Source organism: Duganella sp. SG902, from assembly GCF_013376005.1.
Lineage (GTDB): Bacteria > Pseudomonadota > Gammaproteobacteria > Burkholderiales > Burkholderiaceae_D > Rugamonas.
On the sequence record NZ_JABMJK010000007.1, the window covers coordinates 1 to 115,343 of the forward strand.

At 62.9% G+C, this 115,343-nt stretch carries 89 protein-coding genes and 1 pseudogene (1 of these 90 running past the window's edge); 46 read left to right on the forward strand and 44 right to left on the reverse strand.

Annotated elements, in window-relative coordinates; translation table 11 throughout:
* Positions 1-228: 228 nt before the first annotated feature.
* From FHW83_RS16330 to FHW83_RS16350, 5 genes are all read right to left on the reverse strand, one after another.
* Positions 229-939: a hypothetical protein gene (locus FHW83_RS16330; protein ID WP_176647411.1), complete on the reverse strand. Its 711-nt coding sequence runs from the start codon at positions 937-939 to the stop codon at positions 229-231.
* Positions 936-1,358, reverse strand: coding sequence for a hypothetical protein (locus FHW83_RS16335; RefSeq protein ID WP_176647412.1), 423 nt, complete (start codon positions 1,356-1,358; stop codon positions 936-938). Before FHW83_RS16335 ends, FHW83_RS16330 begins: the two co-directional genes overlap by 4 nt.
* On the reverse strand, positions 1,355-2,428 hold the full coding sequence (locus FHW83_RS16340) for a hypothetical protein (RefSeq protein WP_176647413.1): 1,074 nt from the start codon (positions 2,426-2,428) through the stop codon (positions 1,355-1,357). Before FHW83_RS16340 ends, FHW83_RS16335 begins: the two co-directional genes overlap by 4 nt.
* An 817-nt stretch (positions 2,429-3,245) precedes the next feature.
* Entirely contained in the window at positions 3,246-3,863 is a 618-nt protein-coding gene (locus tag FHW83_RS16345) for an RES family NAD+ phosphorylase (RefSeq protein WP_176647414.1), read from the reverse strand.
* Positions 3,864-4,571: an HTH domain-containing protein gene (locus FHW83_RS16350; RefSeq protein WP_176647415.1), complete on the reverse strand. Its 708-nt coding sequence runs from the start codon at positions 4,569-4,571 to the stop codon at positions 3,864-3,866. It abuts the gene before it with no gap.
* Positions 4,572-5,122: 551 nt separating this feature from the next.
* Here FHW83_RS16350 and FHW83_RS16355 point away from each other — a divergent pair.
* Positions 5,123-6,487: a hypothetical protein gene (locus FHW83_RS16355; RefSeq protein ID WP_218106310.1), complete on the forward strand. Its 1,365-nt coding sequence runs from the start codon at positions 5,123-5,125 to the stop codon at positions 6,485-6,487.
* 145 nt (positions 6,488-6,632) lie between these two features.
* A complete protein-coding gene (locus tag FHW83_RS16360) occupies positions 6,633-7,814 on the forward strand; it encodes a di-heme oxidoredictase family protein (protein ID WP_176647417.1) in 1,182 nt (393 codons plus the stop codon).
* Between the two features lie 176 nt (positions 7,815-7,990).
* Here the strand turns inward: FHW83_RS16360 and FHW83_RS16365 are convergent, their stop codons facing one another.
* The gene (locus tag FHW83_RS16365) at positions 7,991-8,419 is read right to left on the reverse strand and encodes a hypothetical protein (RefSeq protein ID WP_176647418.1); all 429 of its coding nucleotides are present in this window, start codon (positions 8,417-8,419) and stop codon (positions 7,991-7,993) included.
* Positions 8,420-9,267: 848 nt separating this feature from the next.
* On the opposite strand from FHW83_RS16365, the gene FHW83_RS16370 reads away from it, so the two are divergent.
* Both FHW83_RS16370 and FHW83_RS16375 read left to right on the forward strand, forming a co-directional pair.
* Positions 9,268-10,824: a recombinase family protein gene (locus FHW83_RS16370; protein WP_176647419.1), complete on the forward strand. Its 1,557-nt coding sequence runs from the start codon at positions 9,268-9,270 to the stop codon at positions 10,822-10,824.
* Positions 10,805-12,343 carry a recombinase family protein gene (locus FHW83_RS16375; protein ID WP_176647420.1) on the forward strand — a complete coding sequence of 513 codons (1,539 nt, stop codon included), beginning with the start codon at positions 10,805-10,807 and terminating at the stop codon, positions 12,341-12,343. The genes FHW83_RS16370 and FHW83_RS16375 overlap by 20 nt, the downstream gene beginning before the upstream one ends.
* Positions 12,344-12,436: 93 nt before the next feature.
* Here the strand turns inward: FHW83_RS16375 and FHW83_RS16380 are convergent, their stop codons facing one another.
* The 15 genes from FHW83_RS16380 to FHW83_RS16450 all read right to left on the reverse strand — a co-directional run bounded on the left by FHW83_RS16380 (position 12,437) and on the right by FHW83_RS16450 (position 26,490).
* Entirely contained in the window at positions 12,437-12,940 is a 504-nt protein-coding gene (locus FHW83_RS16380) for an antitoxin Xre/MbcA/ParS toxin-binding domain-containing protein (RefSeq protein WP_176647421.1), read from the reverse strand.
* A 227-nt stretch (positions 12,941-13,167) separates the two neighbouring features.
* On the reverse strand, positions 13,168-14,448 hold the full coding sequence (locus FHW83_RS16385; protein WP_176647422.1) for an LPD7 domain-containing protein: 1,281 nt from the start codon (positions 14,446-14,448) through the stop codon (positions 13,168-13,170).
* A complete protein-coding gene (locus tag FHW83_RS16390; RefSeq protein WP_176647423.1) occupies positions 14,445-15,143 on the reverse strand; it encodes an OmpA family protein in 699 nt (232 codons plus the stop codon). The genes FHW83_RS16385 and FHW83_RS16390 overlap by 4 nt, the downstream gene beginning before the upstream one ends.
* Positions 15,144-15,155: 12 nt before the next feature.
* Positions 15,156-16,961, reverse strand: coding sequence for a type IV secretory system conjugative DNA transfer family protein (locus FHW83_RS16395; protein ID WP_176647424.1), 1,806 nt, complete (start codon positions 16,959-16,961; stop codon positions 15,156-15,158).
* The gene (locus FHW83_RS16400; protein WP_176647425.1) at positions 16,958-17,278 is read right to left on the reverse strand and encodes a hypothetical protein; all 321 of its coding nucleotides are present in this window, start codon (positions 17,276-17,278) and stop codon (positions 16,958-16,960) included. Before FHW83_RS16400 ends, FHW83_RS16395 begins: the two co-directional genes overlap by 4 nt.
* 11 nt (positions 17,279-17,289) lie before the next feature.
* A complete protein-coding gene (virB11, locus tag FHW83_RS16405; protein ID WP_176647426.1) occupies positions 17,290-18,411 on the reverse strand; it encodes a P-type DNA transfer ATPase VirB11 in 1,122 nt (373 codons plus the stop codon).
* Positions 18,392-19,732: a TrbI/VirB10 family protein gene (locus tag FHW83_RS16410; protein WP_176647427.1), complete on the reverse strand. Its 1,341-nt coding sequence runs from the start codon at positions 19,730-19,732 to the stop codon at positions 18,392-18,394. The genes virB11 and FHW83_RS16410 overlap by 20 nt, the downstream gene beginning before the upstream one ends.
* Positions 19,729-20,616 carry a TrbG/VirB9 family P-type conjugative transfer protein gene (locus FHW83_RS16415; protein ID WP_176647428.1) on the reverse strand — a complete coding sequence of 296 codons (888 nt, stop codon included), beginning with the start codon at positions 20,614-20,616 and terminating at the stop codon, positions 19,729-19,731. Before FHW83_RS16415 ends, FHW83_RS16410 begins: the two co-directional genes overlap by 4 nt.
* A gap of 7 nt (positions 20,617-20,623) precedes the next feature.
* Entirely contained in the window at positions 20,624-21,391 is a 768-nt protein-coding gene (locus tag FHW83_RS16420) for a virB8 family protein (RefSeq protein WP_176647429.1), read from the reverse strand.
* A gap of 13 nt (positions 21,392-21,404) precedes the next feature.
* Positions 21,405-22,115 (reverse strand): P-type DNA transfer protein VirB5, encoded by a 711-nt coding sequence (virB5, locus tag FHW83_RS16425; RefSeq protein ID WP_176647430.1) that lies wholly within the window; start codon positions 22,113-22,115, stop codon positions 21,405-21,407.
* Positions 22,112-23,119 (reverse strand): type IV secretion system protein, encoded by a 1,008-nt coding sequence (locus tag FHW83_RS16430; protein WP_176647431.1) that lies wholly within the window; start codon positions 23,117-23,119, stop codon positions 22,112-22,114. The genes virB5 and FHW83_RS16430 overlap by 4 nt, the downstream gene beginning before the upstream one ends.
* A gap of 59 nt (positions 23,120-23,178) precedes the next feature.
* A complete protein-coding gene (locus FHW83_RS16435; RefSeq protein WP_176647432.1) occupies positions 23,179-23,367 on the reverse strand; it encodes a hypothetical protein in 189 nt (62 codons plus the stop codon).
* Positions 23,364-25,841, reverse strand: a complete 2,478-nt coding sequence (locus tag FHW83_RS16440; RefSeq protein WP_176647433.1) for a VirB4 family type IV secretion/conjugal transfer ATPase — start codon at positions 25,839-25,841, stop codon at positions 23,364-23,366. The genes FHW83_RS16435 and FHW83_RS16440 overlap by 4 nt, the downstream gene beginning before the upstream one ends.
* Position 25,842: 1 nt before the next feature.
* On the reverse strand, positions 25,843-26,178 hold the full coding sequence (locus FHW83_RS16445) for a VirB3 family type IV secretion system protein (RefSeq protein ID WP_373997225.1): 336 nt from the start codon (positions 26,176-26,178) through the stop codon (positions 25,843-25,845).
* 9 nt (positions 26,179-26,187) lie between these two features.
* Positions 26,188-26,490: a TrbC/VirB2 family protein gene (locus FHW83_RS16450; RefSeq protein ID WP_176647434.1), complete on the reverse strand. Its 303-nt coding sequence runs from the start codon at positions 26,488-26,490 to the stop codon at positions 26,188-26,190.
* A 290-nt stretch (positions 26,491-26,780) separates the two neighbouring features.
* On the opposite strand from FHW83_RS16450, the gene FHW83_RS16455 reads away from it, so the two are divergent.
* Positions 26,781-27,641 (forward strand): ParA family protein, encoded by an 861-nt coding sequence (locus FHW83_RS16455; RefSeq protein ID WP_176647435.1) that lies wholly within the window; start codon positions 26,781-26,783, stop codon positions 27,639-27,641.
* Complete coding sequence (locus tag FHW83_RS16460; protein ID WP_176647436.1) at positions 27,638-28,615, forward strand: ParB/RepB/Spo0J family partition protein; 978 nt, start codon at positions 27,638-27,640, stop codon at positions 28,613-28,615. Before FHW83_RS16455 ends, FHW83_RS16460 begins: the two co-directional genes overlap by 4 nt.
* A gap of 45 nt (positions 28,616-28,660) precedes the next feature.
* Here the strand turns inward: FHW83_RS16460 and FHW83_RS16465 are convergent, their stop codons facing one another.
* On the reverse strand, positions 28,661-28,879 hold the full coding sequence (locus tag FHW83_RS16465) for a hypothetical protein (RefSeq protein ID WP_176647437.1): 219 nt from the start codon (positions 28,877-28,879) through the stop codon (positions 28,661-28,663).
* A 1,045-nt stretch (positions 28,880-29,924) separates the two neighbouring features.
* Between FHW83_RS16465 and FHW83_RS16470 the strand changes: the two genes are divergently transcribed.
* The 5 genes from FHW83_RS16470 to FHW83_RS16490 all read left to right on the forward strand — a co-directional run bounded on the left by FHW83_RS16470 (position 29,925) and on the right by FHW83_RS16490 (position 34,423).
* Positions 29,925-30,365, forward strand: coding sequence for an antirestriction protein (locus tag FHW83_RS16470; protein ID WP_176647438.1), 441 nt, complete (start codon positions 29,925-29,927; stop codon positions 30,363-30,365).
* A gap of 63 nt (positions 30,366-30,428) precedes the next feature.
* Positions 30,429-32,357, forward strand: a complete 1,929-nt coding sequence (locus tag FHW83_RS16475) for a hypothetical protein (RefSeq protein WP_176647439.1) — start codon at positions 30,429-30,431, stop codon at positions 32,355-32,357.
* Positions 32,358-32,686: 329 nt separating this feature from the next.
* Positions 32,687-33,211 (forward strand): hypothetical protein, encoded by a 525-nt coding sequence (locus tag FHW83_RS16480; protein WP_176647440.1) that lies wholly within the window; start codon positions 32,687-32,689, stop codon positions 33,209-33,211.
* On the forward strand, positions 33,208-34,128 hold the full coding sequence (locus FHW83_RS16485; RefSeq protein ID WP_176647441.1) for a relaxase/mobilization nuclease domain-containing protein: 921 nt from the start codon (positions 33,208-33,210) through the stop codon (positions 34,126-34,128). The genes FHW83_RS16480 and FHW83_RS16485 overlap by 4 nt, the downstream gene beginning before the upstream one ends.
* Positions 34,129-34,147: 19 nt before the next feature.
* On the forward strand, positions 34,148-34,423 hold the full coding sequence (locus FHW83_RS16490) for a hypothetical protein (protein WP_176647442.1): 276 nt from the start codon (positions 34,148-34,150) through the stop codon (positions 34,421-34,423).
* A 119-nt stretch (positions 34,424-34,542) separates the two neighbouring features.
* Here FHW83_RS16490 and FHW83_RS16495 read toward each other — a convergent pair whose 3' ends face one another.
* From FHW83_RS16495 to FHW83_RS16505, 3 genes are all read right to left on the reverse strand, one after another.
* Complete coding sequence (locus FHW83_RS16495; protein ID WP_176647443.1) at positions 34,543-36,264, reverse strand: patatin-like phospholipase family protein; 1,722 nt, start codon at positions 36,262-36,264, stop codon at positions 34,543-34,545.
* A 104-nt stretch (positions 36,265-36,368) separates the two neighbouring features.
* Positions 36,369-37,400: a ComEC/Rec2 family competence protein gene (locus FHW83_RS16500; RefSeq protein WP_176647444.1), complete on the reverse strand. Its 1,032-nt coding sequence runs from the start codon at positions 37,398-37,400 to the stop codon at positions 36,369-36,371.
* Between the two features lie 7 nt (positions 37,401-37,407).
* Positions 37,408-39,927, reverse strand: coding sequence for a hypothetical protein (locus FHW83_RS16505; RefSeq protein ID WP_176647445.1), 2,520 nt, complete (start codon positions 39,925-39,927; stop codon positions 37,408-37,410).
* A gap of 542 nt (positions 39,928-40,469) precedes the next feature.
* Between FHW83_RS16505 and FHW83_RS16510 the strand changes: the two genes are divergently transcribed.
* Together FHW83_RS16510 and FHW83_RS31345 are read left to right on the forward strand one after the other, a co-directional pair.
* The gene (locus tag FHW83_RS16510) at positions 40,470-40,994 is read left to right on the forward strand and encodes a hypothetical protein (protein WP_176647446.1); all 525 of its coding nucleotides are present in this window, start codon (positions 40,470-40,472) and stop codon (positions 40,992-40,994) included.
* Between the two features lie 31 nt (positions 40,995-41,025).
* Complete coding sequence (locus FHW83_RS31345) at positions 41,026-46,671, forward strand: calcium-binding protein (RefSeq protein WP_176647447.1); 5,646 nt, start codon at positions 41,026-41,028, stop codon at positions 46,669-46,671.
* Between the two features lie 180 nt (positions 46,672-46,851).
* Here FHW83_RS31345 and FHW83_RS30780 read toward each other — a convergent pair.
* A pseudogene (locus FHW83_RS30780) lies at positions 46,852-47,160 on the reverse strand (integrase core domain-containing protein); the annotation flags it as partial.
* Between the two features lie 3 nt (positions 47,161-47,163).
* Here FHW83_RS30780 and FHW83_RS16525 point away from each other — a divergent pair.
* Together FHW83_RS16525 and FHW83_RS16530 are read left to right on the forward strand one after the other, a co-directional pair.
* Complete coding sequence (locus tag FHW83_RS16525; RefSeq protein ID WP_176647410.1) at positions 47,164-47,307, forward strand: hypothetical protein; 144 nt, start codon at positions 47,164-47,166, stop codon at positions 47,305-47,307.
* Positions 47,308-47,328: 21 nt separating this feature from the next.
* The gene (locus FHW83_RS16530) at positions 47,329-47,571 is read left to right on the forward strand and encodes a hypothetical protein (protein WP_176647448.1); all 243 of its coding nucleotides are present in this window, start codon (positions 47,329-47,331) and stop codon (positions 47,569-47,571) included.
* Positions 47,572-47,762: 191 nt separating this feature from the next.
* Here the strand turns inward: FHW83_RS16530 and FHW83_RS16535 are convergent, their stop codons facing one another.
* Entirely contained in the window at positions 47,763-48,044 is a 282-nt protein-coding gene (locus FHW83_RS16535; protein WP_176647449.1) for a hypothetical protein, read from the reverse strand.
* Positions 48,045-48,184: 140 nt separating this feature from the next.
* A complete protein-coding gene (locus tag FHW83_RS16540; protein ID WP_176647450.1) occupies positions 48,185-48,886 on the reverse strand; it encodes a DUF1349 domain-containing protein in 702 nt (233 codons plus the stop codon).
* A 580-nt stretch (positions 48,887-49,466) separates the two neighbouring features.
* Between FHW83_RS16540 and imuA the strand changes: the two genes are divergently transcribed.
* The 5 genes from imuA to FHW83_RS16565 all read left to right on the forward strand — a co-directional run bounded on the left by imuA (position 49,467) and on the right by FHW83_RS16565 (position 56,930).
* Positions 49,467-50,210, forward strand: a complete 744-nt coding sequence (gene imuA / locus FHW83_RS16545) for a translesion DNA synthesis-associated protein ImuA (RefSeq protein WP_176647451.1) — start codon at positions 49,467-49,469, stop codon at positions 50,208-50,210.
* Complete coding sequence (locus FHW83_RS16550; RefSeq protein WP_176647452.1) at positions 50,143-51,615, forward strand: DNA polymerase Y family protein; 1,473 nt, start codon at positions 50,143-50,145, stop codon at positions 51,613-51,615. Before imuA ends, FHW83_RS16550 begins: the two co-directional genes overlap by 68 nt.
* Before the next feature lie 3 nt (positions 51,616-51,618).
* Positions 51,619-54,783 carry an error-prone DNA polymerase gene (locus FHW83_RS16555; RefSeq protein WP_176647453.1) on the forward strand — a complete coding sequence of 1,055 codons (3,165 nt, stop codon included), beginning with the start codon at positions 51,619-51,621 and terminating at the stop codon, positions 54,781-54,783.
* 157 nt (positions 54,784-54,940) lie between these two features.
* Complete coding sequence (locus FHW83_RS16560; protein ID WP_176647454.1) at positions 54,941-55,765, forward strand: SOS response-associated peptidase family protein; 825 nt, start codon at positions 54,941-54,943, stop codon at positions 55,763-55,765.
* 382 nt (positions 55,766-56,147) lie between these two features.
* Positions 56,148-56,930 (forward strand): hypothetical protein, encoded by a 783-nt coding sequence (locus FHW83_RS16565; protein WP_176647455.1) that lies wholly within the window; start codon positions 56,148-56,150, stop codon positions 56,928-56,930.
* Between the two features lie 124 nt (positions 56,931-57,054).
* Here FHW83_RS16565 and FHW83_RS16570 read toward each other — a convergent pair whose 3' ends face one another.
* Positions 57,055-58,476, reverse strand: a complete 1,422-nt coding sequence (locus tag FHW83_RS16570; RefSeq protein ID WP_176647456.1) for a hypothetical protein — start codon at positions 58,474-58,476, stop codon at positions 57,055-57,057.
* Positions 58,477-58,519: 43 nt separating this feature from the next.
* Between FHW83_RS16570 and FHW83_RS16575 the strand changes: the two genes are divergently transcribed.
* From FHW83_RS16575 to FHW83_RS16610, 8 genes are all read left to right on the forward strand, one after another.
* Entirely contained in the window at positions 58,520-59,716 is a 1,197-nt protein-coding gene (locus FHW83_RS16575; RefSeq protein ID WP_229224225.1) for a sensor histidine kinase, read from the forward strand.
* Positions 59,713-60,471 (forward strand): LytTR family DNA-binding domain-containing protein, encoded by a 759-nt coding sequence (locus tag FHW83_RS16580; protein ID WP_176647457.1) that lies wholly within the window; start codon positions 59,713-59,715, stop codon positions 60,469-60,471. The genes FHW83_RS16575 and FHW83_RS16580 overlap by 4 nt, the downstream gene beginning before the upstream one ends.
* 171 nt (positions 60,472-60,642) lie before the next feature.
* Positions 60,643-60,981, forward strand: a complete 339-nt coding sequence (locus FHW83_RS16585) for a hypothetical protein (RefSeq protein WP_176647458.1) — start codon at positions 60,643-60,645, stop codon at positions 60,979-60,981.
* Positions 60,982-61,094: 113 nt separating this feature from the next.
* The gene (locus FHW83_RS16590) at positions 61,095-61,787 is read left to right on the forward strand and encodes a TetR/AcrR family transcriptional regulator (RefSeq protein ID WP_176647459.1); all 693 of its coding nucleotides are present in this window, start codon (positions 61,095-61,097) and stop codon (positions 61,785-61,787) included.
* 182 nt (positions 61,788-61,969) lie between these two features.
* Entirely contained in the window at positions 61,970-64,321 is a 2,352-nt protein-coding gene (locus FHW83_RS16595; protein ID WP_218106311.1) for a glycoside hydrolase family 3 N-terminal domain-containing protein, read from the forward strand.
* Positions 64,322-64,400: 79 nt separating this feature from the next.
* Positions 64,401-65,504 (forward strand): helix-turn-helix transcriptional regulator, encoded by a 1,104-nt coding sequence (locus FHW83_RS16600; RefSeq protein WP_176647460.1) that lies wholly within the window; start codon positions 64,401-64,403, stop codon positions 65,502-65,504.
* 47 nt (positions 65,505-65,551) lie between these two features.
* A complete protein-coding gene (locus FHW83_RS16605) occupies positions 65,552-67,231 on the forward strand; it encodes a DUF5597 domain-containing protein (protein WP_176647461.1) in 1,680 nt (559 codons plus the stop codon).
* Positions 67,232-67,324: 93 nt separating this feature from the next.
* A complete protein-coding gene (locus FHW83_RS16610) occupies positions 67,325-68,320 on the forward strand; it encodes a flavin reductase (RefSeq protein ID WP_176647462.1) in 996 nt (331 codons plus the stop codon).
* A gap of 442 nt (positions 68,321-68,762) precedes the next feature.
* On the opposite strand, the gene FHW83_RS16615 is transcribed toward FHW83_RS16610, so the two are convergent.
* Genes FHW83_RS16615 through bglX (FHW83_RS16630) form a run of 4 tightly spaced genes read right to left on the reverse strand, consistent with a single transcriptional unit; the run spans position 68,763 to position 75,178 of the window.
* Positions 68,763-70,172 (reverse strand): efflux transporter outer membrane subunit, encoded by a 1,410-nt coding sequence (locus FHW83_RS16615; protein WP_176647463.1) that lies wholly within the window; start codon positions 70,170-70,172, stop codon positions 68,763-68,765.
* Between the two features lie 10 nt (positions 70,173-70,182).
* A complete protein-coding gene (locus FHW83_RS16620; RefSeq protein WP_373997226.1) occupies positions 70,183-71,718 on the reverse strand; it encodes an MDR family MFS transporter in 1,536 nt (511 codons plus the stop codon).
* Positions 71,715-72,812 (reverse strand): HlyD family secretion protein, encoded by a 1,098-nt coding sequence (locus FHW83_RS16625; RefSeq protein ID WP_176647464.1) that lies wholly within the window; start codon positions 72,810-72,812, stop codon positions 71,715-71,717. Before FHW83_RS16625 ends, FHW83_RS16620 begins: the two co-directional genes overlap by 4 nt.
* Positions 72,813-72,835: 23 nt before the next feature.
* Entirely contained in the window at positions 72,836-75,178 is a 2,343-nt protein-coding gene (gene bglX / locus FHW83_RS16630) for a beta-glucosidase BglX (RefSeq protein WP_218106312.1), read from the reverse strand.
* Between the two features lie 368 nt (positions 75,179-75,546).
* On the opposite strand from bglX (FHW83_RS16630), the gene FHW83_RS16635 reads away from it, so the two are divergent.
* Positions 75,547-77,253, forward strand: coding sequence for a family 43 glycosylhydrolase (locus FHW83_RS16635; protein ID WP_176647465.1), 1,707 nt, complete (start codon positions 75,547-75,549; stop codon positions 77,251-77,253).
* Between the two features lie 34 nt (positions 77,254-77,287).
* On the opposite strand, the gene FHW83_RS16640 is transcribed toward FHW83_RS16635, so the two are convergent.
* Positions 77,288-80,161 (reverse strand): glycosyl hydrolase, encoded by a 2,874-nt coding sequence (locus FHW83_RS16640; protein WP_176647466.1) that lies wholly within the window; start codon positions 80,159-80,161, stop codon positions 77,288-77,290.
* Between the two features lie 205 nt (positions 80,162-80,366).
* Between FHW83_RS16640 and FHW83_RS31350 the strand changes: the two genes are divergently transcribed.
* The 5 genes from FHW83_RS31350 to FHW83_RS16665 all read left to right on the forward strand — a co-directional run bounded on the left by FHW83_RS31350 (position 80,367) and on the right by FHW83_RS16665 (position 88,381).
* Positions 80,367-80,765, forward strand: coding sequence for a nucleoside hydrolase-like domain-containing protein (locus FHW83_RS31350; RefSeq protein WP_176647624.1), 399 nt, complete (start codon positions 80,367-80,369; stop codon positions 80,763-80,765).
* A 122-nt stretch (positions 80,766-80,887) separates the two neighbouring features.
* Positions 80,888-81,133, forward strand: coding sequence for a hypothetical protein (locus FHW83_RS31355; RefSeq protein WP_176647467.1), 246 nt, complete (start codon positions 80,888-80,890; stop codon positions 81,131-81,133).
* Between the two features lie 239 nt (positions 81,134-81,372).
* Entirely contained in the window at positions 81,373-83,586 is a 2,214-nt protein-coding gene (locus FHW83_RS16655) for a glycoside hydrolase family 3 C-terminal domain-containing protein (protein WP_176647468.1), read from the forward strand.
* A 17-nt stretch (positions 83,587-83,603) separates the two neighbouring features.
* The gene (gene bglX / locus FHW83_RS16660; RefSeq protein ID WP_218106314.1) at positions 83,604-85,883 is read left to right on the forward strand and encodes a beta-glucosidase BglX; all 2,280 of its coding nucleotides are present in this window, start codon (positions 83,604-83,606) and stop codon (positions 85,881-85,883) included.
* A 173-nt stretch (positions 85,884-86,056) separates the two neighbouring features.
* On the forward strand, positions 86,057-88,381 hold the full coding sequence (locus tag FHW83_RS16665; RefSeq protein ID WP_176647470.1) for a TonB-dependent receptor: 2,325 nt from the start codon (positions 86,057-86,059) through the stop codon (positions 88,379-88,381).
* A 130-nt stretch (positions 88,382-88,511) separates the two neighbouring features.
* Here FHW83_RS16665 and FHW83_RS16670 read toward each other — a convergent pair whose 3' ends face one another.
* Complete coding sequence (locus FHW83_RS16670; RefSeq protein ID WP_176647471.1) at positions 88,512-90,194, reverse strand: DUF5597 domain-containing protein; 1,683 nt, start codon at positions 90,192-90,194, stop codon at positions 88,512-88,514.
* Between the two features lie 267 nt (positions 90,195-90,461).
* Here FHW83_RS16670 and FHW83_RS16675 point away from each other — a divergent pair, with 267 nt between their 5' ends.
* The 10 genes from FHW83_RS16675 (at position 90,462) to FHW83_RS16720 (ending at position 101,689) form a co-directional block, all read left to right on the forward strand.
* Positions 90,462-91,052 carry an NADPH-dependent FMN reductase gene (locus FHW83_RS16675; protein WP_229224227.1) on the forward strand — a complete coding sequence of 197 codons (591 nt, stop codon included), beginning with the start codon at positions 90,462-90,464 and terminating at the stop codon, positions 91,050-91,052.
* The gene (locus FHW83_RS16680) at positions 91,049-92,176 is read left to right on the forward strand and encodes a patatin-like phospholipase family protein (protein ID WP_176647473.1); all 1,128 of its coding nucleotides are present in this window, start codon (positions 91,049-91,051) and stop codon (positions 92,174-92,176) included. Before FHW83_RS16675 ends, FHW83_RS16680 begins: the two co-directional genes overlap by 4 nt.
* A 13-nt stretch (positions 92,177-92,189) precedes the next feature.
* Positions 92,190-92,930, forward strand: a complete 741-nt coding sequence (locus tag FHW83_RS16685) for an acetoacetate decarboxylase (protein ID WP_176647474.1) — start codon at positions 92,190-92,192, stop codon at positions 92,928-92,930.
* A gap of 28 nt (positions 92,931-92,958) precedes the next feature.
* Complete coding sequence (locus FHW83_RS16690; protein ID WP_176647475.1) at positions 92,959-93,738, forward strand: 3-hydroxybutyrate dehydrogenase; 780 nt, start codon at positions 92,959-92,961, stop codon at positions 93,736-93,738.
* 185 nt (positions 93,739-93,923) lie between these two features.
* On the forward strand, positions 93,924-94,415 hold the full coding sequence (locus FHW83_RS16695) for a DoxX family protein (protein ID WP_373997227.1): 492 nt from the start codon (positions 93,924-93,926) through the stop codon (positions 94,413-94,415).
* A gap of 232 nt (positions 94,416-94,647) precedes the next feature.
* Positions 94,648-95,391 carry a hypothetical protein gene (locus FHW83_RS16700; RefSeq protein ID WP_176647476.1) on the forward strand — a complete coding sequence of 248 codons (744 nt, stop codon included), beginning with the start codon at positions 94,648-94,650 and terminating at the stop codon, positions 95,389-95,391.
* 93 nt (positions 95,392-95,484) lie between these two features.
* A complete protein-coding gene (locus FHW83_RS16705) occupies positions 95,485-96,369 on the forward strand; it encodes a LysR family transcriptional regulator (RefSeq protein WP_176647477.1) in 885 nt (294 codons plus the stop codon).
* A gap of 198 nt (positions 96,370-96,567) precedes the next feature.
* On the forward strand, positions 96,568-97,425 hold the full coding sequence (locus FHW83_RS16710) for a class III extradiol ring-cleavage dioxygenase (protein WP_176647478.1): 858 nt from the start codon (positions 96,568-96,570) through the stop codon (positions 97,423-97,425).
* 1,026 nt (positions 97,426-98,451) lie between these two features.
* Positions 98,452-99,723, forward strand: a complete 1,272-nt coding sequence (locus tag FHW83_RS16715; RefSeq protein WP_218106315.1) for a mechanosensitive ion channel family protein — start codon at positions 98,452-98,454, stop codon at positions 99,721-99,723.
* 568 nt (positions 99,724-100,291) lie between these two features.
* A complete protein-coding gene (locus FHW83_RS16720; RefSeq protein ID WP_218106316.1) occupies positions 100,292-101,689 on the forward strand; it encodes a diguanylate cyclase in 1,398 nt (465 codons plus the stop codon).
* 804 nt (positions 101,690-102,493) lie between these two features.
* On the opposite strand, the gene FHW83_RS16725 is transcribed toward FHW83_RS16720, so the two are convergent.
* The 4 genes from FHW83_RS16725 to FHW83_RS16740 are packed head-to-tail and all read right to left on the reverse strand — an operon-like array spanning position 102,494 to position 108,962.
* The gene (locus FHW83_RS16725) at positions 102,494-105,550 is read right to left on the reverse strand and encodes an efflux RND transporter permease subunit (RefSeq protein ID WP_176647480.1); all 3,057 of its coding nucleotides are present in this window, start codon (positions 105,548-105,550) and stop codon (positions 102,494-102,496) included.
* Positions 105,547-106,650 (reverse strand): efflux RND transporter periplasmic adaptor subunit, encoded by a 1,104-nt coding sequence (locus FHW83_RS16730; protein WP_176647481.1) that lies wholly within the window; start codon positions 106,648-106,650, stop codon positions 105,547-105,549. The genes FHW83_RS16725 and FHW83_RS16730 overlap by 4 nt, the downstream gene beginning before the upstream one ends.
* 10 nt (positions 106,651-106,660) lie before the next feature.
* A complete protein-coding gene (locus tag FHW83_RS16735; protein ID WP_176647482.1) occupies positions 106,661-107,494 on the reverse strand; it encodes a MipA/OmpV family protein in 834 nt (277 codons plus the stop codon).
* 16 nt (positions 107,495-107,510) lie between these two features.
* Positions 107,511-108,962, reverse strand: coding sequence for an efflux transporter outer membrane subunit (locus FHW83_RS16740; RefSeq protein WP_176647483.1), 1,452 nt, complete (start codon positions 108,960-108,962; stop codon positions 107,511-107,513).
* A gap of 101 nt (positions 108,963-109,063) precedes the next feature.
* Here FHW83_RS16740 and FHW83_RS16745 point away from each other — a divergent pair, with 101 nt between their 5' ends.
* Both FHW83_RS16745 and FHW83_RS16750 read left to right on the forward strand, forming a co-directional pair.
* Positions 109,064-109,753, forward strand: coding sequence for a response regulator transcription factor (locus FHW83_RS16745; RefSeq protein ID WP_176647484.1), 690 nt, complete (start codon positions 109,064-109,066; stop codon positions 109,751-109,753).
* A gap of 65 nt (positions 109,754-109,818) precedes the next feature.
* A complete protein-coding gene (locus FHW83_RS16750; RefSeq protein ID WP_218106317.1) occupies positions 109,819-110,958 on the forward strand; it encodes a cell wall metabolism sensor histidine kinase WalK in 1,140 nt (379 codons plus the stop codon).
* Positions 110,959-111,083: 125 nt separating this feature from the next.
* On the opposite strand, the gene FHW83_RS16755 is transcribed toward FHW83_RS16750, so the two are convergent.
* The 5 genes in view from FHW83_RS16755 to FHW83_RS16775 are tightly spaced (at most 26 nt apart) and all read right to left on the reverse strand, a layout consistent with a single transcriptional unit that may run on beyond the window.
* Positions 111,084-112,256 carry an MFS transporter gene (locus FHW83_RS16755; protein WP_218106318.1) on the reverse strand — a complete coding sequence of 391 codons (1,173 nt, stop codon included), beginning with the start codon at positions 112,254-112,256 and terminating at the stop codon, positions 111,084-111,086.
* A gap of 26 nt (positions 112,257-112,282) precedes the next feature.
* The gene (locus FHW83_RS16760; protein ID WP_176647486.1) at positions 112,283-112,921 is read right to left on the reverse strand and encodes a hypothetical protein; all 639 of its coding nucleotides are present in this window, start codon (positions 112,919-112,921) and stop codon (positions 112,283-112,285) included.
* A 4-nt stretch (positions 112,922-112,925) separates the two neighbouring features.
* Positions 112,926-114,389, reverse strand: coding sequence for an aspartate aminotransferase family protein (locus FHW83_RS16765; protein WP_176647487.1), 1,464 nt, complete (start codon positions 114,387-114,389; stop codon positions 112,926-112,928).
* Positions 114,386-115,030, reverse strand: coding sequence for a class II aldolase/adducin family protein (locus FHW83_RS16770; RefSeq protein WP_176647488.1), 645 nt, complete (start codon positions 115,028-115,030; stop codon positions 114,386-114,388). Before FHW83_RS16770 ends, FHW83_RS16765 begins: the two co-directional genes overlap by 4 nt.
* Positions 115,017-115,343: the 3' end of an FGGY-family carbohydrate kinase gene (locus FHW83_RS16775; RefSeq protein WP_176647489.1), read on the reverse strand. The gene runs 1,308 nt beyond the window's last position; 327 of the gene's 1,635 nt are visible here — the last part of the coding sequence; its start codon lies off the right edge, out of view; its stop codon occupies positions 115,017-115,019. Before FHW83_RS16775 ends, FHW83_RS16770 begins: the two co-directional genes overlap by 14 nt.

Consider the following 115,343-nt stretch of genomic DNA (forward strand, 5'->3'; position numbering starts at 1 on the left):
ACCGGCGCCCGCATCAGGCGCTGGGCATGAAAACACCCGCTAAGGCATTTGCATTAGCGGCTTGAGTTGAGCAGGAATCGCTGGGTCATTACAGAATAGCTGCTTCGTTATAAACGCGTTCAGTGCCGAGATATCTGCGCCTTTCTATCTTGGCATGCCCGTCTAGAAAAGTCTAAGTTACCCAGTCGTTGATATGATTCCGCGAATATGGCGTTTAGGTCCAGCCTGTTATGCCGCTGCAGACCCGGCAGCGGTACCTGCGACAACGCCTGCTGCTGCTGCTGCTGCTGCTGCGGCAGCAGCAGGGTTCCAGTACAGCTGAAAAGCGACGCTTCGAATATTTAGCATCCCTCCGCCAACGTGGATATGCTCGCATTCAATAGCAAATCCTTTACTGGTGAGCGGAGAGCTGACTGAGTTTGCGTAGCCAATTTTGCTTTTATTAGCTTGGTCAAGATGTTGTGCCCACTTATTCACCACTTTAGGCGTGTCTGGACCGAAGCTGTAAATCAGCAGCGCGGCCTCGTTCACATTCTGTTTACCCATACCGTAGCGATAAATTAGCTGTTCGTATCCCTTAGTGAGGTAGCTGTTATCGACCGAGTAAACGACTTTGCCCTCGCAAATCCACTCATAGTTTGCAAGCTGAACGGTGATATCGGCATGGCCGCCGTTATTCTTATCAAAATCAGCCGTATATCCCAACGCTCGGAAATGCCGCGCGACTGATGAGTTGAGAAGATCCTCACTGACTCCTTGGTAGCGATTGCGATCCCGCTCCAAATCACGGACGAAGGTGTCTAGCTCGACGTAGACTGTTTCAATGAACTCAGAATACGTCATAGCCATAATTCGATGAGCGAATTGAGGCATTTGAGGGTTTAGTGCTTCTAGTTGTTTGAGATCAGCAAGAGTCATGGTGGGTGGCAAGCGCATCATTTCTGGAGCACCGCCCTGCTGGCTTTGAAGTAGATGTGTATGTGCTGAGCACTATCAGGCACATTCACTCCAGTGCGAGGATCTGAGAACAAACCAGTGCTCTTGTAATCAGCCTCTTCTTCTTCGTCCAAGATATATGCGAAATCATCCATCACATATTCGAACACCAACTCCAAGAGCTGGGTACGTTCACCAGTGATGTACGAAATTGTTCTGTAGAGTGTGCGGTGATCTTCTTCGCTATCTCTTAGTCCCGCGACTTTTTGGATCATCCCAAAGGACAAGTGGCAAACGTTCTCTGGTGTAGCGCCAATTAGGTAATCGAGGATCTTTGACACCGCAGGACGAACGGGATCACCTTCTTTAAAATCTTCGGAAGGAAACCTGCGAAACCGTTCAATTGTGACACTCTGACTCATCTGAGCTTTCGCATCATCTCGATAAATTGTGATTCATTAATACAATCTTCAACAATCGCGGTATTGATCGTTGGAGGGACAGAGCTCGTGTCCGCCGCTTTTCCAGGAATTGAAAGTAGTACCGTCGAAATACCGTTGTAGTACGGATAAGCCTTGGTGATCGAAAATTTCTCGGTCAACGACGCGGTAAGGCTAGCTTGATGGCTTGGATCAGCCTTAAGGTCGCCGCCCAAACCGCGACGCATTTTGCCATTGTTGGTGGCGCCAGCGGCAGTGTTGTGTCCCAAAGACGACAAGCGCCCGTCACCGCCATTATACAACTGCTCGATCTTTGGGAAAAAATTTGCGAGCTTGAAGGTCTTGCGTTGCCAGACCGAATTTACTTGGGATTGAGCCAGCGAGCGGAATACGTCTTTCAAGATAACTAATGTCCGGGTAGCGTCTGCGATCCGAGTCAACCGAGTAGCGTCGACACGGAATTCAATGCGCAGATTTGCGGGATCAATGAATATCGTGTCGATGCGTTGAAAAGCGGTCCGGCGATATGCCACAACATGGTCGTATCCAGAGAACCGTTGCTGAGAAATCGAGTCAGTCATTCCAGATACAGCAAATTCCTCCTTGGACGTCTCATATCCTCGGCCGTAAAAATAGAGGGTAGCGGTCGTACGCGTTGCATTGGTTACGCACCTGACAAGTTGGGGATTGATCGACAGTCCGTCCATCTCTGTATCGTCGACCTGACGTGGAAACTTACTACCGCGCGCTTCAACATACTGCGGCACGTAAGAGTGTGCGACGAGAGCGTCGAGAAGCGGCTTGTCTGCCGGCTCGAATATAGCAAACTGTACGGCTTTATCACCCCAGTCCACATTGTCTTTATAGATACGCTCCAAAGTCTGTACTTGCGAGTGGATCTGCGCTGCGGGAAGAGTTTGATTGGAGAACTTGCTCTCCAGATTGATCATGTTGTTACTTTTAGGGAGCCCCCGATGCACCAGCGCCGACTTCAAAGTGGAAAATTTGGGCGAACGGCTCTTGAGCTGTTCCAAAGCAGTTTGAATTGTCATTTTTTATGCTTATGAGTCGCGAAGGTCCTCCCCACGGCTCCTAAAATCACCATTTACGATAGAGAAAGTTTTAGCCCGGCCAAGCAACGCAATTTCAGCTGCTTTACAGGACTAGCTACACCGGATTGCTGCTCTCGCCACACCAGTCAGTAGGCGGCTCGGAATATCTGGTCTACGACGCAAGATCCAATGCACCATATGCCACAAGGACTCGGGACTTGTGAAGAAAGCCGATATGAGAGACTACTGATTCGCGATGATGCTGTAAGGATAGCATTTTGCATGGCGGGAAAATACACTCATTATCACAATAGCTTATTACTACCGCGAATTTATGACGGGAGACGACCGCCTAATCGAAAAGCCAGTTTACTGCAAGAGCCGCAGCACAAATAGCTCATCGCAGATCTTGTGGATAGATCTTCCCATCGGAAGGAGGCCCAGATAGGACTCCCCCAGCACGCACTAAATGTCTGCAATGGGCCGTTAACGGCCTCCTGGCTCAGCCCATTCGTTGCGCAAGTGTTTGGAACCGGCTTCCGTCCCGCATCTGCAAGCTTCCTTCAACTTTGCGCATAGCCAAAGATGACGCTAAGCTCCGGTGACTACACCGTACGCATAGCCGTTTATCAGCCAGCGCAACGCAGTCTCCAGTTGACCTCGAAGCTGATGGACCGTGTGCTGCGTTTCCAGACTATCAGACCTAACAGAAAAAATGGGCACAGACTAGGCTGACGTTGAGCTTGTGGGTGTCGATCGGATTTTTTACTGAGGGTCCACGCACGGGGGCGGCACGTTGTCTCAGACCTGAAGGGCCTTACGCCGCGACGATCCGGAAGGTCGTTGCGGCAGCTGCGAATCCCGGCGCGTCCGGCAGTGCCAAGGACAAAGGCTTGGCGCGTATGCGCGTGGCGGCGCGGTCGAACAGGACCACGGCGCGTTCGGTGTTCAGGTGGCGCGACATGTAAACGAAACCGTCGAACCGGAGCGGGTTCTGGTACACCGCGAGTGACCATTGCTGAGTGATGGGATACGATGCCGTCCCCGCCAGATCGGCATGTCCGGCCATGCGTTTCAAGGTGGCGCCGGTCAGGTCGAGCACGCGCAGCGCGCGACCGGTGAAGCGGTGCACATACCGCCGCGCCAATGCCGCCTGGCTGATGTGAAATACGCCATCGACGGGCAACTCGTCGTGCAGTACCGATTCCGCGATCGCTACGGCTAGCGAGAGGCCAAAGTAGCAGGTGCGGAATTCGGGCGCGCCGTTGCGGCAACCGGGGGCGTCAAAGCGGTTCGCGCCGGAGCTGCCGAAATAGGGTTCGTTGGCGGCATGGGGAGAGATCCGGTACAGGTGGCGCGCGGCCAGCGTTGTGACCGACAAGGTGTCGTCGGTCGCCAGCGCCGTTGGCGGTGGCCCCAGCGTCAGCGCAGTCATTCATCGCTCCACGAATCCGGCCGCTGTCACCAGTACCGCGTCGCGGGCCCCTTGCTGCAGGGCCTGCAGCGGCGTGAGGCCATTCAGCGATGCCTTGGGCGTGGTGAAGAACTGCCACTTGCTCGAAGGGGGAATGGCGCCCAAGGCTTTGGTTACCGCGTACAGATCGCGGCGTGACAACGCGCTGTCGGCATAGAACGACGGGTAGCACAGACGGTTGCCGCCGCCCTCCAGCGCGAACAGCCGGCCATCCTTGAGCGACTTGCTGATCGCCTGTGTGCTCATGTCCAGGCGTTCCGACAGTTCCTGCGCGGAGATCAGCTGGCCGGCCGCGAGCAATTGCACACGGCGTGCCTTTTCCTGCGCCGCCATCTCATGCATGAATGCCGCATTCTCGGATGGCTGTTTATTCAGCTGCTCGACGCCAGCCAGCTTGCCACCTCGGCGCAGGGCCGAGACCAGGCGGGACCGCGGCATGACAGGGATGTCGCCAACCGGCGGCAGCGGTGCACGTTTTTGCTTCGCCGTGCTCGCCTGCTGGGCGGTGGCGTAGTCGCGCAGCTTCACGATGATAAAACCGGCGCCGAGGTCGGCGGCCTGTTCGATATTGGCCGGCGCCAGTGCCGTGGCCCTGGCCGGCCGGGCATGTCGAGCGCCGGCCCCGGGAGATTCCGGACTGCGCTTCACGGCGGAATTTTTGCTGGTCATGACTCCTCCAATGGCGAGATTTCATTGTACGCCGATCGGATGTTTTATCAAACAATTCAACTAAATCAACTAAAACAACCTCGGGAAAAAAGAGGGCTTGCGCGGCGATGCACGGTGCCATGTTCTTTAGAAGCCGGGCATCGCCAGCGTCGTCGCGAGCCGTCCTGAGAGTGTCGTTATCGTGTCGGCGCATAAGATGCGCCTGCCAGTCAAGCCGCTCGGCGCTGGAAAATGCAGTTTGTTTGGCGCAGATCAAGCCAACGCTGGAAAAAGATGTCGCGTGACAATTCGCGTAGTTTGGCATTTTGGTGCACTGCTATCTTGCTGGAGGTGGCGCGCTTCACGCCGTCTACGGCCCGGAGGCTTCCCGTCTCATGGCGCTCCCCAACCCCGCTGTCTTTCTTGTGTGCCAACCATTAGGAGGTATCACCATGCTGCGTGTTTCCTTTGCCGGAGTGTTGTTGTCGACGCTCTTTGCTTCACCTGTGTACGCCCAACCCGATCAGATGCGTTCAACCGAGGAAAGCCTGGTTGGCGGCGGCCGGACGGTCATGCGGATGGCGGATGGCGCGCTGGTCGCGACCTTCGCCCGCGCCGCGGACAAGGGCCGCGAACTGGCGTTTGCGAGCTCGCGCGACAACGGCCAGTCCTGGCAGACCAGCACCGTCTTTTCCGCCGACCGTAGCGGCGTATTGCATACGGCGATCGACTCGAACTTCCAGGGTTCCTATATCGCTTTCGTCAGCGCCAGCGGCAAGCAGAGCGTGGCCCGCGTCGCCTACACCACCGACCCGCTGGCGGCGCGCCCCGCGTTTGCCGTGTCCGGTGCATTGATGCCGGCTGACACGGCGCCAGTGGATGGCTTCATTCAGGCATCGCGCGTCGGCTGGGGGGAGAAGGCCGACAAGAACGCCGAAACGGTGGCTTATGGCTGGCAGGACGCGAAAAGCAAAAGCCTGTACGTCGGTATCTCCCCCGACGGCAAAAACTTTCCGGTGGCGCGCAAGGTGCTGGCCGATCCGCATGCGACCTCCGGCCCCTCGGTGGGCATCCGCGGCAAGTATGTGATCGTGAGCTACCTCACCACTGATCCTGCGATCGCCCCCTCCGATCTGAAGGCCTCCGGCCGCAGCTACCAGGCGTGGATCGAGTCGCGTGATGGCGGGGCGAGCTGGAGCAAGCCGCAGCCTTTGTTCGGTCCGACCTCGGCAAGCTATCCGAGCATCGACGTGACGACCGTCCGCCCCGGCCAGCCCGCAGATAGCGAGCAGGCGCGTTTGAGCGGCGGCACCAGCGGCCGGGTGGGCGGCATCCTGGTGTGGGAGACCACCAAGGCCGGCGCCGATTCGGGCATCGTGTTCATCCTGAGTGAACTGAGTACCTCGCCGGCTTCGCAGCAGTACACCGGCGTGGTCAGTTTCCGCCCGCTGGCGCCCGGCGCCACCTGGACCCATAGTATCGCCGGACATAAGCTGGCGCGCGGCGATGTCAAGGCGATCGAGGCATACACGGCGGCGGCTGGTCGCCAGTTTGCGCTGCCCGACGCCACCACCCGGCAGTTTCAATACAGCGCGCTGGTGGACACGCCTGTGCGCAGCGCCAGTTACGTGGAAGTATCGAAATCCGGGAGCGCGCGCTTGACGGTCGCCACGTCCAAGGACACGGGTAAAAACTTTGACCAGTTGCGCAGTTTTTCCGCTGCCGAACTGCGGACGCTGGGATTGCGGGACTTCGGCCCGGCGACCGTGTTCAAAGTGAGCCAATGCCTGTTCCAGGACCGCGATGGTCAAGTCTACGTGGACCTGCTGGCGTATGGTCCCCAGGGCGAGCTGCAGTATGCCCGCTTGCCGGTCGGGGCCAATGCGCAAGCGATCAAGGCGGCGGAAGCGAAGGCGCAACTTGTTGTCGCCAATTGACGCCGGCCGGGGACGGCGTACGACAGCCCGGCGGAACGCGGGTCCGGCGATCGCGCTCTGCCTGCTGGGCTTGTCGGCCGGACTGGCGTGGGAAGTGCTAGCGGCATCTGGCACTTCGGAGCGCGGATGGCAGGAGGCGGTCGCCTTGGGCGGCAGCGCCACGGTCCATTCCTACGGTAGTCAGGCCTATACGCGCGCAGCGCCGTTTCTGACGCTGGCGCAGCGCACGGAATTTTCGCGCGGAGCGGCGCTGTTCACCTTGCCGCGCGAGGACTACCAAGACATTCCCGTGCCCGGCCACCGGAACATCGTCCTTCACGGCCAATTCAATGCGCGCTCCTGCGCCGAATGCCATGTGCGGGATGGGCGCTCGCTGGCGCAGCCCGGTGCTGAGCCGGTGAGTCCCTTGGTGCTGCGGCTGAGCTCGGGAGATGGCGAAGAAAGCCGGCTGCGCCTGCAGGCCGACAGCCTGGCGCAAGCGCCGCGCGTCGCGCTGGTGTGGAGCGAGCAGAGCGGCCGCTATGCCGATGGGACGCTGTACATGCTGCGCGCACCGGTGCTCGCCATCGCGGATGCGCACGCCCCGGCGGCGAGCTTGCGCGCGGCGCCGTCGGTGTATGGACTGGGCTTGCTGGAGGCGGTCGACGATGCCACGTTACAGGCGCTGGCCGGCCGGCGTGTCTTTGCCGATCTGGGCATACACGGGCAGTTGCGCTGGCTCGAAGACGATCGCGGACAGCGCCGCATCGGGCGCTTCGGCTGGAAAGCCGACATGCCGGACTTGCGGTCCCAGGTCCGGGGCGCGCTGGACGAGGAGCTCGGCTTGGCGCTCCCTTCGGAGGCGCCATCCCAGACCGCGACGGTACAGGTGGTGGATGACTTGGTGGCGTATATGCGGCTGCTGGGTGTCGGCGCCCGCGCGCAGACGCGGGGGGCGGAGCTACAACGCGGGGCGGCCATGTTCGAGCGCATGCATTGCGTAGCCTGCCATGTGCCGGTATTGCGTACGGGGACCAAGCATCCGGTGGCGGGTTTGCGACGTCAGCTGATTCATCCATACAGCGATCTGTTGCTGCACGATATGGGCATAGGATTGATGAACGATGCCAGCCCGATCGGCCGCCGCTGGCGCACGCCACCGCTGTGGGGGATCGGCTTGCAGTCGCAGGTTGCCGCGCAGGCTGGTTATTTGCACGATGGTCGGGCGCGGAATCTGAGTGAGGCTATTTTATGGCATGGCGGTGAGGGGCAGGGCAGCCGCGATGCATTCGTGGCCGCCGAGGACGCGGAGCGGCGTGCGCTGCTAGCCTTTCTCGCCAGTCTCTAGCGGGTGTCGATTGCCCGCCCCAAGTCGAGTGGCATGCGGAGATTGGAATATCGCTTGCCGCTCTGCGCGACAAATCGACGGTTACCTCGACGCGGGGCGCAACTTGCGCAGCGCAACGAAAGCCCTCCGCCCCGATGCATCGGCGCTGGCGCAGGGTGGTGGCGCAGAGAGTTGCATCACAAGATTGGAGCAACCTCCCTTGAAGTCTGGTCGGGCTCGCAGAAGATGCCAGCGGGCAGCACCGTGCACGTGGCGATGCATTGGAAGTAGGCTAGAAGACCTGAGCTGGCGAGCGCCGCAGTTGCTTGACGGCCGTTGTCCGCTTCGGTAAGCATGATGTAGAGCGGTAGCGGCATGAGGAAAATGAAAAACGCACCGCAAGCGGTTGCCAGGCCATTCTGCGGACGCCTGCGAAACGCAAGCCAGACCGCGATGGCCATCGCGACGAGCTGACAACGCGCTCCCCAATCCATGTACCACGCGGGATACAGTAGGTCAAACGCTTCAATGGTGGCGCCAATCGTAATGCCGAGTGGGGCCGCAAACACGAGGAGGGCCGTGGCGACGATATTGGCAACCTTTAAGCGTGCGCAGCTGTCGTTCATATATTTCCAATCTTCGTTGTTGTCCGAAATGCCTCCGCAGCTCACGACCAGCTGGTCGACCGGGTCCTGGGGGCGCGAGGGGCGGGCCATCGGCCGGCAGGCAGGGTATTACGCGATGGTCAGCGGCCGTGGGGCAAACCTGACCATCGTCGGCGGCAGCTCGGAGTGTGTCTCCGTATGACCGTTCAGCCGGTGTTCGACGGCTCGTTCATGACGCCCAGTCCGGAGTGGAATTGTTTCAAATTGCGCTCCTGGATATCCCTTTGCTTGGAGGGCACTGTTCGCCATTGTGCTGATTCCGCGTTCTTATCTCACGGCCTTCTCCGGTGCCCCCTGCGACGGCTGTATTGCTGTCGGGGTTGGTGGGTGCGATGCATTTTGAATTTGCTCTTCCGAGTTTGACCACAGCGCGGCGGCGCGGAAGGGGCTGGCGATATCCGCGCGGCACCTGATCGTTATACATGGCTGCGCAACAGGCTTTTTGATATGAATCAGAGGTGTGCTCGTGTTGACTTTCGTACTCAAAATCCGGGCCACCGCGATGGCGGCGTGGATACTTTCGATTTTCCGGAGTGCTGCGTCGTGTCGCTATTTCCAAACGGACCTCCGCAGGGTGCTTGGAGCGGAATATTGGCCATATGTGGTAGAGCAGCTGTTGTGTCGGCACGGCTGAGTTGTCTCCAGCTCGGTGATCGATCGCGGTGCGCTCATCTATTTCCTTGGCACGGCCAGAGATACTGTGATGGACACCTGTGTCGCGCGATGGCTGCCCTTGCCGAATCGAGTGTTGCAACCTAATCTGATCTTTGGTGCGCGCATTGGCGCCAACAGGCAAAGGAACGGACATCATGAGCGCGAACGAACAGCAATCCACGGAAACGGCGGCCGTGCCAGCCGCGCTCTACTTGCGCGCTTCGACCCATGGCCAATCGCTGTCGCCCGTCCTGCAACAGGAATTCCTGGCCAATTACGCCGCCGAACACCGTATGCGAGTGGTGCGGGTGTACCTGGATCAAGGGCGCAGTGGCTTGGTGCTGGCCGGACGTCGCGGCATGCGGCAATTGCTGGACGACGTTTGCAATGGTCATGCCGAGTTCGAGGTCTTGCTTGTGTACGATGTCAGTCGCTGGGGGAGGTTTCAAAATATCGACGAGGCTGGCTGCTATGAATTTTTCTGCACGATGGCGGGTATTCGGGTGCTGTATTGCGCCGAACCGTTTGTCAACGATGGCACGCCCTTGGCGCAGCTGCTGAAGAGCTACAAACGCAGCATGGCGGCCGAGTTCAGCCGGGAGTTGTCGAACAAGGTTTACGCCGGGCTGCGGTTGCTGGCACTCGGTGGTTATAAACTCGGCGGCCGTTCCCCGTACGGTTTGCGGCGGGTGGCGGTGGATGCGCAGGGACGGGTGGTGAGGGAGCTTGCCGATGGTGAACGCAAGCCTCGCCCGACCGACCGCGTGCGCCAGATGCCCGGCAGTAGCGAGGAGCTCGACATCATTAAACGCATATACCATCTGTATGCCAGCTGCGGTGTGCGCGTGGCCGCGATCGCCCGACTTTTAAACGCGGAGGGCGTGTCCTGCAGGGACGGTGACTGGACCAGTTATAAGGTTGACGCCATCCTTCGCAAGGAAGAGTACCGGGGTGTGCAGCTGTATAACCGCACCAGTCTGAGACTGAAGTCCGCGAAGCGGCACAATCCAACGGCGCAGTGGATCCGTTGCGAGCATGCGTTCCCGGCCATCGTCGGCCCGCTTGCCTGGCGGCAGGCGGCGCGCGTGCGCCGCTTGCGCAACGAGCAGGACCGGGCAACCATCCTGGCGACGTTGCGCGCGCTCTATGCATGCCACGGCAAGGTCACGCTGACTTTGCTGGCCGATGTGCCGGGCATGCCTGGATGGCATGTGCTGAAGCGCTTGTTCGGATCGTTGAAACAAGCTTGCGCGCTGGCGGGAATCGACCAACCGCGCATGTATCCCGCCTGCTCGCGACACCCCGGCTGCGTGCAAGCGCAGCACGCATTGTGCTTGCGGGTCCGCGCGTTGGTTGCGCAGGCGGGAGGGCAGGCGCAGGCGATAGCGGGCACTACCAATGAATTTCTCATCAACGGCGCGCTGCGGCTGCGCGTCGTGGTCAAGGCGTGCCAGCCGGTTGGCGCGACACCGCGTTGGCTGGTGGCCGCTCACTTGGCGCGGCCGGTCGACTTCGTGCTGGCCGGTCTGCTGGATCCCGACAGCGGGCACCCTGGTCGCTACGCGTTGATCGATACGGCACGCGAATCCAGGCCGCTGGTGCGCTTCGGGCGACGCTTTCATCCGGCGTCTGCCAGCGTGGTCGAGGCGCTGCCATTGCTGTTCGGCGCCGCAGGCGAAGGTGAGGCGGAACATGAGCCACGGCAGCGTTGAGGTCAACGGTCAAATGGGGCGCAAGGCGGCGGCGTATGTGCGCATGTCCACCGAGACGCAGGATCTGTCGATCAATCAGCAGCTCGATTACATCGCGCGTTATGCGGCCGGCATGCAATATACCCTGGTGAAGGTGTACCGCGACGAGGGCAAGAGCGGCCTCACGCTGCGCCGCCGCGGCGGCTTGCAGCAGCTGCTTGTCGATATCCTTGGTGGGGCGTGCGACTTCGATGTTTTGCTGATTTACGATGTCAGCCGCTGGGGACGTTTTTTGAACATCGACGAGGCCGCGTGTTATGAATTCCTCTGCGGTCGGGCCGGCGTGGAAGTGCTGTACTGCGCCGAGGCATTCGGCCGCGAGGCGTTGCCGTTGCAGCACCTGATGAAGGATATCAAGCGTTTGATGGCCGCCGAACGCATACGGGAGTTGTCGGTCCGGGTGTTCGAGGCGCACGCCTATCTGCTGCGGCGCGGGTACAAGCCGGGCGGCGCGGCAGGCTTTGGCTTGCGGCGCGTGAGCGTGAACGCCGATGGCCGGATACGGCGTGTGTTGGAGGACGGGGAGCGTAAATGTCATCAAACCGACCGGGTGATGCTGACGCCTGGACCGGCCGAGGAAGTCAGGGTGGTGCGTGAGATCTTCCGGTGGTATATCGAGGAGCGGATGAGCTACACGGCGGTGGCGCGGCGCCTCAACCAGCGCGGGGTGCCAAACGGATCCGGTATGCCATGGCACTATTTACAGGTTAAGGCCATCCTGACCAACGAGAAGTATTGTGGCACATTGCTGTATAACCGCACCTCGGGCAAGTTGCGCACATCGCGGCGACGCAACGACGAGGCCGAGTGGTTGCGCTGCCCGGCGGCACACGCGCCGATCGTGACGCCAGCGGAGCTCGCGCAAGCCAACGCTCATTATCGCTTGCGGCGCGGCCTTGATCGGGACGCCGTACTGGAGGCGCTGCGTCAGTTGTACCGTCGCCATGGTCGCCTGAGCTACCGGCTGATCGAGGCGGAGGCGGGGCTGCCGCATTCGACATTGATGATAAAGATGTTTGGCAGCCTCGAGGCGGCGTACCGTCTCGCCTTGCGCACCGAGCGCTGGCCGCCGGACGGGATGGCCCAGAGTTGTGCGCGGCGCCTTACGTGCCAGCTGCTGGAGCGGGTTGGTGCATGCATAGCCCGGACTGGGCACCGCATTTCGTCCGGCGCGACTCCGTACCTGCTGCAGGTAGACGGGACTTGGACGCTGCGCGTTGCCGTTGCCGCTTGCGTGTGCAAAGGCGGCTATTGGGGCTGGCGCGTGCCGGCGCGCGCCGCCGGAAGCGACTTTGTCGTGTGCGGACTGCGTGGCGCGGGGTGTGACCAGCTGGTGAAATTTGCCTTGGTGCAGGTTGCCGGCCTAAGCCAGCGGACCAAATGGCTGGGTGTGGGAAAGCACCCAAGGGACATGTTGGTGGTCTCCGATATCGCGCAGTTGTTTGGCTTGCCCGCGGTGGGCTCGCTCCCCGACAATTGATCAGGTACCAAGCGGCGTGGTCGCGCCTTTGCCACAGCGGCATCTGCCCATTGACCCCGGCTGGCGTGCGCGCGTGGGCATGGTGGCACCTCGTTACGAGCCGCCGATCACGACTGCCGCGAGCGCATGACGCACTACAATCGCTCCAGGTTCGGTATCGAGATAGTCCATCGGGGCGGCGTTGTTGAAGCCTGCGCTGGGGGTGCGCAGCCAGGACTTGGCCGCCTCATCGTTTTCAAACACGGCACGTGCCATGCGCATCAAATCGGCCAGGCGCCAAAGGCGCTCCGACGCGGCCGCGTCGAGCAGGGCGCCGTGCTTCAGCGCCTGGACCGTCGCCTCCGGCAGGCGCGCCACGGCGCAGATGCGCTGGTTTGAAATTTCGAAATAACGGCTGGCATCGTCGAGCAGTGTTGCGGGAAACCCGATACGTATCGCCGCCACCGCGGCGCTGCGGTTCGCACCGAATTGGCGCATCAGGTCGTCGAAGGATGCCGGGCCGGGAGGATCACCGATGTCCGCGCCGACAAAAGGCTGTTCATTTGCATCCGGCGGGACATACGCTGGGAAGGTGGTATCGCCGGAGCCGATGATCATGGGTGTCCTTTGCCTAGCGAGGTTGAGACGAGTTTCATTCGGAGACCTGCTGCGCGCAGGGAGGCGACAGTTCGTCGCGCTGGTGTTCATTATTCACCTACCCCCTGCAACTACTTTGTGGTTAAACAAGGTGGATGCACTGTGGCTCACCCGCCCTGGATACTTGTCGCAGCCAAGGCGGATGCGTATTAATAAAATCACACAACGCGTGTCGCTGCGCGGCGCGATCAGCGTTGACGCGCTACGTTACGCTCCGCATCCCGGGAGGGGGCCGCTAACTGCGCCTGCCGCGTGGCGAAATCGCGCGCATTGTCCAATGAGATGACCTCCCATTGATTGCGCTTGGTGTCGAGCATGACCCGCTTGCCGGTCGCGCGTCCGTTGGCGTCGCGCTCCTTGGCTTTGACGGTGACGTCAATCTTACCCTGCTGCACCAGCACGATGCCATCTCCCTCCTTGGCACCGCTATCGGCAATGGCGTCCTTCAGTTCGACGCCCCAGATGGTCTCGCGCCCCTGCGGCGTCGCCAGGGTGACGAAATAGCTGCGGTCGTTGTCCTTGTCATGCTGATATCGCGCGCTGCCATGCTCCAGCAGGGTGCCGAAATGGGCGCGCCGCTGTGCCAGTTCGCTGGCCGCCAGCTCGACCGTCATGGCGATCGCCGCTTCGCTGTCGCCTCGCTGGCGCAGGAAGCGTGTGAGTCCATCGACAGCGTCGCGCTGCGCCTTGCTCACCGGCGGTGCGGCAGGGGTATCTTGTGGCTGTTGCGGTGTGCGTTTCTCGGACTTGGCGCGCTTCGGTTTCCTTTTTTTCTCGGGACTCGGATCGGTCGCCACGGCATTGACTTGCTCGCGCTGCGGCGCCTGCAGTTCGTGTTGTGGCATTTCCTGTTTACGTTGTGTAAGCCTGTCCGCCAGTCGCGCCCGGTCGGCGGAGCTAGGTCGATGTCCGCGCGTCAGCAGGCCGCGCTCCATGGCTGCCAGCCAGGCTTCTCGCTTGAACGCGGTGCTGCCGCTGATCTTGATCCGGTCCCAGCCCTTGGCCTGCGCCAGTTCCACCATGGACACGGCCACCTCCGGCGCATCGTGCGGCGTGCACAGGCGGTTGCCGAGGTCTTCGAATGCTAGCTCCTGCTCGCGGTCGCGGAAAAAGTACTTGTTGTTATCGGCAATCAGATACCGCTTGCGCAGGGTCAGCGGAATGGCGTCATCAAACTGGGGCTCGGCGGCGGCGGCGGCGGCGGCGGCGGCGGCTGGCAAGGGCAGTGGCAACTGGCCGGGCTCGATGGGCTGCGTTCGCGGTGTTCCGCCCCAGCCAAGGCGGCGCGTGAAGGTGCGCCATGCGGAATCCGGCGCGGAACGCTCGGGCGAGCCGTCCGGCGGTGGCAGCGCGGCCGGCAGCGGGGGCGGCGAAGCCTGGGATTTTGCGGCGCGGGTCGGGCCGTCGAGCTTGGGTTTACCTTGTGTTGGCGCCCCGGGGTGGTCGGTGTCGGGCTGCAGGATATTCATGGCGCACTCCCGGCGGCAAGAGCGGTCAACGACGCCAGCGCAATCGCATCGAGGCCTTGCAACTCGATGTCGATGCGGCGGTTGTGGGCCTTGCCATCCGCGGTGCGGTTATCCGCAATGAAGCGTCCGGCGGCGTGATAGCTGCTCTGAATGCGCTGCGCCGGGACGCCGGCGTCCAGCAGTAATTGGCGTGCGCACAGCGCGCGCTGCCTGGCCAGGCGACGGTTGAGCGCATCGCTGTGCTCGGCGTCAGTGTGGCCGCGTATCACGATGCCGTTGCTGCGCAAGGCTGCCGCGGCCAATATGGCCTGTATCGATGCACCGGGCCGGCAGGCGGCCTTGCCCAGCGGCTGCGGCAGACGGAACAGCACACTGGTGGTGCCGACGATCATGCTGGCATCGTTGATTTCGCTGCTGGCGGGGGTTTTGTTCGACGCGGTGGTCGTGGCCTGCGCCAGTTGCTGGCGCAGGCCGTGCAGCTCACGTTCCAGGGCGTCGATACGCTGGCTCTGCACATCGGTGCCCGGCGCCGCTGTGGGGGGGCGAGCTTGCGTCTGCGTCGCGCGGTAGCGTTCGATGGCTTCCGGGCTATTGGCCGGCGCCCGCTGGCGGCCGTCCGGAATGAGCAGGCGCGGGGGCGTGCCGCAGGCGCACAGCAGGGTCAGACAGGCGATGGTGTTCCAGATGAAGCGCATAGGTCCTCCGAATCAGGGCTCAAGGGCGTTGAGGTCGATTAGTGGCTTGGTGCCGGCCGGTGGTGGCGGGGTCGCGGTGGGGGATGTGCCGGCGGCGCCGTCCGCTCCGCTATCGGCTTGCGCGTCGGGCGCCGCGTCGTCCGGTGTTACGGCACCGGAAAACAGCGGCAGCTGGGCGAAGAAGGCGTCGACGATGGCGTTGGCTTCGTCCAGCGTCGGCTGCCGTGCATCCTTGAAGGCGGGCAGGACTGGCTTGGCCGGCTTGCGCGGCTTGCGCATATTGTGTGGCGGCGCGGACGGCGCCAACGGCTGTGGCGCCTGCGCTGGCTCCGGACGGCTGCGCGGCACGGTCGGCAGCGCCGGCACCGGCGCGCTCAGTTCCTGCAGCAGGAAGGCGGCGTGGCGCAGCTGCTCCTTGCTGGGGCGGACCTTGGCCCAATCGGGGACGGTCCGGCGCGCCAGCGTGCCGCGCCAGCCGCGCCGGTCGAGCGCGGCCAGCGTCGGGCTGAGCGCCTTCAGGCGATCGATGAAACGGTGGTCTTCGTAGTAGCGCGCCTTGTCGCACAGGATGGGGCGGCTGTGGCGGGCGATGATGATTTGCTGGTGCCGGGCCAGGGTGCGCAATTCCTGGGGCAGCAACAGCGCCCGGCTGTGGGCGCTACGGCTTTCCGAGCGCGACAACCCGCTGCCGGCGCCGCCGTTGCTGCCGGTGGTGGTGCTGGTGCTGGACTCGGTCAGGAAGCCGAGGATCTTGCTGGTTTCCTCGGCTTCGTGCTGGTCCGAGGGGGCGTAGACGATTTGCAGCGTATGGTCGCCCACCAGGGTGCGCGCCTCGGCCTCGCCGTAGCGGCTGATGAGCTGCGCCAGGTTCTGCAGGCTGGAGGCCAGCCGCAATTTGTAGTCGCGGATGTAGAAGTTGGAGCGCGGCAGGGCGGCGATCTTGCCTAGCGCCGCCAGCTCGTCCAGCATCAGCGTGCATTCGTGTCGGATGGTCGGGTCGTTTTCCGGCAGATGCTTGGTGTTCAGGTCGATCAGCTGGGAGAAGAAGATGTTGGCCAGGATGCCGGCGTCGGCCAGGCGGTGGGGCGGCACGCCGAGGTAGATCGACATGCGGCGGCGCCGCACGTCGCGCAGGTCGAAGTCGGAGCGACTGGTGGCGGCATCCACGATCGGATTGGCGAACACCAGCAGCGGAGCGTTGAAGGTCGAGATGATATTGCCCATGGATTCGGTGGGCGCCGACAGGAAGCGGTTGAAGGCGTCGCCGCACTCGGGGCTGAGCGGCCTGTTGCCGGCGCGACGGCTGGCTTGGATCTCCTGCAGGTGCTGGGGAATCGGCTTGCCGGCGCCGGAGGACTGGCGGTAGACCTCGCCCAGGGTGCACGGCAGCTCGGGCGTCTCCATCAGGTACAGCACCAGCGCCAGGAACAGGTTGCGCGCATTGTCGTTCCAGTATTTTTCCTTGGGATGGCAGTCGCTCGGGTAGAAGGACTGGGCGATGGCCAGGATGTCGCCGATCCGGAACAGCGAATCGCGGTCAATGGCGTCCAGCATGTTCCAGCAATGACTGCGGCCATCCTCGGCGAACGGCGCCCACAGGTAGACCTCGTGGCCGTGGCGCTGGCGGAACAGCGAGGTGTAGCGGAATAATTCCAGCTTGAGGTCGAACGCCACCACAGAGTCGGGATAGTTGAGCATGTTCGGCACCACAAAGCCGGTGCCCTTGTCGCTGCCGGTGGGGGCGGCCAGCAGCACGAATTGCTGGTCGCGCGCGGTCAGGTAGCGCCCGCGGTGGCGGCCGACGATCAGCGCGCTCATAGCAGCCCCGCGTCGCGGATTTCGCGCTCGCTGGCCCAGCGCGCGTCGCCATACAGGGCGCGCGGACGCGGCAGCAGGGCCAGCACGGCCATCAGCAGGACCCCGAGCAGCAGCGCGCAGGGCAGGGCGGCGGCCAGCAGCAGGCGGGTGCGCTGCGCCGGCAGGTGGCCGTAGGCTTGCCAGTACAGCCACCAGGTGTCGGGCCGGATTTGCCGCGGCGACGCCTGGTTGAGCAGGAAAAAGGTGTAACCGGCCAGGCAGGCGCCACCCAGCAGCAAGGCCGCCAGCAGCGCCAGCGCCACCAAGGTCAAGACCATCGCGCGCGCCTTCATGGCGACCCCGCCGTGTCCGGCATGCCGGCGCCGCCACGGCGCTGCTGCAGCTTGGTCAGCGGATCGTAGCTGACCTCGGCGATGAAGCGCTCCTTGCGCAGCGGCGCGCCATCGCGCGCGTAGACGCGCTCCACCTTGATGTGGACGATGACGTCGATGGTCAGGCTGACCAGCCGGCGCAACGCCTTGGCATCGAAGATGCCGGCCTGCGGATGTTCCTTGCACATCAGGACGAAGCGGTCGACGGCCAGCGCGCAGGACTCGGCGTGGAAACTCGACAGCGAGCCGCTGTGACCGGTGGTCAGCAGCTTGAGGAAGTCGAACGCTTCGCCGCCGCGCAGTTCGGCCAGCAGCACGCGGTCCGGCTTCATGCGCAGGCAACTGATGATCAGTTCGGACGGCGTCACCATGCCCGCGCCGCTCGCCTGGCGGCCGTACAGCAGATGCGTGCGGTTGGGATGGTCGGGCAGGAACAGCTCGCGCACGTCCTCGATGGTGACCAGGCGCTCGTCGGCGGGAATGTAGCGGCAGGCCGCCTTCATCAGCGAGGTCTTGCCGGACCCGGTGTCGCCGACAAACACGATGTTGAGCTTGTGGCGCACCGCCATGATCAGGAATTCGTGCAGCGCACCCCGCTCCAGGCAGGCGATCAGCGCCTGCTGGGTGGCGTCGAGCTGGCGTCGCCGTTCGGCCAGGGCGGGCGGGCTCTGCCACTGGTAGCGGCTGAAGAAGCCCTGGCTCTGGTAGCTGTCGAAGGTGCGGATGCTGGCGTCGGGGATGCGGATGGTCATGGCGACCAGGCCTGGTTCCACGGCCGGCGGTACGGCGATCTGGACGCGCCGCAGTCCGGGAAGGTGCGCCCCCAGCAGCGGAAACTCGGCGTCGATGCGCTGGTTGGCATAGGTGGCGATGGCGGTGGCCAGGCTGACGCAGCGCTCCAGCGTCAGCTCGGGCGCCGGGTGGCGATGCCAACGCGCGCCGGCTTCGACAAACACCTCGCCGGGCTGGTTGACGACCAGATCGGTCACGCCCGGCAGGTCGAGGAAGGCGACAAGCGGCCGCAGCAGCTCGCGCACCGAGGCATCCAGCGGCAATGGCTCATTTGACGTGGAGAGCATACACGGCTCCGAAGTCGAGGTCGCGCGCGACGGTGATGCTGGCGCGGTCGCCCTGCTGCTTGTACAGCGTGGGCTTGATGTTGATGGTGCTATCGAGGATGCGCTCGGCCAGCTGTTTGCCGGCCTGGGTGGTCTGCTGGAACACGGCCACGCCGGCCGCGCCATTGCCGCTGCCGCTGCTGGCGCGCGCGGTTTCATAGCCGATGGCGTCGTCCACCATCGCCAGCAGGACGGAGGCGCCGATGCGCTCGCCCCAGCGATTGTCCAGGTATCCGTCCAGACCCGAGGTGCCCAGCGCGTCAGAGGCGGGCGAGGCGATGTCGATCACCACGCCCTGCGGGGTTTTCAGGCGGGCCCAGGCGATGAACAGGCGGCGCTGGCCGCTGGCGGAGAGGGCCAGATAGTCGCCGGTGACGACCGAACCGGATTCGGCTAGCACCACCGCGCCGGTGTCGCCGTAGACGGGGGCGGACAGCACGCACACGGCCTTGCCGGAGATGTCGCTGATGATGCGCAGCGAAAGGTTGCAGTCGATGGTGCGGCCCTCCGGCAGGATCAGGTCGCGGTTGGCCAGCAGGCTGGCCTGGGCGGCCTTGTTCGGCACGGTGCGCAACATGGCGCGCAGCGGGCCGTGCGGATGGGCCGGCAGCGGGTCGCCGCCGCCCTCGGCCGCTGATCCTGGCGGCTGGGCCAGGGAGGCGGCGGCCAGGTCGGTGCCGGCCGGCTGGGCGGCGATTGCGCCTTGGCCGGGGGCGGGAAGGACCAGGTCGCCGTCGTAGCGTGAGGCGGCGGAACGCGGCGGTGTGGACGCCGGCGCGGCGCCAGGCGGCGCGCTGGCGGCGGCCCGCGCCTCCGGCGGCGCCAGCGGCGGGATCAATACCTGGCCGTTGGCGCACACCCGCACCGGCTGGCCGTTGGGGGCCAGCATGGGCGTGCCGTCGCGCTCGTGCATGATTTGCGGCGGCGACTTGTCGTCGCACGCCGTTCCCATGATGGTGTTGGTGGATGCCGACGCCGGCGAGGTGGTGCCGACGGCTTCCGCGGCGGTGCCGAGTTGCCGACGCGGCAAGGGCGGGCTCTCGGTGCGCGCCCGGGCGTCCTCCTGCGCCATCTTGGCGTCGCGCGCGCGGCTCTGGGCGAAGTACTGCCTGGCGCTGTACACCGTGCCCACCACGGCGATGGCCACCACCACGATTCCAATTACCAGCTTGCGCCAACCGCCACCGGCGCCGGCACCGTAGTCGTTGACGGACACGATGCGGTCGGGCATGGTGGGCGCCGTAGGGGCGGCGTTCTCGATCCGGTTGTCGGCGGCGCTCATGGCTCGCCCCGCTTGATGGTGCGCACCACGCCGTCAATGCTGCTGCCGTCCACCGGACCGATGCCATCGCTGTCATAGGCCTCGTTCCACAGGCCGATCACGGCCGCTCCCAGCCGGAGGATCAGGCGGCGGGCGATGCGCTCGACCACCAGCAGGCCGGGATCGCCGGGGTCCATATGAAAATTGACGCGCGCCTCTTCGCCGCTGGCGTTCACGGTGTAGAGGGTGGGCAGCTCGCGGTTGGCCGGGAACTGCAGATAAGTGAAGCGGCCGTCGTCGAACACCAGCGCCGGCGCGATGTCGGCGCCGCCCGGCATGATCTGCATCGAGTAGCGCCAGTTGCGCGGGATCGGACGCGCCGCGCGGATCATCACTTCCGCGCTTGGTCTGGGTGGGGACGCCGCCGCCGTGGCCGCCACCGGGTAACGGAACATCAGGCGGTAGGCTGGCTGCGGCGCGGAGTCGGCGCGCTGGCGGTCCCCGTCGGTGGCGCTGTCGGGCAATACATGGAAGCGGAAGCTGTAATCGCGCTTGTCGGTGCGCAACTCGAGGTTGTTGGCCAGCGCCCCCGCCTTGGGGCGGACCAGCACCTGGTTGCTGCCGGGATCGGCGCGCATGCACCATTCCAATTCCGCTTTGCCGCAGTCGGCGGCGTAGCCGGTGGCGGCGCCGTCGCGCAGGATGTGCTCGTCCGCCGCCAGCACGATGCGGGTGGCCGTGCCGCGCTGCACGGCGACCTCCGTGACGCGGTCGGGCAGGTAATCGATGTGGCGGATGCGGCTGTCGCCGGCAACGGGGGCGGGCGTTCTGTCGGGCTTGGCGTCGGCCAGCAGCGGTACGCACAGCAGCCAGGGCAACTGGGGCAACAGGGACAGTAATCTCATATCGGCCTCACTGCGATTGGGGGAGGGCGTCTTTGCCGCGTTGCGGCGGCAGCTCGTCGGTGCTGCGGTAGCTCAGCGTCTTGAACCCGAGCGGATTGCGGATCAGGTCCAGCTCCTTGCCGAACATTTTGGGCTGGTAGGTGTAGCGCAGGGTCACGATGTGGTATTCAGGCGGCGCCTGCGTATCGCTATCCAGCCGGCGCGTGACGGTACTGAAACGCACCGTCGCGAACTGGCCGATCTCATTGCTGGTCAACTGGGTGCTGATAATGGTGGGCTTGATTTCCACTTGCTTGCCGAAGCGTTCCTGCCTTGCGAAGGCGCCGTTGCGATCGTTGTCATATTCCTTGCCCACAGCCTCCGCGCTCATGTCCATCACGGAGTCATAGTCCAGCTGCAACAGGGGGAAAAAGTAGGATTCGCGCGCCATCACGTAGCGATTGACCCAGTGCATGTCGAGTAGATGCTGATAGCCCTTGACGACCCGGTCGTCGATAGCGTCAATGTATTCGACATTGCCGGTGGCGCGGTCCAGCGTCAGCAGATAAGGCACCACGCGACGGAAGTTAACGGCCACGGCAAGACCGATGACGGCGCTGAACGCCAGCGCGGCGGCGATGGATGCCACCCACCACGCCCGCCGTTCGGAGCGTTGGCGCGCCGCGTCCAGCAGTGCGTCCCACGGTGGGAAACAGTCTTCTTGCTGGACCGGTGCGGTCTCCGCAACGCTGCGCGGCGCGTTCGCGCTTGTGGGGTGTTCAAGGAGGGCGGACATGGCGCATCCTCTTTCACCGGGGCTTGATCACAAAGTGGAAGCTGTCGCTGCCGTCGTTGTGTCGCGACAGGCTGAGCAGAAGCTTCTCGCGCGCGGCCTGCTCGGCGGCCCGATCGGCTGCCTCCGCGATGCTGCGCATCAGTTGCAGGCGGTTGGCATCGTTGTTGACCTGGATGTTTTCCGCTTGCAGCCTGGCCTGCAGCTCGGCGATCGACTTGGGGTCGTCGGTGGCGTTGATGCGCGCCTGAAGCGTCTGGATCTGGGCGCTGCGGCTGCTGGTCATGTTCAGGGCGCTGGCAAGCAATGCCTGGTGTTGCGCCAGCATGTTGAGCAGGCGCTGGCAACTGATCTGTTCGCTTCCCTTGAGGTTTTCGCAGTCGTAGATCTTCGATTTGCCGCGGATGGCGCTGGCGCTTGCGCTGAGTCCGGCCGAGCCGCTGGACTGCAGCGCGTCGTACAGTTGCTGCAGTTCAGACGGGACGATCGCCCGCAGACGAGGGTCATCCGCGAAGTCGCCAAGGCCGCGATTGCCTGTCGCCGCTCTATATTGCTGCTGTAGCTGGTTCTTTTGCTCGTTCATCTGCTGGAACTGCTTCTGCCATGCGGACACCTGCTGCAATGCCTGCGTCAGATTGGCGACGTCTATCACGGCAAATTGTGCATGCGCCGGCATCACGCTGGCGCACAGCCAGGCCAGTCCAAATGCGATTAATGTGGGTTTCATGCGGTTCTCCGGATGGAATTGGCGTTGAGATTGTTCAGCGCGTAGCGCTGATACAGCGGCGAGGGCGAGATGTTGTTACCGGCAGGAGGGCGTGCGCCAAGTCCGGCGCTGATGGCATTGCGGTCTTTGCTGGTAGTGGACGGACGAGACCCAAGCCAGCTGTGTAACAGGAGTTGCGCGATTGCTCTCCCGACACCGGCGACGGAGGCGCCGCCAAACAGCGCACTGGCGAGCTGGGGTTGGAACAACATCACAATGACCAGCGTGACGGCGGTCATCTGTAAGCCGCACACCGCCTGCACGATATTGATGGTGTCCAGGTTATTCGTGATGTGCTCGGCATACTGGCTTGCAATAGCTGTGAGCATGGCCACGGAAATGGAAACGAAGACCTTCAAAAAAATGTAGTTGAGCGCTTGGCCAAGCCAGCTTTCTGTGTATTTGCGCGTGGCTGGCGAGATCGCGCAAAATATAAATGCGGGGCCGACCGCCATTAGAAAGGCCAGTGAAACCTTCGCGAGGAGGTAGAATCCCAGACCGATGGCGAACAGCATTGCCTGTGTGATCGTGCAAATCACTGCGGCAAAAATCAAGGCAGCACGTGGGAAGATCCCGACTGTGGCCTCGCTCCACAGTTTGGCAGCAAGTATCGATAGTGGATCTGCGAACCTGTCCATCAATGCTGCTAGACTGGTCTCGCCTGAAATCGCCTTGATGACGGCGGTGCCAATCGCATCCAGCCCGTCCACGATGAATACCTGGTAGTTGCCGGCGCTTAGCGACAGGACTGTTACCAAGCTGATTAGTGAGACTTTACCAAGCAGCTCCTTTACGGGTTCCGCATGCCGTCCTTGCGCGACGGCATGGCCCGTGACAATCCAGTAAATCGTCAGAGCGGCAACTGCGACTGGCATCAACATCGCGCACATGGCGGCGCTCTTTGATGAAACGAAGTTCGTAAGCAGCAGATCAATGGCGGCATCGATATTTTGAGCTGGTTTCATATGCTAGTCCGAGGTGTGCTGTTTCTTGAAACGTGGTGATCATTTATGTAACCTACGGTTTAAGGCGTGGCCTCATCCAAAACCGGGGTGCTAGAAGCAGGTGACGAGCTTGCTTTCGGTGGCTTGAAAACAAAGTCGTCCGAGCCATCTCCTTTGCGGTTTTTTTCTTTTTCCGGACCGTCGCCGCACCCTGCGAGGCTTATCAGCAGGGTGCACGTCAGGATGGAAGCGAGCAGGGGGATCCTCATGATGGTTCCTCGTTGGTTTGTCGATGGAGGTCGCGGCGCTCCAGAATGCGTCGCTGCAAAATCGGTTCCCAGTCTTCCGGATCGTCGCCCACCTCGGCGCGGGCGGCGTCCAGCAGTTGCACGTTTTCCAGGGTGCCGGACAGGATGTTCAGCACCTCGGGCATGTGGCCGAGGTCGTAGCGCAGGACCACCGACACGTGGTTTTGCTTGAGCAGGAACAGCCGGCTGTTCTCGCCCATGTTGCGCACCAGGTCGAACTCCTGCTCGGTCAGCTTGAACCCGTGCACGTAGTCATCGTGGTCGGCGGCCGGATTGGGCAGGAAGATCTTGGTCACGCTCTGCTCGACGATGGTTTTGCTGATCTTATGCCCCTGCACGTCCGAGGGCGAGGTGGTGATGAACACGCCCAAGCCGTTGAGCTTGCGGATGGTTTTTTGTTCGTTGAGGGCGAAGTCCTCCAGGTGTTCGCTGTTGAGCCAGCTCCAGAATTCCTCCATGTAGTAGGTGAAGGGGCGCCCGTCGATCAACTGCCTGGTCATGTGCAGCAGCAGGGTGACGGTGGGCGCGCGCAGTTCGTCGTCGTCGATGAATTCGGTGCAGTCGTAGCCGTACAGCACCATCCTGGGATCGTCGAAGTCATGGGTATGGCGCGGGTTGTCGAACGCCCAGCCCAGCGCATGGCCGGCGGTCCATTTGCGCAGACGGTCGCGCAGGCTGTTGCCGCCGCCGCGCGCCTTGAGGTTTTGCCAGACCGCCGACAGGCGGCGCAGCGCGTAGGGGAAGCTCTCGTGCATGACGGTGCGCACGGCATGGGCGATTTCGGCGTCTTCCTCGGCCTGGTCGGCCGGCAGGGAAGGCCCGGCCAGGATGCGCAGCCAGCGCTCGCAGAAGGCGACGTGGGTTTCGGTCAGGGGCAGCTGGAACGGGGCGAGGCCGGTCGGCTCGCCGCGACGCAAGGCGTTGTAGCAGCCGCCGGCGCGGCGGATCACCAGTTCCCAGCTGCGGTCCTTGTCGAACACCATGCCGCGCCAGCCGGGATACTTCAGCGCGTGCAGCATCAGGCCCGCCGTCAGCGCCGTCTTGCCGACGCCGGTCTGGCCGACCACCACCGTGTTGGCCGGCCGCATCTCATCGAGCGCGTCGTGGTGCTCGGGCGAGACGTGGTGGTTGAAGAAGAACAGTTCGCCGCTGAGGGTCTGCATCAGGGCCAGCGCCGGTCCCCACGGGTTGCCCGCGGCCTTGCCGTGGCCGAAGTTGTGCAGCGGCGCCAGGGCGGTGAAGTTCTGGCTGCTGATGATGGCCTGGCGCGGCCGCAGATGCCAGTTGCCCGGCAGCTGGGCGAACCAGGCGCATTCCGGTACGGTGTCGACCAGCGCCATCTTGAAGCCGGGGCCGTCCTGCAGGGCGCCGCGCGCATGGTTCAGGTGGCGCGCCACCTGCTCAGGGGCATCGCCAAACACGGCCAGCGAATAATGGTATTCGCCCATCTGGATGTCGCCGCTGTTGACGGCGGCGATCGCGCTGTCCATCTGCCGGATCTCGTCCGGCGAGCGGTCCTCGGCGGCATGCAGGTGGCCCTGCTGGCGCTCCAGCGCCTCCAGCGCGTCGCGCTTGCCGAGCATGGAAAAGCTCTGGGCCTCGATGTATTCGTAGTCGCTGTACAGCAGGGCGTTGTTCATGCCCGGCTCGGAACTGCGCGGGTAGTCCTGGAAGTCGAGCAGGCCGGCGAAGCCCGTGCGCTGCGGGTGCCAGATTTCCACCATGCCGTTGTTGTCACCGAAATGCAGGCGCGACAGCGCCAGGGTTTCGTTCAGCCGGGTGTCGCGGTAGGGGATGTCCTCCCAGACGCCGTTCAGCAGGTAGCCGTAGAACGCCGCCTGCTGCGAATACGGCCGGCCTTCGCGGCGGAACACGCCGAGCCGCTGCGGCCGGTAGGCCTGCAGGCTGTGTGTCAGGCGCTGGCCCAGCTCTTCCAGCGCCTGCAGGGCTTCGCGCTGCCGGACCAGCAGGGTGTCGAGCGCCGGCGCCTGCAGGCGCCGCAGCCAGCCGCGGCGGGCGGCGCCGGGCGCGCGGTACACCAGGGTCAGATACAGTTCGGTGGCCAGGTGTTGCTGGCGGCCGGCGGCATCCGCGCCCAGGCCCCGCTGGTAACGGGCGACGAAGTCGCGCGCGTAGGGCTGGGATGGCAGGCCGCGCATGTTGACCGGCAGCGTGCGCCGCAGCTTGTGGGCCCAGATGGCGCAATGCCCGCCGCCGAGGGCGTTCCAGAAATTGTGCAAGGCTTGCTTGCGCTGCAGGATGACGTCCGGGGCGGCGGTCTCGAAGGGGATGCCGTCCAGGCGCCAGGTGGCCAGCAGGTCGCCATTGTGGCGCAGGCGGATCACGTCCGTGGTGAGATAGCCGCCGAAGGGGACGTGGCGGGACATGCCGACTTCCGCGCGGGCGCGGTGGCGCAGGGTGTGGAGCGCGCGCATGTCAGCCTCCCGGGCCCTGGGCCAGCGGGCCATAGGAATAGGCGCCCCAGCGCAGGCGGTTGGCGCCGTGCAGGGCGCGCATGCGTGCGCGCAGCCATAGCTGGCGCAGGCGCTGGTCGTCCTTGCGGGTGATGGCGCGCAGCGCCACGATCAGCCGCAGATACAGCAGCGCCAGCAACAGCAGCACATAACCGCTGATCAGGAAGGCCGACCACACGCCCAGCAGCATGAAGGCACAGGTGATCGGTACCATCGCCACCAGCGGCACGCCGACCAGCATGGCCGGCCGCGTGCAGCCGCGGAAGAACGGGTCCTGCAGTTCGGGGCGCGGATCCACGTTGTGCTCCTAACCCACCAGCAGGGCGCCCCAGCCCGGGGCGCTGGCGATGATGGCGGCGCCGACCACCACGTGCCAGATGTCGATCAGTTTGCGGTGGTTATAGAGGACTTGGTAGCCGGCGTAGAGGACCACGCAGGTGACCGACACGCCCGAGACGGCCAGCATGATTTTTTGCACCAGGGTCAGGTTGGCAATCAGCTTTTCAGCCTGGGCGTGGGCGCCGGCGCAGGCGAACAGCAGCGATGCGGTGATGGCGTGGCGCAGGCACAGGGAGCGGCGGGGATAACGGAGCAGGGTAGGGAGGCGCATGGCAGACTCTTCTTTTGGGGAAATTGTTGTTAATAAAAAAGTAACTATCGTTTACAGTTAAGCCCGGATTTCGCCCGGCGCTAGGCGGGCGTGCACAGGCGTTGAGGTGGCGCAGTCGGATCGCAGGTTGTGGCCTGCATCTGGATGGGCCTTGCGGCGGCGCAAGGCGGTGGCGCCTCGTTGGTGGCAGGCGCGGCGTCGACGTGTCCCGGCTTTGCGCGCGATCAGTGCGGCGCGCTGCCTGCGGTGTACAACCGTGTCAGAAGCGCCTTGGGCGCGGAGGAGCGGCGATGGTGGTGCTGGCGGTGGCGAACCAGAAGGGCGGCGTGGGCAAGACCTTCGTGGTCTGCCAGCTGGGGTTTTACCTGGCCGCGCGGCCGCTGCCGACCCTGGTGCTGGAGCTGGATCACCAGATGAACGCCACGCGCAGCCTGCGCCGCGGCGGTCGCGCGGTGCTGGCCGGCTTCACTACCCTGGATGTGCTGGAGGGGCGCGCCGGCGCGCTGCCGGAGGGCGAGCTGGTGCTGGTGCCGGCCAATCCCGGCCTGGCGGCGCTGGAGCGCCAGCCGCGGCGGCACAACGACTACGTCAACGCCCTGCAGGCTTTCCTGACAGGGGTGGGGCCGCGCTTCGCAGCCTGCCTGATCGACACCCATCCGAGTCCCGACGTGCGCTACGCGGCGGCGCTTGCGGTGGCCGATTACCTGCTGTCGCCGGTGCAGCTGAACCAGGAGGCCATCGACGGCATCGCCGCCCTGCTGCAGCACGAGCGCTATGGCTACCACAAGCTGCGCCAGCTGCTGAACCCGAAGCTGGAGCTGATCGGCATCCTGCCCAACCTGGTGGAGCCGACGCCGTTCCAGCGCGCCAACCTGCGGCAGCTGGTGCTGCACCATCCGGGCCTGCTGATCCCGGCGCGGCGCGCCGGTGTGTCCGGCTACGCCTACATCCCGACCCGCACGGCGGTGGCGGAGGCGCAGGCGGCCGGCGTGCCGCTGTGGCAGTTGCGCCAGGCGGTGCCGCCCGCGCTGGCGGGGCAGGTGGCGCCGGAGGCGATGCCGCTGCGTAGCGCGGCGCGCGACGCCTGGCGCGAGATCCAGCCCTCGTTCGCGGCCATCGCCGCGCGCATGGGACTGGGAGCGGCGCCGTGAACCTCGACCTGTCGCTGCTCGACCACAGCGCGGCCGCGCCGCCGTCGGCGGTTGGGCGGACGCCGGTGGCGCCGCTGGCGGCGTTCGAGGAGGATCCCGACAACCCGCGCTTCGAGGCCGAGGGGCCGGAGTTCGAACAGCTGGTCGACTCGGTGCGGCGCCACGGCATCCTGCAGCCGGTGGTGGTGCGTGCGCAGCCGGACGGCCGGCTGCGCCTGCGCTTCGGCCTGCGGCGCTACCGCGCGGCGTGCCGCCTGCAACTTGCGGGCCTGCCCTATCTGGTGACCGAGGATCCGCGCCAGTTCGACGATTATGCCCAGGTGGACGAGAACCAGCGGCGCAAGCCGCTGCAGCCGCTGGAGCTGGCGGCCTTCATCGCGCGCAAGTTGCGCCAGGGCGAGCAGAAGAAGCAGGTGGCGGCGCGGCTGGGCATCGATCCCAGCGCGGTCACGCATTTGCTGGCCCTGGTGGAGGCGCCGCCGCCCTGGCTGCTCGAGCTGTACCACGGGCAGCGCTGCCGCTCGCCGCAATACCTGTACGAATTGCGCAAGCTGCATGCGCGGGCGCCGGTGCTGGTCGAGCGCGGGCTGGCCGACAGTGTGGCGATCGACCGTCCCTGGCTGCTGCAGCTGGCGGCGACGGTGCGGGCGGCCGGTCCTGCGGCAGGACAGGCGGCGGAACAGGCGGCGGGGGCGCCGGCCGCCGATGCCATCCCATCGTCGGCCGGGGCCGAGTCGTCGTCGGCGGCGGCGGCACGCGCGGTGACGGGAATCCGGCGGCCCGCGTTGTACGGCTGCCATGCGGGGCGCGCCCTGATGCTGCTGTTGGATCGCCAGCCCAGCGGGCCGGGCCTGATCTGGGTGCGGTATGAGGGCGAGGCGGAGGCGGTGGAGGTGCCGATCGGCGCCGTGCGGTTGACGGCGCTGGAGGAGATGCGCGGCGCCGGCGGTCGCGCGCTGCGCGCGGTCGCCTAGCGTCCCGCGACGCGGGTGTGTGCAAGGGCGCGCCTGCTCGCGCCTTCAGTCCGGCAGCGTCTGCGCGGCCCATGCGCGGGCCGCGTCCACCGCCTGTTCCGGTGTGGCGTGGCGTGCCTGCTCGTCGCGCCAGTCGGGCCAGCGCCGCGCGCCGCTGCGGATCTCGAGGATGGCCAGCTGCCAGCCCGCGCCTGGCGCGGCGCGCTCGGTGTGCACGGTCATGGTCCAGTCGCCGGCGTCTATGATCTTGGTTTGTCGTTCCATCGGCTTGCTCGCATGGCGTGGAGACCGCGCCCGGCTGGCCGTCCCGTGTTGGATCTGGCTGAGCTCAGGCGGCTGGCGATCTGGGATTGTAGCAGGCGGCCGCGCGGCCCTATTTGGCCGGCCCACCGCTGTGTCCAGCGTAGCCCGGTCGGGCTGGGCCTGGTTTGCGCCAGGTCGTGTTGTGGCTGGATGTTCCGCATGCCGGCGACGCGGTGTTGGTGCGGCTGGCGGGTGGCCGCGCTTGCGCGGCGGCTGGGCGCGACGATGGCTGAGTGGCGGTGGCTGAGCGGCGCCGATGGGGACGGCCGCGTGCCGTGCCTGTTGGCCGCCGCCCGGGATGGCGTGCATGCCGCAGGCCGGCTCTGCCTGTCTGAAGTCGATCGAGTGAAGTCGATCCGGTGAAGTCCATCCGCTGAAATCCATCCGGGCGAGGCCCTGCGGGCAACCGCCTCCTTCCGGGTCGCTGCGCTCCGTCCCTGCGGGACCGGGCCTGCGGCCCGCCTCCAGTCCTCGGCTCGCGGGCCCGGCCGCGCCGGGCCCAACGGCCTGTCCGGTCAGGACCAGCTGCGCTCGTCCTGGAAGGGTTAACCCCAAGGGCGGCGTGTCGCGCTGCGCGCACACCCCGCAACCCCGAACGGCCTGAAATGAGGACACCACGCTTTCAAAGGCCATGCCAGCGATAAAGCCGCTGGCATGGCCTTTGAGCCGCCGCTTGCGCTATGAAGCCGGCCGCATGGCGCCCTGGGGGGCGCCTGCGGCGCCCAACCCCACAAGGTCAGCGCGGGCCGCGGGCCGCCCATTGCGCCAATCCCCCCACAAGTCCCCCCGGCCGGGGTGAGGGGGACTTGTGGGGGGATAAACGCACGCAACGGGCCGGAAACGCGGCCCTTGCCTCGCTGACTGCACACCACCCTTCCTAATCCTTCCCGTGAGGGAAGGACTATCTCCCCCCTCCGCCCCCCTCCGGGGGGAACGAGAGAGTCCATGCAAGAGGATGAGGTGTTGACTTCACTTCTTTTGATCAACCTTTTTCAAGGAGAACAGCATGGAACAGCAATCATATGTGCCGTTGGCCGGCGCCGACGGCGGGCCGGTGACGGCGGTGTTGGTGCCGCTGGCGGAGCGGCTCGGCTTCCTGCCGCGTCATTTCGGCACGGAATGGGTGACGGTGGAAAACGCCGTCTACCGCACCATGGACTACCTGTGCCCGCACTACCGCGGCGGCTACTGGGATTTCTACGACTTGTCCAACGGCGGGGCGCTGCTGGTGCCCAGCGGCAGCAGCAGCTACTACCTCAAATGCGAGGACAACGGCGTCAGCGGCCACCTGTCGCCGCTGGGGACCGGCATCGCGGTGTGCGCCATGGCCTACAACCAGCTGGGCTTCCGCCGCGACGGCCGGCGCTTCGCCGAGATGTTCTACCGCGTGCGCGATTTTCTGGCCCAGCAGCCGGAGGCATGCCAGTTGTTGGCGCTGCTCAATTGAGTGGCGGGTGGCCGCCGCCCGCGCGGCGGCCTTGATTCGATGTGCTATCCGTTTGGAGGATGTATGACTACTTTTGAACAACAGGTCGCCGGCGGCGACCACGGGATCGCCGGCGCGGCCAGCGCCGTGCAACAACGGGCGCGGGTGATCCTCGCGCACGCCACCATCGGCACGGCGGCGCATGCGCAGTTTGTCCGCAGCCCGAGGAATGTGCGCCGCAAACCGGCGGACCGCAGCGAACTGAAGGCGCTGGTGCGCTCGCAGGGCCAGCTGCAAAATCTGATCTGCCATGAGGAGATCATCGACGGCGTCGCCACCGGCAAGCTGGTGGTGGACGCCGGGGACGGGCGCTGGCAGGTGATTGGCGAGCTGATCGCCGAGGGCGCGCTGCCGGTGGACTTCCAGATCCTGTACCTGCTGGTCAGCGAGGCGGAGGCGGTGGTGGTGGGACTGGCGGAAAATCTGGGCCGCGCGCAACTCCATCCCGCCGACCTGTGCGAGGGCATGCTGGAGCTGGCACATGCTGGGCGCGGCGTGGCCGACATCGCGCTGATCTTCGGCGTGCCGGAACTGACGGTGCGCCAGCGCCTAAAGCTGGCCCATGTCGCGCCCGCGCTGTTCGCCCTGTACCGCGACGACCGGATCACCTACGAGCAGCTGGCGGCGCTGGCGGTGAGCGACGACCATGCCGCCCAGCAGGCGGCGTGGGATGGCTTGTCGCCATGGGAGCGGCAACCGGCGCGGCTGCGCCGCCTGCTGACCGCCCACGCCTTGCCGCTCAGGGACGACCCCGTGATGCGCTATGTGGGCCTGAAAGCCTATCGGGCGGCGGGCGGGCTGCTCACGCATGACCTGCTGAGCGAGGACGGCGACGGCTACATCGACAACCCGGCCCTGCTCGACTCGCTGGCGCAGGCCAAGCTGGAGAAGCTGGCCAAGCGGCTCGGGCGCGAGGGCTGGCACTGGAGCGCAGCGCAGCCGCGCGCCGACGCCGCCATGCTGGCGGCCTATGGCCGGGTGCGCAAACAGCGGCTGGCGCCGACGCCGGAGCAGCTGGCGCAGCTGCAACAACTGGCGCAGCGGGCGGCCGCGCTGGAGCGGCGCGCCGACGGCGAGGGCGACGAGGACGGCGCGATCGCGCGCCAGCTGGCCGACATCGACATCGCGCAGGGCCGCATCCGCATGGCGCTGGAACGGCCCGATCCCGACGACATGGCGCTGGCCGGGGTGCTGCTGACCGTGGGCGAGGACGGCAAGGCCTGCCTGCTGCGCGGCCTGATCCGGCCGCAGGACAAGGCGCGGCTGCGCAAGGAGGAGAAGGCGGCCGCCAAGCCGCGCGGCCCGCACAGCGAGCGCCTGACCCACGTGCTGCGGGCGCAGCGCACGCTGGCGCTGCGCGCCGAGCTGCTGGCCAAGCCCGAGGTGGCGCTGCTGGTGCTGGCGCACCGCTTGATCAGCGCGGTGTTCCTCGACACGCACGCGGCGGGCGGCGCGGTGCAGCTGGAGGTGCGCGCGCCGTCCCTGCCGGAGGCGGCGCAGAGCGGTCCCGCGTGGGATCGCTGGCAGGCCCAGCGCGAAGCGCTGCTGGCGGCCCTGCCGCAGGGCGGCGCGGTGGCGCTGATGGCGTGGTTGCAGCGCCAGCCGCGCGCGGTGATCGACGACTATCTGGCGTTTTGCCTGAGCTGCGGCGTGAACGGGCTGCGGGACGGCGGGCACGGCGCGGATGGCGGGGATGGGGAAGCGGGCGACGAGGTGGCGGCGCTGGCGCGGGTGGTCGGCCTGGACATGCACGCGTGGTGGCAGCCGACCGCGCGGAATTATTTCAGCCACGTCAGCAAGGGCCGCATGATGGAGGTGGTGGCGCAGGCCACCTCGGCGGCGCAGGCGGCGCCGCTGGAGGCCATGCGCAAGGAGGCGGCGGCGGAGGCGGCGGAGCGGGCGGTGGCGGGCACGGGCTGGCTGCCGGAGGTGCTGGCGGGGGCCGCGGGCTGAGGTGGGGATGAGGGCGGGGCCGCGCGGGCGGCCCCGTTTTTTTTGGACATGGCGCGGTGTCGGGGCGGGCCGGGTGGTTCTCGGGGCGGGCCGGGCGGTGGTGGTGGTGGGGGCGAGGCTGACACGGCGCGAGGGCTGGAATTGTCGAGGTTGGTGGGAGGTGGAGGGCGCGCGGCGGCGTGGCTTGATAATCTCAAGCGCCGGCGCGCTTGAGATTATCAAGCACGTGAAAGGAGTAGCGATTGCAGGATAGGCTGACGCCGATCAAAGTGCTCCACTTTGGCATGGCTACGATAAAACCATCGCATGACAGATCGATGGAGGCCGCCATGGCAATCCGACCGAACCGCATCAACGTCAACCTGGGGCCCTATAAAGCGCCATGGCTGGCGTATTGCCGCGCGACGGGCGAGAACCCGAGCAGCCTGTTCCGCCAGCTGGTGGCGCAATTGCTGGCGGACGCCATCGACGTCACGACACCGGAGCCGGTGGCCGCCGGCAAGACACGCAAGGAAGTGCGGCTGACCCCGGATGAACAGCAACATGTGGCGGCGGCGGCGCTGCACGCCGGCGTGAGCGAGGTGCGCTGGATCAGCGCGCTGATCCGCGCCCACATGAGTGCGCAGGTCCAGTTGGGACCGCTGGAAACCGAGGCGCTGGGACGTTCCAACCTGGCCCTGCTGGCCATAGGCCGCAACCTGAACCAGCTGGTGCGCGCGGTGCACATGGGGGAGGTCATGTTGCCCACCGAGCTGACCGCGGTGCTGGCGGCACTGCGGGTGCAGTTGAGCAGCCATGTGGAGGAGGTCGCGGCCATCCTGTCCGCCAACCTGAACCGATGGAGGACCTCATGAACCGCGACCAGTTGGACATCTACCTGGCCGAGTGGGACCGGGGATTCAATAGCCGGCATACACGGCGCGTGCAGACCCGATCGGTGGCCGAACTCAGGGCGCGTGGCGCCGCCGTGCGTGAACGCTTGTCGCACATCGTGCGGCGGACGCCACAGGTGCTGGTGCGTATCTCCGGTGGTGGACGTGGCATGGGCGGGATCCGTGCGCACCTGAACTACATTGCGCGGCACGGCCAGCTCCCCCTGGAGGATCAGGATGGTGACCGCCATCTGGGCCGTGACGACCTGACCTGGCTGGGTTACAGCTGGCAGCACGGTGGCGTGCCCATTCCCGAAGTGGCGGAATGGCGCGAAGCGGTGAATATTGTGTTGTCGATGCCTGAGGGCACGGATACCGTCGCGTTGCAACGTGCGGCGCGGGCGTTTGCCGCAGCTGAATTCGCGGGATACCAGTACGCCATGGCCTTGCACACGCCGGACAGCGACCCCAGTCGTTCAGCGTCGCCGCATCCGCACGTGCATCTATGCGTGAAGAAGGCCGGCGCCGACGGACGGCGGCTGAATCCGCGCAAGCAGGACTTGCGGCGTTGGCGCGAGGACTTTGCCGAGCGGCTGCGCGAACATGGCATCGACGCTGCCGCGTCGCGCCGACTGGAGCGCTTTCAACCGATCAAGGGCGAGCAACAATACGTGAGGCATATGCGGGCTCGCGGTGTCACCCTGGCCGGCCTTGGTTTACCGACCATGCCGGCGTTGGGGTGGGGGCGGCAGGCGCAGGGTATGCGCGACCGTTATCTGGACGCCGCCGCGATGTTGGCTGCATCGTCGCACGATGAGGACAGGACATTGGCTGTGGGTGTGTCGGCGCTGGCGAACCTTGGGCATGAGCGCGGCAGAATCCCGGGGCGGCAGAGGTGAAACAAGTAGGCGGGAGAACATGATGGATCGATTGCACAGGCAGGAAGCGTTTAACGGCAAGTGGTCGGCCGTCCTTCGTGCGTGGTGCTTGCTCGCCGCGGTGCTGCTGGCGGTGCTGGGCGTTCTTGGCTGGATGCTGGTCTTGCCGCTGAAGGCAGGACGGGTTTGCGTGGAGGCCGGAGAGTGGGCATTGCGCGCCTTTGCGGCATGCGTGCTGGGGCTGATCGGTTTGTTGATACTGGTGCCCCTGGTGTTTGGCCTGGCCTACACGCTGCTTTATCCTTGGTTGCACTGATGGTCGCCCTTATCGGTATGTTGTTGCGCTTTGTTGGCGAACGCTGCAATGCAACTCAATGTGGCCTTGTCGAACTCGAATTGACAGACCAGATTCGAGTTGCGACTGGTCATTTCCGGCTAGTCATCGCAGACCAAGGAATCAGAGATGGCAGAAGCGCTGGTGGCGGCTTCGATATGGTAGGTCGGCGTCTCCACCGAGAGTACGTCGCCCTGCTCGCTATACCATGCTAGAGCTTGGTCGATATTGTTTGCAAGCTGTGGACGGTGGTGTTGCCGGAGCCACTGCTTCAGGGAATTCAAAGAATCCCCGTCAGCGACTGTCAGTTGATACGCTGCGCTAAACAACGCGTCTTGAATGGTTTTGGGTGAACACTTGCCGTTTATTTTTAGCTTATAGTTGGTCTGAATCGTATTGACGAATCGCTCAAGATCAACCAGTTTCTTGTCTCTCGTATCAGCATCTGTGTAGCGCGACGGCTCTTGCTGGTGCCGGAACGTGCCGCGCTGGCGTCGCGTACCATCCTTGGTTAACTCAAGTAGCCTATCGAGCGCAACATGCCAGACGGCGCAGCGCCCGACGGTGACCTCGGTGCCTCCCACGAGACGCATCTCGCGACCTTCGGCCATGCTGCGGCCGCGCGAGGCTGATCGGCCGTCGCCCCAGAACGCTTGATTTCTAAGTGGAATCTGTACCTCCCCTGCGAACCGCTTGGGATGATCACTTGCAAGCTCAATGCCGATGCCCCGCAACTGATCTTCGCGTCGGCGGTCGAGCAGCAAATCGAATGCCTTCGCAAACGATGGGCTGACGATGTAGTCGACAGGGGAGGTGCGTATGTCGGCAACTGCCGAGCTGCGATCCATGGGGTCGGTGACATGGGCATCGACGACAACGAGCAGGCACGACACGTCCTGGATAGCAAACAATGTCTCGCCGTATGCGTGGAGCAGTGCATCGACGCCCAGGTTGTCCGATGTTCCGCCATCTGATAAATGCAAGTACTTACTGCGTGGAATTCCATAGTCCTCGCTATAGAAGTGTTGCAATGTCATGCCGTGGAATAAGCCAGGGTAAGCGCCGGACGTCGCGACCGCGTCGGCGATCCGCATTTTTCCCAAGTCGGACCCTAACTCGTTAAATGCTTCCTGAGTGAAGGTAAATCCTTGCAGTTGGTCAGACGGACTATTGAGTCCCCTCGTTGTGAGCGGTCGAGAGGACGGCACCGGATGTAACAGGGAGGCATTGATCAGCAGGACTGGTGCGCCTGTCTCGGGTGCGCCGAGTTGTCCGAATCGGGTACCGTTAAATATCTTCTGATCAAATACGTCGGCAAGCGAGTGGGTGGCGTTTCGCCCGCTCGCCATGCTGGCGATCAGGTTGTTCGGCTTAGCCGAGTCTAGTAGCCAGGTTTGCAGAAAGTCAGTTCGAAATACCGCAGAGCGCTGGTCAAATTGCATTTCGTTAGCTGGCGGTGCGATGGCAAAACTTGCTGCTGCCAGCGACCCTCCCGAAACAGACGAAATAGCTGTCACGTCTCCATAGATTCCCAGGTTCTGCAATTGCATTAATACACCCAAGCCAAAATTGGCTGCGCGGGATCCCCCGCCAGACACCGCGACGCCGATAAACATTGGGTGTAGGCAGGGTGAATCCTTGAGCGCGATCACGCAACTCTCGGGATGCGGGAACATAGCGCGTTTTACAGGTTGCGTTGAGTCGCTTGCAGGAACATTGACAACGGCGGAATCGGAACTCCTTGGTAAGATCCCGCAGCTCGCTACGAAGGAGAGCAACAACGCAGCCGGAATGAAGGTGGCGTACCGAAATGTTTTGGTCATTGAATTTTTACTTTATGCGCGATAACGTGGCGTCACCTTCTGTTTGCTCGCTGCCGCTTTTGTTCAGGCGTAGGCTTAACTACCACAGGCGTATAGAAGGAGCATTACGGAAGCTTTACCTTTACGTACGGTTTGCCGACTACCGGGAAGGTGAGCTTGTGTGGCGGCCAGTCCGCGGGTGCGTTCTGCCATCCCGTGGTCTGTGGTTGGGCATAGTTGAAAATGAACTCTGCGCCGGGACATGACCTCATGATCTTGGCAATCAACGCTTGGTCGGGGTGCTTGTGTTGCGCACCGCTGGTGCTGATCAGGAAGCGGGAGCAATCGATGCTTTGTAGCAGGCGGGGATTGGTGTTTCCCTTGCTGCCGTGGTGTGAGACCTTTAGGACGTTGACGTTCACTGGGAGTTCCCAATGTTTCTCAAGACCGTCGGCGACCACGTTTGCAAACGCATCGCCTGTCAGCAAAGCTTTTTGATTATCGTATTCAAACATGATCGCGATGCTGCTGCCGTTGGGTGTGGCGCTATCCGCTCTAAAATTCTCGTCGGGGTAATTGGCGTTGGTATCGATCGGCCACGCATCGTTTTTGCCCAGTAGATCAGGCGCTTGCTCGACTTCGTCATCTGCTGGTGGGGTTGGTCCCACCCATTCGTTGGCCAGATTTTGAAGTCGCTTTTCGTCGGGTGAGAGTATCCACGCGGTCATCCCGCCCGGCAAATCGATCGGATCGAGCCAGTCGCTGGAGATGCAGGCGCCACCAAAGGCGTGGTTCCACGGCAGATTTCCCTCTTCTATGAGCTGCGTAAGGGTTTCACCTTCTGCGTGTCCCAGCACATCGACCGGCTGCAGATGTTTTTTTCCGTTAAACCAAACGTCACCGATTTCCAGCCAGTCGGGCTTTTGCTGCAATAGCGCAATGATGCCTTCGATATGATCAAGATCGTAGTGGGTCACCACCAAGACCTCTAGTCGTAACGTTCCATTCTTGCGTGCTGCTTTCAACACGGCGAGCACGTTGTCGACGCTTTCAGCCATGCCTCCATCGATCAGAATATGCCGCAGCTGGTCCGCCGCGCCATAACTTAGCAACAGCGCATCGCCTTGATTTGCTTGTATCGCGGTAATCTCGAACATTGGGGCCTCACTTTCCGCCTAAGATAAAATCTGCATCGCCGAAAGCAACCAGCACCAGACCGATCGCCAGATTTTTTGACAGCATTTCTCGCCGTGTTGTGCTAATGACATCACCTATCGTGGTGGCGTTGGTGGCCTTCGTTGCGTCCCTCAGGATTTTCACCATTTCTAATGTGACGATGGTCGCGTGCCGTCCCAGCAGTTCCGTCAAGGCTGCGATGACCGCGGATGCGCCAAGCCTGAGGAAGGTGGAAGGGAGACTGGCCAACGCAACAGGGGATAGAGCCGAACTGCAGCCCATGGCGATCACGACCGGCTTGCCCGAACCTATGTGTTCAATCTCCATCGCACCAAACGACAAGCTATCGCCCTGGCCGATATAGAGATGGTCTTTATCGATATGCGGTATCAGGGCCAACAGCGAGGGATTGGATTGGATGGCGGCCTCCCATGCGTCCCAGTCCTCGATCAGCGGAGCAACTTCCTTCGCCACGTCATTCAACGTCACCGTGGGCATACCGGCTACCTGGTTTTGCGCTAGGAAACTCTCTGCCTTTCTTGATGCCGCAAACGCCGCTTTGTCGAGCGACGCGATTTTGTGTCTTTGATCAAAATCTTTCGCTGCACTGAGCCATGGCAACGCGGACAATCCGGGCGTCCAGGTTTGACGCTCGATGATGGCGGTCACGCCAATAAAACCCATCGGACAGAGTTTTTGGTTTTCCTGCCTGATCGAGCAAGGTGCGCGCGCTTCGCCTGCAGCAAAGCAGGATGCCCGCTCAGGACAAAGTGGCGCTTTTCGGTTACGAGGGATTCTTCCTTGATAGAAGAATTCCAATGGAAAATAAGCGTTCGACTGTGTGGTCAGTTGTACGCGGCCCAGGTTTTCCGGCCAATTTGGTATGTAGCCGCGTAAGCCGTCCAACATGCGCTTACCGGCGTTCGCCAGATCATAAAAGGTCGCATCTGGCTGAATGGACGGATTCTTGACCAAGAAACCAATTTGGGACAATAGGCTTTCTCTGGCGGCGCTGATTTCTGCATTGTCCAGCATCGTCAGGGAAATGCCTTGAGCGTCGAGGGCGGTCGCACTTGGCCTTCCGCCCAAGCTATCATTCACCAGCAAAGCGAACTCAAACGGTTGCTTATCGCGTTCCAGGTTATCGCTGGCGCTTTCCACGCTGAATTCAAATAAATCGCCAGGGGTGCCCTTCAACCGTGCGGTCTGTACGATGCGAGCGCCGTCAGCAACGATGAAACGTATATCCACTTGTTCGCTGAGCACGGCGAATTCGAACTTCGCGGCCGAAGACTCGCCCCGTTGCGGAAGCTCGAATTCTGCGCGGGCGAGAGGGCGCCCGACGGCGACCATGTAAACCTGTAAGGGTTTGGTCGGGCGGTCCCACTGTATCCGGTGGACGGGGAAGCTGGGGCGCGTGTCGTCGAATAGGGTCCGGTATCGAATTTTGAGATTGATGACAACATTGCCGTCCTTCGGCAGCCGTGTGGTCTGGTGACCGTCGTGCAGCACCGATGCGTCGAGCACGCGTGCGGCGGGGATGTCGGAGTGTAACTTTGGTGGAGGATCGATAAAACTCTTCAGCAGCAGCGTTTCCTCGGAGCTGTTTGCAATCCCCTTGACAGACTTCCGCGCGACGAAGCCGGATGCATGGTTTCCCTCGGCTGCATACCGCAATATGTCGATCGACTTCTTCAGGAACGTGGTGTTCGCCGCCACGATTTCCGCTACCTGGCCTGAGGCGATATTGGCGTCGTAGACTGCGTCACTGGTGGCCATATATTGCCAACGATCGGCAAACACCTGCAACCATCGCTGTACCTCGGGCATTTCACCAACCGCGTGTATCACACACCGCGCGCCATTCGATCGGAATTTGTCCAGCGTGGATAGGGCCGCTTCATTTGATGTCTGCACGAGAATCACGAGGTCGACTGACGGATATCGTGACGCATCTTCGGCGGAGGCAATCACTATGTCGGTGGGCGTAAGCTGTTCCGACCAATCGCTATTGGGAAGCGCTTGGAGGAAGCCGGCGGCCACTTGACGGGTTGCTTCGCTGCCGCTGACCACTAATTGCCCATATTGACTACGAGTCGGGTATAAGCGCCGTGGCTTGCGGTCCTTTGGCCACATGAAGAACTGGATGCTATCCGGAAAAAGCGCGGCGATATCGGAGCGCAAGGAAGCCAACTCTTCAGGATTCGCCCAAGTCCATAGCTCGCGATTGAGTTGGACCGTGAGCGCAAGATTGGCGCGTGCAAGCGCTTTTGTCGCGCGTATGATTTGCGCCGACCTTGCGCGGTCCAGCCAGCGGGTTGGTTGCATTAATTGCTGGCCACCTCCCCACGTGCTTAAACGCTTTGCCGTCGCGCTACCGATTAACAACTCAGCAATAATTTCAGGGTGGTGCCACCAATTCCAATCCCTTAACGGAAGCAGAAAACCAAGGCCGACCCGTAGCCACTGTTCTGATGATTCGCCGTTATCAACGAGGGGATCAGCCATATTCCGCGGCGCGCTCAAAGGTTGGGTTGCGCCATTAGTTGTTGGTCATGTGATTGTACGCATAAGTGAGCCCACTAATTCTCTCTAATTTCCACACGGAATTTTATGTTTGGCGCAGTGTAGGTAGCTGACGATATGCCAGCCAAGCCTTCGTGATTGAACATCGGAGTGATTTGGCCGCCTGTTTGGAAGCTCTGCCTTTCACCAGTCTACTGATTACACTCAACCCAGGCAGAACCCAGTAGGCATCGAAGATGCGCTATCGAATCGCTAGCATTCCGCTTCGGCGTGGATAGCACGGCCCCTGCTCGCCGGTTCTCCATAGCCAATGGTGAGCTAGCATACACCGCAGGTGAATCACAGTGCAGGTCAGCTGCCCGGCGATGCTCGCGACTGCATCGTCCGTGTGACTATATGTGAGTTTCTGCCAGGATAATTCATGCATAATTAGGAAAAGTTGCTATGTGTAAACTCGTGCATCGGGTACCGTGGCTCAGCCCTTCTTGTCGGACCTAGGATTTTGAACGCAATGAAAGCCATACATGCTGATTAGTCATTCTCTGAAAAAAATAAGCGCACAATGCGGATTAACCATCCGAAACTGCCTGAAAATCATCGGGCTGTTGCTGATTTTGCCGTGGGGGGTCTGCGTTGCTAAATCAGTCAACCATGGTTTTGAATTTGGGCTCGCCAACGAAAACTCTGGACTTGAGATTCTAGATTATCAATATGGAGTTTACCGCGGAATGCCCACGCAACCTGATGCGGATGCGTATGCCTCGGGAAAAATTCCTCAGAGTGCGATTGTGTACGGCAATTTCCCTGTTGGAGAATTCCTCTTTGTGAAATGGAAATCCAAATCTAACAATGAAATCTACTCACGCCTGATTGATTTGCGTCGGAGTCTCCCAAGTGACATGGATGATAAACACATCTACTTTTATATCAAAGATGCGGAAATTTTCGTATACGTGGTTACCTATAAACCACATGGGGACAATGTCGAAGACTGCAGTGCGCCCGTGTTTAGAAAATTTGTTTGTTCGGTAATTTATCCATTGCATTAAACAATCACAAGGGCTAGAGATGAGTGCAGTCGTGAAAACCTTAAACGCAGAGGAAGCTGCGGTCGTAGAAAACCAGGCGCGAATTATCTCAACAGCGTCTCACATGTCTGTTGACTCAAACACATTCGTATTCTTCGCTGCCTTCGACGGCACCAACAACTCGGAGGATCCAATTGTTTCGGGTACCAAGCAGACTACCTCAGTTCAGCAATTATACAAACAGGTAAAGACGGCGGAACTGACGAATGGTAATCTCAAAGCGGCCTATTACGCTGGCGTGGGTACCCCTGGAACAGATGCCGGAAGTTCTGCAATCCCGACTGATCAAATTATCAAAACGGCGCAAGTGGCTTATAATCAATTCGCCATGCTTGCTGACGCGTGGTTGAAAACCCATGAAAATGGCAATCTCGAGACCATGATAACCAGTTTCAGTCGTGGTGGCGGTTCCGCGGCAATATTTTCGCAGATGTTGTATGAAAAGGGACTGGTAACAGTCGATGGTCGTGAACTGATCCCTCCTGGCCAAAAGGGTGTTGTTTCCGCAGCGTTGATTATCGATCCGGTGTTAACCGGAATTAACGGGAATAAGGACTTTCCGGATTCGGTGGAAAACTTAACAGTCATCCGCGCAGATGATGAATACCGTTCAGCCTTTCGTGCGGCGGACTACCAGGATCCAAATGCGAATATACTTCACGCGGTGGGCAATCATGGGGATTTAGGCGGATTTTATGATTTAGGCCTGGGTGCAAAGTACCTGGAAGCATATACAAGTTTTTTCAAGGGTACAGGTCTTTCGATTGCAGATGTCGCTGCTAATCGTCTGTATCAAGGCGACGCATTATCGGTGCATTCAGAATCGACCCTTGGTCCTGGTCAGGTTGTGCTGCCACCTTGGAATATTCCTGAGGACAATACTTCTTTACCACGACAGTCCACCGTTGTTGGGATCCCTGTTGCACATTCCAACGGGGGCACCTACTTTGTGGATTATCAAGGGACAATTGTGCTTGGTGGAGATGGCAATAATTTGAATCTTACTGATCAGAAGGTAATTTTGCTCCCGGGTGCGACGGCCACGCTGACAGGCACTGGCATAGAAGTAATCGTGTACGATGGCGCGACGGTTAATTTTATTAGTACAGCTCAGGTTTCCACAGAGGCCGGCGTTGGAATTGGCACGGTCAGTGGTGCCTTAACTAGCGGTAACCCGTCCAAAATAATTGCAATGCCTGGAGCAATAATTAACGCTACCGGGGAAAATATTGAGATCGACGCAAGGAAAGCTGCGTCCATGACACTAAAGAATGGTGCGCATATCGAATTATATGATGATTATTATCATCGTGTTGGAATATTTGAAAATACAGAGATTTTCCAAGTTTTTGATGATGATAAGCAGGTGGTGGGGGAGAGATTTACCAGGGTAAATGACCCAATTTATGGAACAGTTTCCTTTTCCCATAATATCGACGGCGTTTTTTACGCTGAAGTACGGGCGACGCCGTCGGGTCAAGCCTACACAAGCTCACAATATTATTATGATGGCTCCTCTGTATTGCTAGTTCCGTCGCTCGGCATGAAGTATGTAGTACACAGTGACGGCTCCGGGGTCTACGAGAGCCGTAATTTTGAATCTCCGCCTAGTACGGTAACACAGACAATTGACGTTTCCGGTATTGAAACTATTAATATAAAGTACGATTATGCCGTTTCTGGCCCGATGCATTACTCTTTGACAAAAGATAAGGAGGATGCAATTGGTTATTACTATTTTGCCGACGGAAGTCCAATTTCTCATAAGGCGTACTACATCTATTGGTATACTTATACCGATGTAACCCAAGTCATCCGACCAGATGGATCTTGGACGATCACCTTTCACTATCTTGACGGCCCTGAATATTCTGTCAGTTCCGGCGAACAGACGGCTGATTCCAAGTTCTTCGGGATAGATGAGCGTTATAACGCAGCTTATGCGCCGGGAACGCTGAAAATTTACGATCAGTGGTTCACAATACCCGCGCCAGAGTCCGGAACCGTGTATTCGCCATCGGGACAAATTTTGAAGACCGTCGTTACGCGCGATGGTGTAGTCGTGACCACGGAAATGTTCAAAAACTCCGGTGGTGCCCATGTTATTTCGTACCAAACAGCAGACGGAAATCATATAGTGCAAACATATGATAGCCCTGACGGAAAGTATAAGATTACAACGACGGCCGGAGATGGAAGTGAGAAGACCGCATACTATAGCAGAACAAAAGAGCTTATTCGTACCGATTGGAGTAAGCCCGATGGATCACACGGTACCATTGTAGGAAACTCCAATTTAGGGTTTACGACTTTTGCCGATGGCAGTACTGAATACGTGAGTAACGACGTCAGTGCTGAGAGCGCGCGATATACCGCTGCGAAAAATAGTTTTGTTCACCCATCTGAATCGATCGCCGGTAGTTTGAGCGTTAAGCTCGATGCAGCAGGTGCGATTATCAGTTCTAGTGTTTCCGATACGTCGGCCTCGAGTTCGACTATTTTTAACAAAGATGGAAGCTACGTCACGACGGTTATATCAGCAGGTAGTCACGTTGCAGCCCACTTTAACGCCGACTTTCTTAAGGAAAGCGATAGTTGGGTGCTCGCTGATGGTAGACATGGCAGTACCAAGTATTCCGAACGGGGTGAAGTACTTGAAAGTTTTACCTACCAAACTGACGGTAGCTATGAGAAGTTCGTTTCGAACGGCGAGAGTGACAGCATCAAGACTCTGTACAACCATGACGGCGATATCTATAAAGACTATTGGACTACACAAACGAGCTCAGGGAGTCACGATTACGCCGTTATTCATTTAAACGACGGTGGCGTGTCGATCAGAGCGGATGACAACAATGGACTGATTGTGACATCGCTGTACGATACCACTGGATTCAAGGTTGCGGATCGGTGGAGCAACAGCGTCGAAAACTCCCACGGCTCGAATATTTTCCGAGCTGATGGAAGTCGGCAAGCTACTATCGTTAAAGCGGATGGCGAACTGCGAGTTGATGAATTTGGCGCTGGAGAACAGTTGCTGAGCAGCCACTGGGAACGCAGCACAGGCGAAATAGGAAATGATCTTTATAGTCCCGATGGCAGCTATGTGTCGAAATGGCAGACTAAAGAAGACCTCAAGGTAGCCGAGTATTACGCAAAAAATGGACTCCTGCTTTCACGATCGGTTGAGGGGACCGCTCATGATGACGTGATCAACGGAGAGGGCGGAACAGAAACCCTCTCCGGTGGGATGGGGAATGACAACCTGTCTGGCCATGCAGGGGACGACACGATCATCGGCGGTAGAGGTGATGATACCCTGGATGGGGGGGCGGGCGCCGATGTCTATGTGTTTGGGAAAGGTGATGGGATCGACAGTATTCGCACTCAAGCGACGGGGGCCGCTGATGTTCTCCGGTTTGACTCTTCCATTACAGCTTCAGAAATCCATCTCAGTCGAGATCTTTACAGCTTGCGCCTCAGCGTTGCGGGCGCGTTTGATGCTGTCGAGCTGGACTCGTGGTTTGGATCCGATGGCAATGGAGACGGGTACGATCGGGTGACAACAATCGAATTCGGCGATGGAACGATTTGGACCGCTGAGCAGCTAAAGGCGTGGCTGAACATTCCAACAGATGCTAACGACATTATTCAGGGTTCGACACAGGACGAAACACTTCAAGGCTTGGCCGGGGACGATACGCTGATCGGTGGTGGAGGCGAGGATTTGTTCTTAGGCGGCACTGGAAATGATCTCTATGTTGGAGGAAGCGGTACAAATACATTCGTTTTCGCGCCGGGCTTGGGGCGTGATTCGATTTCGGGCTGGAACGCGGGTGGACAGGGACGTGATCGGGTATTGCTGGGAGAAGGGGTTACGTCACAAGATCTGCTTTTCTCTGTAGATCATGGAGATTTAATCATTAGCTTTAAAAATAGCAATACAGACTCCCTAACTATTGGAGGATACTTCCGCGACGCGGCCCCAGTACCTGGGCTAATTGTTTTCTCGGATGGAACTGAGTGGATCGCTGATAACATTATCCCACTTCTTCCTCTTCCTGACGTGACCGAAAACGCCGACACTATCATCGTCTTCGCGTCGCAAGAAATCCATGCGCTAGGGGGGGATGACTCCATACAAGGTATCGACAATGTTGTCATCTACGGCGATGAGGGTAACGACAATATTTACCTGGAGTCCGGTAATAATGCCAGAATTTTTGGCGGGGATGATCGTGACAGCGTGTATCTAGGAGAGGCCAGTCATGCCCTGATTGGCGGGGATGCTGAGGACGACTCCTTGGTGCTCGGTCACGGGAATTCTAACTCGCTGAATGGTGGAGGTGGAAATGATTTTATTCGGCTTTTATCAGGCGACAATAATGTGCTGGATGGCGGCAGCGGTGATGATTATATAGAGGCTCAAGAGGGTCAATCGAACAGTCTGTCGGGCGGTGATGGGAACGACCGGATCACCCTATATGGTGGGTCAAACAACATATTGGCCGGAGGCAATGGGAACGATACCTTCGAGGGATCGCTCACCAATGGCACCATTAATGGTGATGACGGCAATGACTCTGTTGAGCTATACGATTCAGTGCTGGGTGTCGTGCATGGTAACGTCGGCGATGATGTATTCCGCATCTACGGAGGGCGCGATAACGCGATTTTCGGTGAGACGGGTTCGGATAGAATCACTGCTGACGGCACCTCCAATCATATTTATGGGCAAGAGGGGGAGGATCGGCTTTATTCTTACACGACTGATTTTTCGCTGCTTGACGGGGGGAGTGAAAATGATCAAATAACGGTTCTTTCGGGTTCAAACGATACCATGTTGGGCGGTGCTGGGGATGACGTTCTTAGCTATGGTTACGGTCGTAGTACTGTTGTAGATGGTGGGACGGGAAATGATACGATCACGCTGTCTGGCTATCAGGCTAACACAGTTTTAGGGGGCGACGGTGCTGACATTATCAAAGTCGCCTTCGGCAGTGCAGTCATCTTGGGGGGGGGAGAAGATGATACCATCCGGTCTGGCTCTGCCAACCAATTCATATCCGGCGGGCGGGGTAATGACACGATTACAAGCGAAGCTGGTAATGATGTAATAGCGTTCAATAGCGGCGATGGTAAAGACCTGTTGACCGTACTTTCTCCAGGCGCTACCGTTTCCTTAGGTACAGGAATTTCCTATGAGAAAATTTCCCTTGCGCGAAATGGTGAGAATCTCGTGCTTTTGACTGGAAGTGGTGAGGGCTTAGAATTCGTTGACTGGTATGCCGGAAGTGGTCGTCAATACATTGATAAGCTTCAAGTAATATTGGATGATGCCTCTGGATATTCAAGTACTTCAGCAGACAGTTTGCTTAATAAAAAAATTCAGATTTTCAACTTTGCAAGCGTTGTTTCCGCGTTTGACGCCGCTAATGCGTCTGGCGGTGGTACAGCGTGGAATATGCTCGACTCCCTTCGCCTGGCGCAGGTTGATGCTTTCAATGACAAAGCGCTCGGAGGTAACATTGCATATCAGTATGCTGTTGGAGGGGATTCCCAATTGGTGGGATTAACCGGCTTGTCCGAGCTATTAAGTAGTTCCCAGTTTGGTGCCGATTATCAAATACTTTTGTGATAGGCATGGATCAAAAAAATCCGGTATGCGACTGCGTTAAATTGGGAATTCGCTAATTTATTATTAATTAGTGAAATAGCGGAATCACCTAATTTATTGTTGTATCCTCGCATTATCCTTATTTGTAGTGATTGCAACTTGACCTGACAGGTGCCCGGTTTGAAGCCTGCGACTGTCGGGTCAGATTCGGTCGTTCAATGTGGTGATTAGGGTTTGCGTCGGCGTCCGTCTGCAGCACATTTTGCCCTGATGCGTGCGCTCATTGTCGTAGTGGGCGATCCAGTCGTCGAGGTCACGTTGAAGCTCTTAGATGCTGTGAGAAATTGCGATGGAATGCATTCCGGTAGAACTCTCGCAGGATCGTCTCGTGGAAGCGCTCGCAGATGCCATTCGTCTGTGGATACCGAACTTTGGTTTGGTGTGCTCGATGTCGTTGAGGGCCAGGTAGAGCTGGTACTTGTGCGACTCCGGCCTGCCACGGAACTCGGTACTATGGAAACCGCACCGACCTACGCCGGCTACCGCGCCCGCATTCGCTTGGTGCGGATTTGTATGGCGCTGCTCTCGATGCAGGGCGACATGGCCGCTGCGCGCGACATCGTCGCTGCCGCGCATCGTAAGCCGGCCCGCTGGTAGCGCCCAACCAAGGAGATCGCCATGACCACCATGCGCGCCAAGATGCAATTGAGCAGCGTCGAAAACTTCATCACCAGCGAGCGCCTCTCCCTGCGCGCTGTGTGCGAATCCGGTGGCAATCCCGTCGACTGGAGCGACGAAGACGACAACTTCACTCGCTGGACGCCGTCGGCTGAACTGACCGTGACCGTGAATAATCCAGCGCTGCTGGGCAAGTTCAAGGCTGGCGACCAGTTCTACGTTGATTTCACGCCGGCCGAGTAAGAAGGTTCACGCCTCACCGGCGCAACCGGTGACCGTGTGCATGGTGATCGGCTGATGTGCCGGGCCGATCCAGCGAGGGATGAGAACGGACCACGTGGGCCGTGCCTTACTGCGCCTGTGGTCGATTCGCTGCGCCTGCGTTGGTCCCGAAGTTGCTGCAACGGACGAGACCGCAGGGCGGCGACGAAACGTTAATGCGTTTGCGGCGGGGTGCGGAGCTTCATCAGCCGTTCATTCGTCAGCTTCTCCACGTTTTGCATCGAACGGTCACGCGCCGTGTGGAACTTCGCAAGCAGCTCGCGGAAGAGCTGGGTTTTCTCTCGGTCGCCCCACAGGTCGAACTCCTTGAAATCCAGGACGAACCGCGTCTCAGGGGCGGTGAGGCCCCTGAACACGGTTTTGCCGTTTTCATCGATTTCAAGCACGCCGGCGCCGAATAGCGCGGCGCGCGTGTCATCATCCACTTGGATCATAGCTGCTCCGAACTTGGCGTATTGATCCTACGGAGTTTAGAGGGCGGCGCGGCAATTACAAGGCGAGTATGTCGATAGTTACCTTGTTTTGCGACAATACGTCCGGCGGAGCAAGCGTTACCGCGTCCATGTCCGCCCGCCTACTCGCCCTGCCAGAAGTCCTTGAATGTCGCGTTCCTGAACTTGACGTCGGAGAACTGCGCGCTGAAGCCGTCACTGGCCGGTGATTGCGACGAGAATCCCACCTTCGCGGTGGCCGCGCCGGGCAGGCTGAAGTTGCGCACCATGCTCCAGGTGCTACCGTCGGGCGAGGTGTAAAACACGAACATGTCCTTGCGCCGCAGCACCTTCAGGTAGACCGCGTCGCCCGGCCGCACGCCATGGTGGGCGTCGTCGCCGGCGCCCTTGGCCACGGTGGTGGAGATGCTCGCCGCGCCGGTCTTGGAAAATTCGAACAACAGCTTGGCCCAGTTGGATTTATCGTTGTAGACGATCAGCGCGCCGCCGTTGAAGGGATGGTTGACGCCGGCCGTGACCTTGGCCGAAAAGATGAAGTCGCCGGTCGGCTGGAACAGCACGCGTGGTGTTTTGTCGGCGATCTCGGTGCCGTCAGGGTTGGCGTACAAGTCGGTTCCCTTGTTGGCCTGCAACACCAGCGCTTTGTCCTTTACGCTGGCTGCGCCCAGATCGAGCTGCGACTCGAGCGCGAACGGCAGCGTGTCGATCGCCAGCTTGCCGTCCTTGAGCGTGGCTTCGCTCGCGCGGCCCTGCGCCGCCATCAGCGCCGCCGCCATGGCAACGGCGCTCAGCGTGATTTGTTTGATTTTTTTGTTTTGAAACATGACGATGTCTTCCTTGGTTGGGGCGCCGGCGCCGGGTTGTGTGTTCCGGTCCAGGGTAACCGACATCACGAGCTGGCCGGCGTGCTGGTCAGTGGTGTCGTGTTTGTTTGTCAATTTTAAGGCATTTTTACGTGCTGGCAGCCGGCCAGCGCCGCTGCCGGCCACGCCGCGCACGCCAACCCCGGCCACCTGGGCCATTCAAGTCATGCCGTGCCGCTGTCCGTGCGCTCCAGCGGGCGGGTTTTGAAAAAAGCGGGCGCAGTCGCTGACGAAACAAGACCATGGGGCCGGCCGAAGGGGGCGCGCCAATGTGCCCTGACTGAGGAACTTATATTTACCCGCGAATACAGAGCGGGTGTGGCCATTACGAGCAGGGGCGTATGTTTCTCCAAGCGTGAATCAATTAATAACATCGCATGTTGACGACATCAACATGGGATAGATACTTCGCCTCGTAGGGTGGATTGCCGCGAGCGGCCCCCGCAAATTTTGTTCCTATGCAATGAAATCCACTTGCCCGTGGCGCGCGCGACGACTATACTGCGACAAAACACTGTATATTCATCCAGTATATTTCGTCATGTTAACCACACCACTTCCTCTCACCGACGCCGCGCAGGCCGCCATGACGCAAGTCATGCGCAGCAATGTCTGGCGGGCCAGCGAGCTCGCCGTGTCGCGCGCCGTCACGGTCACGACCGGCCACGCGGTGCTCGATGCGGAATTGCCCAACCGTGGCTGGCCGCGCTCGTCACTGGTGGAACTGCTGGTCGAACAGCACGGCATCGGCGAGATGCAGCTACTGAAGCCGTGCCTCGCCGCGCTGTCCGCGCGGCAGCGCGTGGTGTTGGTGCAGCCGCCGTATCTGCCGCACGCGATGGCTTGCCGCGCTTGGCGTTTCAACGCGCAGAATCTGCTGTGGCTGAAGCCGCAAAGTTCGGCCGACGCCCTGTGGGCGGCGGAGCAGATCCTCAAGAACGGCTCGTGCGGCGCGCTGGTCCTGTGGCAAACGCATGTCCGGCCGGAGGCGCTGCGCCGGCTGCACCTGGCGGCGCAGGCCACCGATACCTTGCTGTGGCTGGTGCGGCCGTTGGCCGCAGCCGCCGATCCGTCGGTGGCGCCGCTACGGGTCGCGCTGCGGCCGGCGATGGGCGGCATCGTCGCCGACCTCATCAAGCGACGCGGGCCGGCCTGCGACGCGCCCATCTTTGTTCCCCTGGCCGACATGCCGGTCAGGCCGCAACCAGTGCCTAGTCATGAAACTCCTGTTAAGCGTGCACCTGCCGCTGCTCCCGCTCGAAGCGCTGCGCCCGCGCTGGTCTGAGCCGGGGCGATTCGCGGTGGTCGATGGCGGGGCGGTGCTGGCGATGTCGCAAGCGACGGCGGGCGACGGCGTGCGGACCGGCATGCGCGCCGGCGGCGTCGCGGCGGTGTCGCCCGACACCCAGTTGCTCCAGCGCGCGCCCGAAAAGGAGGAGGGCGCGATGGCCGCGGTCGCGACCGCGCTGATGCAGTACACCCCGGAGGTCTGCCTGCAAGCGGATTTTTCAGTCCTGCTGGACGTCAGCGCCAGCCTGACGCTGTTCAAGGGGCCGCGCGCGCTGAGCGCCAGGGTGCTGCACAGCATCGCCGCCCTTGGCTACACCGCCGTGCTGGGGGCCGCGCCCACGGCGACGGCGGCTTGGTTGCTGGCCCACAGTCCCCGCGTCAAGGGCGTGCCCCTGCGGCGTCGCGTGCTGTCGATGCCGCTGCTGGGGCGGCGGCTGGACCAGCTGCCGTGCGGGCTGGTGCCGGCGGCGGCGCCATTTCACGACTGGTTGCGGGACATCGGCGCCCAGCGGATAGGCGCGCTGCGTCGGCTGCCGCGCGCGGGTCTGCTAAGGCGCACCAGCAAGGAGCTGTTGGCGGTGCTGGACCGTGCCTACGGCGAGGCGCCCGAGCTGCACGAGTGGATCACGCCGGCGCTGACGTTCAGCGCGCGGGTGGAAACCTTCGACCGGGTGGAACAGGCCGAGGCGCTGTTGCATGGCGCGAAAAGCCTGCTGGCGCAGCTGGTCGGCTGGCTGGTGTCACTGCAGCAGGCGGTGCGCACATTTAGCCTGCTGCTGGAGCACGAAAGGGGGCGGGCCGCCGTGGCGCCGACCGCGATCGAGGTCGCCTTGGCCGAGCCGACCTGGCACGAGGACCACCTGATCCGTCTGCTCAAGGAGCGCCTGGCCAAGGTGGTGTTGGAGCGCCCGGTGATCGCGCTGCGGCTGGAGGTGCTGGCGGTGGAGGCCATGCTGCCGCCGACCGACAGCCTGTTTCCCGAGCCGGGCGGTACGCCGCGGGAGTACGCGCGCCTGCTTGAACTGCTGAGCGCGCGCCTCGGCCCGGAGCATGTGCTGGTGCTGGCCGACGCCGCGGATTACCGGCCGGAGGTGTGCAACGCCTGGGTGCCGGCCGGCGCCAAGCGCGCGCGCTCGCAACTCGAGGAGATCCTCGACGGCAGGCCGTTCTGGCTGCTGCCCAAGCCGATCAAGCTGCTGATCCGCGAGCAGCGGCCATTTTATGTCAGTCCGCTGCTGCTGATCGAAGGCCCGGAGCGGCTGGAGGCCGGCTGGTGGAATGATCAGACGGCGGCGCGTGATTACTACATCGCGCAGGCCAGCAATGCCACCTGCTACTGGATCTACCGCGAGCGCGTCAGCGATGAGGCGCGGTGGTATTTGCACGGGCTGTTCGCCTGAATCATGGGCACCGTCCCCGACACGGCAGCAGGCCCGGCGGCGCTGCCCGACTACGCCGAATTGCAGTGCCATAGCAACTTCTCGTTCCTGCGCGGCGCCTCCGCGCCCGAGGAGCTGGTCGAGCGCGCCTATTTCCTCGGCTACAAGGCGCTGGCGATCACGGATGAATGTTCGCTGGCCGGCGTGGTGCGCGCGCATCTGGTCGCCAAGGAGCTGGGTCTGCCGCTGTTGATCGGCAGCCAGCTGCTGGTGACGCCGGAGGACGGCAGTCCGCCATTCCGGCTCATCATCATCGCCATGAACAAGAATGGCTATGGCAACCTGAGCGAACTGGTGACCGTCGGCCGCATGCAGTCCGAGAAGGGCAGCTATCTGATCCGGCCACGCGACATCGCCACGCCGGTCGGCGACCTGGTGCATCTGCGCGGCCTGCCAGACTGCCAGTTCATCCTGGCGCCGCGCTACGGCGCCGACCATGCGGAGGTCGCGCGCCAGGCGGCGTGGCTGGTGCGGTTGGCGCCGGGGCGCGCGCGCATCGCGCTGACGCTGCATCTGCGTAACAAGGACCGCCCGCACCGCCAGCTGGTGGCCGATATTTCGGAAGAGTTCAGCCTGCCGGTGGTGGCCACCGGCGAGGTCGCGATGCACGTGCGTTCCTGCAAACCGCTGCACGACACCATGACCGCCATCCGGCACCGGATGCCGGTGGCGGCATGCGGCTACAAGTTGCCGCCCAACGCCGAGCAGCACCTGCGGTCGCGCCTGCGGCTCGGCAATCTGTATCCGGCGCAAGCGCTGGCCGAAACCGTGCGGGTGGCGCAGTTATGCAGCTTCTCGCTCGATGAACTGCGCTACGAATATCCGCACGAGCTGGTGCCCGAGGGCGAGACCCCGGCCAGCTATCTGCGCAAGGAAGCCTACCTCGGCGCCCATTGGCGCTACCCGCAGGGCATACCGGCCAATGTGCAGGCGCAGCTCGAGTACGAACTGGCGATCATCGCCGAGCTGCGCTACGAGGCATATTTTTTAACCGTGTTCGATATCGTGCGCTACGCGCGCGCGCAGCACATCCTTTGCCAGGGGCGCGGCTCGGCGGCCAACAGCGCGGTCTGCTACTGCCTGGGCGTGACCGAGGTCGATCCCTCGCGCGGCACGCTGCTGTTCGAGCGCTTCATGTCGCGCGAGCGCAATGAGCCGCCCGACATCGACATCGATTTCGAGCACCAGCGGCGCGAGGAGGTGCTGCAGTATGTGTACCGCAAATATGGCCGCATGCGCGCGGCGCTGACGGCGGTGGTGACGTCGTACCGTCCCAAGTCGGTGTTGCGCGATGTCGGTAAGGCGCTGGGAGTGGATCTTGCCATCGTCGACAAGGTGGCCAAGGCGCAGAATTCCTGGGGCGGCCACGCGGATCTGCGCCAGCGCCTGCTGCAGTGCGGCTTCGATCCCGACGCCCCGATCGCCGAAAAGTGGGGCGACCTGGCCAACGCGCTGATCGGGATGCCGCGCCATCTGTCGCAGCATCCCGGGGGCTTCGTCATCTCGCACACCAAGCTGTCGCGGCTGGTGCCGATCGAGAACGCGGCGATGGCCGACCGCACGGTGGTGCAGTGGGACAAGAACGACCTGGACGCGGTCGGCCTGCTGAAGATCGACCTGCTGGCGCTGGGCATGTTGTCATGCATACGGCGCACGCTGGACCTGGTGTCGGCGCGGCGCGGGACGCGCTTCGAACTGGGCGACATCCCGGCCGAGGATCCTGAGACTTACCAGATGATCTGCGAGGCCGACACCGTGGGCGTGTTTCAGATCGAATCGCGGGCGCAGATGTCGATGCTGCCGCGCATGCAGCCGCGCACCTTCTATGACCTCGTGATCGAGATCGCCATCATCCGCCCCGGTCCGATCCAGGGCGGCATGATCCAGCCCTATATCCGGCGCCGCCAGGGCCTCGAGCCGGTGACCTATCCGAGCCCGGAGATTCAAGGCGTGCTGGAGCGCACGCTGGGGGTGCCGATCTTCCAGGAGCAGGTGATGTCGATCGCGATGGTGGCGGCCGGTTTCTCGGCCGGCAAGGCGGACGCGTTGCGGCGCGCGATGGCGGCCTGGCAGCGCAAGGGCGACCTGGCGCAGTTCGAGGACGACCTGTTGTCCGGCATGCGGAAGCGCGGCTATGACGAGGCGTTCGCCAACAACATCATCAGCCAGCTGAAGGGTTTCGCGGCCTACGGCTTTCCCGAGTCCCACTCCCATTCGTTCGCGCTGATCGCCTATGCCTCGTGCTGGCTGAAACGGCACGAGCCGGCGGCGTTTCTGGCCGGCCTGCTGAACAGCCAGCCGCTGGGCTTCTACAGCCCCTCGGCGCTGGTGCAGGATGCGCAACGTCATGGCGTCGCGGTGCTTCCGGTGGATGTATGCGCCAGCCAGTGGGAGGCGACACTGGAGGAGGGCGACGCGGCGCAGCCGGCCGTCAGGCTCGGCCTCAACACCATCCGGGGCATGGCGCGGGAGGCGGCGTGGCGCATCGAGGAGGCGCGCGCGGTGGCGCCGTTCACCAGCGCCGCGGACCTTGCCGCAAGGGCCGCGCTTGACGTCGGCGACATGAACGCGCTGGCGCGCGCCGACGCGCTGCGCTGCTTGTCCGGCAACCGGCGCCAGGCGATGTGGCAGGCCAGGGCCAGCGTGCCCGACAAGGGGCTGCTGCGGCCGGCGCCGGTCAGCGAGGCGCCGGTCGCGCTGGCCGCGCCCAGCGAAGCGGCCAGCGTCGCGACCGACTACAAGCACCTCGGCCTGACGCTGCGCAGCCACCCGCTGACCTTCCTGCGCCCGCGCCTGAGCGCGATGCGCTTCGTGCCCAGCGACGTGCTGGCCACGTTCGCGGACCGGCAACTGGCGCGCGGCTGCGGCATCGTCACGGTGCGCCAGCGGCCCGGCACGGCGAAGGGCGTGGTGTTCATCACGCTGGAGGACGAGGCCGGCACCGTGAATGTGATCTGCTGGCCGACGCTGGTGGAGCAGTTCCGCAGCGAGGTGTTTAACGCGCAGCTGCTGGGCGTCTACGGGATCTGGCAATCGGACAGCGGCGTGCGCCACCTGGTGGCGAAGCGCCTGGTGGATCTCAGTCATCTGCTGGGCGAGCTCGATACGCGCAGCCGCGACTTCCACTAGCATATGGCGCGTACGCCGAGGTTGGCGTATCCGCTCAGCGGCGGGCATCCCATCTTGCGGGAGGCGTTGGCGCTCACGGCTGGGGGCGGGCAGTCATGGTGACCCGCGCGATTGGTATAAGCTGTCGGTAGACAAAGGCTCAATCGGGAGGGGAACAATGTGCGTCAATTATGTCACCGTCAGCCGGCAAATGTGTTTTGACTGGTTCAAGACGCCCATCGAAGTCAACGAGGACTGGCGCGAGGAAATCCACTGCGACTATCTGGCGCCGTTCATCATCCATGACGAGGACGGGCGCCGCAAGGGCTTGCTGGGCGGCTACGGCTTCGTGCCGCAGCGGCGTCGACCGTTCAAGAAGCTGACCGAGGAGGAGCGGCTGAGATACGAGCGCGCGCTGGAGCGCTCGCGCGCCCAAGGCAAGCCGTCGCCCGAACCGCCGCGCATCGCGATGGATACCATGAACTCGCGAGCCGAGGATGTCGGCAGCAAGGTCAATTACAAGCGCTTCTGGCTCCAGCAGCAGTTGTGCATCGTGCCGGCCATGGCTGTGTTTGAACCGAACTGGGAAAGCGGTGCGCATGAGCGCTGGCGCATCGAGCTGGCCAGCGCGGAACCGTTCGGGATGCCGGGCCTGTGGCGCTCCTGGCATGACGAGGAGGGGGCCGCCACCCATACCTTCACGCATTTCACGCTCAATGCCGACGACCACCCGCTGCTTAACCGCTTCCACCGTCCAGGCAAGGAGAAGCGGGGCCTCGCGATCCTGCGGCCAGAGCATTATGATGACTGGCTCGGTTCCAACGAACCGGAGTTCGGGCGCGCGCTGATCGAGCTTTTTCGCCCGGAGGAGCTACGCGCCAGCGCCGCACCGAGGCTAAGCCGAGGGCAATCGGTCGAGCGCGATGGGATGTTGGAAGAGGAGTTGCCAGCCGCCCGCACCCCGCAATTGGAAGCGCCGCAGGGTCGTTTGTTTGGCGACTGAAACAGCCTCGCGCAGCCGCGTCGGAGATCCGACCAATCCGACCATGCGATGACCGGAGTTCCCGCCCGAGCGCTCGTGTTCCGCCGGAGCCACCGGCTGCCGACCACAGCGATAAGCATCGTACCCCCCGCCGGCAGATAGGGCTTGTGGTACCGTATGCTTTTTATGGATAACCTGATGGGTGGCTTCGAATTGCTTCACCAAGGAATCGCTCGACGCGGGCAAAGCTGCGGTCGTGCAAAAAAACAAGCAGGCCGTTCTCGGCTAGGGTAGGCAACAAACAACAGATTACTCATTCGGCATAGACGCCCTAGAATTTCTGATAGCAAACAATAGAATTTTCACAAGCGCCTGTTGGGCGAACATATCTGAAAGGAAGTCCATGGCGGAAGAATTGGCTAACAGTGGAGGTAGGCAATCCTTTGATAAGGCTCTTGGCTTGAAGGAAAAAGCCAGCGATTTTCACTGGATGCTACAAATCGTAGCCTTAACGCTATTTATAGATTGTGTCCTCTTACTGGTAAAACATGAGAATCTGTGGAGCTACCCTTGGGGGCAATTTAATTTCACTGGCGAATTGCCGCTGCTGCTGGCTTCAGGGCTGGCCTACTCAGTTATCGTTTCAGCAGTCATTCCGGTACTAGGCGGTTTGGTCGGCTACGTAGTCAGGTTCCTGTATTATCAGTTTCTATATCTCTATGTTAGAAATAGAGATGATTTTAAGCGTTGGCGAAATCAGGTTACCTATTATGAGCTGAAAGAGCACGCCGATCGTACGCAGAGCAGCTATGCAAGAAGTGTTTACGAGAACTGGGAGAACACTCAAATAAAGATTGAGGGCGAAAAAATCAAAATGGAACGAGCAGCGTTCCGGGTCTTGGTGATGATTGCAAGCGGATTCTATCTTAGCACGCCTGAGAAAGGCTCTACGCTTCTAATTTTCTCTCAATATCTAAGCATCGACGCTTTCGTTTTGGCTGCAATCTTTATAGTAGGGATTCTTTTTTATATTTGCGGTGTTTCCTGGTGTAGGGATCGGTATCAAACAAAATGGATAACTTACGCTCCCCTCTACGACGAAATTATTGCGAAACAGGAGGCCGAGAAAAAGAAAATGGAAGATTTTGCTAACGAGTCTTACGAGCGAATGCGACTACGTCGTTAGTCAGGAAAGCTCTTGCAAAGATGAACGCGCTTGAGCAATCTGCCGCTGTGCGCGTTAAAGCAAGGGTATGCAATTGCTTGGAAGCGCATTGCCGTAATTATTAAGATGTCTTCCAGAAAATCTCTTAAGTTGTGCCGAACGGATTCCGCTCCCAGCGGGCGGCGGATAAACATACGAGTCCACCAGGGAGCTTAACTGGATCGGATTCCTGTAGAACTCTAAACAATCTTTCTGACAGTTCTATATTTTCGCGCGCGGTCTGTAAGACCGCTCTTGCATACCAATCGCCAAGCAGAGTATCGATGACGTGCAAACCGTACTCGACGTTGTCCGTTTTTTCGGATTGATCGGATATGAGGAACGCGTGCGCCAAACGCATTCTGCTTCGGCTCCGCCTGAAGGCGCTCAGTATGCCTTGCTGGTGTTGCTTAAGAAGTTCGACTGCGCGTGAACGGAACGTGGGTTTTCGGTCTGCCGCTTCCCCGTCGGCGAATACCTGCATCGCGCCGACCAATGCCGATACCAACGTCGTGGTTTCCATCAAGGTTATTTCGATTTTCAACAACGCGCGTGGAATCAATAGACGCAAGTCCATTGATACATTTGAGTAGGAGCATTCGAACTGTCTGAATAGTTGACTCGAGACGCTTTCTGGGAGATGGTATGGCCTCTCAACGCCTTGAAGGGAACGAAAGCGGCTTATCGATTCAAGCACACCCAATAGTTCAACCATTTGCGGTAGGATAACAATCCACTTATCCGGCCGCCTGTTGTTATCGCCCGGTGGGTCGACCACGACGATATCGATTTCTTGCCCTGCGTCGACCCGGGCGTGCGTACAAAGCATGCTGGCAAAAGCGACCGGTGGAGCGCCGACCGAAGTTGAAATGTTGGCAGTGTTTCTCAATTGTTGAAGGCCGTCATACACCTTCGACCACCGTTCGCTGCCTCCCTTCGCCTCCAGCGCATGCCACTGATTGGTGTTGTCTTTCACCACGTAATCCGGCAGGGAGCGCCCGATCTTCAGTCCTACCTTTCCAGCCACGACCGAAATCATGCTGTCCTGGAATACTGTGGTGTGCAGACAGACTTCGATTTTAGCACCTGCCGAGTCCAACCAGGTATCCATTGCTATGTAGGCAGCCATCGACCCGATGTCGTAGGAATATTGGCCGACCACTGTCGGATCCAGCAAACGATAAGCACTATGAAGCGAGATCTTCCCGCTTGAAAACTGGATAAAACATTCAACCGACCTGAAATTAGAGGTTAGCGCATTGAGTAATATGACGCGTTCTGCCGGAAGAATTTTGAAAAGGCTAGGCCATTTGCCTTTCGGTCCATACCCAGCGCACAACGCCGCCTTGAAGAGCAGCTTTTGACTAATGCACACGGTCGGCGCAAAGGGGCCATAAGCAGGCGGGCAGTGAAGGGCCAGTTTGGAGAAATGACGCTGTATATATGCTAGTGGTTTTGTTTTTTTGGGATTTCGCTTCGGGATTTGCTTGCCGTTTTTGATGAACCAGTATTCAAACGAGGTACTCACCGAGCTTCTCCAGCGCATCTTAGATTAACTATCAATGTAAAGCATGATTGAATATTTGGCAATCTTCGGAGTTGTGTATGGCATCTGGTTTGGCGGGTTTGACGGCGGTACCAACGGTTGCCCCAGCCGTATCGTCCGTTCGGACGATCCTTGTCCCGCCATTTCTGCCCATACTTCGGCGATGGAACTTGATGACAAAAAAACGACCATCCGGATGTGGTGCATCTATGTCAGCAGTTGGGCCGCCTACCTGCTGTTGGTGGGCTTGGCATTGCAGCTTGATGAGTTGAGGCAGGGGCGGTTCGACACGCGGGTCGTGACAATACTATTGAAAAGCACGCCGCATGCGTTGTTTCTGGCATTGTTATGGCCGCTTAGCGGCTACCTTGAGCGTAAGCGCCTCACACTGTGGAGAATATTCCTTACTCACCTCGGTTGTGCGCTTGTGTACGCTGTGACGTGTTACCTATTGATATGGTTCTTGCTTGGTCTGCGGCAAGCGCCTGCATGGTATATGTGGCCGGCGCTGTATGCCATGATGACTTATTTTGTTATCGCAGCCATGTTCCATATGGTCCGCGCTGATAATGCTCGCAGGCGTCAGGCGGCGGCCGCGCAACTGGCCCAGAATTTGGCGGTTGAATCCGAGATGAATGCGCTGCGCAACAAGCTCAATCCCCATTTTTTGTTCAACACGCTGCACTCGATTATCGCGCTGACCCGCAAGAATCCAGCCGGGGCGGAAGCGGCCCTGTTCCAGTTTTCTGCCATGCTGCGCTATATCCTCGATACCGAGAAGAGTGATAGCAGCCAAGTCACGCTTAGCGACGAGTTGAGCTTCGTACGGGACTATCTTGAATTGGAGAGTCTGCGGCTAGGCCCTCGTCTGCAGGTCAAGTGGGATCTGGATGATGGTATCAGCGGATGCGTGCTGCCTGCCTTGTTATTGCAACCGTTGGTGGAAAACAGTATCAAGCACGCTTTCAACCCACATAGCCGGCCGGGCACGATAATGATACGGACCAGCGTTGACGAACTTACCCAGACGCTGAATCTGGAGGTGGCGGACGATGGGCCGGGTGCGGAGTCCTTCACCCCTGGTCGCTCGAACGGGCTGGGTATTCGTACCTTGGCGCGGCGCCTTGAACTTGAATACGGCGCGCGCGGCGCCCTTGTCATCAAAACGGCTCCCGGCATGGGCTTTGTTGTCACTATATCGATGCCCTTGGCATTTGCATGATTCTGGAGGTTGGATTGGCCCCGAGAACCGTATTCATTGCCGAAGACGAGCCGCTAGCGCGGGAAGTGCTGCGTGATGCGATCTACGCGCACGCCGGACTGCGGTTGGTAGGTGAGGCTGCTGACGGGGCAAGGGCACTGTCACAAATTAGCGAGCTCCGCCCGGACATCGTATTCATGGATATCCAGATGCCCGAGATGACGGGGGTGGAGGTCCTCGCGCGCCTGAACCATACGCCCGATATTGTGTTTACCACGGCGTACGATCGATATGCCGTGGCCGCCTTTGAACTCAATGCGGTAGACTATCTACTCAAGCCTTTTACGCGCGCACGTTTTGATGCTGCTGTGGCGCGGCTAATGGAATGCCGTCGATCCGATAGCGAAGTGAGCATCGACCTCAGTCAGGTTATGGGGCGGAAGCCGCATCAGCTCAAGCGCATCTTTGTGCGCGACCGCGGTCGGATATTCGCGCTCGCGCTCGACGAGATCGAGTATATCAAGACCGACTCCAAATACACGGCCATCGTCGCGCGCGGACAAACCTTCCTGGTGCGGGCGGGGATCACGGAGATCGAGGCGCAACTGGATCTGACGCGATTTTTCCGCGTCCACCGCTCCGCGCTCATCAATCTTGACTACGTCGACTCAATGAAAACTGATGATCGCTCGAGATTGCTTATACGTATGCGGGATGGAAGCAGCCTGACCGCGAGCCGTGAGACTGCCAAGATCCTGCGCGATATGGCGTTTTAACTTCGAACTTGTTGCGCTTTTGCCTGCACATTCAAAATAATTTACGCATGCGTATACTTAATGCGAAATGTGGCGTATAGTGGCTCTACGCTGATTCGAGGCCGGCGCTATCCGGCGGTGGTTGAATCGGACGATGACCGCTTCGTTATTTTTCGTCTGGAAGGACATTTCATGAAATTTCGTAACATTTCGCTCGCTGCCTTGCTGTCCGTGATCGCAGTGGTGGCGGCCGCGCAAGCGCCTGCCCCCGCGCCAGTGGCGGCGCAATCGAATGCAGGCTGCGTCAAACAGAAATTGAGCACCGAATCGTTGGTGTCGGAATTGCTCGATGACCCCGCTGCCAAGGAAGTCCTGTACAAACATGTGCCAGCGTTGAAAGGTAACGACCAGTTCGAAATGGCCCGCGCCATGCCCCTGCGTGCAATCCAGCCTTATGCCGAAGAAACCTTCAGCGACAAGGTGCTGGACGCCATCGATGCCGATCTGGCCAAACTGCCGATCTGTAAGTAGTGTAAATTGTCTCCAGTGCCGCTCGGCGCACTTTCACAGGACGCCGTCTGAGGCGACGTCCTTTTTTTTGCTATCATCGTGATGGTTTTTTTCCGTGATCGGATGTCCCATTCATGACCAAAGTCCCGTTGTCTCCCCAGCAAAGCAAACAGACCATCCAGGTGCCAGCCGCCGTCGAACGGACCAAGCTGCGGGGGAGGCCCACAAAGGATCAGGCTGGAACAATTGAAGCCGACATCCTCAAGGCGGCGATCGCGCTGTTCGATGAATTGGGCTTTGATGGCGCGGCGATGGAAGCGATCGCGGCGCGGGCCGGCATCTCCAAGCGCACGCTGTATATGCGCTATTCGGATAAGAAGGCGATTTTGAAGGATGTGATTACGTTCATCGTCGGTAGCGCCCGCCAGCCAGACCCTCCCGCATTTCCGAACATGCGTGCCTGCCTCACTTTTCACGTCGAAAATTGCTTCATGATTTGCGACGACCCAGGAATGCGCGTGTTGATGGCCATGAGCGGCAAGCCGTCGCCGGCAGTGCGCGAATTGTCGTCCTTGGGGCAGGAAATCACCATGGACCTTGGCGTCCGCCACATTGTCCAAACCATCGTCGACACGTCGGCCAAGTTCGGCATCACGGTGCACGAGCCTGCTTTTTATGCCACGTCATTGCTCGATCTGACCATGGCGCATCATCAGCGTTATCGCGAGTTGGGCGAAAGGGTGGCTTCCCCTGGCGTCGCCGCTGCCCGCATCGTCAATCTGCTATTGGCAGGTATGCAAAGCGATTGCGCCGCATCCGATCGATAGGCGGCTTTGCGCTGATCGGCGTTCCGAACTCACGCCTGAACTGTATTTATCCGATTGCCGGAGAGGGCGTGCTGTCGCTTTTGCGTGACAGCTGCGCGCTGTGCCGCGTTCTGCGGATTGCAATAATTAAACGTCTGTGTATACTTAATTCAGCGTCAAAATAAATATCAGGAGACATAACAATGAAAATGACCCGGCGTACGTTGTTGACCACCACTGGCTTGGCGCTGGCGTTGCCGGCGTTCGGGGCCTCGCCGCCCGTCTACAAGCGCTCCAGCGCCCCTATCCCTGAGCGCGTGCGCGATCTGCTGAGCCGCATGACCCTCGACGAAAAAGTGGCCCAACTATGCTGCATGTGGATGACCAAGGTCAGTATCGTGGACCGGGAAAACTTCGCGTTTTCACCGGAAAAGGCCGCGAAGGTTATTCCGCATGGCATCGGCCAAATCGCCCGGCCATCGGATCTGGCCGGTAGCGGCCGTTTCCAGACCAAGTCCTTCCGTGAGCCTGAGGATGCGGTGACGTTCGTCAACGCCGTGCAGCGTTATGCAGTCGAGCAAACCCGGCTGGGCATCCCAGTACTGTTTCACGAGGAAACAGCGCATGGGCTGGCCGTCAAGGGAGCTACCGCATTTCCCATCCCGCCAGCGCTGGGCAGCACCTGGGATCCAGCTCTGGTGGAGCAGTGTTTTGCCGTCGCCGGGCGCCAGGCGCGTCGTCGTGGCGTAACGGTTGGCCTGAGTCCAGTGCTTGACCTGCTGCGCGATCCGCGTTGGGGACGCAGCGAGGAGTTCTTCGGGGAAGACCCGTATCACGTCGGCGAAATGGGCGCGGCGGCGGTACGAGGCTTGCAGGGAACGGTGCGGCCGATCGGACCGGAAAATGTATTCGCAACGCTCAAGCATTTCGTGCACGGCATGCCACAGAATGGCCTGAACATCGGCCCGTCCGATATGTCGGAGCGCATGCTGCGCGACACCTATCTGCCGCCGTTCAAGGCGGCGATCGGGGCCAAGGCCGCTATCGTGATGCCGTCGTATAACGAGGTGGGTGGGGTCCCATCGCACGCCAGCACGCAGCTATTGCAGCAGACCGGTCGAAGCCTGCTGGGCTTCCAAGGGGCCTATTTCAGCGACTACGGCGGCGTCGGCGAGATCGCCGAACTGCACGGCATGGCGGCGGATGCCGAGGGCGCCGCCGTGTTGGCGATGCGCGCGGGCGTGGACGCGGATTTGCCGGAGGGTAGCTCCTACCAGAAGTTGGCCAAGCTTGTGCAGGATGGCCGCGTGCCGCAAGCCCATGTCGATGCCGCGGTGGCGCGTATTCTTGCGCTCAAGTTCGAGGCCGGCCTGTTCGAGCGTCCGTATGTCGATCCGCAGCGCGCCGCCGAAGTCCTGAACGATCCGCAGGCGGTGGCGCTGGCGCGTACCGCCGCGCAGAAGGCCGTGGTGCTGCTGAAGAACGATGGTGTCCTGCCGTTGGATGCGGCGGCAGGCATGCGCATCGCGCTGATCGGACCGAATTCGGTCAAGCCCATGTTGGGTGGTTATTCGGGATGGCCCAAGGCGGCGATCGGCGTCCTGGAAGGGCTGCGCCAGGCTGGCGCCAACGTCACCATCGAGCAGTCCGACGGCGTCTGGATCACGCCACCACTGGCCGAAGGTGTCCGCCCCGAGGCGCCGTTGATACGGCCGGTTCCCGCAGCCGATAACCGGGCCCGCATCGCCGCGGCGGTCGAGCTTGCGCAGCGCTCGGATCTGGTGGTGCTGGTGGTGGGGGACAATGAGCAGGTGACGCGTGAGGCCGTAGCCGCGGTGCTGCCTGGTGACCGCAATTCGCTGAACCTTTACGGCGACCAGGACGCGCTGGTCGAGGCCGTGCTCGGTTGCGGCAAGCCGGTCGTGGCGCTGTTGCTGAACGGACGCCCGCTTGCCGTCAATCGTTTGGCGGAGAAGGCCAACGCGCTGGTCGAGGGATGGTACCTGGGGGAGCAGGGCGGCAATGCGGTCGCTGACGTGTTGTTTGGCAAGGTGAACCCCGGCGGCAAACTCGCGGTGAGCTTCCCTCGTTCGACCGGTGAACTGCCGGCGTTCTACAACCGCCACCCCTCCGCGGACAGGGTGCCGTATGTCGAGGGCAAACGTACGCCGCTGTATCCGTTCGGCCATGGCCTGAGCTACACGAGCTTCGAGCTGTCGGCGCCGCGCCTGTCGAAAGAGCGGATCGGTCGGGGCGAAGCGTTCACGGTGGAGGTCGATGTGACCAACACAGGCAAGCGTGACGGCGACGAGGTGGTGCAAGTCTATGTGCGCGACACGGTCAGTTCGGTCCCGCGTCCCGTGCTGGAACTGAAAGCGTTCCGCCGGGTCACGCTGCCGGCGGGCGGCGGGACCACCGTGCGCTTCGACCTCGGTCCTGCCGCGCTGGCGTTTTGGGACGCCACCATGAAATGGGGGGTGGAACCGGGAACCTTCGTGATCAGCGCCGGCAACAGCTCTGATCGTCTCAAATCGGTGAAGTTGGTCGTTGCCTGACACTTTTGCTTGGAGGTTACGCATCATGGGCTCTTTGGTCACCCCTTTTGCGCAAGTCCCGGTGGAGCGCGCGGAGTTGATGAACGAGACGATCCATGCGATCTATCAATCCGTGCTTGAACCCGAGCCCTGGCGTGGCAGCATGGCATTGATCTCGGAATATATCGGCTGCACCAGTACGACCATCGTGGTCCGCCCCAGTTCTGCGACCGACCTGGGATACCTGGTGTGTCATCCCGCGAACGGAAAAGAATTCGAGACCGCCTATCAGACCAAATGGTACCTTTCCGACCCTTTCGTCAATTTGCCGCCAGAACGCGTGGTCCTTGTTTCCGACGTCATGCCCCATCGCGCGTGGGAGGACAGCGACTATTTCCAGCAGTTCCTGCGCTACGGCATGCCTGCTGACGCCGACCACGGCATGGGCGTGGACATTGTCACCAGCGCCGGCACAGTGTCCCGGCTGCGCCTGTACCGTCACCCTGAGTTACCGCCGTTTAACCTCGAGGACAAGCGGCGCCTGAGCATCCTGGTACCGCACATCAAGCAGGCGTTGGCGCTGACCGCCCAGGTGACGCGCAGTGAGGCGGTACGCGAGATCTACGAGGAGGGGCTGGACCGGCTGAACATCGGCGTGCTGGTTCTCGATGAGCGGGCCCAGCTGCTTCGGGCCAACCCGGTCGCCTGCCACCTGTTGGCAGCCGGCGATGGACTGCGTCTGGCCGGGCGCGAACTGGAGACCTGCACGCCGGTGGAGACGCGGGAGTTGCGGCGGCTGCTGACCGATGCGTCGGCCAATGCGGGCGCTGTCGCTGCGATGTCCCTGAGCCGTCCGTCAGGCCGCCGCAAGATGGCGGCGGTCGTGCGAAGAATACCGATGATCGAGGAATCGGACGGCCGATCCAGGCCGGCGTACGCCATCTTCCTGCGCGATCCCGATGCGCAAGCCAGACCGGCGCAGGAGATTACCCGGCAGTTGTTCGATTTCACGCCGGCAGAGGCGAATTTCGCCGTCGAATTGGTCAATGGTCTCAGCCTGGACGATGCCGCCGTTAAACTCGGAATCCGCCGCAACACGGCGCGTGCGCACTTGCGGGCAATATTCCTGAAGGCCGGTGTCACACGCCAGAGTGAACTCGTCAGGGTGTTGTTGAACGCGGTGCTGGGACTGGAAGTTGCATAGTGCTGAAGGACCCCGTTTCATATCGACTCACTCACCAAGGACAAATCATGTTGAAGCAATTCGTGGGCATCGTGGCGCTGGCCACGCTGTGTCTGCACGCGGCTGGCGCATCGCTGCCAAGACTGGAGCAACGTGGCAAGTCGACGCAATTGATCGTTGACGACAAGCCCTATCTTATCCTGGGGGGCGAGCTCCATAATTCGAGCGCGTCGTCGGCAGACTATATGGCGCCGATCTGGCCGCGCCTGAAGCAGATGAACCTGAATACGGTGCTCAGCACGGTCAGCTGGGACATGGTCGAGCCGGAAGAAGGCCGTTTCGATTTCAGCTCTCTCGACCGCCAGCTCGAAGCCGCACGCGCACAAGGCATGCGTCTGGCCGTGATCTGGTTTGGCGCCTACAAGAACGCGCGTTCGACATATGCGCCCGGGTGGGTGCGACGGGACACGGCCCGGTTCCCGCGTGTGGTGGCCAAGCGCAGCAAGCCGGAATTCATGAGTTATGAGGGGGCCATGCCCATGGCAGTGCTGACGCCGTTTTCGGCGCAGTTGCAAACCGCCGAACGCCGGGCGTTCACGGCATTCCTGGCCCACTTGAAAGCCATCGATCCGCAACATACCGTGATCCTGATTCAAGTCGACAACGAGGTCGGCATGCTGGGTGACAGCCGGGATCGCTCAAAGCTTGCACAGGCAGCCTGGGACGCACAGGTGCCGGCATCGCTGATGAACCACCTCGAGCGCCATCGTGGAACGTTGCGCCCCGAGCTGCTGGCGATCTGGGGGCGCCAGCAGTTCCGTCGCGGCGGCACGTGGGAACAGGTTTTCGGCAAGGATGTGCAGGCGGAAGAAATCTTCATGGCCTGGGCGTATGCCACCTATCTCGAACGCGTCGCCCAAGCCGGAAAGAAAGAGCTGGCGCTGCCCATGTATGTGAACGCATGGTTGGGGCCCCAGCCGGGCCAGCCCCAGGCGGGAGACTATCCGAGCGGCGGCCCGGTGGCGCGCATGATGGATGTGTGGAAGGCGGCGGCGCCCTCAATCGACCTGCTGGCGCCGGACATCTACGTTGACGATGTCAAGGGCACTTTGGCCGATTTCGACCGCGCTGACAACCCGATCTTTGTGCCCGAAGCCCGATTCAAGGCCGTGAATGTGTTCCGCGCCATCGGTGTACACAAGGCGCTGGGTTGGTCCATCTTTGGCGTCGAGGACCTGTTCCCCGGCAAGCAATTGACGCAGGTGTATGAGGTTCTTGGTTGCATGAGCGACGTCATCCTGCGCGCGCAGGCGCACGGGGCGATGCACACCGTGCTGCTTGAGCGCGACGATCCGGTACCGGCCTCACTGGCCGGGTATTCGCTGACCGTCCGAGGCATGACCGCGCAGATCAAGAAGATGATGTTCGATGCTGGCTTGTCGGCCCCGGCGGGAGGCAGCGCCGCAGGTGGCGAGGCGGCGGTACCCGCGCCGGTCAAGAAAGACCCGACCTCATTCGGTTTCGTGATTGCAGGGGGGGCGGGCGAGTTCTTCCTCGTTGGACAGGATTTCATGGTGGACTTCGCACGCAACGGCAAGCTGGCAGAGATCGATTTCGTCGAGGAGGGGCGCTTCAGGGATGGGCGCTGGATCCCGGGGCGTCGTCTCAACGGCGATGAACTGGTCATGTTGCTTCCTGCCCAAGGGGTGGGGCTGATCCGCGTAAAGCTGCTGGAGACTGAGCGTTAATGCTCCCGCGCCTCCAATTCGTCTAGTCCGCTTTAACGATGACGGCGGCAATCGTACCTCCATAATGCATGGACCTGGTTGATGAGGACACCCATGAACACATATGAAGCCACGATTTCGCTGGCCGGCTGGCCGGCGCCCACGACCTCTGCGCAGGAACTGCAGAATCCGCTGGCGTGTTTCCCGGGCGCGTTAGTGCTGGTCACCTGCGGACATGGCGCCGACGGTGTCGGCCTGCTGGCGCGCAGTTTCGCCATATTGTCGCCGGCATCGGCGCTGGTGGCGTGGACCATCGAGCGCCACGCTGCCGGGGCGCTGGTATTGGAGCAGGCCACGCAGTGGGAAGCCCACGCCCTGGCCTATGACCAGGCCGCACTGGCCGCGCGGCTCGCGGCCGCTTCCGGCGAAAGCCTGGGCGATACGCCCTTATGGGTCGCCGCAAGCGGTATTCGGGTGTTGCGGGGCGGCGCGGTCACGCTGTCGTGCCAGCGTGTTGCCACGTTTGCTTGCGAGGACAGCCTGATCGTCATCGGTCGTGTCGCCGGCTTTGTCCGCGGCGACCTGCCGCCGCTGATCCGCCACGACAACGTGGACACAATCGGCATCGATATCGCCGGACGGCCGCTGGGCGTGGAGGCCGCGACCACCGCGACATCGCTGAGCTACCTGCTCGGTTCGGCGTTTTTCTACCTTTACGGCAAGATGCGCGAGGTTGGAGGGCGGCTCGGGTACAACAATATCGAGATGTTCGTTCTCACCGCCCTGGGTGAACGCGGCGGGCGCACCCGTCGGGAGATCGAGACGCTGCTGGCCTACAGCGCCCATCCCACCAACTTGCAGGCCATGGACGACCTCGAAGCACGCGGCCTGATCGAATCGCGCGACGCCAGCAACGGCGTATTGTCTGACGCGAGTTACCATCTTACTTCTGCCGGGCGAGCCGTTTTCGAGCAGGCCAGGCAGGCGGGCCTGCGTGTCGAGGCGGAGATGGGAAATCTGCTCGGCGTCCCTGAAACGGTGGCGTTGCGCGCGCTGCTGTGCCGGTTCGTCGGGAAAATCGATCGGTATGCTCCTGCCGCTTGGCTTTAACAGCGACGGGGCCGACGTAATGTCCTTTACAAAAAGAGATCTGAAAAACCGCTCGGCGTCCTCGCATGCGAGCGGCGTGACACTGGCACCGGACCTGCGCCGAAGCGGCGTCTCAGGTCAAGCGCATGGGCGAAAATTCTCCAGCAGGACAATAAGGTCGCACGCGCTGCTGGACATCAGCCGGTAGTCAACATGGCGGGAACCGGCGCATAGCCTTATCGTCCACCATCACCGTCCGCTGACAGAGCACGGTGACAACCGCCGTGAGGCGGCGATCGAGCGTATGCATTTCAACGCGGGCGGCGCGCTCCGCCGGGTGCCGCGGACCAAAGACGGCGTGGCACGGCGATCGGTCGCGCCGCATTTCCGCGATCCGCTCGCTTGGAATCGCATCAGGTGGCAGGAATCGGCCACCTGGACGCGTCGACCGGAGCTGATTTTTCTATCGCGACCAGCCCAGGCCCAGTGACTTGTGCAGGGAGACGAAATCGTTGGTGAGTGCGGCTTCGGCCGACGCGAGTCGCTGTTCGGCGTTGATGCGCGCGCGCTCGGCATCCAGCAGGTCCATGGTGGTGGCGGTGCCGCCGTGTTGACGTGCGCGGGTGAGGTCGGCGGCGCGGCCCGCTGCTTCCGTGGCTCGCGCCAGCGTCGCCACGGTAACCCGGCGCTGGCGGAAGCGCGTGAGTGCATCCTCCGTGTCCCGCAGCGCCGCCAGCACGGTCGCACGATAGCGCGCCTCGGCTTCGTCACGCCTGCCTTGTGCCTTTTCAAGACCGCTGGCGTTGCGGCCAAAGTCGAGGAAGTTCCAGCTCAGTTGCGGCGCCGCGAGGGCAACGAAGTCGTCCAGATGCGTCAGGTCGGACAAGCGCGTTCCACCGATGCCGACCAGCCCCATCAGGTTCAGGCGCGGGAGGCGCGCGGCGTCGGCTTGTCCGATTTGTGCCGTGCGCGCAGCCAGCGCGCGTTCTGCGGCGCGGATATCGGGGCGATTGCGCAACAGCGTGGCCGGATCGCGCACGGCCACCGCGGCCGGTGGCAGCGGCACGGGCGCCGGCCGGGCCAGTTCCGTATCCAGCGCACCCGGAGGCGCGCCCGTCAAGACGGCCAGGGCGTTGCGGTAGCTGTCCAGCTCAGCCACCAGCGGCGGACTGTCGGCGCGCGTCGACTCCAGTTGGCCCTGTAGCCGTGCCAAGTCGAGCTCGGTTGCTGTACCCGCTGCGCGCCGGTGCCCGGCAAGGTCGAGTAACCGCAGCTGGCGTGCGATGGCTTCCTCGTTCAGCGCCTGGCGCCGCTGGCAGCTGCGCAGATTGACGTAGACTTGCACCACCTCGGCCGCCAGACTGACCTGCATGTCGGCCAGGTCCGCCTCGGCCGCTTGCGCCGACGCGGTGGCCGCCTCCACGGCACGGCGCTGGCCGCCAAACAGGTCGATCTCCCAACTGGCATCGAAGCCCAGGTTGTACAGGTCCAGCTGCGACGGCAATTGTGGGCTGTCTTCGCCACCGGCGCCCGGCGACGGCATTCGTGCGTGGGCGTACAATGCTTTGGCGCCGCCCCGTGGCGACTGGGTCGCCCGCTCCGCCTGGAGCATGGCGCGCGCCTGCCGAAGGCGTGACCGCGTTCCTGCCAGCCCGGGGTTGGCCGCGAACGCACGCTCCACCAGGCCGGTCAGTACAGAGTCGTTTAAACCCAGCCACCACGCCGAGGCCTGTGCTGTCGTGCCGGCGTCGTTGGCGCGGACGAACGCCTCCGGCAACGGCATCGCGGGTGGGCCCGCATAATCGGGACCGACGGTGGTGCAGCCGGCGGCCAGAGCGCCCGCACATATTGACAACAAAATTCTTTGGTACATCCAATACTCCTTAATGCGTGGCCAGGGGGGCGTCCTTGTCCAGTGGCCGCAGGAAAACAACCAGCGGTAGCGTGCACATCACACCCACTGACAGTATCCAGAACAGGTCGATATAGGTCATGGTCAGCGCCTGCGCCTCGATGGTTCCGGACAGGGCGCGCAGCGCCTGCTCAGTTCCACCCATGACCTGCGCCTGGGCCGCGAGATGGTCGTGCAGGCCGGCGCCGTTGGCATTCAAGCTTTCCTCCAGCCGGCGGTTGTGCAGCCACATGCGCCTGTCCTGCACAGCGGCAATACCGGCCAGAGCCAGTGATCCGCCCAGGTTGCGGGCCGCGTTGAACAAACCCGCGGCGTCGCTCGCGTATTCGGAGGAGACCGACTGGATCGCGGCCTGGTTCAGGTACAGCATGGCGAAGATCGTGCCGACGCCCCGGATCAGTTGCGAGTACAGGAACTCCGGCCCCGCGGCTTGCGCGGTCAGGGACGTGTCCATGTATGCGCTCCCGCCCAGCAGCACCAGGCCGAAAGCGACCGCGACACGAATGTCGACGTAACGGATCAATAGCGGCACCAGGGGCATCAGCATCAGACTCGGTATCCCGGACCAAACCACCACGCCGCCCGACTGCTGGGCGTTGTAATTGGCGATATAGGCGAGGAATTGTGGAATGACGTAAGAAGTCCCGTAGATCACCATGCCCACCATGGTTCCCATGATGACCACAGCGCTGAATTGCCGGTCAAGCAGGATGCGCATGCGAATGACGGGGTGCCGGGCCGTGAATTGTCCCACCATCATCGTCATAAACCCTGCCAGGGATAGCGCCGTCAGCCAGAGGATGTGACGCGACGCGAACCATTGCTCCCGTTCGCCTTCTTCAAGCACGATCGTCAGACCGCCAAGAAAGGCGGCCAGTCCGACGATGCCGAGCCAGTCGGCCTGAATCAGCTGGTCCGCCTGCGGCTTGCGGTGCGGCAGGCCGATCCAGAGCAATGCCATCAGCGCGAGGCAGATCGGCACGTTGAGGAAGAAGGCGTAGTGCCAGCTCAGGTTCTCCGTCAGCCAGCCACCGATCACGGGGCCGATCACCGGACCGAGGATGGCGGTTGCGCCGAACATCGCGGTGCCTATCGGCTGCTGATCGCGCGGCAGCCGGGTGGCGATGATGGTTTGCGCAGTCGGAATCATGGCGCCGCCGGTCAGGCCCTGGCCAACGCGTCCAATCACCATCATGGTCAGCGACGTTGACAGACCGCACAGCACGGAGAAGGCGGTGAACAACGCGGCCACCAGCAACAGGAAGGTGCGTAGCCCCAGCAGGCGCTCAAGCCAGCCGCACAGCGGAATGATGACGATTTCCGCCACCAGGTAGCCAGTGGCGATCCAGGTTCCTTCGGTGCCGCTGGCGCCGATCTCGCCCTGTATCGTCGGTAGCGACGAATTGACAATCGAGATGTCCAGGGTTGCCATCAGCGCGCCCAGCGTGCCCGCGGCAACGGCAAGCCAGGCGCCAGCGTCCGCGCGCGCGGCGGGAATGGTCCTCACTGGCGCGCTCCGGCCGTGGCGATCTCTACTTTCGCAGACAGGCCGGCCACCAGCACCTGGCGGGCGTTGGCATCGGCATCGAGCGCGATGCGCACCGGGACGCGCTGCACGATTTTGGTGAAATTGCCGGTGGCATTTTGCGGTGGCAGCAGCGAAAACTGTGCGCCAGTGCCCGGGGCGATACTGTCGACATGCCCGTGGAAGCGCTGATCGGGCAGGGCGTCGATGGTGATCTCAGCGCTCTGGCCAACGCGCATGCGGCGCATTTGCGTTTCCTTGAAATTCGCGACGATGTACAGGTTATCCGATGGCACCAGCGTCATCAGGCGCGTACCTTGCTGAACGAACTGGCCTTGGCGCACGGTTCGGTCGCCGATGCGGCCGGCGATACCGGCGACCAGCGTGGTCGATTCAAGATTGATGTTGGCCGCCTTGAGCTGCGCCTCGGCGCTGCCCGCCTGCGCCTCGGCCTGGCGTACCTGTGCGCGCAGCGACGCGATGCGCTTCTCCGCATTGGCCAGCGCCGCCCGGTGGATACCCACCTGCTGCGCACTTTGCTGCGCCTGGTTGCGTCGCGTGGCCAGTTGTTCGGATGTTTCCGCGCCGATCGCCACCAGCGGTGCGTAGCGGTTCGCCTCGGCGGCGGCAAAGGCGGCGCTGGTTTGCGCGGTCTGCAGTTGGATGCGGGCCTGTTCGACTGCCGACACCTGCTCGTCGATCTGGGCGCGCACCGCATCCGCGTTGGCGTGGGCGATGGCGATTTGCGCCTTGTACTGCTCAGCTTGGGCGCGATAGTCACGCGGATCAATCCGCACCAGCGGCTGACCGGCGCTGACTGGCTGGTTATCCTTGACCAGCACCTCCAGCACGTAGCCGCTGAGTTTGGGGGCGATGGTGACGCCGTCGGTTTGCAAGTAGGCGTCGTTCGTTTCTTCGTGGTAGCGGCCGACTTGCAAGTGGTAGGCCAGCCAGCCGGCGCCGACGAGTGCCGCGACGGCGCCGGCCGCGACCAGGCGGTGGCGGCTGCTGCCGGGCGGTTCCGGCTTAGATGGCGTGCCGGTCGCGGGGGCGGAGATGGGAATAGGCTCGTTCATTGAAATCTTTCATGCGTCGGTGGTTATTGCTGCTGGAAAGTGGCGCTCAGCGCCGCCTGGGCATCGGTGCCTACCCATACGTCGAAGGTGCTGGCTTCGTTGACCTGGCTGTGCGTGGCGGAGCTCCAATAGCTGAGTTCCTCAGGCCCCAGCGTGAAACGTACCGTCTTTCTCTCCGCAGGGCGCAGGGTGACGCGTTCGAAGCCTTTCAGTTCGCGCGCCGGCCGCGAGGCGCTACCATGGCGTTGATGGATGTACAACTGGACCACCTGATCGGCCGTCACCGCCCCCGTGTTTTCAACGACGACGCTCGCCGCGAGCGATTCGCCGGCGAGCAACGTCGGTTTGCTCAGCCGTAAGTCCGTCACCGCAAACGTTGAATAGCTCAGGCCGTATCCGAACGGGAACAGCGGGCTGCTGGGTTCATTCCAGTAGCGGCGATCCTGTTCGGATGGGTCCTGGGTCAGGTTGTGGCCATAGTACAGGGGGATCTGGCCGACATTGCGTGGCCACGTGAAAGGCAGTTTGCCGCCGGGGCTGGCGTCGCCGAACAACAGGTTGGCGGCAGCGGCGCCGCCTTGCGCGCCGGGATACCAGAGTTCCAGGATCGCCGGCACGTGTGTGTTGGCCCATGCGAGGTCCAGCGGACGGCCGTTCATCAGCAACAGCACCACGGGCTTCCCCAGGGCGACCACGCGCTCCATCAGCCGCTGCTGTTCGCCTGGCAGCGCCAAGGTGGAACGCGAGGCCGATTCGCCGATCATGTCCTGCTTTTCGCCCAGCGCGAGTATCACCACATCGGCATTGTTCGCCAGGGCCAGGGCATGGTCGAATTCTCCGGCCGCGCGAGCGGCATCCCAGGTCGGTGCGTCTTTTTCCTTGAAAATCGATTCAAACGGCGAGGGCGCGTCCCGTTTGAGCTGGACGCCCGCTGCGACAGCGAGGGCAGCGCTGTCGCCTAGTTTTGCACGTAGCCCCTCGGCCACTGTGACCGTGTCTTTCGGATCGTGGGCGAAGACCCATGGCCCCAGGATATCCTGGCGCGCGTGGGCCATGGGGCCGATGAGGGCGATGCGGCGGTGGATCGACCGATCGAGCGGCAGCAGCGCGCCCTCGTTGCGCAGCAGCACCGCCGACCGTTCGGCAGCGATACGGGCTTCCTCCTGGTGCGCGGGCGCTTGCGCGGCGATCTCGCGCGCCTTGGCCGGGTCGCTGTAAGGGTGATCGAACAGTCCCAGTTGAATTTTGGTGGCAAGGATCGGGCGAACGGCCGCGTCGATCTCCGGTACGCTGATAGCCCCTTTGTCCACCGCCGCGCGCAGGTGCGTATAGGCGTTGACGTAACTGGCCATCTCCATGTTGACACCCGCCTTGAAGGCACGCACGGCCGCGTCCCGTTTGTCGCTGGCAAAGCCATGGGATACCAGGTCATTCACGGCGTTGTTGTCGCTGACGACGAAACCGCCATAGCCCCACAGGCCGCGCAGCACGTCGCGCAGCAACCAGCGATTGCCGGTGGCGGGAACATCGTTCAAGTCCATGTAAGCGCTCATGACCGAGCCCACGCCGGCCTTTACCGCCGCCCGGAACGGCGGCAGATAAACATTGTGCAGCTGGGCCTGCGACAGGTTTGCGGCATCGTGATCTCGGCCGCCCTCGCTGGCGCCATAACCGGCGAAGTGCTTGACGGTCGCTAGCAGCCGGTCCGGCGTTCCGAGGCGCGGCCCCTGTGTGCCACGCACCTGCGCGGTCGCCATGGCGGCGTTCAGATAGGCATCTTCGCCAGCGCCTTCCACGATGCGGCCCCAGCGCGGATCGCGCGCGATGTCAACCATGGGCGCGAAGGTCCAGGCGATGCCGTCGGCGCGCGCCTCGCTGGCGGCAATCGCCGATACGCGTTCGACCATGCCGCGATCCCAGGAGGCGGCCAGCCCGATCGGCACCGGGAAGATGGTTTTGTGACCGTGCACCACATCGCTGCCAAACAGCAGCGGGATACCCCAGCGTGATCCCTCCACGGCCAGATGTTGCAGGCGGTTGATTTCCACCGGATCTGCCACGAATAACACCGACCCCAGCTTTCCATCGCGCACCATGCCGTCCAGCTTGGACGATCGCCGGAACTGGAATAACTGATTCAGCTGGCCTAGTTTTTCATCGAGGCTCATCTTGCGCAGAAGGGCATCCGTGCGCGCCAGCGTGGCGGGCGAGAAGATGGCCGGCGCTGCCGGTTTGCGCGCCGGCGCAGCCGCCGATGCGGACATTGTGATCGTGAGGTATGCACAGGCCATGACGGCGCAGGTTGCCCGCATCGGCGGGCGGGGGGAGCGGGCGCGGACCTGCGTGAAAACGCGGTGAGTTGACATGAGAGATCTTTTTGCAGCTGAGACGCGCTAGCTTCGCATGGTTGGGGATGGGGCGCATCCTCCACTCAGACTAGCTGCCGCCGGGATGGGGTGCCACCATGTCTGCCGCCACAGGCGGTAAACGGCGGCGAGCAGGCGGATGGCCGCGGCGCGCGACCGCTGAAGCCAGATCAGGAAGACCGGCGGGTCAATGGAGGCGGCAAGATTTTCGGGACGGGGCCGGAAGCATCTCGCGGCGTGAGCGGACCGAGCGACTGGCTCGTCAGTTGCCGCGCGTCGGCGCCGCCACATCGTCCGTTCAGACGGTCCCCTGCCCCGCGTTGCAGGCCATACTTGGGCTCGAACGTACAATCATGTGGGAAGAAAAAATGTTTGAAACCAAAAAAACCATCTTGGCCGTCAGTCTGGGGCTGGCCATTGCATCGGCCCCCTGGCCCCCGGCGCTGGCGCTGGACCGTTTTGCCACGTATGCCAATCCCGTTGACCTGCCGTATCGCTACCAGTTCCGCTCCCTGCGGGAGGCTGCCGATCCGACCGTGGTGCGGTTCAAGGACCACTACTGGCTGTTTGCCTCGCATTCAAAAGGGTATTGGTGGTCGTATGATCTGCTCACGTGGGAATTCGTCGAGCCGACCGGCTTCCCTGTCAATCGCTATGCGCCGACCGCCGTGACCATCGCAGGACGGCTGTACATGACGGCAAGCGAGAACACGCCAGATGTCTGGGGCACGGACGACCCGTTGGCGGGCGCCTGGATCAAGGCAGCCGACATCCGGCCAGGTTACAACGACCCCTGCCTGTTCCTCGATGACGATGGCCGGCTCTACATGTACGAAGGGCTGAGCGGTACCGATGTCCTGCGGGTGCACGAGCTGGACCCGGTTACATTCCAGCCCTTGCGCAAGTCCGACGTGCCCGCTTCACGGGACAAGGCGCATCGTGGCTGGGAAGTCGTCGGCGACCATAACGAGATCGAAAGCGCGCAGAGTTTCATCGAGGGCTCGTGGATGACGAAATACCGGGGAAAGTACTATCTGCAGTACGCCTCGCCAGGAACGGAATATAAGACCTACGCCGATGGCGTGCTGACCGCCAGCTCTCCGATGGGGCCGTTTACATATCAGCCCTACAGTCCGTTCTCGTTCAAGCCGACCGGCTTTGCCGCCGGCGCGGGCCACAGCAGCACGTTTCAGGGAAAGGACGGCCAATGGTGGCATATCGGCACCATGACGATTTCGCAGCGATTCAAGTTCGAACGGCGCCTTGGCCTGTTCCCTGCCGGATTTTCCAAGGACGGCGCGCTGATGACCGATACCTATCTGGGCGATTATCCGCGCTACGTCGGCGGCAAGCGAGAGTTAACCGGCTGGATGCTGCTGTCGCGGCGCAAGCCCGTGACCGTGTCGTCGGCCCTGGAAGGGTATCCGGCGGAGAATGCGGCCGACGAGGACATCCGCACATGGTGGTCGGCGCAGACCGGTGACGCGACGGAATGGCTGCAGATGGACCTCGGCGGGATCAAGGCCGTCGAGGCGGTGCAACTCAACTTCGCCGATCAGGATAGCGCCGGTCGCGGTATCAGCCGTGACGGGTACCGCTATGTGCTGGAGGGCTCGGTCGACGGCAATAGCTGGCGCACGCTGATCGACCAGTCGTCGGGCGGGCGCGACGCGCCGCACGATTACCGCGTGCTGGCGAAGGCGGTGTTGGCGCGCCACATCCGGGTCAAAAATGTCCATACACCGGACAACGGTAAGTTTTCCTTGTACGACTTGCGGGTGTTCGGCCATGGGCAGGGGGCGCGGCCTGCGGCGGTGGGGGCGGTGACGGCGGCGCGTCAGCGGGACGACGCGCGGCGCGCCTCGATCTCCTGGAAACCGGCCAGCAATGCCGATTTCTACATCGTGCGGCTCGGCGTACGCCCTGATCTGATGAACCAGAATTTCCAGGTTTATGATGGGGCATCAATGGTCACTGTTGGCAGCCTGAACAGCGGGAACAAGTATTACGTGGCGGTCGACGCCGTTAATGAACAAGGCATCACCAAGGGAAAGACGCGCCTGCTGCTGCCTTGAGCGAAAAGCGCCGGCACAAGCTGCCGGCGCCTGTTTATGGTGCGGTCTTCGGGCGCTTGAGCACCAGCTTAATCGGACCGAGCAAGCCGGCCGGTTGCGGCGCGAGGTTTTTGAGACCGGGCTTCTTCAAATCGATCATGGCGTTGTTCGGGCTGTTAAATACACCGATCTGCAACTGATTCACTCCTGGACGCAACATGGCCGTGACATCGGCTTCGAATGGTGGTGCGATCAGCGTCAGTTGCGGTTTGCCGGCGAACGTCACGATCGCCATATCGCGCACGGCGCCGAGGTCGAGCAACACCTTGCTGTCCGCCTTTAGCCACTCGGCGGGCACCATGACATCGGCGCGGTACGTGCCTTGCCCGGAGAAGTCGGCCAGCCCGTCAATGGCACGCCAGTCACGCAACCGGTCGAGCGTCAAGCTGCGTTGCACGGCTTTGCCGTGCTGTCCATGCCCGTCGATCGCCAGCGTCCATGGCCCCGCGCTGAGGTCGATCCAGTCGGTCGGCAGCCAGACCGGCGGCGGCGCCAGACGGCGGTCGGTGAAGACAAGCAATGCGGCGCCACCGGCGGCGATATCAACGCTGACTTCCGTGCGCCCGTCCTTGAACCGGGCATGCAATCCCGCCCGCTCACCGGTCGCGGGATTCCAGCGTTCTGGGTGGCCTGCTGCGCGGGTGGTGAAACTGACGGTCACGGCATGGTCTTTGGGATTGTGCAGGAAATACGCAGAGCGCCCGTCCAATGTCTTCTCGATGAACAGACACGGCGCGCTGGTGAATGCCAGGTTGTCCGGGATCTTGGCCTGGCGCAGCGTGGCGGCCAACGATTCTGGCCTGGCGAGGCGCGCTCCCGCTTGCAGTGCGGCCTGCACGGACTCCCGGACCAAGCGGTCCTGCGCGGCATGGTCGCGATATCCCGCCGCACGCGTTGGCGGTTGCTCGGCAAAAAAAATGGGTAAGCCGGCCCGAGCGAATCGCGCCAATTGCATGGCCGATGGCGCAGGCAGGCTGGGACGCGCCGGCAGGATCAGTGCGGCATAGCGGGCGCCCCCTTGCGTGACCAGCTCGCGGTTGAGCACGTGGCTCTGCGCGATGCTGTCGTCGTTGATGCGGTCATAGTCGTAGCCGTTGTCCAGCAGGTGTGTGATCAACTCCTCTGTCGGCTGCGGCTCGATACCATGGAAATAGGTGCTATCGCCCAGATATACGGCCAACGGCACGACATTGTCGCTGTTCTGCATGATGCCTTGTACTCCGCCGATATAGGTGTTGAGGCAGCCGATCGCGTTCCAGAGTGGATTCCCTTCGTTGATCATGCTGCTGAAACCTGGCAGGAAGGGGCTCGGCGCGAACGGATACCAGCCGGGCCAGGTTTCGCGGTGCAGCGCGTAGGGGAAGCCGTGCATGACGATCGCGTTGACACCACTGGCAAACAGCAGGTTGACCCGTGCCTGCCACTGCGCCGGCGTGACCTCGAACGACCGCAAGGGCCAGCACAGGCTTTCGCAGCTCACCCGCTTGCGTCCGTACAGGTTGGCCGCGGCGCGCGCCAAACGCAGGAAGTGCGTATTGCCCGTGCCTTCCAGATCCTCGGTCTCGGGAATGTCGGCAAGCCCATAGATTTTCAGGAGGTCGCCCGGCGCGCCATGGGCCTGGACGCGTCCCAGCAATCCGTGGCCGTGATTCCAGTCAACGAAAGGACGGTAGAAATTCTCAATGATCAGTTCCGACAGCGTGAGCCGGTAGTCGGCGCGGATCCGGTCGCCGGCATGGCCTGCATCGAAATAGGGCAAGGAGACATGCGGATTCCAGGATTCCATCCAGCCCGGCTGCAGCAGGTGCGGCAGATAGGGCGTCAGGTCATAACCGCGCCGCGCCTGGAACTGGTCCAGCAGATCCTCCGACCAATACAAATCAGGCATTAGCTCCAGGCTGTCAATGAAGGTGGCGCGCAGGGCCCGTGCCGGCTTGCCGTTCGCGGCCAGTGGCGCGCCAACGCGGCGTGCATGCGCGTCGAATGCGTCGCGTTTGAAATGGTCCAGCACCAATTGCGGACCTTCCCCGACGCCGGCCAGCACCGGGCTGTCCACCACGAATTGCTTGAACGCGACGATTTGCCACTGGCCGGCGCTGGGCGGTACCCAGTCCAGTACGCCATCCGGGCCCAACCGATCGGTAACCACAATGCCCTCGGCCAGGTCCGCCTTGCCGGCCGTCTTGACCACGGATGAGCGGAAATTTTTGTCATTCTCCAGCACCGGCGCCGTGCTCTTGATGGCCACCACCGCGACCAGCTTTTGCCGCGCCGCGATACGGTCGCGCCAATCCGCCGCGCGCGGATCGTTGGCGCGCGCGTCAAGCGGCGAGATTGCGCCCATCTTGCGCGTATGCGCCGGGAGCTGGAGGCGGATCGGCGCTGTCAGTGGCGCTTGAACGCTGGTGACGGCGGGCGTGAGTTCGATCAGCGCCAGCTCCGGTGTGATTGCAAAGCCTCCGCCGGATGGCCACGCCGAGCCGAAGGTCAAATCGATCTGCAAACCCTGTTGCCGGGCTTGGTCGGTGCACACATCCACGTGGGCGAAGAAGGCCGGATTGGCATAGTCGTTGATCCGCGCCCGTTCCTGCTTGCTCAGATGGGGAATGCCGGGGTTGAAGGCTTGGATTTCAGCGCCGCCAAAACCAGCCTGATCCAGGAGCCGGATCTCGCGGCGCAATTCCTCGTCGGCGACGGCGCCGCTAGGCCACCACCAGCGTACCCATGGCCTGGCCTGAGCGGGGGGGCGCGAAAACAGTTGTTGGAAGGTTTTTCGGGGATTTGCCCCATTGGCGACGCCGGGCGGTAGCGTCGCCGCGCTAGCCATGGCTGTTATCGATGTAAGAAAATCTCGGCGGGTCAAGGCCATTGGGTGTCTCCGGGTGGTGTTTTCCGTCACCACATTCTGGTGCCCTTGCGGCGCCGGAGCATCGTCCATTCAGACGGGAGGCCGGCGGCGCAATAAGTTTACATTATCGTGTATTTGTTGGAATTTTTGCCGTATAGTGACTTTATTCCACACGGGAGACAGTATGCGAAAATTAACAGGCGCGATCTTGCTTGGCGCCGCGCTGATGGACGGTGGCGCACCGGCACATGCCGGGACGACGGCGCGGCGCGGCGCGCAGGAAGCGCGACAAAGGCTGTTCGTGCTAACGGACATCGAAGCCGATCCCGACGATACCCAGTCGTTGATCAGGCTGATGTTATACGCGAATCAGTTCGACATCGAGGGCATCGTCGCCACCACCTCGGTGCATATGAAGAACGTCGTCCACCCCGATGCGGTGCGCTCAGTCATCCGGCGCTATGGACAGGTGCGACCGAACCTGCTCAAGCATGAGTCCGGATATTGCTTGCCCGCGAACCTCGTCCAGCCCACGTCCTGTTGCAATATCACTTCCGGCGGCGTGTTCTGCGCGATGATGTCCCATGGCGTGCTCCCCGGTGCGCCTGCCATTTCCTGCGCGTGATTGTGGTAGCCGATACGCATGCCTTGCGCGATCAGCGCGGCGGACAGGGCGGTCAGCTCTGCGGCCAATTCGTTGCTCAGCGCCGGCGTGGCGCCGCGCCGGTCCATTGAGATGAACAGGTGATGGCAGCCCAGCGCAGCGTAAAACGCCGTGGTCGCCTCGATGTGCTGCGGCGCCAGTTGTCCGAGCTCGAGGTGGGCGCCGGCGCAGGCAAGGCCGTTGCGATCGAAGAGTGCCCGCAGGCCGGTGGGATTCTGCCGGTAGGGGCCGAACTGGCCGGCGAATTCGACACCCTGGAATCCCATGTGCGCGATCTTGTTCAGTACCCCGTCGAAGTCCCTGCGGAGATCGTCCTTGACCGACCATAATTGCAAGCCTATGCGCGTCGCCGCTGACGGGGTTTGGGCCATGGTGCCCGGGGCAAGCAAGGCCAGCAGCAAGGGCAGGGTGGCGTGCGTCGCTCTCATGTTGTCTCCGTGTCGGTCAGGTCTGGTGGATGCACCGGATTGTGGGGAGGGGGAGAGGGCCGTGCACCGTCCAAATGGACGATGACCGTCAGCGATAAACGACAGATTATGATGGGGGAGATATTATCGAGAGGATATGTATGAAACTGGAAACAAAGGGCGGCGCGCGGCGCATGCGGCTGGTTGCCGCGGCTTGTCTCGCGGCAATATCTGTCGGCGCAATGGCGATGCGGCCTGCCGTGGCGCAAGACGCGTCGGATGCGTGGGCCGCGTCGGTCCTGGGCCAGATGACGCAGGACGAGAAGTTTGATCTGGTGCGCGGCAGTAATCCGTTCGCGGCCAGGCCCAAGCTGGGCGCGGAGGTTGCCAAGGGCGCCGGCTATGTGAAGGGCGTGCCGCGTCTGGGCGTGCCGTTCCTGACCGAGAGCGATGCCAGCGTGGGGGTGGCCAACATGACGGGCGGGCTCAGGCCGGGCGACGTGGCGACCGCGCTGCCATCGACCGCTTTGCTGGCATCGACCTGGGATGCCCGGCTGGTCGAGCGCGGCAGTGCCATGATCGGCGCGGAGGCCCGCGACAAAGGATTTAACGTGTTGCTCGCTGGCGGCGTGAATCTCGCGCGTGAGCCGAGGAACGGCCGCAACTTTGAATATTTTGGTGAGGACCCGCTGTTGGCCGGCACGCTGGCGGGCCACGCCATCCGTGGCGTCCAGTCGAACCACGTGATGTCGACCATCAAGCACTTTGCGCTGAATACGCAGGAGACCGGGCGCACCATCCTGACGGCCGACATGGAGCAAGGCGCACTGCGCGAGAGCGATCTGCTGGCATTTGAAATCGGCATAGAAATCGGTCAGCCCGGTTCCGTGATGTGCGCCTACAACAAGATCAATGGCGTGTTCGGCTGCGAAAACGCCTTCCTCCTGAACGACGTCCTGCGCCGCGACTGGGGCTACAAGGGATTTGTCATGTCCGACTGGGGCGCGGTGCATGGTCCGTCGATTGCGCAGGGGCTGGATCAGGAATCGGGCACCACCCCGGCCGACGCCGGCTATTTCGGCGCGCAGCTGCGTGCGGCACTGGCGGCCGGCACGGTCAAGCAAGCGGACCTGGATCAGTCGGTGCGCCGCATCCTGCGTTCCATCCATGCAGTTGGCCTGGCCGACCATCCGCCGGCGCAGAAGCCGATCGACTACGAGGCCAACGCACGCGTGGCCCAGGAGGTGGCGGAGGCCGGCATAGTGCTGCTCAAGAACGAGCGCCAGCTGCTGCCCATCGCCGCCTCGGTCCGCACCATCCTGGTGGTGGGCGGGCACGCCGATGTGGGCGTGCTCGCGGGCGGCGGCGGTTCCTCGCAGGTCAACCCGGTAGGCGGTGCGGCGTTGAAGCTGCCGGCCGCCTTCGGCAAAAAGCTCTACAGCAATTCGTCGCCGATGGTTGCCCTGCGCAAGGCCATGCCGCAGGCACGTATTTCGTTTGACGATGGCAGCGATCCGCGCCGCGCCGCCGAGGCTGCCGGCAAGGCTGACCTTGTCGTGGTGTTCGGCGAACAGTTCACGACCGAAACCATGGATGTGAAGAACCTGAGTTTGCCGGACAATCAGGATGCGCTGATCGCGGCCGTCGCGAGCGCCAATCCTGCCACCGTGGTGGTGCTGGTGACGGGCGGCCCGGTGCTCATGCCCTGGCTGGACCAGGTCGGCGCTGTCCTGGAAGCCTGGTATCCCGGTCAGCGCGGCGGCGATGCGATTGCGCGCATCCTGACGGGACAGGTCAATCCCTCCGGCCGGCTGGCGATGACCTTCCCGGCCAGCGAATCGCAGCTGCCCAACCCCACGATTCCTGGCTATGAGATGGCGGGCGAGACGGTGCAGCGCGACCTCTACGGCTTGCCGAAAGACATGAAGCCGTTTTCGGTAACCTATCCGGAAGGGGCGAACGCAGGCTATCGCTGGTTCGACCACACCGGGGCGAAACCCTTGTTCCCGTTCGGCCATGGGTTGAGCTATACGCGCTTCGTGTACAGGAATCTGCGCGTGGCCGGCGGCATGCGGCCGCGCTTGTCGTTTGCCATTGCCAATACTGGCCATCGTGCCGGCGCAGACGTCGCCCAGGTGTACGCGCGCGTCAACGGCGTCAAGCGCCTGGTTGGCTGGAGCCGGGTGGATCTCAAACCGGGCGAAAGCCGGCTGGTATCGGTCGAGGTCGATCCTCGGATCATGGCCCGCTTTGACGTGGCGGCGAACAACTGGCATCTCGCGGCGGGCACTTACGACATCGAGATCGGCGCCAATGTCAATCAGCCTTCCTTGAAGGCGAAATTGCGGCTTGATGAACAACGGATCAAACCCTGACCAGCATTATGGACAACTTGAACGCCACCTTCCCCTTCAACCGCTCGCGCCGGGCCTTCCTGGCCGGTTCCCTGGCGGTTACCACCATTGGCTTCAGCCTGCCGGGCATCGCCGCCACGCGGACCGTTGCCGACCCGTTCATTGAGCGGCTGCTCAAGCGGATGACCATCGAGGAAAAAGCCGGCCAGTTGACGATGAACGGCGCCCAAGGCATCGGGCGCCTCGTCAATCCGGATACCGGTCCGGAGCCCGGCCTGCAGACCACGTTGAACGACATTGCGCAAGGCCGCCTCACGGGATTGTTCAATGCCGACGACGTCAAGCTGGGACGCGCCATGCAAAAAATTGCGGTCGAGAAGTCGCGCCTGGGCATTCCGCTGATCTTCGCCGCCGACATCATCCATGGCCTGAAAACCGCGTTTCCGGTCCCGCTGGGCGAGGCGGCCAGTTTTGATGCCGACCTGTGCGCGCGCACTGCACGCGCGACAGCCATCGAGGCCACGGCGTTCGGCGTTCAGTGGACGTTTGCGCCGGCGGTCGACATCGCGCGCGATCAGCGCTGGGGCCGCGTTGTTGAGGGCGCCGGTGAGGATCCCTGGCTGGGCAGCCGCCTTGCGGAGGCGCGCGTGCGCGGCTTCCAGGGCGGCGATCTGCGCGCCGACGACTCGCTGCTGGCCTGTCCCAAGCACTTTGCCGGCTACGGCGCCGTCCAGGGGGGCATGGACTACAACACGGCCGACATTCCGGAAACCACCTTGCGCGAAGTCCATCTGCCGCCGTTCAAGGCCGCTTTCGACGCGGGCGCGTTATCGACCATGGCCAGCTTCAACGACACTGGTGGCGTGCCGTCGACCGGCAACCGCCATCTGCTGACCGGCATCCTGCGCGGCGAATGGGGGTTCCGCGGGCTGGTCGTGTCGGACTTCAATTCGGAAAAAGAACTGATCGACCATGGCTACGCCGCCGACGAAGCGGACGCTGTTTATAAGGCGGTCATGGCGGGCTGCGATATGTCGATCCAGGGTGGCCTGTATCTCAAGCATATCCCGGCGCTGGTCAAGTCGGGGCGGCTGAAAATGGCGGTGGTGGATGAGGCGGTGCGGCGCGTTCTGCGGGTGAAGAAGGCGCTGGGCCTGTTCGAGAATCCGTACCGCTCGCTCGATCCGGCACGCTTGGACACGGATATCCGCCGGCCGGACACCGTAGCGCTGGCGCGCGAGGCCGGGCGCAAGGCCATTGTCCTGCTGAAAAATGATCGCAGCCTGCTGCCTTTGCCGAAGTCGGGCAAATCGATCGCGCTGATCGGTCCGTTCGTTACAGACAAGAATAATGCCTTGGGGCCGTGGATGGTGTTTCCGGATATGAAGTCGGCCGTCACCCTGGAGCAGGGCGTGCGCGAGGCGCTGGGCGCCAATGCCAACCTGGCGGTGGCGGCGGGCAGCGGGGTTGAGCGCCCGCTCGCCGGCGGGATCGAGGCCGCGGTGGCGGCCGCCCGGGGAGCGGACGTCGTGGTGCTGTACGTCGGCGAGGCGGCCAATATGTCGGGCGAGGGCGCTTCGCGGGTGGATATCACCATCCCCAAGGCGCAGGTCGACCTGATTGACGCGGTGGCGGCGGTGGGCAAGCCGATGGTGATACTGCTCAAGCACGGGCGGGCGCTGGAGTTGCCGAATTCGGTCAGGAATGCCCAGGCCGTCGTGTGCACCTGGTTCCTGGGCTCGGAATCGGGCAACGCGATCGCCGACGTGCTGTTCGGCGATTTCGCGCCCCAGGGACGCTTGCCAGTCAGCTTCCCCCGCCGCGCCGGCCAGCAGCCGTTCTACTACAACCACCGCGTGACCGGAAGGCCCAGCTTGACCGAGGGGCCGCCGGTCGGCGCGCGTTACCGGGAAGTGTCAACCAGCGCGCTGTATCCGTTCGGCCATGGCCTTGGCTATTCGACGGTCACCTATGGCGCGACCGAAATCAGCCAGGCCCGCGTGCCAAAAAACGGCACGCTGTCGATCAAGGCGCGCGTCACCAATACCGGTACGCGCAAACACCATGAAGTCGCCCAGCTGTACCTGCGGATCAAGGTTGCAGACATCGTGCAGCCGCTGCGGGCGTTGAAGGGCATCCGGCACCTCGAGCTGGCTGCCGGCGAAAGCGCGGAGGTCGAGTTCGCGCTGACGGCCCGGGATCTCGCGTATGTCCACGCAGATACCGTGACGCGCACGGACGCCGGCGTGTTCGAGGTTGTGATCGCGCCGGATGCGGCGGCGGGCCAGCCCGTGCCATTCGTCCTCACGGGCGCATAGTCTGATCAGCTTGGAGACTGTGGTTTTTTGGGTTCATTTCGGCGGAGTGAACCGTTTTACCGTCTGAATGGACGATGTCCGCCCCCCCCAAGCAGGTTCAGGATGGTAACGCAGTTGGCAACATAGAAGAACATCTGCATCAGCACATACACCCGGAATTATTTGGAGACAAGATGAAGAGTAACGATGCTGCAATCAAGCTGACGCTGTGCGCCGCGGCGCTGGCCCTGGCGTTCCCCGTGATGGCCCAGCAGGCGCCGGGCCAGGACGACGGCAAGATCCAGGAAGTCATTGTGACGGCGAACAAGCGCAAGGAAAGCATCCAGTCGGTGGCCATGTCGGTGGACGCGGTGAGCGGCGACATGCTGCAAAAGATGAACATTCAACAGTTCCAGGATGTCGAGAAACTGGTGCCTGGTCTGGTGCTTGACCCTGGCGACGGCCGCGGTCAGACGGTGACCTTGCGCGGGATCAGCTTCAATCCGGATACGGGGACCAGCCCGTCCGTCCAAATTTACTGGAACGAGACGCCGATCACGGCCTCGAACGCCTTCCGCGCGATGTTCGATATCGGACGTATCGAGGTGTTGCACGGCCCGCAGGGCACGTTGCGGGGGCAGACCTCGCCGGCGGGTTCCATCACCATCGGCACCCAGCGTCCCGACACCGGCGCCGTCAGCGGTCGCGTCAGCCAGACCTTCGGCTCCGACGACATGCGCAATTCACAGGCCGCCGTCAACGTGCCGCTGATACCCGAGGTGCTGGCCGTGCGCGTAGCCGGCATGTATAACTATAGCGCCAACGGCGTGCACAACATCACCAATGGCGCCACCGACAGCGATCGCGGCAAAGGCGGCCGCATCTCCGTGCTCTACCAGCCGACCAAGTCGCTGGAGGTGCTGCTGGTGCACCAGGTGCTGACCTCGAACGTTGTCAACGATCCTATGGTCATCGGCAAACCATTTGAAGGTCAGCCCGGTCCGGTACTCGGCGATGGCGACCGCGCCGCAGTGATCGAGGGGCCGTACCGTTTCTACAATCATACCAAGTTGACCTCGCTGAACGTCGGGTGGGAATTCAGCGGTCATAAGCTCAGCTACATCGGCGGTTTCCAGCGCAGCGCCGAAAACACCGACCGCGACACGGATGTCGGCAACATCATTCCCGGCTGGGCTAACCAGCAGTTTGTGAAATTCTCGACCCAACAGCGCACGCACGAGGTACGCCTGGAGTCGAGCGGGGCGCGGCGCTGGAATTACATGGTCGGCGCGTATTACTCGTATGTCGACGGTCCGGCCGAATTCACGCAAAAGTTTCCATATTACTACCCTACACCATTCACACCACCGCTGGAAACAACTCTGAGGGGGACGACGGCTGATGGCAGCTACGGCAAAGGCACTGCGCTGTTCACCGACCATACATTGGCATTGACCGATGCCGACCAGCTGGAGCTTGGCGTGCGGCTGCAAAAGAACAAGGGCTATGGCCAGCAGTATCTGGAGGTGTTTGGCCAGAAACTGCAAGCCTTGCCTGAGGACCGCGCGCGCACGGATAGCAAGGCGTGGACGGGGTCGGCCAGCTATCGCCACAATTTCGACAAGAACATCATGGCCTACGTCAGCCTGGGCACCGGCTATCGTCCGGGCGGCACCACCTCCTTCGTCACCACGCCGGGGCTGGCCCCCGACCTGATCACCTACCGGGCCGAGAAATCACGGGCGATCGAGCTGGGCGTCAAATCCACCCTGTTCGAGCGCCGTCTGGTGCTGAACGCCGACCTCTTCCAGCAGAATCTGAAGAACTATATTGGCCGGGTGAATGAGCTGTACGTGCGGGTGGCGGCCAAACCGGGGGAAGCCGCAGGTCCGGACGCCGGCGGTTCCTACCCGGGCGACACCAGCGGCACGATCAACCTCAACACCAATGGCGATCTGATCAGCCGAGGCATCGAGGCCAACGCCATCTGGCGCATTTTGCCCAACTGGCGCGCCCAGGCCTCGTTCAGCTACGTGGATTCCCATTATGACAATGCTGAGCTGTACTGCAACGACTCAAACAATGATGGCGTGCCCGACCACCTGGGTAAAAGCGTGCAACCGGGCCGCCAGGTATCGGTCTGCCGCAGCAATGGCGCGCTGACCGATGAGTTTGGCACGCGGAACGGCAAGTTCAACATGACGCTGCAGTCGGAGTACACGCACGATATCGGCAATCTGGAGGGGTTCGTCCGCGGTCTCGTACGCTATAACCCGGCGCGGTACAACGAGCCGAACGACCAGCATATCGCTTCGTTCACGCCGGTCGACCTGTTCCTCGGGGTGCGGAATCAAAACCAGGATTGGGAAGTCAGCTTGTGGGCGCAAAACCTCTTCAATCGCTCGCCGAAGCAGTTCTTCCAGCCTTCCGTGGCATCAAACGGGCTCGTTGGTGGTTATGGTATCACCGGCATTCCGCCGGAGCGCAAGGTGGGCATGACGGTACGCTACGATTTCTGAGCAGCTGGCGTTGGCCAGTCAAAAAAACCAGGGCCGCGGTCCTGGTTTTTTTTTGGGGTGGTGGGGTGCTGAGCAAGGATGGGCCGAGCCGCCCGCGGCGGCAGCGCCGCAGGCGTGTCTGGATGAATAACTAGAAAATGTAGGCGCCCAGCTTCACCTTGAGGATCACCGGGCGGTTGGTGAAGTTGAGCCCGTAATCGGTCTGGTCGCCGTTCCAGACCCGCGACATGACCCATTTGCCATTGACGTAGCGGCCTTCCTCGACGCGTTCGAAGATCGCAGCGCGATCCTTGACGTTCCGGTTGACGCTGAAGGTCAGGCGCGCGTTCTGGCCGGTTACCAGGAATTCGTTGGGACCCAGCTTGGCAAGCGCCACGCCGCCACTGGGTACGTCAGAACCCTTCGGCAGGTCATCTTTCTTGCGCAACCAGTAGGCTTCGCCCATTTCCCATTGGCGGTAGCTGACTTTGGCGCCCCAGGCCGGGCCGAGGTCAATCTCCTGGGGGCTGTGATCGTCCGGTTCCGACACGCCGTAGACCTCCGATTCAAAGCTCAGCCGCGCCCATTCCCGTGCCATCGGCGCGAACAAGGCGTACACGCGGCTGAACGGCTTGACCGCCTCCGGTCCCCAGTCCTTGGCGCCGAGCGGGTAGTTGCTGTAACCCGTATAGTCGAAGCCAAATGGATCGAAACCAATGCCACCCTGGCCGAGGACGGTGAAGATGTAGCGGGCATACACGTCCTTGTTGCCGCTTTCGGCGATGTAAAGTGCATTGTCAGGTCGGCGGTAGTGCTTGAGCTGGGCTTCATAGATGTCCGACTCGGCCATATACATGTCCGGCGACAGAAAATCGATGTGGGGCGCCGCCACCTTGTAAATGTCGATGACATTCCAGGTGGGGCCGCCGCTGCCGTAGAACAGGCCGGGCACCGATTTCTTTTTCGGATCGGGATCCCGTGGGGCGGCGTTCAGGTAGGTCGGCAGCGGATAGATGGCCTTGCCCGCGGCCGCCACCTGCTCGATATAGGAGGCGATCGACCAAGCATGGAAGAATTCGTCGGCGTCCGCGCCAAATACCTGCTCCCACGTGCCGGGCTGCTTGTTCAGTCGGTTCAGCAGCGCCTGCGGGACGGGCTGGGCGAACAGGGCGTTCGCGGCTGGCGAGTAGTCGCGCGCACTGCCGAAGACGCCGGATTCATTTTCCGGCTGCATCAGGATGACGGTGTGGCGCTGTCCATCGACTTGCTTCAGGTGGCGCATCAGAGCGGAATATGCGGCGATGTCGGCGTCCAGCGTGGTTTTGGCGTGCGGCGAGAGGGCGTTCGAAGTCTTGCCATCCTTTTTGATCAGCCGTGGAAAGCGCTGGTTGTCCAGCTTGACCCACGGCGGCGCGTAGTTTGGATTGGTGTTTTTCCAGGTCCCGAACCATAGCAGACAAAGGCGGATGTTGTGTTGACGCGCCTGAGCGATGAGTTGATCCACCCATTTGAAATCGAATCTGCCTTCCTCCGGCTCGATCTGTTCCCATGCGACCGGCATCGCCAGCGTGTTGGCCTTCAGGTCGCGAATGGCTGGCCAGACGCTGGGCAGCACATCAACATAATTACTGGAGTTGTTGGCCTGACCGCCGAGAATAAGGTAGGGGGCGCCGTCGACCATCAAGGCAAACTTGCCGTTCTTCTGGACGATGTGCGGGATCGGCGGGCGCGCGCTTGCCGCGGCCGCGCCGGCTTTGGTGGCTGGCGCGGCCGCGAGCGCCGCGGCGATGGCCAAGGCAAGGCAGCGCAAGCGCTGGCGGGAGATATAGGGCATGTTATTCCTGATTGTAAGTGGAGGCGCACGTATCGATGCGTGCGCCCTTATCAATTGAGAGGTCGGCCGACCCACTGTGCAACCGCCTCCATCATAAATTAAATTTACTATTGCGTATACTTATTGTCGCGCCGCCGCAGCGAGCGCGCCGCGGTTACGGCCGCTGCGGGTGTTCGAGTTTGAACAGCCACTGTGCGTGGACGCGCATTCTCCCGCCGAATTATGCTTTCTATAATCAGTGCACTCAATTCAACACAGGAGTGCGTCTTGCCCACCACCGTTCCCAAACTGCTCGTCTTCTCCGCCTCGCTGCGCGACGGTTCGTACAATCAACAACTTGCCGCGCTGGCGGCCCGCCGCCTGCAAGCGATGGGCGCCATGGTGACTGAACTTAATCTGGCCGACTATCCGCTGCCGCTGTACAACGGCAATCTGGAGGCGGGCGGCGTCCTGCCGGCCGAAGCGCTGGCCCTGCACGCACAATTGCGTCAGCATGACGGGGTATTGATTGCCAGCCCCGAATACAATGCCAGCGTGCCGCCGTTGCTGGTCAATGCCCTCGACTGGGTGTCGCGGGTTGGCAGCGACGGCGGTATGGCCGCAGCGTTTGGCCGGCCGGTATTCGCGCTGGCGGCCGCCTCGCCAGGCGGCTTTGGCGGTTATCGCGGCCTGGTCGCGTTGCGCCAGTTACTGGAGCTGGGATTGTTTGCACGTGTGCTGCCCGGCATGGTCAGCGTGCCTGTCGCGCACGAGGCTTTCGACCAGGCAGGCGAGTTGGTCAATTCCAAAACCAGCGAATTGCTGCGGCAGGTGCTTGCGGGGCTGATTGCGGCGACTAGCCAGGGGCGCCCCGCATGAGCCGGGCCGACCCAGCTGCGCTGGACGGCGAATGCGTGTTGGTGTTGCAAGGCGGCGGCGCGCTCGGCTCTTACCAGGCCGGGGTGTTTGAAGCGCTGGCGGCAGCCCGTATCGAGCCGAACTGGCTTGCCGGCATCTCGATTGGCGCCATCAATTCGGCCCTGATCGCGGGCAATCCACCGGGGAAGAGGGTGGAGCGCTTGCGCGAATTCTGGGAGCAAGTCAGTTCTGCCGTGCCGGAGTTACCGTTCGGCGTCAGCGGTCCCTGGCGCGCCAAGCTCAACGAGGCCAGCGCGCTTCAGGTGATGTTGTTTGGCGTCCCCGGCTTTTTCGTGCCGCGCCTGCAGCCGGCGCAGCTGCAGCCTAGGGGCTCCCCGGGGGCGATCAGCCACTACGACACCGCGCCGTTAAAGGCCACGCTGGAACGGCTGGTGGATTTCGACCGCATCAACCATGGCGCGACCCGGTTGTCGGTGGGGGTGGTCAATGTCCGTACCGGTAACTTCAGCTATTTTGACTCGAACAAACACACCATTGACGCGCGCCACATCATGGCCAGCGGCGCATTGCCGCCCGGTTTCCCGCCGGTGGAAATAGATGGTGAGCATTATTGGGATGGCGGCCTGGTTTCCAACACGCCCTTGCAGTATGTGCTGGACCAGCCTGGCGGCGGCCACCGGACCGTATTCCAGGTGGACTTGTTTCCAGCATTGGGGGATTTGCCGGACTCGATAGGGCGCGTTGCCGAACGTGAGAAGGACATCCGCTACTCCAGCCGCACCCGGATGAACACCGATGTCGAACTACAGTGGCGGGCCACTGCGGAAAGTGTGCAGCGCCTGCTGGCCAAGCTGCCCGCCGATCTGCGCGACGATCCCGATGCGCGCCAACTGGCGCAACTGCGGCCGACGTGTTCCGGCCTGGATATCGTGCACCTGATCTATCGCACCAAGGCGCATGAGCATGACTCCAAGGATTACGAGTTTTCGCGCTGGACCATGCGTGAACACTGGGAGGCCGGGCGCGGTGAGGTGCAGAAGACGCTGGCTGATCCGCGCTGGCTGCAACGCGGCCCGGGAAGCGGCAGTGTGCGCGTGATTGACGCGGCACGGGGTACAGCATAGGAAAGGATGAACCATGAACATAGACGAGATCATGACCAGGGCGTTTGCCATGCCCATCACCAGCCCGGCTTTTCCACCGGGACCGTACCGGTTTGTCGACCGTGAATTCCTGATCGTGACTTACCGTACCGATCCGGACGCGCTGCGCGCGGTGGTGCCCGAGCCGCTGGAAATTGACGAACCCATCGTCAAGTATGAATTCATCCGCATGCCGGATTCCACTGGCTTCGGCGACTATACCGAGTCGGGGCAGGTGATTCCGGTGCGCTACCAAGGCCGCAAGGGCGGATTTGTGCATTCCATGTACCTGGACGACGAGGGCCCGATTGCCGCCGGGCGTGAGCTGTGGGGCTTCCCCAAGAAGCTGGCCTGTCCGCAACTGCGGGTCGAGAAAGACACCTTGCTGGGCACTCTGGATTATGGCCCGATGCGCATTGCCACCGCGACCATGGGCTTCAAGTACGAGGCGCTGGATCATGCGCGGGTGCACGCCGCGCTCACCGAGCCCAACTACCTGCTGAAGATCATTCCGCATGTGGATGGCAAGCCGCGGATCTGCGAGCTGGTGCAGTATTTTCTGAAGGACGTCACCGTGAAGGGCGCCTGGACTGGCCCGGCGGCACTGGAGCTGGCACACCACGCGCTGGCGCCGGTCGCGCGATTGCCGGTGCTGGAGGTCCTTTCCGGCACGCACTTGCTGACCGACCTGACGCTGGACCTGGGCACGGTAGTCCATGACTACCTGGCACGCTGACTTATTCATTCCAACTGTGGAGAGTTTTATGAAACTGCTAGACAAAGTGTGTGTCGTGACTGGCGCGGCCAGTGGTATCGGCAAGGAAATCGCCTTGCGCTTTGCGCAGGAGGGCGGCAAGGTGGTCATCGCCGACCTGAGCAAGGAGGCCGCGCAGCGCACGGTGGATGATATCCATCGCGACGGCGGCCAGGCCATGGCGGTGGGCATGGACGTGTCGGACGAACTGCTGGTGCGGGGCGCGATCGCCGAGGTGGTGGCGGCCTGGGGCAAGATCGATGTACTGGTCAGCAATGCCGGCATTCAGATCGTGCAGCCGCTGGAGAGCTATCGGTTTGCCGACTGGAAGAAGATGCTGGCAATCCACCTGGACGGCGCCTTCCTGACCACCCAGGCATGCTGGCCGCACATGAAAGCCGCCGGCGGCGGCAGCATTATCTACATGGGCTCGGTCCATTCCAAGGAGGCGTCGGTGTTGAAGTCGGCCTACGTGACCGCCAAGCACGGCTTGATCGGTCTGTCCAAGGTGGCAGCCAAGGAAGGCGGCCCCCAGGGTATCCGCGCCAACGTCATCTGCCCCGGTTTCGTCCGCACACCGCTGGTCGACAAGCAAATTCCCGAGCAAGCCAGGGAGCTGCGCATCAGCGAGGAGGAGGTGGTGCGTAACGTGATGTTGAAGGAGACTGTCGACGGCGAATTCACCACTGTGGAGGACGTGGCCGAAGTCGCGCTCATGCTGGCCAGCTTCCGTTCAAATGCGCTGACGGGACAATCCATTGTGGTAAGCCACGGCTGGGCCATGCAATAAGTAAACGCCAGGGCTGTCCTCCATGAAAACGGTTATCAGTGCTGCCGCATTGCCTGCGCGCGGCATGTTGCGGGACGATCCCGTGCTGGCGGTGGCAGGGTGCAGCTACCTGCCGCTGCCGGTCCCGGCCGGTTGTTGCGCCTGGCGAAGGCGGTCGCCTCGAACGGGGGGCGGGAACGGCTAGGATGGCGGCCTTGGTGTCGAGCTTTGCCGATGCGCCGAATATCCCGGCGGACGATCCGAGAACGAAGGAAAATATGATTCAAACACAGAAAAAACACGATAACACCGCATACGGGCTGTTGCTGCTCCGCGTCGCGCTGGGCGGGCTGTTCCTTGCGCACGCGGCGCTGAAAATATTCGTCTTCACCGTGCCTGGCTTTGTCGGCTATTTCGCCTCGCTGGGCTTGCCCGCGGTGATGGCTTACGCCACGATTGCCGCCGAGGTCGCGGGCGGCCTGGCGCTGATCCTTGGTGTGTTTGCACCCTGGGCCGCTGCCTTGCTGGCGGTGGAAGTGCTGGGCACTATTGTCATGGTCCATGGCAGGAACGGCTGGTTATTCACCAATCAGGGTGGTGGCTGGGAGTTCCCCGCGCTGTGGTGCGTCGCGCTGATCGCGGTGGCGGTCATGGGCGATGGGCCGGGCGCGCTGTGGCCAGCCCGGCGGGTAAAATAGCGGCTGTGGCATTGCCAGGCCGAACCTGAGGGCGGCGTCGTGGCCGAAGGTCCTGGGTGGGCGATCATCGGCGGCATGCCCCCCTTCAGGCGCGATCCGCTGCCGGCTGGTGTCTGTCCCGCGCACTGTTTGCAGCTGTCAGCCTTGGTCCGGTTGAGCGTCTTCAATATCAGGCTGCCGCGTTCTTGCGGCGGACGGCCTGGCTTCCTGCGTTTCACGGAAAAGTCCACCGATGCCCCTCGCCCAACGTCTCCCGGTTCTGATTGCGTCAGCAGTCCTGGGGCTGGTCAGCATGGTCGCTTGCGCGATCCTGCTGTTAGACCATGTCTATACCAAGGCGCATCAGAGCTACGCCCATACGGTGCCGGGTGTGCTGAAATCGGATAACGCATTCCGCCAGGCCGTCCTGCTTCCCGCGTTCCTGTGGGAATATCTGGCCGTAAGCGATCCGGTGGAAAAAAGCAAGCTTGCGAGCAGGATAGCGGTGGCACATGCTCAGGTAATTGCCGCGCTCGATCAATATGAAAACGAAGACGTGGCCGGCGCCCAGGACCAGGCATCGCTGCAAACGGTTCGCTCCGCCTATGCCCGCTATGACGTCGTGCGTAAAAAAGTCCTGGTGCTCGCAGACGCGGGCCGGCCGGATGCGGCCCGCGACTTTTTGGTGGCTAAGCGGCTCGTCTTCGTTGAGCTTGTGAATGCCTTCGATAAGCAACGCTGGTATCGCGTGGATACGGCCAGGCGAAATGCCGACAAGGAGGCCGCGGCAATAAGGCGCGGCAAGCGGCAGTCCGCTCTCATGTGCCTGGCGATAATCGTGGCGATCATGGCATCCGGGTTGATGTTGGCGCGTAAAATCGGACATGCCCTTGATGAGACGGCCTTGATCGAGCCAACGGCAACCTCGCCTGCCGCCCTTGAACAGAGCAATCAGGCGTCCGAATATGCGGCAGGCGCGCCAGGGCGATCTTCATAAAAAAAGTAGTTATGGCTATCGTTTTTGCTATACTAGGGGCAATTGGCGTCGAGTCGGCGCGCCGTATGTGATTTCATGGATTGGCCTGCTGTTATGGATAAGGTAGATTGGAACGACCTGCGCTATGTGGCGGCGGTGATACGCGGCGGTTCCGCGCTGGGGGCGGGGCGTATCCTGAATGTCTCGCACACAACGGTCCTGCGTCGTATTCAAGCGATCGAGCAGTGCGTCGGGGCGCCGCTCTTCGAGCGCTTGTCAACCGGTTATGTACCCACGGACATTGGCAGAACCCTGTGTGAAGTAGCGCTGTCCACCGAAAAGGCGCTGGTGGACACCGGTCGCCTGATCGATTCCAGCATCAACGGATTGGCCGGGGTGGTGCGCTTCACCACCACCGATACGCTGGCGTACTTCCTGATGCCGCCGATCCTGGCTGAATTCAACCAGCGCTACCCTTTGATCAAGGTGGACATGATAGTCACCAACAACTTGCTGGATCTGGACAAGCGTGACGCGGATGTCAGCTTGCGCCCGTCGCCCTCTCCGCCGGAGACATGGGTCGGGCGTAAATTAGTCCGGGTTAACTTTGGTGTCTACGCGTCGGCGCATTATCTCGCTGGCCGGAGCGAGTGGCCATGGCAGGAGCTGGACTGTCTATTGCCGAGTGGCCCGCTGTCGACCGCTGCCGCGGCCCAGTGGCTGCGCAGGGAAGTCGGGGAGCGGGGTGCGGCCTTCAGTATTGATTCCTTTGTCGGGCTGAGCAGTCTCGCGGCCAAGGGCCTGGGGATCACGGTGTTGCCGCGCATGGTGGGCGATGCCTCGGCTGATCTGGTTCGAATTGCCAATGCCCCCGACGATGCCTCCGTCGATCTGTGGTTGCTCACCCATGCAAACCTGCGCCAGGCGTCGCGCATCCGTGTGTTCATGGACTATCTGGCGGAGGCAATCCGTGGCTTGCGCCTTTCCGGCGCGGCATAGACGCTCGCCGACCATGTGTTTCGCCCCATCACAGGCCATGCAGCCGCGGCGCGTTGTCCAATCCTGGACAATCATTGTGCGGCCGAGGGCATTCCCTTGGTTGTTTGCGGTTTCTATAATCGCCGCCACGCCGCCTAACTTGGCAGCGCCGCAGCGCTTCCAGCTCCGGCCCTGGCACATCGAGAACGAAGGAGTCGCATGAACGCATCCGCCGCGCGAGCATCGCGCATGCCCACATACTACCTGTCGCACGGCGGTGGTCCTTGGCCGTATATGACGGGAGCCTTCCGCAGCAACTTTGACGTCATGGCCGCGGCACTGAGCGCGGTGCCGTCGCAATTGCCTTGCTTGCCAGTGGCGCTTTTGGTGATCTCCGGCCATTGGGAGGCCGGCGCATTCACGCTCTCGTCGGCCGAACGTCCGGGGATGGTGTATGACTTTGAAGGCTTTCCCGAATACACCTATCACGCGCTCTATCCCGCGCCCGGCGCGCCGCAACTGGCCGGGCAAATCCAGGCGATGCTCAACGCTGCAGGCTGGGATGCCGAACTGGATGACCGTCGCGGCTTTGATCATGGGACCTTCAGCGTGGCTGCCCCCATGTATCCGGCGGCGGAGGTGCCGGTGGTTCAGTTGGCGCTCAAGCGCAGCCTGGACGCCGGCGAGCATTTTGCCATCGGCAGGGCATTGGCGCCGCTGCGCGACGCCGGCGTGCTGATTATCGGCAGTGGTGAGAGTTATCATAATCTCGCGCTTTGGGGGCGCCTCGGGGCGGCCCCTTCGGCCGCGTTTGACGCCTGGCTGAGGCAAACCTTGCTGACCCGGCGTGGCGACGCGCGTGCCGGGGCACTACTGGACTGGGAGCGCGCGCCCGCGGCGCGTACCGCGCATCCGCGCGCCGACCATTTGATGCCACTGATGGTTGCTGCGGGAGCGGCATATGACGATCCCGCCACCTGCATCTACAGCGAGTTGTTCACCGGGCACATTTCACACGCCAGTTACCGCTTCGGTGCGGACCTTACCCCGACAGGATATGACCTGCTGGGCCGATAGTGCCGGGGGCGGATGGCGGATGGCGGATTGCGTATGTCCACGGTTACGTATGCGAGGGCCGGACGCCGGCGCCGGTGATCGCTTGCGCGGATTGCGGGCTGCCGCATCGGCACTTGGCGTTGCGAGGGTGGGCGGCCGCCTACTGTGTACGCCGCCGTGCGGTGCTACCACGCGGGCCTCGCTGATGTTGCATGCGCCATGGCGTTGACATGTGCGGTCGCGCTGACTTTTTTGCTTGCACAGAGCGGTTCCATCATCGTCATGACGGCCGGCGCATGGCGTTTGCTGGATGGTGGCCGTGATCGCGCTGGGAGGGGCTGTGCGAGCCCACCGAGCATTTCTACAGCCTCAGCAGCGGCAGCGGCCTCTGCGCGCCGGCGGCCGTCGGCGAGCCACTTGACATTGACATGGCCGCGGTAAGCCCGCCTCAGCATGTCGCGCGCAGCCACCTGATGGTCGGCATAGCGGGACAGTGCGCCGCTGGAAGTCGAAACCCGTGATGGCCGGAATGCCAATGCTACGCATCCCCGCGAGTGTGCAGCGCTCTGAGTCCGGGGCCGGCATGCCCTGAGGGATGCAGCCTCGCGGATGCCTCCGCCGGGACCCGCTGGCGTGACCAACGGTCGCAGTATTGTTCAGGAGCCGCTTGAGGCAGGAGTTGCAGCGCTGGTCAGCGGACACCCGGTGCCATCCATCGTCTTGCCAGCAATATCGTGGCGGTGATCCGGCGGGGCGGGGCCGATCGCATCGGTGCCAACGTGTCAACGTCCCGGCCGTAGCAAGCGTGAGGCCGCGCCGGGTAATCCGTCAAACCAAAATAGGAGGGTGCAAGAAATGGTAAGCCAGGTAAGCCAGGCTGTCGCGACATCGCTGCTTGCGCTTGCGGCAATTCCGCTCAAGTGCCTGCGCCTGGCGCTGTGGGCGCGGGCGGCGTGGACGCTGCTGATACTCGCCGCGCTCACCTGGCTGCTGGCCGGGCAGGTCGGCTCGCCGCTGCATCCGCAATTCGCACAGCAATCGACAGCTGTGAGGATCTGGCAGCAGGTCCTCGTCGCCGGCTGGTGGCTGATCGGGGCGCGCAGCCTGGCCGGGATGGCGAGGTTGGCAGCCATGCTGAAGAGTCCGTCACGGGAGTCGCAGCTGGTCTCGGACCTGATGGCGGGGCTGATTTATGCCGCCAGCGTGCTGGCGATCGTGGACCTGGTGTTCGCTGTCCCCGTTGGGGGATTGCTGGCGACTTCTGGGATTATCGCTATTGTGCTGGGCCTGGCCCTGCAAAGTACGCTGGGGGATGTGTTTTCCGGCATCGCCGTTGGCATCGAGCGCCCCTACTGCGTGGGCGACTTGATTTCGGTGGAAGGCGGGATTGAAGGCCGGGTGACATTGGTTACCTGGCGCTCGACCCACGTGGCGACCGGCAAGGACAACATGGCAATCATACCGAACAGCATTATCGCCAAGGCGCGGCTGGTCAATCACAGCCTGCCCACGACACTGCGGCGCGACGCGGTGGAGCTGGCGTTGGACGCCAGCGTCCCGCCGGAGCACGCGATCGCCACGCTGACGGCGGCAGCGCGTTCGGCCAACCTGTTGCTGGCCACGCCCTTACCGGAAGCTTGCTGCCTGGGCTTGCGCGGCGACGGCAATGACTACCAGGTGCGTTTCTCGGTGGCGTCGAGCGCGCGACTGTCGGCCGCGCGCAGCGAGCTGCTCACGGAAATCCACCGCCATTTGCGTCACAGCGGCATTTCGTTGGCGGTGGCCGGGCTGGCCACCGTGGCGCAAGTGGCGGTGCCGGGGGCGCGCGACTTGCTGGCGCAATCGGATTTATTTGGCTTGCTGGACAGCGGGCAGCGGGAACTGCTGGCCCAGCATTTGCAAACGGTGGTGTTGCAGGCCGGTGAGGTACTGATCCACGAGGGCAGCGAGGCTGAAGCGCTATTCATCGTTGCCGCGGGCGCCGCCGAGGTGACCACGGACGTGGCAGGCGCCAGGCAAGTGCTGCACCGAATGCGGCCGGGTGAAAGCATCGGCGCCATCGCCCTGATTACTGCCACGCCGTATGCGGCCACCACCACCGCGGTCACGGCGTTGCGGGTCTATCGGCTGGACCGGCAGGCGATCGCCGCGGCCATTACAGCCGCCCCCGGCCTTGCCGAGGGGCTTGAGGCCTTGGCCAGACGCGGCCAGGCGGCGATGGCGGCGGACGCCGTCAGCCGCAGCGACCAACGTGAGCTGCCCCCGGAATTGTTACTTTCCAAGCTGCGGGGATTTGTGCAAGTGCTGCTCAGCCGATGAGAGCGGCCTACCACGCAAGGGAGAATAACATGCTACGGAAAGTCTCGATGAGATCACTGGATCTGACTCCGCCACTGGTCCGGCGCTCGCTGACCGCGCGCGCGCTGCACATGGCCCTGCTGCGCATCGGTTTGGTCTCGTTGTGTGCCGGCGCGACCTCGTACTATTTCAACCGGTCATCGATAGAAAAGGCGGCTACCCAGCAGTTGCTGCTGTCCACGGAGCAGACCTTGCAACGCGAGTCGCTGCCGTTCCGTGAAATTCACACGCTGGAGCGGAATTTTCTGGAAGAATACCAGAGCGTCCTGGCCCGTCCGGGCATGAGGGCAGCCCTGGTACGTGACTTCGACCAGATCTTCTATCGCCACCCGGACGGTTCCTATACCCAGCGCCCGACACTGTTTGAAGGCGAACCGCTGGCCGACGGCCGTCGCTTTGCCGGCATGTCCGCGACCTACGCGCCGGACGTTCCGCCCACTGACGACATCAAGGCGCGGTTGCGCTGTCCTATCTGCTGTCGTACAAGTATGGCTCCAGCACGCGCGGCCGCCTGTTCAATTTCTACGGGGTGCTGCGGGAAAAAGGCTTCCCCATCTACCAGAATGCCGATATTGCCAAGATCTTCACCTACGCGGGCCCCGAGGCGCTCAAGCTTGAGACGTACGAGTTCTATGCACGCGGGTTTGCCGCGCCCGACAACCGAACCGTGTTTACGCATATTTACTGGGATGCTTCCAACAACGCCTGGATGACGACCATCGCCACGCCCGACCAGGTCGACGCTTCCGGGAAACACCAACTCCTCGCGTGTGTCGATGTGCTGCTTGATGAACTCATGGAACGTACCGCCAAACCCCTCATGCAGGGAGCATATAGCACCATCTCCATGGCGGACAGCGAGGGTACTTTGCTTTACCATCCGCGTCATCTCGCCCAAATCAAAAGCAGCGAGGGCAAGGCATCGATCCGTTCGCTCAAGATCGATCAGGACTATCCCTTGCTGGCGGTGATACCCTCGCTGTCCGCCGGGAAAGCGGTGGTGGTGCGGGAGCGCGACGAGATTGTTGCGGTGGGCATGATCCCGGGAACGCCGTGGGTGCTTGCCGTCCACTATCCGCAGGATCTGATGCGTTCGGCAATTCTGGATAACCTGCTGATCGTCATCGCGCTTGGCGTGCTGACCCTGCTGGTGGAAATCTTCATCCTGCGCGCCATTCTGCAAAAACAGGTCGCGGCTCCGTTGGCCCGGCTGATGCAGGCTACGCGCCGACTTGGCGTCCGCAACGAGCGCCTCGAGCGTGAATCGCTGCCGATCCGGCTCAACGACGAGATCGGCGAGCTGGCGCGCGATTTCGCCAGCATGGCGGATCGCGTCCACAATGCGCACCAGCAGCTGGAAACCAAGGTACGGGACCGCACCGCTGCGCTGGAAGCGGCCAATCGCCAGTTGCAATTGCTCAGCACCACCGATGGCCTGACCGGCATCGCCAACCGTCGCCGCTTCGATGAGGTGCTGGCCTCCGCCTGGAGCGCGTCCCAGCGCGCGGGAACCCTGTTGTCGGTGGCGCTGATCGATGTCGACTGGTTCAAGAGGTATAACGATCACCATGGCCATCAGGCTGGCGATGATTGCCTGCGCAGCGTGGCGCGGACATTGGCGGCACAGGCGCTGCGGGCGGATGACCTGGTGGCGCGCTACGGCGGCGAGGAGTTTGCGCTGATCGCCAGCACCCACCGGCACGCCGACGGCGCGCTGCACCACGCTCGGACGCTATGCTCAGCGGTGGAGAAATTGGCGCTGTCGCACGAGATGTCGCCATTCGGCCGGGTGACGGTCAGCGTCGGCGTGGCCTGCGTGATCCCGACCGAGGGCCGGACGGTGGGGGATATGCTGGAGGACGCCGACCGGGCGCTCTACCGTGCCAAGCAGCAGGGGCGCAATCAGGCGGTGATCGCTGGCGGCTGAGCGTGCCCCAACGAGGGCACCGCGCCGCCAGCCCTCCATAAGAAAACACCGCGACAAGTGCCGGTGCGGCGTCCAGGGTTTCGGTGTGGACAGCGCATCACACCAGGGATGCGCCGCCGGTTGCGGCGGCGCCTGCTTCTCCCTGGCTGTGGCGCTTGCGCTGCCACAACCTTGCGGTCGAATGATCGATGCCAACAGAAGATGGCCACGGCGAGCAGATTCAAGGCGGCCGGGGCAACAGCGGTCGTAATGCGGATGCCCAGCAAGGCGCGCTGTCCGGTTGAGCGATAAAGCCATAGGTGGTCTCGACCAGGCCGGTGCGGGGTGTCGGGCGTGCCATACGCGAACGTCACGCCGTCACGCGCCATCACGCTTGAGTTACAGGGCAGTCTGTAAGCGACAATCGGCGGGGGCTTCCCGCCGCTACCCGTTCTAAATCAGCTGATGGAACTCAATCCTGCATGTTCGTCGACTATCCGGATGCCGTCAGGATGCGCTGACCGACGATGCCTGCTGGCACGTCGTCGGCGATACGGCGTGCCCGGTTGTTGCGCGACGCAGGGCTAACTGACCGGGCTGTGGCCCGGCTCGGTGGGTATGGGTTTGCCATGGTGTTGGATTGCGCCGCCGACCAGGTACCGAAGGCGGCACAGCCTCTCCGTGGGTGCATTTGCGTTTCGCACATCCTCAGCTCATCGCCTAACGCCGGGAAACCCGGCGCATGATTCGTGGGACATGGCGCCGCCCGCTTCCATCCGGTCGGCGCGGACCCTGGCGCTGTAGCGTTTGGTCGGCATGGCGGCATCAGGAACAATCCGCCGGCCGCCGCGAGAACAGCAGGTCGTACAGGACGGGAATCAGGCCCAGCGTCACCAAAGTGCCGACCGCCAGGCCGCCGATCATGGTGATGGCCATGCTGGTCCATAGCGGCCCGGCAAACAGCATCAACGGTATCAGGCCGACGATGCAGGTCAGCTTGGTCATCACTATCGGGCGCAGCCGCAGCACCGCCGCCGAAATCACCGCGTCGCGCTGCGAGCTGGCGGTGGCCAGCTCGATTTCGATGCGCTCCAGCAGCAGCACCGCGTTGTTGACGATAATTCCGGCCAGGGCCAACAAGCCGAAGGTCGGCATGAAACCGAAGGGGCGCATGGTGACCAGCAGGGCCGCGACCGCGCCGATCAGCACGAAGGGAACGCTGCCGATCACGATGGCCAGCTTGCGGAAGGAATTGAACTGCCAGATGAACAGCAGCAGAATCGCCGCCAGTGCGTGCGGGAGATACTGGAACAGCGCGGCATTGGTCAGCTCGGTGTCTTCAATCTCGCCGCCAAGTTCGATCCGGTAACCCGGCGGCAGCGCCAGGGCCGCCACCTGCGGCGCCAGGCGCGCCACCAACTGATCGGCGGTCAGGGCCGGGTTGCGTCCACTGACCGTGATGGTGCGCACCAGATTGCGGCGGACGATGACGCCCGGCTCGCTGTCGCGCCGGACGGTCGCCACCGCCGCCAGCGGCAGCGGCGTGCCGCCGTCGGCCCGGTACAACAAGGTGTCCTCCACCGCGCTGGCTGGTGCGCGCTGGGCGGCGTCGCCGCGCAGCACGATGGGAATGTTGTTGCCATCGTCGCGGATGTAGGACAGCGCCTGCCCGCTATAGCGCATTTGCAGGGACTGGGCGATGTCCGCGCTGGTGAGGCCGGCATGACGGGCCTTGATCTGGTCGACCTGCACCACATAGCGCGGGATCCGGCTCTGCCAGTCGTCGCTCACATCCTCGGTGCCCGCCACGGCGCGCAATTGTGTCGCGATGGCGGCTGCGGTGCGGCGCAGCACTTGTTCGTCCGGTCCGCTTACCCGGTAGACCGCCACGCCGGCCTCGGCCGTCCCCAGGGAAAAGCGCTTGGGTTGCGCCTGCAGCGCGGGCCAGGTGGCGCGCATGTAGGCGCTGGTGCGCGTGATCACGGCGTCGATATCGCTGCCCGGACGCAGCGAGACCGTGAAGTAGGCGATGTTGGCGCCGGGCAGGGCGGGGTTCAACCCCAGCACGATGCGTGGCCCGCCATCGGCGACATAGCCGATGCTGTCGACAATCTCGGGATTGACTTGGCCGTTGGCGAACCAGAGGCTTACCGACTCGACGGCGTTGAGGGTGGCGCGCACATCGCTGCCGGGCTGCAGCACGACCGGCATCTGGAACTGCAGCCGGTCCGACTTGGGCAGAAAGTCGTAGGGCATGCGCAGCAGCGCAGCCGTGGCGCCGGCCAGCAGCAGCAGCATGGCGCCGATGTACAGCAGTTTGTGATCGAGCAGCCAGCCGATGATGGCGCGGTAGCGGCGGTAAAAGCGGCTATCGTAGTGCGCCTCGCCGCCGGCCGCGTGCGGCTTGACAAAATACTGGCAGAGCAGGGGCGTGACAGTGACACTGAACAGCCATGAGCCCAGCAGCGTGGTGGCCAGGACGATCGCCAGTGAACGCAGGTATTCATTGGTGCTGGTCTGGCCGAAGAAGAACGGCGAGAACGCCAGCAAGATGACCACGGACGATGTCAGCAAGGGCGTGGCCAGCGTGCGGCCCGCCGCCTCGCAGGCGGCGTCGCGCGGCTCGCCCCCGGCCAGGCGGCGCTCGATGTCTTCGGCGATCACGATGCCATTGTCCACCAGCAGGCCCAGGGCGAGAATGATGGCCGCGATCGATACGCTCTGCAACTCCACGCCCATGGCGCGCATGGCGATCAATGCCCCGAGGATGGTGAGCGGCACGATGGCGCCGACGATGAGCCCGGTGCGCCAGCCGAGGAACAACATGACCACGGCCATCACGATCACCACGGTTTCACCCATGACGTGGTGCATGCGCCCCATTTCGCGTTGCACCACGTCGGCCTGGAAGGTGACGACGTGCTGCGCGAAGCCGGCAGGCAGCATTTGCGCCGTCTGGTCCAGCTTGGCGCGCAGGGCTTTGCCGTACTGCTCGACGCTGTAGCCGGGCAGCATGGAGACGGCCACCACGACGGCCGGCTGGCCCTGATAGATGGCCGCGCTCTGGGGCGGATCGGCGGGCATGACCCTGATCTCGGCCAGCTGCGACAGTGGCACTTGCCGAGCGCCGCCGCCCGCGCCGGGCACGGTCACGAGGAAGTTGGCCAGATCGCCGGCGTTGCGGAGCTCGCCGCTGGTGGCGACACTCATCGCCAGCCCGGAGGCGGACAGCAAGCCGCCCGGTTCGACGATGTTCTGGGTGCGCAGCTGCGCCGCCACGGCGGCCGGCGTGAGGCCCGCGCCAGTCAGCCTGTCGCGGTCGAAGGCGAGATATACCCGCTCTTCCTGCAGGCCGTGAAACGTCACTTTTTGCGTGCCGGGCACGCTGTAGAGCTGTTCGCGCAGCTGGCGCAGCGGCGCGCGCATCGCGCTCATGCTGAAGCCGCGCGCGGTGACGGCGACCGAGGCCACGGCGACGCTACCGAAATCGTCGTCGATAAACGGCCCCATGGTTCCAGCCGGCAGCGTAATACCGGCCTCCGCGGCTTTGGCGCGCGCGCGCTGCCATAGGGCTGGCAGGTCGCGGATATTGTCGTAGGCGGTCAGCTGGATGATGGCGCTGCCCGGGCGCACGGTGGTGGCGATGGTCTTGATGCCGGCCAGCTCACGCAAGCTCTCCTCGAGCGGGCGAGCGATCAAGGCCTCGACCTGTTCGCTGGGCAGGCCGGGATAGGCGGCGCTGACCAGGGCATCGCGTACCGTGACGGACGGCTCCTCCTGCGACGGGAAGTTGAGGAAGGTGAGTACGCCTGCGGCCAACACCAGCACGGCGGCAAACAGGGTCAGCCGGCTGGCGCCCAGGGCGGCACGGGTGAGCTTCACGGCGCACCTCCGTCCGCCAGGTGGGAGGTGGCCGCCAGCGGAACGACTTTCTGGCCATCGTTCAGAAAGGCGGCGCCGGAAGCGACCACCTGTTCGCCCGGCCGCACGCCGGCGCGCAGCGCCACGCGCTCGCCCTGGATGGCGCCCAGGCGCACGGTGCGCCGCCGCACCAGGCCGCCGTCGGCCTGGTAGATAAACAATTGTGCGGTGTCGCCCGGTTGGTGCTGCACCATGGCCGACAGCGGCACCGATAAGCCCTCGTCGCCCGTGGAGGGGAGGCTCAGCTGAAGGCTTTGATCGCTGCGCAGGGCGGACGACGCGGACGGCAGATCGAACAGCACGGTGATCAGCGCGCCGTGCTCCAGACGCGGGGACAGCCCGCGCACGCGCAAGGTCAGCTGGTTGCCGTCGCTGTCGCTGGCGGTCAGCTGGTCGCCAGGTCGCAGGCCGCCGGCCAGCTGGGATGGCAAGGCCGCTGTCGCTTGCGCGTGGCCTTCGCCTTCGACCTGCAACAGGGTTTGTCCCGGCCCCACCTCCGCCTCGGGTTGCGCCTGCCGGGCCACGACGCGGCCGGCGAACGGGGCGCGCAGCGCGGTTCGTCGCAGCGCGCGCGCCGCCTGTGCGCTTTCAGCGCGGGCCGCCTGCAGTTGCGCCTGGGCCGCGTCGCGCGCGCTGCGCGCGCTGGTCAGCGTGGCTTGCGATGCCGCGCCGTCGTCAAACAGGGCCTGCTGTTGGCGCAACAGGTTCTCGCGTTCGCCCAGCTGAGCCGCGGCGGCGGCAAGGTTCGCCTCGGCCTGCTGCAGCCGCAGGCGCGCCGGCTCGGCATCAAGACGGGCCAGTACCTGCCCTTTGCGCACCTGGTCGCCGACATCGGCGCTCAATTCGACGATGCGGCCGCCGCTGTCGAAGGACAGCTCGGCGCGCTGTCGCTGGCGCACGGTGGCGATGAAGCGCGCACCGTTGCCGGCGCCCTGGCCGATGGTTTCCAGTTTGACTGCGCGCGTGACCGGTGGCGCATCGACATGCGGCTGGCACGCAGACAGCAGGATCGCGGCAATGGCCAGTGCGGCGGCCTGCGGGGATGGGAGGCGGATTTTCATAAGAGATCTGTCAATAGCTGTAAGTAATGGCGGCGGTGGCGCCGGCCGACGTGCGGCGCGCCACGACTGGACTGTCGCTGACGTCGCCGACATAGCGGGTGATTGTCAGTTGGAGCGTGCTGGACCAGTGGGCGTCCAGGTGATGTTCCCAGCTCAGGCCGGCCGAGCGCACGTACATGCCGCTGCCCGGATGGGCGACGGCAAAGCGCGTTTGCGCAGCCTGCGCCGGCGTCACGCCGAAATAGGCCTGGTTATAGCGGCCATCTCCCCACCAGGCGTCGATATCGACGGCGATAATGTCTGCCGCCGACCGCAGCGGGACGAGTTCCACCCCGGTGCGGTAGCGGTTCCTGCGCGCGTCGTCGCGCAGGGCCAGCTCCATCTCGGCGCTGGCCGTCAGCCACGGCTGCAGCTGTTGCGCGATCAGGGTGCGCGCGGTCGGCGAGCCGGGCACGTCGCCCATGCCGGCCAGACGGCTGGAGCCGGGGCGCCAGCCGCTGTTCCGCTCCAGTCTGCCCCGATCGTAGGAAAACGATTGCGAAATATAGAACCCCGTGCTGGACTGGTATTGCAGGCCGGCGCCGCGCGTGGTGTCGGCAAACAGTACGCCGCGCTGGATGGACAATACGGGAATGGGGCGCAGCACGCTGCCGGTGTCGGCGCCAGGATAGCGCGTCGCCGCGCTGAGGGCGACGCCCACCGTCACCTCAGTTTTGCTGCCCAACAGGCTGTCAATGGCCGCCCGCGGCGGTTGGTCGGTGTTGGCGTCGCCGGCATGGGCCGGCAACGCCGGTATGCCGATGAGGATGGCCAGCAGGGCGCGGGCCGGGGAACTGCGTGTCATGGTAAAGCTCCTGGTATCAGTCGGATGAAATCGGGGTGCCGTAGAAGGCGTGGAACAGGGCGACGCGGGTGAGCGCCAGGTGCTGCTGGGCTTCGGTGAGTTCAACCGCTAGCTGGGTGGCCTCGATGCGCTCGCTGAGCAGTTGGGGGCGGTCCTGCAAGCCTTGCTCGCTGCGCGCCCGCGTGCGCGCCATGCGTCGTGCCGCATCCTTGCTTTGCGCGCGCAGTTGCAGTTCAGCGGCACGCCATGCCGTGTGCGCGCCGAGCGCGTCCGCGACCTGCCGGAACGCCGCCTCGATGGCCTGCTCATATTGCACCACGCCGGCTTGCCTGCGGGTCCAGGCCAAGTCCAGATTGGCGCGCCGCTGCCCATAGTCAAAGATTGGCAAGGTCAGGCGGGGCGTGAACGACCAGAAGCCGCGCCCGCCGGTGAACAAGCTGTGCAGGGCGTCGCTGGCGCCGCCGATCGCGGTGCTCAGCTGAATCGAGGGGAAGAAGGCGGCGCGCGCGGCGCCGATGTCCGCATGGGCCGCCCGTAGTTCCGCCTCGGCCTGCCGGATCTCGGGACGCTGCAGCAGTATGCTGGAGCTGAGCTCACGCCATGCCGGCGGCAGGCTGGCAGCACCGGCCATTGGCGCCAGCGCGCCGCCCACGGGAGCCAGATCGTAGCCGGCCAGGATCTGCAGCGCGCGGTGTGCCGCGCGCATGCGTTCGGCGGCTTGCAACGATGCCGCCGCCGCGCGCCCGGCTTGCGCCCGACTGCGGTCCAGGTCGTCGTGCGAGAGCAGGCCGATCGCCGCCTGTTGCTGGGCGATGGTCAGCAGCGCGGCGCTGTCGGCATTGATGGCCTGATACTCATCGTAAAGCTGGGTGGCGCTGACTTCCAGCACATACGCGCGCAGCGCCTCGGCGATCAGTGCGCCACGCGCGGCCTCGCGGCCGGCGTCGCTGGCCAGGAAGCGCTGGCGCGCCGCTTCCGACTGCGATTCCAGTTTGCCGAAGAAATCCAGCTCGTAGTTGTCGATGCCCAGCCCGGCGTTGGCCACGCTTTGCTGGTAGCGCTCCTGCAGTCCTGGATTGTTGAAATGCAGGCGCTGGTTTTGCAACTGCGCGCCGATGGTGGGGAGTCGTGCCGCGCTGACGATGGCATATGCGGCGCGGGCCTGTTCCACCTGAAGCAGCGCCAGCTGGTAGTCGCTGTTGTGCCTGAGGACGCGCTGGATCAGCGACGGCAGGTCGGCGCCCGGCGCGAAGTCCAGCAGGAAGCGCCGCTCCGCGTGGCTCAATTCCGCCGTGGCTGGCGCCACAGGCGCCTGGGTGGCGTCCGCGCCCAGAGTGGATGGGATGGCGTATGCCGGTTGCCGCCACGCGGGCGCCAGCGCACAGCCGCTGGTCAGGGCGCCCCATAGGAGGGCGAGTAGTGCTGCGGTACGGCGGCTGCGCGCGCAGCGTGTAAAATCAAGGGCCATGCTGTCCGGTCCGGTTGTTGGGTCGGTCCGTAGTGTCGCATCCGAAGATCAAGACTTATTTCGGGAATTGTTTGGATTTGATTAAGAGGTGGAAAGTAGCGATGAGCCAGGCCAAAGTATTGGTCGTCGAGGACGACATCGATAGCGCGAGCGTACTCGACGCGTATCTGCGCAAGGATGGCTTTGCCGTGTGCATGGCCCATGACGGCGCCCATGCGATTCAGCTGCATGCGCAGTGGCAGCCCGACCTGGTGCTGCTGGACGTGATGCTGCCGCTGGTCAGCGGCACTGATGTGCTGTCGACCATACGCCGGGCCAGCGACACGCCAGTGATCATGGTGACGGCCATCGCTGACGAGCCCAATAAGCTGGGCGCGCTGAAGTACGGCGCCGATGACTATATCGTCAAGCCCTACAGCCCCAAGGAGGTGGTGGCGCGCGTGCATGCGGTGTTGCGGCGGGCGCGCCTGGTGCCGGCGGCCGACGGCAAGCTGCGGCACCAGCGCCTGACGGTCGATACGCACGCGGTCCAGGCCAGCGTGACCGATGAGGTCGGCCAGTCTGTGGTCCTGAACCTGACTCCCGCCGAGTTCAGCTTGCTCGCCACCTTGCTGCGTACCCCGTTCAAGGCATTTACCCGTAGTGAACTCATGGAAAGCTGCATGCCTGAAAGTGGCGCGCTGGCACGCGCCGTGGACGTACATATCCACAACCTGCGCCGCAAGCTGGAACAACACGGCATCGACGGCGTCCTGCTGACCGTGCGCTCGGTCGGCTACCGTTTCCAGTAGCCATGAACCAGACGGCACGCGACAAGCAACGGGCGACCCCCTTGTGGCTCTGGGTAGGGCTGCGCATGAGTGCCTTGGCGGTCGGCACGGTGATCACGGTCGCCCTGGGCATGTGGCTGTACTTCAACTTGGTCGATTCCATGAGCGTGCGGCACATGCCCGCCGCGGTGCGCGCGGAACTGGCGACGCTGCGCGCCAGCTCCCACCCTGACCAGGCACGGCTGTGGCAGATCGCGCAGCAATACTATGACATCAGACGTTTCCAGCCCGGTCTGGAGAACCCTGACTGGCTGATGTTGTTCATACTGGTGGTGACCGCGGTGCCCGTCATCATCGGGCTGGGCCTGTGGGCCTCGCGGCCATTGTCAAGCCAGTTCACCGCGGTGGCACAGGCGGCGCGCCGCGTCAGCGATGGCGAGTTTGCCGCGCGCGTGCAGGTGGTGCCCCACGCCCCGGACGAGCTGGCGGAACTGGCCATGGATTTCAACGACATGACTACCCGCTTGCAGCAATTTGAACAGGAGGTGCGCGATTCCAGCGCGATGCTGGCGCACGAGCTGCGCACGCCACTGAATGCCGCCATGGGGCGCCTCCAGGGCATGCTGGACGAGGTGTTTCCTTTGGAACGCGAACAAGTGCGCTCGGTACACCGGCAACTGGAGCAGCTCAACCGTCTGGTGAGCGATTTGCATCTGTTCTCGCTGGCGCGGGCGGGCCAGCTGGCGCTGGAGCCGGACGCGTTCGCCTTGCGCGAGCTGATCGCGGAACGGCTGGAATGGGTCGGACCGCAGCTCGCACAGGCCGGTATCGAGCCAGTGTGGCCGAGCACCACGCGGGTGCGCCTGTATGCCGACCGCGACCGCGTGGGGCAGGTGCTGTCCATCCTGATCCACAATGTGCTGCGTTACGCCAGCAGCGGCGGCAGCCTGGAGATCACGGTGTCGGAGCAGGCGGGGGAGGTCTCGATCACGGTCGGCGACCGCGGGCCCGGCGTCGCCCCCGAGCAATTATCCCAGATGCGTGAGCGTTTCTGGCGCGCGGATCACTCCCGTGCCCGGCATTCGGGCGGGAGCGGACTGGGACTGGCGATCGCGCTGGCCATCAGTCAGAGCCATGGCGGCGATCTGGTCTGCCGCAACCGCCGCGGCGGCGGAATGGCGGTGGAGATGCGGTTGCCGGCATCGGCCGCCGCGGCGCCGCGGTGACGCTGATGACATGCCCGAGCTGATCCGCTGTGCGAGAGCGGCGTTGTCCCGGAACAGGTATTCGCCCAACCTGCCGCTGTCCCTATCTGCCGGTGCGCGGCGCGATCGCGGCCTCCAGCGACTGGTCACGGTTTAGCCTGACGCAGGTGCCAACCAGCCCCTGAGCGCAGCCCTGGCAGCGCCAGGCACAGCGCAAGCACGGCAAAACCGGCGCTGACGAATGGCACGGCGCCGGCCTGGTCGCCGTCGATGATGCACGAGGCGAGCATCGGGCCAAACGCCGACCCCACCAGCTGGGCAGCCGGGACCAGAGTGGCGATCCGCCCCCTGGGATCGGCCACCAGCGCCTGCGCGACCTGGAACGGCATCAGGAACAGCCAACAGTAGCCAAAGGCCGCACTCAGAATCGCGAACAGGGTGACGCTGCCCCATGGCAGGAAGTGCATGGCCGTGGCCAGCAGCGCCAGCGCCACAGCGCCGCCGGCCAGTGTTGCGGCCGCGTGCACCCGGTGCACCGTCATCACGGCCGTCACGCCCCCCAACACTTGAAAGCCCAAGCTCAGCGATACCACGGTTTGTGCCTCGGCGGCCTTGAGTCCGTTGGACAGGCCCAGCGGCTCGAGGTAGGCCCACAGGGCGCCGATTGCCGCCATCATGGCAAAGGTGATGGCGAGCGGCGCCAGCGCCGCTCCCTGCCAGCGCAGCGGGGCGGTATTGCTGACTGTAAGCGGCGCCAGGCTGGACGGCAAGCCTGGCATCAGCGGCAGCGCCGCCAGCGCCATGGCAGCCAGCGCGAGAAAGCCGCCCTGCCAGCCCCACCGCGGAATCACCAGCAGTGCCAGTACCGCGGCGGCGCCGGCCTGGGTCAGCGTTTGCGTCACCACAAAGCTGGCGGCCAGGCGATCCGGTTTGGAACCGCGCACGATCATGCCGGTGGCGACCCAGACCAGGATGCCCTCGGCCACGCCCGCCAGCGCGCGCACGGTCAGCAGCGGCGCATCGCCGCTGACCCGGCACGTGGCCGCGTCCAGCAAGGCGGCGGCGATCGCGGCCAGCATGGCGATGCGGCGGTAGTGACGCAGCGGCGCCATGCTGTCACTCAGCGCCACGCCGATGCCGAGCGCCATGATCTCGCCCATGGCAATCATGCCGACGCCTTCCATGGTGGCGGCCTGTTGCGCCACCAGCTCACCGAGCAGGATGGGTTGCAGGCCAAGCACGAGCAATGCAACGGAGCCCGCCAACAAGGCGCTGGCCATCTGGTCCCAGCCGGGCGTAGAAGCGGAAAGGGTTGGCAACGTCAGTCTCCTCGATAAGGATGGCGCTAGTAGGCTTTACTCTCTTCCGGTAGCGCGCCGCGCTGGAACGCCAGCGCGGCCCGCCGTTCATCCTTGATCAGGCGGCCGTTGGCTATGTGGCGCACCAGCCAGGGAAGCGGGTTGACGCGGCCGCCGCTTGCGGCGGCCAGCACATAGGCCTTGGCGCATTTTTCCAGCAACTCCGCGTTCAAGGCCAGGCGGGTGGCGGTGACGCCGATGCACAGCGGCAATCCTTGCCACAGTACCACGTTGCCGCCGCGCCTGAGGGCGCCGGCAAGTAGCTCGGGGCGCGAGATGGGCGCGGACATCGGGCCGATGTGGCGGGCCTGTTCATCGAACACCTGCGGCAGCACGCCGCCGAAGTCGCCGAGGCAGGCGCTGAACGGGCCGCCGCCCCACAGCACGGCGCCGGCGTCGCCGCGCGCCGCGTGCGCCGCCGCGTGGATACGCGCCGGGCGCGTCTGCTCGGGCTGGCGCCAGTCCAGCAGGTGGGGCTCGGGCAGCGTGGTCGCGCCGAACCACATGCTGGTCCCGGATGGGCAGCGCAGCGAGAGGGTGGCCTCCGGCTGGTCCGCCAATCCCTTGGCCGTCAGCCGCGCGCGCGTTTGCAACCACAGTTGCTTGATCTCTTCCTGGGATACCATGGCGTCACACCAGCTTGAAAACGTCGTCGAAGCGGTTGAGCGCATCGTCGATCACGGCGTCGGTGTCCGCTAGGCTGGTGTAAATGCGGCTGCCGGCCAGCGTGATCAGGCCATGGGCGGAGTAGGCCGCGCCCATTTCTTCCATCATATGCTTGCGGGCCTTGGCCTCGTCCTTCACGCGCCACAGCTTGTACAGGTTGCCGGTGTCGAGCAGCAGCACACCGGAGGTTTGCAGGTGCACGATGGAGCCCATGTTGTAGGCCACGTAGGGCAGGCCGCGGCGCTCGATGATTTGCTCCAGGCCCTTGCGCAGCCGGTCGCCGGCGCGTCCAGCCTTGCCTGCGGCATCGGTGTCGATGACCTCCTTCAGGGCGTGGTAGCCCGCCACACAGGACAGCGGATTGGCCGACAGGGTGCCGCCCACGAAGGCGCGCTTGGCGGTGCTGCCGATGCCGCCCGCCAGCAGCAGCATCACGTCGCGCCGGCCGCCGATGGCGCCGGCCATGGGATAGCCGCCCGCCAGGCATTTGCCCAGCACGGTAATATCCGGCATGACGTTGAAGTAGGCCTGGGCGCCGCCCGGGCCGACCCGGAATCCGGTGACGACCTCGTCGAAGATCAGCAGAGCGCCGAATTCATCGCACAGCGCGCGGACTTGCTGGTTGTATTGCAGATGCACCGGCCGGGTGCCGCTTTCGGGGCCGAGCGGTTCCAGCAGCACCGCGGCGGTGCCGCCGCGCAGGCGGTTCAGTTGCAGTTTGCGCCGCAGGGCGTCGAGGTCGTTGGGCGGGCATTCCTGGGTATAGGCCGTGGAGCCGCGCGGAATGCCGGTCGCTTCCATGCGGCCGGTGCCGGGCAGGCGCATGCCATACACCAGCTGGTCGCTCCAGCCATGGTAGGCGCCGCCGATCTTAATGATCCACTTGCGCTTGGTGTAGGCGCGGGCCAGGCGCACCGCGCCCATCACCGCCTCGGTGCCGGAGCCCAGCAGACGCAGCATCTCCACCCCGGGCATGGTCTGGCACACCAGCTGCGCCAGCTTGACCTCGTATTCATGCAGCAGGCCGGTGACCGGACCGCAGCTATCCAACACCTCGTTGACTTTGGCGCGCACGGCCGCATGGTTCGAACCGAGCAGGGTGGGGCCGCCGGCCTGCAGGAAGTCGATGTAGCGGTTGTCGTCGACGTCGGTCAGATAGGCACCCTCCGCCTGCCTCATCGCCAGCGGGAAGGGATGGTTGAACGCCAGGTTGTGCTGCACGCCGCCGGGAATGACGTGGCGCGCCGCTTCCGCAAGGCGTTTGGAGCCGGCGCAGCGCTCATCGAAATAGCGCATCACCTTGGCCATGCTCTCCTTGCGCAGTGGCCGCATGGGCTGGCGTACCAGCTCGGCGAAGCGGCGGTACAGGGAGTCGACATCGGGCCAGGCCGAGATGGCCGTCGATGGGGAAAGGTCTTTGACGTTCATGAGTTCTCCATTGCCGCCAGCAGGCGGCGGAAGGCGTTTGAGCGGGCTGGGTGGATGTTGGCTTCCTGGGTGATGCGTTCGATTAAGCGTTGTTCGGCCAGGCGTTCAAGCGCCTCCACCGCGCGCACCGTCTGGCTGATGGTCGGACCGCAGCACAGCACCCCGTGATTGCGCATCAGGTAGGCATTGACGTCGCGCCGCAACGCACGGCGCACCAGGCGGGTGAGCAAGCCACTGCCGGACGGCATGTAGCCGACCACTGGAATACGCGGGCCCAGGATGTGGCGCTCCTGCTCATCGCGCGCGTCGAGCGGCTGGTTGAGCAGGGCGTAGGCGCTGGCGATCGGCTGGTGGGTGTGGATGCTGCAACGGACGTCAGGCCGCACGCGCAGCACGCTGGCGTGCAGTCCGGTTTCGACCGAGGGCGCGCGCTCGCCCTCGATCTGTCGCAGGTCCGACAGGCGAACCACGCAGACATCGGCGGCGCGCATGCTGAAGTAATCGGTGGCGGACGGGGTAACGGCGAACAGCTCCCTGTCGATGCGCAAGGCGATGTTGCCACCCGTTCCAGCCAGATAGCCGCGCCGCGACAGGTCGAGACAGATCTCGACAATGCGCTCCCGCTCTTCATGGGCAAACATGGGGGACTCCTTCGGTGGGTGGGTTCAGGCGTCGGTAGATCGGCGCCAGTGTTTGGCGTAATTCCTTGAACGTCGCGTAGCGGTCGTCGTACACCGTGCGCAGCGCGGTGGCGGGCTCGTAGACGCGGCGTTCGCGCTGTAGTCGGTGCAGGTCGTTAAAGCGCAGCTCGCCCATGCCGATGGCGGCAATGAAGGCGGCGCCGATGGCATTGGACTGGATCGGGTTTTCCATCTGGCGCACCGGCTGGCCGGTGACATCGGCAATGATCTGGCACCACAGGTCCGACTGCGCACCACCGCCCACGGCGGCCAC

Coding starts and splice junctions, on each gene's coding strand:
- FHW83_RS16330 (WP_176647411.1), bottom strand. CDS start 939: ATGATGCGCTTGCCACCCACCATGACTCTTGCTGATCTCAAACAACTA.
- FHW83_RS16335 (WP_176647412.1), bottom strand. CDS start 1,358: ATGAGTCAGAGTGTCACAATTGAACGGTTTCGCAGGTTTCCTTCCGAA.
- FHW83_RS16340 (WP_176647413.1), bottom strand. CDS start 2,428: ATGACAATTCAAACTGCTTTGGAACAGCTCAAGAGCCGTTCGCCCAAA.
- FHW83_RS16345 (WP_176647414.1), bottom strand. CDS start 3,863: ATGACTGCGCTGACGCTGGGGCCACCGCCAACGGCGCTGGCGACCGAC.
- FHW83_RS16350 (WP_176647415.1), bottom strand. CDS start 4,571: ATGACCAGCAAAAATTCCGCCGTGAAGCGCAGTCCGGAATCTCCCGGG.
- FHW83_RS16355 (WP_218106310.1), top strand. CDS start 5,123: ATGCGGATGGCGGATGGCGCGCTGGTCGCGACCTTCGCCCGCGCCGCG.
- FHW83_RS16365 (WP_176647418.1), bottom strand. CDS start 8,419: ATGAACGACAGCTGCGCACGCTTAAAGGTTGCCAATATCGTCGCCACG.
- FHW83_RS16370 (WP_176647419.1), top strand. CDS start 9,268: ATGAGCGCGAACGAACAGCAATCCACGGAAACGGCGGCCGTGCCAGCC.
- FHW83_RS16375 (WP_176647420.1), top strand. CDS start 10,805: ATGAGCCACGGCAGCGTTGAGGTCAACGGTCAAATGGGGCGCAAGGCG.
- FHW83_RS16380 (WP_176647421.1), bottom strand. CDS start 12,940: ATGATCATCGGCTCCGGCGATACCACCTTCCCAGCGTATGTCCCGCCG.
- FHW83_RS16385 (WP_176647422.1), bottom strand. CDS start 14,448: ATGAATATCCTGCAGCCCGACACCGACCACCCCGGGGCGCCAACACAA.
- FHW83_RS16390 (WP_176647423.1), bottom strand. CDS start 15,143: ATGCGCTTCATCTGGAACACCATCGCCTGTCTGACCCTGCTGTGCGCC.
- FHW83_RS16395 (WP_176647424.1), bottom strand. CDS start 16,961: ATGAGCGCGCTGATCGTCGGCCGCCACCGCGGGCGCTACCTGACCGCG.
- FHW83_RS16400 (WP_176647425.1), bottom strand. CDS start 17,278: ATGGTCTTGACCTTGGTGGCGCTGGCGCTGCTGGCGGCCTTGCTGCTG.
- virB11 (WP_176647426.1), bottom strand. CDS start 18,411: ATGCTCTCCACGTCAAATGAGCCATTGCCGCTGGATGCCTCGGTGCGC.
- FHW83_RS16410 (WP_176647427.1), bottom strand. CDS start 19,732: ATGAGCGCCGCCGACAACCGGATCGAGAACGCCGCCCCTACGGCGCCC.
- FHW83_RS16415 (WP_176647428.1), bottom strand. CDS start 20,616: ATGAGATTACTGTCCCTGTTGCCCCAGTTGCCCTGGCTGCTGTGCGTA.
- FHW83_RS16420 (WP_176647429.1), bottom strand. CDS start 21,391: ATGTCCGCCCTCCTTGAACACCCCACAAGCGCGAACGCGCCGCGCAGC.
- virB5 (WP_176647430.1), bottom strand. CDS start 22,115: ATGAAACCCACATTAATCGCATTTGGACTGGCCTGGCTGTGCGCCAGC.
- FHW83_RS16430 (WP_176647431.1), bottom strand. CDS start 23,119: ATGAAACCAGCTCAAAATATCGATGCCGCCATTGATCTGCTGCTTACG.
- FHW83_RS16435 (WP_176647432.1), bottom strand. CDS start 23,367: ATGAGGATCCCCCTGCTCGCTTCCATCCTGACGTGCACCCTGCTGATA.
- FHW83_RS16440 (WP_176647433.1), bottom strand. CDS start 25,841: ATGCGCGCGCTCCACACCCTGCGCCACCGCGCCCGCGCGGAAGTCGGC.
- FHW83_RS16450 (WP_176647434.1), bottom strand. CDS start 26,490: ATGCGCCTCCCTACCCTGCTCCGTTATCCCCGCCGCTCCCTGTGCCTG.
- FHW83_RS16455 (WP_176647435.1), top strand. CDS start 26,781: ATGGTGGTGCTGGCGGTGGCGAACCAGAAGGGCGGCGTGGGCAAGACC.
- FHW83_RS16465 (WP_176647437.1), bottom strand. CDS start 28,879: ATGGAACGACAAACCAAGATCATAGACGCCGGCGACTGGACCATGACC.
- FHW83_RS16470 (WP_176647438.1), top strand. CDS start 29,925: ATGGAACAGCAATCATATGTGCCGTTGGCCGGCGCCGACGGCGGGCCG.
- FHW83_RS16475 (WP_176647439.1), top strand. CDS start 30,429: ATGACTACTTTTGAACAACAGGTCGCCGGCGGCGACCACGGGATCGCC.
- FHW83_RS16480 (WP_176647440.1), top strand. CDS start 32,687: ATGGCAATCCGACCGAACCGCATCAACGTCAACCTGGGGCCCTATAAA.
- FHW83_RS16485 (WP_176647441.1), top strand. CDS start 33,208: ATGAACCGCGACCAGTTGGACATCTACCTGGCCGAGTGGGACCGGGGA.
- FHW83_RS16490 (WP_176647442.1), top strand. CDS start 34,148: ATGATGGATCGATTGCACAGGCAGGAAGCGTTTAACGGCAAGTGGTCG.
- FHW83_RS16495 (WP_176647443.1), bottom strand. CDS start 36,264: ATGACCAAAACATTTCGGTACGCCACCTTCATTCCGGCTGCGTTGTTG.
- FHW83_RS16500 (WP_176647444.1), bottom strand. CDS start 37,400: ATGTTCGAGATTACCGCGATACAAGCAAATCAAGGCGATGCGCTGTTG.
- FHW83_RS16505 (WP_176647445.1), bottom strand. CDS start 39,927: ATGGCTGATCCCCTCGTTGATAACGGCGAATCATCAGAACAGTGGCTA.
- FHW83_RS16510 (WP_176647446.1), top strand. CDS start 40,470: ATGCTGATTAGTCATTCTCTGAAAAAAATAAGCGCACAATGCGGATTA.
- FHW83_RS16525 (WP_176647410.1), top strand. CDS start 47,164: ATGGAAACCGCACCGACCTACGCCGGCTACCGCGCCCGCATTCGCTTG.
- FHW83_RS16530 (WP_176647448.1), top strand. CDS start 47,329: ATGACCACCATGCGCGCCAAGATGCAATTGAGCAGCGTCGAAAACTTC.
- FHW83_RS16535 (WP_176647449.1), bottom strand. CDS start 48,044: ATGATCCAAGTGGATGATGACACGCGCGCCGCGCTATTCGGCGCCGGC.
- FHW83_RS16540 (WP_176647450.1), bottom strand. CDS start 48,886: ATGTTTCAAAACAAAAAAATCAAACAAATCACGCTGAGCGCCGTTGCC.
- imuA (WP_176647451.1), top strand. CDS start 49,467: ATGTTAACCACACCACTTCCTCTCACCGACGCCGCGCAGGCCGCCATG.
- FHW83_RS16550 (WP_176647452.1), top strand. CDS start 50,143: ATGAAACTCCTGTTAAGCGTGCACCTGCCGCTGCTCCCGCTCGAAGCG.
- FHW83_RS16555 (WP_176647453.1), top strand. CDS start 51,619: ATGGGCACCGTCCCCGACACGGCAGCAGGCCCGGCGGCGCTGCCCGAC.
- FHW83_RS16560 (WP_176647454.1), top strand. CDS start 54,941: ATGTGCGTCAATTATGTCACCGTCAGCCGGCAAATGTGTTTTGACTGG.
- FHW83_RS16565 (WP_176647455.1), top strand. CDS start 56,148: ATGGCGGAAGAATTGGCTAACAGTGGAGGTAGGCAATCCTTTGATAAG.
- FHW83_RS16575 (WP_229224225.1), top strand. CDS start 58,520: ATGATTGAATATTTGGCAATCTTCGGAGTTGTGTATGGCATCTGGTTT.
- FHW83_RS16580 (WP_176647457.1), top strand. CDS start 59,713: ATGATTCTGGAGGTTGGATTGGCCCCGAGAACCGTATTCATTGCCGAA.
- FHW83_RS16585 (WP_176647458.1), top strand. CDS start 60,643: ATGAAATTTCGTAACATTTCGCTCGCTGCCTTGCTGTCCGTGATCGCA.
- FHW83_RS16590 (WP_176647459.1), top strand. CDS start 61,095: ATGACCAAAGTCCCGTTGTCTCCCCAGCAAAGCAAACAGACCATCCAG.
- FHW83_RS16595 (WP_218106311.1), top strand. CDS start 61,970: ATGAAAATGACCCGGCGTACGTTGTTGACCACCACTGGCTTGGCGCTG.
- FHW83_RS16600 (WP_176647460.1), top strand. CDS start 64,401: ATGAACGAGACGATCCATGCGATCTATCAATCCGTGCTTGAACCCGAG.
- FHW83_RS16605 (WP_176647461.1), top strand. CDS start 65,552: ATGTTGAAGCAATTCGTGGGCATCGTGGCGCTGGCCACGCTGTGTCTG.
- FHW83_RS16610 (WP_176647462.1), top strand. CDS start 67,325: ATGAACACATATGAAGCCACGATTTCGCTGGCCGGCTGGCCGGCGCCC.
- FHW83_RS16615 (WP_176647463.1), bottom strand. CDS start 70,172: ATGTACCAAAGAATTTTGTTGTCAATATGTGCGGGCGCTCTGGCCGCC.
- FHW83_RS16625 (WP_176647464.1), bottom strand. CDS start 72,812: ATGAACGAGCCTATTCCCATCTCCGCCCCCGCGACCGGCACGCCATCT.
- bglX (WP_218106312.1), bottom strand. CDS start 75,178: ATGTCAACTCACCGCGTTTTCACGCAGGTCCGCGCCCGCTCCCCCCGC.
- FHW83_RS16635 (WP_176647465.1), top strand. CDS start 75,547: ATGTTTGAAACCAAAAAAACCATCTTGGCCGTCAGTCTGGGGCTGGCC.
- FHW83_RS16640 (WP_176647466.1), bottom strand. CDS start 80,161: ATGGCCTTGACCCGCCGAGATTTTCTTACATCGATAACAGCCATGGCT.
- FHW83_RS31350 (WP_176647624.1), top strand. CDS start 80,367: ATGGACGGTGGCGCACCGGCACATGCCGGGACGACGGCGCGGCGCGGC.
- FHW83_RS31355 (WP_176647467.1), top strand. CDS start 80,888: ATGGCAGCCCAGCGCAGCGTAAAACGCCGTGGTCGCCTCGATGTGCTG.
- FHW83_RS16655 (WP_176647468.1), top strand. CDS start 81,373: ATGAAACTGGAAACAAAGGGCGGCGCGCGGCGCATGCGGCTGGTTGCC.
- FHW83_RS16665 (WP_176647470.1), top strand. CDS start 86,057: ATGAAGAGTAACGATGCTGCAATCAAGCTGACGCTGTGCGCCGCGGCG.
- FHW83_RS16670 (WP_176647471.1), bottom strand. CDS start 90,194: ATGCCCTATATCTCCCGCCAGCGCTTGCGCTGCCTTGCCTTGGCCATC.
- FHW83_RS16680 (WP_176647473.1), top strand. CDS start 91,049: ATGAGCCGGGCCGACCCAGCTGCGCTGGACGGCGAATGCGTGTTGGTG.
- FHW83_RS16685 (WP_176647474.1), top strand. CDS start 92,190: ATGAACATAGACGAGATCATGACCAGGGCGTTTGCCATGCCCATCACC.
- FHW83_RS16690 (WP_176647475.1), top strand. CDS start 92,959: ATGAAACTGCTAGACAAAGTGTGTGTCGTGACTGGCGCGGCCAGTGGT.
- FHW83_RS16695 (WP_373997227.1), top strand. CDS start 93,924: ATGGCGGCCTTGGTGTCGAGCTTTGCCGATGCGCCGAATATCCCGGCG.
- FHW83_RS16700 (WP_176647476.1), top strand. CDS start 94,648: ATGCCCCTCGCCCAACGTCTCCCGGTTCTGATTGCGTCAGCAGTCCTG.
- FHW83_RS16705 (WP_176647477.1), top strand. CDS start 95,485: ATGGATAAGGTAGATTGGAACGACCTGCGCTATGTGGCGGCGGTGATA.
- FHW83_RS16710 (WP_176647478.1), top strand. CDS start 96,568: ATGAACGCATCCGCCGCGCGAGCATCGCGCATGCCCACATACTACCTG.
- FHW83_RS16730 (WP_176647481.1), bottom strand. CDS start 106,650: ATGAAAATCCGCCTCCCATCCCCGCAGGCCGCCGCACTGGCCATTGCC.
- FHW83_RS16735 (WP_176647482.1), bottom strand. CDS start 107,494: ATGACACGCAGTTCCCCGGCCCGCGCCCTGCTGGCCATCCTCATCGGC.
- FHW83_RS16740 (WP_176647483.1), bottom strand. CDS start 108,962: ATGGCCCTTGATTTTACACGCTGCGCGCGCAGCCGCCGTACCGCAGCA.
- FHW83_RS16745 (WP_176647484.1), top strand. CDS start 109,064: ATGAGCCAGGCCAAAGTATTGGTCGTCGAGGACGACATCGATAGCGCG.
- FHW83_RS16750 (WP_218106317.1), top strand. CDS start 109,819: ATGAGTGCCTTGGCGGTCGGCACGGTGATCACGGTCGCCCTGGGCATG.
- FHW83_RS16760 (WP_176647486.1), bottom strand. CDS start 112,921: ATGGTATCCCAGGAAGAGATCAAGCAACTGTGGTTGCAAACGCGCGCG.
- FHW83_RS16765 (WP_176647487.1), bottom strand. CDS start 114,389: ATGAACGTCAAAGACCTTTCCCCATCGACGGCCATCTCGGCCTGGCCC.
- FHW83_RS16770 (WP_176647488.1), bottom strand. CDS start 115,030: ATGTTTGCCCATGAAGAGCGGGAGCGCATTGTCGAGATCTGTCTCGAC.